Origin of the sequence: Streptomyces solitudinis, assembly GCF_036323765.1 — a bacterium.
GTDB lineage: Bacteria > Actinomycetota > Actinomycetes > Streptomycetales > Streptomycetaceae > Streptomyces.
Genome location: NZ_JAZDCW010000001.1, coordinates 1 through 115343, shown reverse-complemented (window position 1 = coordinate 115343; position 115343 = coordinate 1). Strand labels below are relative to the sequence as shown.

General features: G+C 74.1%; 80 protein-coding genes, 1 tRNA gene, 1 pseudogene and 1 riboswitch (1 of these 83 running past the window's edge). Of the genes and pseudogenes, 23 read left to right on the top strand and 59 right to left on the bottom strand.

Annotated elements, in window-relative coordinates; genetic code table 11:
• Positions 1-989, top strand: partial view of a septation protein SepH gene (sepH, locus tag V1J52_RS00410; protein ID WP_330137474.1) — the 3' portion only. 73 nt of this gene lie to the left of the window's left edge; only the last 989 of its 1062 coding nucleotides appear in the window; its start codon lies off the left edge, out of view; its stop codon occupies positions 987-989.
• Between the two features lie 64 nt (positions 990-1053).
• Here sepH and V1J52_RS00405 read toward each other — a convergent pair whose 3' ends face one another.
• The gene (locus tag V1J52_RS00405; RefSeq protein WP_330137473.1) at positions 1054-1884 is read right to left on the bottom strand and encodes a sulfurtransferase; all 831 of its coding nucleotides are present in this window, start codon (positions 1882-1884) and stop codon (positions 1054-1056) included.
• Between the two features lie 312 nt (positions 1885-2196).
• On the opposite strand from V1J52_RS00405, the gene V1J52_RS00400 reads away from it, so the two are divergent.
• Positions 2197-3000, top strand: coding sequence for a VOC family protein (locus tag V1J52_RS00400; protein ID WP_330137472.1), 804 nt, complete (start codon positions 2197-2199; stop codon positions 2998-3000).
• 42 nt (positions 3001-3042) lie between these two features.
• Here V1J52_RS00400 and V1J52_RS00395 read toward each other — a convergent pair whose 3' ends face one another.
• From V1J52_RS00395 to V1J52_RS00380, 4 genes are all read right to left on the bottom strand, one after another.
• On the bottom strand, positions 3043-3744 hold the full coding sequence (locus V1J52_RS00395) for a thymidine kinase (protein ID WP_330137471.1): 702 nt from the start codon (positions 3742-3744) through the stop codon (positions 3043-3045).
• An 85-nt stretch (positions 3745-3829) separates the two neighbouring features.
• On the bottom strand, positions 3830-5038 hold the full coding sequence (locus V1J52_RS00390) for an alkaline phosphatase family protein (RefSeq protein ID WP_330137470.1): 1209 nt from the start codon (positions 5036-5038) through the stop codon (positions 3830-3832).
• Positions 5038-5622 (bottom strand): DUF5998 family protein, encoded by a 585-nt coding sequence (locus V1J52_RS00385; RefSeq protein ID WP_330137469.1) that lies wholly within the window; start codon positions 5620-5622, stop codon positions 5038-5040. The genes V1J52_RS00390 and V1J52_RS00385 overlap by 1 nt, the downstream gene beginning before the upstream one ends.
• A 52-nt stretch (positions 5623-5674) precedes the next feature.
• A complete protein-coding gene (locus tag V1J52_RS00380) occupies positions 5675-8380 on the bottom strand; it encodes a bifunctional acetate--CoA ligase family protein/GNAT family N-acetyltransferase (RefSeq protein WP_330137468.1) in 2706 nt (901 codons plus the stop codon).
• Positions 8381-8518: 138 nt separating this feature from the next.
• On the opposite strand from V1J52_RS00380, the gene V1J52_RS00375 reads away from it, so the two are divergent.
• Positions 8519-8800: an HPr family phosphocarrier protein gene (locus V1J52_RS00375; RefSeq protein WP_330137467.1), complete on the top strand. Its 282-nt coding sequence runs from the start codon at positions 8519-8521 to the stop codon at positions 8798-8800.
• A 230-nt stretch (positions 8801-9030) separates the two neighbouring features.
• On the opposite strand, the gene V1J52_RS00370 is transcribed toward V1J52_RS00375, so the two are convergent.
• The 4 genes from V1J52_RS00370 to V1J52_RS00355 form a co-directional block, all read right to left on the bottom strand.
• Positions 9031-9726, bottom strand: a complete 696-nt coding sequence (locus V1J52_RS00370) for a GntR family transcriptional regulator (RefSeq protein WP_330137466.1) — start codon at positions 9724-9726, stop codon at positions 9031-9033.
• Between the two features lie 203 nt (positions 9727-9929).
• On the bottom strand, positions 9930-10676 hold the full coding sequence (locus V1J52_RS00365) for a M23 family metallopeptidase (protein ID WP_330137465.1): 747 nt from the start codon (positions 10674-10676) through the stop codon (positions 9930-9932).
• An 11-nt stretch (positions 10677-10687) separates the two neighbouring features.
• Positions 10688-10832: riboswitch (cyclic di-AMP (ydaO/yuaA leader) on the bottom strand.
• Between the two features lie 227 nt (positions 10833-11059).
• Entirely contained in the window at positions 11060-12430 is a 1371-nt protein-coding gene (locus V1J52_RS00360) for a M16 family metallopeptidase (protein WP_330138075.1), read from the bottom strand.
• Between the two features lie 17 nt (positions 12431-12447).
• A complete protein-coding gene (locus V1J52_RS00355; RefSeq protein WP_330137464.1) occupies positions 12448-13803 on the bottom strand; it encodes a M16 family metallopeptidase in 1356 nt (451 codons plus the stop codon).
• 285 nt (positions 13804-14088) lie between these two features.
• Between V1J52_RS00355 and V1J52_RS00350 the strand changes: the two genes are divergently transcribed.
• Positions 14089-16536 (top strand): DNA gyrase/topoisomerase IV subunit A, encoded by a 2448-nt coding sequence (locus tag V1J52_RS00350; protein ID WP_330137463.1) that lies wholly within the window; start codon positions 14089-14091, stop codon positions 16534-16536.
• A 54-nt stretch (positions 16537-16590) separates the two neighbouring features.
• On the opposite strand, the gene V1J52_RS00345 is transcribed toward V1J52_RS00350, so the two are convergent.
• The gene (locus V1J52_RS00345) at positions 16591-17787 is read right to left on the bottom strand and encodes a CobW family GTP-binding protein (RefSeq protein ID WP_330137462.1); all 1197 of its coding nucleotides are present in this window, start codon (positions 17785-17787) and stop codon (positions 16591-16593) included.
• A gap of 59 nt (positions 17788-17846) precedes the next feature.
• Here V1J52_RS00345 and V1J52_RS00340 point away from each other — a divergent pair, with 59 nt between their 5' ends.
• Positions 17847-18749, top strand: a complete 903-nt coding sequence (locus V1J52_RS00340) for a ferredoxin family protein (RefSeq protein WP_330137461.1) — start codon at positions 17847-17849, stop codon at positions 18747-18749.
• A gap of 39 nt (positions 18750-18788) precedes the next feature.
• Here V1J52_RS00340 and V1J52_RS00335 read toward each other — a convergent pair whose 3' ends face one another.
• The 3 genes from V1J52_RS00335 to V1J52_RS00325 all read right to left on the bottom strand — a co-directional run bounded on the left by V1J52_RS00335 (position 18789) and on the right by V1J52_RS00325 (position 23234).
• Complete coding sequence (locus V1J52_RS00335) at positions 18789-20387, bottom strand: monocarboxylic acid transporter (protein ID WP_330137460.1); 1599 nt, start codon at positions 20385-20387, stop codon at positions 18789-18791.
• The gene (locus V1J52_RS00330) at positions 20384-20983 is read right to left on the bottom strand and encodes a DUF485 domain-containing protein (RefSeq protein ID WP_330137459.1); all 600 of its coding nucleotides are present in this window, start codon (positions 20981-20983) and stop codon (positions 20384-20386) included. The genes V1J52_RS00335 and V1J52_RS00330 overlap by 4 nt, the downstream gene beginning before the upstream one ends.
• A 127-nt stretch (positions 20984-21110) precedes the next feature.
• A complete protein-coding gene (locus tag V1J52_RS00325; RefSeq protein ID WP_330137458.1) occupies positions 21111-23234 on the bottom strand; it encodes a DNA gyrase/topoisomerase IV subunit B in 2124 nt (707 codons plus the stop codon).
• A 422-nt stretch (positions 23235-23656) separates the two neighbouring features.
• Here V1J52_RS00325 and V1J52_RS00320 point away from each other — a divergent pair, with 422 nt between their 5' ends.
• A complete protein-coding gene (locus tag V1J52_RS00320; RefSeq protein WP_330137457.1) occupies positions 23657-23887 on the top strand; it encodes a DUF7455 domain-containing protein in 231 nt (76 codons plus the stop codon).
• A 169-nt stretch (positions 23888-24056) separates the two neighbouring features.
• Here the strand turns inward: V1J52_RS00320 and V1J52_RS00315 are convergent, their stop codons facing one another.
• The 7 genes from V1J52_RS00315 to V1J52_RS00285 form a co-directional block, all read right to left on the bottom strand.
• Positions 24057-24878, bottom strand: coding sequence for a S1 family peptidase (locus tag V1J52_RS00315; RefSeq protein ID WP_330137456.1), 822 nt, complete (start codon positions 24876-24878; stop codon positions 24057-24059).
• Between the two features lie 205 nt (positions 24879-25083).
• Positions 25084-26685, bottom strand: coding sequence for an RNA polymerase sigma factor (locus tag V1J52_RS00310; protein ID WP_330137455.1), 1602 nt, complete (start codon positions 26683-26685; stop codon positions 25084-25086).
• Positions 26686-27104: 419 nt separating this feature from the next.
• Positions 27105-28079 carry a FadR/GntR family transcriptional regulator gene (locus tag V1J52_RS00305; protein WP_330137454.1) on the bottom strand — a complete coding sequence of 325 codons (975 nt, stop codon included), beginning with the start codon at positions 28077-28079 and terminating at the stop codon, positions 27105-27107.
• 86 nt (positions 28080-28165) lie between these two features.
• A complete protein-coding gene (locus V1J52_RS00300; RefSeq protein ID WP_330137453.1) occupies positions 28166-30061 on the bottom strand; it encodes an ATP-binding cassette domain-containing protein in 1896 nt (631 codons plus the stop codon).
• A 96-nt stretch (positions 30062-30157) separates the two neighbouring features.
• A complete protein-coding gene (locus tag V1J52_RS00295; protein ID WP_330137452.1) occupies positions 30158-30904 on the bottom strand; it encodes an NUDIX hydrolase in 747 nt (248 codons plus the stop codon).
• Positions 30905-30955: 51 nt separating this feature from the next.
• Positions 30956-32128, bottom strand: a complete 1173-nt coding sequence (locus V1J52_RS00290) for a DUF4192 domain-containing protein (RefSeq protein WP_330137451.1) — start codon at positions 32126-32128, stop codon at positions 30956-30958.
• Between the two features lie 215 nt (positions 32129-32343).
• The gene (locus V1J52_RS00285; RefSeq protein ID WP_330137450.1) at positions 32344-34503 is read right to left on the bottom strand and encodes a RecQ family ATP-dependent DNA helicase; all 2160 of its coding nucleotides are present in this window, start codon (positions 34501-34503) and stop codon (positions 32344-32346) included.
• 268 nt (positions 34504-34771) lie between these two features.
• Here V1J52_RS00285 and V1J52_RS00280 point away from each other — a divergent pair, with 268 nt between their 5' ends.
• Positions 34772-35317 (top strand): hypothetical protein, encoded by a 546-nt coding sequence (locus V1J52_RS00280; RefSeq protein ID WP_330137449.1) that lies wholly within the window; start codon positions 34772-34774, stop codon positions 35315-35317.
• 68 nt (positions 35318-35385) lie between these two features.
• Here V1J52_RS00280 and V1J52_RS00275 read toward each other — a convergent pair whose 3' ends face one another.
• The 7 genes from V1J52_RS00275 to nrdR form a co-directional block, all read right to left on the bottom strand.
• Positions 35386-35883, bottom strand: a complete 498-nt coding sequence (locus V1J52_RS00275; RefSeq protein ID WP_330137448.1) for a hypothetical protein — start codon at positions 35881-35883, stop codon at positions 35386-35388.
• Positions 35884-36083: 200 nt separating this feature from the next.
• The gene (gene rnhB, locus V1J52_RS00270) at positions 36084-36794 is read right to left on the bottom strand and encodes a ribonuclease HII (RefSeq protein WP_330137447.1); all 711 of its coding nucleotides are present in this window, start codon (positions 36792-36794) and stop codon (positions 36084-36086) included.
• Between the two features lie 9 nt (positions 36795-36803).
• Positions 36804-37760: an ADP-ribosylglycohydrolase family protein gene (locus V1J52_RS00265; RefSeq protein WP_330137446.1), complete on the bottom strand. Its 957-nt coding sequence runs from the start codon at positions 37758-37760 to the stop codon at positions 36804-36806.
• 93 nt (positions 37761-37853) lie between these two features.
• A complete protein-coding gene (locus V1J52_RS00260; RefSeq protein ID WP_330137445.1) occupies positions 37854-38546 on the bottom strand; it encodes a histidine phosphatase family protein in 693 nt (230 codons plus the stop codon).
• 92 nt (positions 38547-38638) lie between these two features.
• Positions 38639-39247 (bottom strand): YdbC family protein, encoded by a 609-nt coding sequence (locus V1J52_RS00255; RefSeq protein WP_330137444.1) that lies wholly within the window; start codon positions 39245-39247, stop codon positions 38639-38641.
• A gap of 142 nt (positions 39248-39389) precedes the next feature.
• Positions 39390-42284 (bottom strand): vitamin B12-dependent ribonucleotide reductase, encoded by a 2895-nt coding sequence (locus tag V1J52_RS00250; protein ID WP_330137443.1) that lies wholly within the window; start codon positions 42282-42284, stop codon positions 39390-39392.
• A gap of 114 nt (positions 42285-42398) precedes the next feature.
• Complete coding sequence (nrdR, locus tag V1J52_RS00245; protein ID WP_330137442.1) at positions 42399-42914, bottom strand: transcriptional regulator NrdR; 516 nt, start codon at positions 42912-42914, stop codon at positions 42399-42401.
• Between the two features lie 614 nt (positions 42915-43528).
• Here nrdR and lexA point away from each other — a divergent pair.
• A pseudogene (gene lexA / locus V1J52_RS00240) lies at positions 43529-44206 on the top strand (transcriptional repressor LexA); the annotation flags it as partial.
• 73 nt (positions 44207-44279) lie between these two features.
• Here lexA and V1J52_RS00235 read toward each other — a convergent pair.
• The 4 genes from V1J52_RS00235 to V1J52_RS00220 form a co-directional block, all read right to left on the bottom strand.
• Positions 44280-46283, bottom strand: coding sequence for an ATP-dependent DNA helicase (locus tag V1J52_RS00235; protein ID WP_330137440.1), 2004 nt, complete (start codon positions 46281-46283; stop codon positions 44280-44282).
• Between the two features lie 61 nt (positions 46284-46344).
• A complete protein-coding gene (locus V1J52_RS00230; protein ID WP_330137439.1) occupies positions 46345-48099 on the bottom strand; it encodes an IucA/IucC family protein in 1755 nt (584 codons plus the stop codon).
• A gap of 88 nt (positions 48100-48187) precedes the next feature.
• Positions 48188-49075 carry a GNAT family N-acetyltransferase gene (locus V1J52_RS00225; protein ID WP_330137438.1) on the bottom strand — a complete coding sequence of 296 codons (888 nt, stop codon included), beginning with the start codon at positions 49073-49075 and terminating at the stop codon, positions 48188-48190.
• 27 nt (positions 49076-49102) lie between these two features.
• Positions 49103-51052: an IucA/IucC family protein gene (locus V1J52_RS00220; RefSeq protein ID WP_330137437.1), complete on the bottom strand. Its 1950-nt coding sequence runs from the start codon at positions 51050-51052 to the stop codon at positions 49103-49105.
• 220 nt (positions 51053-51272) lie between these two features.
• Here V1J52_RS00220 and V1J52_RS00215 point away from each other — a divergent pair, with 220 nt between their 5' ends.
• The gene (locus V1J52_RS00215) at positions 51273-52481 is read left to right on the top strand and encodes a trypsin-like serine peptidase (protein ID WP_330137436.1); all 1209 of its coding nucleotides are present in this window, start codon (positions 51273-51275) and stop codon (positions 52479-52481) included.
• A 135-nt stretch (positions 52482-52616) separates the two neighbouring features.
• Positions 52617-53870 (top strand): trypsin-like serine peptidase, encoded by a 1254-nt coding sequence (locus V1J52_RS00210; RefSeq protein WP_330137435.1) that lies wholly within the window; start codon positions 52617-52619, stop codon positions 53868-53870.
• A 70-nt stretch (positions 53871-53940) separates the two neighbouring features.
• Here the strand turns inward: V1J52_RS00210 and panD are convergent, their stop codons facing one another.
• Both panD and V1J52_RS00200 read right to left on the bottom strand, forming a co-directional pair.
• Positions 53941-54357, bottom strand: coding sequence for an aspartate 1-decarboxylase (gene panD, locus V1J52_RS00205; RefSeq protein ID WP_330137434.1), 417 nt, complete (start codon positions 54355-54357; stop codon positions 53941-53943).
• Between the two features lie 1090 nt (positions 54358-55447).
• Entirely contained in the window at positions 55448-62824 is a 7377-nt protein-coding gene (locus V1J52_RS00200; protein ID WP_330137433.1) for an SDR family NAD(P)-dependent oxidoreductase, read from the bottom strand.
• Between the two features lie 223 nt (positions 62825-63047).
• Here V1J52_RS00200 and V1J52_RS00195 point away from each other — a divergent pair, with 223 nt between their 5' ends.
• The 6 genes from V1J52_RS00195 to V1J52_RS00170 are packed head-to-tail and all read left to right on the top strand — an operon-like array spanning position 63048 to position 69009.
• A complete protein-coding gene (locus V1J52_RS00195; RefSeq protein ID WP_330137432.1) occupies positions 63048-64010 on the top strand; it encodes a 3-oxoacyl-ACP synthase III family protein in 963 nt (320 codons plus the stop codon).
• On the top strand, positions 64007-64948 hold the full coding sequence (locus V1J52_RS00190; RefSeq protein ID WP_330137431.1) for an alpha/beta fold hydrolase: 942 nt from the start codon (positions 64007-64009) through the stop codon (positions 64946-64948). Before V1J52_RS00195 ends, V1J52_RS00190 begins: the two co-directional genes overlap by 4 nt.
• Positions 64945-66522 (top strand): AMP-binding protein, encoded by a 1578-nt coding sequence (locus V1J52_RS00185; protein ID WP_330137430.1) that lies wholly within the window; start codon positions 64945-64947, stop codon positions 66520-66522. The genes V1J52_RS00190 and V1J52_RS00185 overlap by 4 nt, the downstream gene beginning before the upstream one ends.
• A complete protein-coding gene (locus tag V1J52_RS00180) occupies positions 66519-67559 on the top strand; it encodes an NAD-dependent epimerase/dehydratase family protein (protein ID WP_330137429.1) in 1041 nt (346 codons plus the stop codon). The genes V1J52_RS00185 and V1J52_RS00180 overlap by 4 nt, the downstream gene beginning before the upstream one ends.
• Positions 67523-67783: an acyl carrier protein gene (locus tag V1J52_RS00175; RefSeq protein ID WP_330137428.1), complete on the top strand. Its 261-nt coding sequence runs from the start codon at positions 67523-67525 to the stop codon at positions 67781-67783. Before V1J52_RS00180 ends, V1J52_RS00175 begins: the two co-directional genes overlap by 37 nt.
• Positions 67780-69009, top strand: a complete 1230-nt coding sequence (locus tag V1J52_RS00170) for a beta-ketoacyl-[acyl-carrier-protein] synthase family protein (RefSeq protein ID WP_330137427.1) — start codon at positions 67780-67782, stop codon at positions 69007-69009. Before V1J52_RS00175 ends, V1J52_RS00170 begins: the two co-directional genes overlap by 4 nt.
• 1238 nt (positions 69010-70247) lie before the next feature.
• Here the strand turns inward: V1J52_RS00170 and hflX are convergent.
• The 6 genes from hflX to miaA form a co-directional block, all read right to left on the bottom strand.
• Positions 70248-71741, bottom strand: coding sequence for a GTPase HflX (gene hflX / locus V1J52_RS00165; protein WP_330137426.1), 1494 nt, complete (start codon positions 71739-71741; stop codon positions 70248-70250).
• A gap of 230 nt (positions 71742-71971) precedes the next feature.
• The gene (locus V1J52_RS00160; protein WP_330137425.1) at positions 71972-73441 is read right to left on the bottom strand and encodes a M1 family metallopeptidase; all 1470 of its coding nucleotides are present in this window, start codon (positions 73439-73441) and stop codon (positions 71972-71974) included.
• Between the two features lie 65 nt (positions 73442-73506).
• The gene (locus tag V1J52_RS00155) at positions 73507-75582 is read right to left on the bottom strand and encodes a RelA/SpoT family protein (RefSeq protein ID WP_330137424.1); all 2076 of its coding nucleotides are present in this window, start codon (positions 75580-75582) and stop codon (positions 73507-73509) included.
• Positions 75583-75746: 164 nt separating this feature from the next.
• Complete coding sequence (dapF, locus tag V1J52_RS00150; protein WP_330137423.1) at positions 75747-76634, bottom strand: diaminopimelate epimerase; 888 nt, start codon at positions 76632-76634, stop codon at positions 75747-75749.
• A 102-nt stretch (positions 76635-76736) separates the two neighbouring features.
• Positions 76737-77246 carry a hypothetical protein gene (locus V1J52_RS00145; RefSeq protein ID WP_330138074.1) on the bottom strand — a complete coding sequence of 170 codons (510 nt, stop codon included), beginning with the start codon at positions 77244-77246 and terminating at the stop codon, positions 76737-76739.
• A gap of 106 nt (positions 77247-77352) precedes the next feature.
• Positions 77353-78300 carry a tRNA (adenosine(37)-N6)-dimethylallyltransferase MiaA gene (gene miaA / locus V1J52_RS00140; protein WP_330137422.1) on the bottom strand — a complete coding sequence of 316 codons (948 nt, stop codon included), beginning with the start codon at positions 78298-78300 and terminating at the stop codon, positions 77353-77355.
• Between the two features lie 180 nt (positions 78301-78480).
• Here miaA and V1J52_RS00135 point away from each other — a divergent pair, with 180 nt between their 5' ends.
• Positions 78481-78711: an antitoxin gene (locus tag V1J52_RS00135; RefSeq protein ID WP_330137421.1), complete on the top strand. Its 231-nt coding sequence runs from the start codon at positions 78481-78483 to the stop codon at positions 78709-78711.
• 84 nt (positions 78712-78795) lie between these two features.
• Here the strand turns inward: V1J52_RS00135 and V1J52_RS00130 are convergent, their stop codons facing one another.
• Together V1J52_RS00130 and miaB are read right to left on the bottom strand one after the other, a co-directional pair.
• The gene (locus V1J52_RS00130) at positions 78796-79503 is read right to left on the bottom strand and encodes a class III extradiol dioxygenase subunit B-like domain-containing protein (RefSeq protein ID WP_330137420.1); all 708 of its coding nucleotides are present in this window, start codon (positions 79501-79503) and stop codon (positions 78796-78798) included.
• A gap of 149 nt (positions 79504-79652) precedes the next feature.
• Positions 79653-81140 (bottom strand): tRNA (N6-isopentenyl adenosine(37)-C2)-methylthiotransferase MiaB, encoded by a 1488-nt coding sequence (miaB, locus tag V1J52_RS00125; protein WP_330137419.1) that lies wholly within the window; start codon positions 81138-81140, stop codon positions 79653-79655.
• A gap of 78 nt (positions 81141-81218) precedes the next feature.
• Between miaB and V1J52_RS00120 the strand changes: the two genes are divergently transcribed.
• Positions 81219-82217: a TAXI family TRAP transporter solute-binding subunit gene (locus V1J52_RS00120; protein ID WP_330137418.1), complete on the top strand. Its 999-nt coding sequence runs from the start codon at positions 81219-81221 to the stop codon at positions 82215-82217.
• A 63-nt stretch (positions 82218-82280) separates the two neighbouring features.
• On the opposite strand, the gene V1J52_RS00115 is transcribed toward V1J52_RS00120, so the two are convergent.
• From V1J52_RS00115 to V1J52_RS00095, 5 genes are all read right to left on the bottom strand, one after another.
• The gene (locus V1J52_RS00115) at positions 82281-83822 is read right to left on the bottom strand and encodes an FAD-dependent monooxygenase (protein WP_330137417.1); all 1542 of its coding nucleotides are present in this window, start codon (positions 83820-83822) and stop codon (positions 82281-82283) included.
• Between the two features lie 201 nt (positions 83823-84023).
• Positions 84024-84887, bottom strand: coding sequence for an amino acid ABC transporter permease (locus V1J52_RS00110; protein ID WP_330137416.1), 864 nt, complete (start codon positions 84885-84887; stop codon positions 84024-84026).
• Positions 84884-85531, bottom strand: coding sequence for an amino acid ABC transporter permease (locus tag V1J52_RS00105; RefSeq protein WP_330137415.1), 648 nt, complete (start codon positions 85529-85531; stop codon positions 84884-84886). Before V1J52_RS00105 ends, V1J52_RS00110 begins: the two co-directional genes overlap by 4 nt.
• 97 nt (positions 85532-85628) lie before the next feature.
• Complete coding sequence (locus tag V1J52_RS00100; protein ID WP_330137414.1) at positions 85629-86546, bottom strand: glutamate ABC transporter substrate-binding protein; 918 nt, start codon at positions 86544-86546, stop codon at positions 85629-85631.
• A 47-nt stretch (positions 86547-86593) separates the two neighbouring features.
• Positions 86594-87367: an amino acid ABC transporter ATP-binding protein gene (locus V1J52_RS00095; protein ID WP_330137413.1), complete on the bottom strand. Its 774-nt coding sequence runs from the start codon at positions 87365-87367 to the stop codon at positions 86594-86596.
• A gap of 242 nt (positions 87368-87609) precedes the next feature.
• Here V1J52_RS00095 and V1J52_RS00090 point away from each other — a divergent pair, with 242 nt between their 5' ends.
• Positions 87610-88323: a response regulator transcription factor gene (locus V1J52_RS00090; RefSeq protein WP_330137412.1), complete on the top strand. Its 714-nt coding sequence runs from the start codon at positions 87610-87612 to the stop codon at positions 88321-88323.
• 18 nt (positions 88324-88341) lie between these two features.
• Positions 88342-89772, top strand: coding sequence for a sensor histidine kinase (locus tag V1J52_RS00085; RefSeq protein WP_330137411.1), 1431 nt, complete (start codon positions 88342-88344; stop codon positions 89770-89772).
• Between the two features lie 119 nt (positions 89773-89891).
• Here V1J52_RS00085 and recX read toward each other — a convergent pair whose 3' ends face one another.
• From recX to V1J52_RS00070, 3 genes are all read right to left on the bottom strand, one after another.
• Complete coding sequence (gene recX / locus V1J52_RS00080) at positions 89892-90503, bottom strand: recombination regulator RecX (RefSeq protein WP_330137410.1); 612 nt, start codon at positions 90501-90503, stop codon at positions 89892-89894.
• 12 nt (positions 90504-90515) lie between these two features.
• A complete protein-coding gene (gene recA, locus V1J52_RS00075; protein WP_330137409.1) occupies positions 90516-91664 on the bottom strand; it encodes a recombinase RecA in 1149 nt (382 codons plus the stop codon).
• Positions 91665-91900: 236 nt separating this feature from the next.
• Positions 91901-92095, bottom strand: coding sequence for a DUF3046 domain-containing protein (locus tag V1J52_RS00070; protein ID WP_330137408.1), 195 nt, complete (start codon positions 92093-92095; stop codon positions 91901-91903).
• Between the two features lie 74 nt (positions 92096-92169).
• Between V1J52_RS00070 and V1J52_RS00065 the strand changes: the two genes are divergently transcribed.
• Positions 92170-96759: an ATP-dependent helicase gene (locus tag V1J52_RS00065; protein WP_330137407.1), complete on the top strand. Its 4590-nt coding sequence runs from the start codon at positions 92170-92172 to the stop codon at positions 96757-96759.
• 12 nt (positions 96760-96771) lie between these two features.
• Positions 96772-97614, top strand: a complete 843-nt coding sequence (locus V1J52_RS00060) for a DNA-formamidopyrimidine glycosylase family protein (RefSeq protein ID WP_330137406.1) — start codon at positions 96772-96774, stop codon at positions 97612-97614.
• An 82-nt stretch (positions 97615-97696) separates the two neighbouring features.
• Here the strand turns inward: V1J52_RS00060 and V1J52_RS00055 are convergent, their stop codons facing one another.
• From V1J52_RS00055 to V1J52_RS00020, 8 genes are all read right to left on the bottom strand, one after another.
• On the bottom strand, positions 97697-98077 hold the full coding sequence (locus V1J52_RS00055) for a helix-turn-helix domain-containing protein (RefSeq protein WP_330137405.1): 381 nt from the start codon (positions 98075-98077) through the stop codon (positions 97697-97699).
• 94 nt (positions 98078-98171) lie between these two features.
• Positions 98172-98702 carry a CinA family protein gene (locus tag V1J52_RS00050; RefSeq protein WP_330137404.1) on the bottom strand — a complete coding sequence of 177 codons (531 nt, stop codon included), beginning with the start codon at positions 98700-98702 and terminating at the stop codon, positions 98172-98174.
• Entirely contained in the window at positions 98699-99376 is a 678-nt protein-coding gene (pgsA, locus tag V1J52_RS00045; protein WP_330137403.1) for a CDP-diacylglycerol--glycerol-3-phosphate 3-phosphatidyltransferase, read from the bottom strand. The genes V1J52_RS00050 and pgsA overlap by 4 nt, the downstream gene beginning before the upstream one ends.
• Positions 99373-100881, bottom strand: a complete 1509-nt coding sequence (gene rimO / locus V1J52_RS00040; protein ID WP_330137402.1) for a 30S ribosomal protein S12 methylthiotransferase RimO — start codon at positions 100879-100881, stop codon at positions 99373-99375. The genes pgsA and rimO overlap by 4 nt, the downstream gene beginning before the upstream one ends.
• A gap of 59 nt (positions 100882-100940) precedes the next feature.
• Complete coding sequence (locus V1J52_RS00035; RefSeq protein ID WP_330138073.1) at positions 100941-101759, bottom strand: helix-turn-helix domain-containing protein; 819 nt, start codon at positions 101757-101759, stop codon at positions 100941-100943.
• Positions 101760-101973: 214 nt separating this feature from the next.
• Complete coding sequence (locus V1J52_RS00030; protein ID WP_330137401.1) at positions 101974-104718, bottom strand: DNA translocase FtsK; 2745 nt, start codon at positions 104716-104718, stop codon at positions 101974-101976.
• A 124-nt stretch (positions 104719-104842) separates the two neighbouring features.
• On the bottom strand, positions 104843-105523 hold the full coding sequence (locus V1J52_RS00025) for a response regulator (protein WP_330137400.1): 681 nt from the start codon (positions 105521-105523) through the stop codon (positions 104843-104845).
• 253 nt (positions 105524-105776) lie between these two features.
• Complete coding sequence (locus V1J52_RS00020; RefSeq protein WP_443075668.1) at positions 105777-111278, bottom strand: HAMP domain-containing protein; 5502 nt, start codon at positions 111276-111278, stop codon at positions 105777-105779.
• A gap of 464 nt (positions 111279-111742) precedes the next feature.
• Between V1J52_RS00020 and V1J52_RS00015 the strand changes: the two genes are divergently transcribed.
• Positions 111743-114370: a SpoIIE family protein phosphatase gene (locus V1J52_RS00015; protein WP_330138072.1), complete on the top strand. Its 2628-nt coding sequence runs from the start codon at positions 111743-111745 to the stop codon at positions 114368-114370.
• A 66-nt stretch (positions 114371-114436) separates the two neighbouring features.
• On the opposite strand, the gene V1J52_RS00010 is transcribed toward V1J52_RS00015, so the two are convergent.
• Together V1J52_RS00010 and V1J52_RS00005 are read right to left on the bottom strand one after the other, a co-directional pair.
• A tRNA-Thr gene (locus tag V1J52_RS00010) sits at positions 114437-114509 on the bottom strand.
• A 49-nt stretch (positions 114510-114558) separates the two neighbouring features.
• Positions 114559-115236: a DegT/DnrJ/EryC1/StrS family aminotransferase gene (locus V1J52_RS00005; RefSeq protein WP_330138071.1), complete on the bottom strand. Its 678-nt coding sequence runs from the start codon at positions 115234-115236 to the stop codon at positions 114559-114561.
• Positions 115237-115343: the final 107 nt, after the last annotated feature.

The following is a 115343-nucleotide window of genomic DNA, read 5'->3' as shown; positions in this document are numbered from 1 at the left end:
CACGGCTGGTGCTCAAGGCTGCCGACAGCACCGAGTACACGTTGCCCATCGACGAGCGGCTGCGCGCCGCCGTCCGCAACGACCGGGCCCGCCTCGGCCAGATCGAGATCGAGGTCGAGAACCACCTGCGGCCCCGGGACATCCAGGCGCGTATACGAGCCGGTGCCACCGCCGAGGAGGTGGCCCAGCTCGCGGGTATCCCCGTGGAGCGGGTGCGCCGCTTCGAGGGGCCGGTACTGGCCGAACGCGCCTTCATGGCCGAGCGGGCCCGCAAGACGCCCGTGCGCAGGCCCGGCGAGAGCACCGGACCGCAGCTCGGCGAGGCCGTCGCCGACCGGCTGCTGCTGCGCGGCGCCGACAAGGACACCGTGCGGTGGGACTCCTGGCGCCGCGACGACGGCACCTGGGAGGTGCTGCTCGTCTACCGCGTCGCGGGTGAGCTGCACTCGGCGAGCTGGGCGTACGACCCGCCCAGGCGCCTGGTGCAGGCCATGGACGAGGAAGCGCGGGCGCTGATCGGCGAGAGCGACGACACGCCCGAGCCCAGCTTCCCGTTCGTCCCGCGCATCGCGCGGCTGCCGCGCGACCGGAACACCGAGGAGGACGGCGGCCCCCCGGCGCGGACGGAGCCGCCCGTCCGCGCGGAGCGGGAGGACCGGGATTCGCTCACCAGCCTGCTGGAGGCGGTGCCCAGCTTCCGCGGCGACATGGTGGTCCCCGAGCCGCCGCCCGTGGGCACCGAGGAGGACGGCGTCGACCCGGCGGTCGCCGAGGCCGTCGAGCCGGTGGAGCCGCCCGCCTCGGCGGCGGGCGCGGGCGCGGCCTACGCGGACGTGCTGATGCCCCGCTCGGTGGCCAGCCACCGGGACCGGCTCACCGGCACCACCGACCGGCAGGCCGAGGCGGACGGCGTCCGGCCCGGCCGCCGTGCGGCGGTGCCGAGCTGGGACGAGATCGTCTTCGGCACGCGCCGCAAGAAGCAGGAGTGAGGCGGGCCCGGCCCGCGCAAGGACGGCAGGGACCCCGCGGCGGCCGCCGCGGGGTCCCGGTGCGTCAGCCCGGTCCGGGGCCGGTGGCCACCGGCCGCCGCGGGTCGGCGCTCCAGTGCGACCAGGAGCCCGCGTACAGGGCGGCGTCCACACCCGCGACGGTCAGCGCGAGCACCTCGTGGGCTGCGGAGACGCCCGAGCCGCAGTAGACGCCGACCTCCGCTCCCGCCTCCGCGCCGAGCGCGGCGAACCGGCGGGCCAGTTCGTCCGCCGTCCGCAGCCTCCCGTCACCGGTGACGTTCGCCGAGGTGGGCGCGGACAGCGCCCCGGGGATGTGCCCGGCGACGGGGTCGACCGGCTCCACCTCGCCCCGGTAGCGCTCGGCCGCCCGCGCGTCGAGCAGCACGCCGCGCCGGGCCAGGGCGGCGGCGCCGTCGGCGTCCAGCAGGGGCAGCCCGCCCGGCTCGGGGCTGAAGTCGCCCTCGGCGGGGGCGGGGACGTCGGTGGTGAGCGGTCCCGTCCAGGCGGCGAGCCCGCCGTCCAGCACCCGCACGGACGGATGACCGGTGTAGCGCAGCAGCCACCAGGCGCGGGCGGCGGCCCAGCCCTGCCCGCCGTCGTAGACGACGACGGGCCTCTCCCGGCGGACGCCGGCCCGGCGCATGGCGGCGCCGAAGACGGCGAGGTCCGGCAGCGGGTGCCGTCCCCCGGCCCCGGGCGGCCCGGCCAGTTCGGTGTCCAGATCCACGTACACGGCACCCGGCAGGTGCCCGGCCGCGTAGGCGGGACGGCCCGGCGGGCCGCCCAGCTCCCAGCGGACGTCGAGCAGCACCGGGGCCGGGCGGCCGGGAGCCGTCTCGTCCGCGAGCCCGGCGGCGGAGATGATGGCTGTCATGGTGGGCATTCTCGCCCACGGGCCACGGGTGCGACACGGGGCGTGCGGGCCCTGCGGGGCAGGGTGCCCACGCTGGGGCAACTCCGCGGGCACGGCGTGCCCCGACGGCGGGTTCGCCGCCGTAGAACGGGCATACTCCGGGGCATGCGGGGGAAACGCACGACGGTCGGGACACCACCGTCCGGAGAGTGCGAGCATGACCCTTCACGGCACATGCGGCGCGAACGACCGCGTACGCCGCACGGAAGCACGATTCGACTCAGGGCACGACGCGATGACCGCAACGATGATGGTCCCAAGGAGACGACGCAGATGAGTGAGGGAGCGCCCCGGCCGACCCCGGGAACACCCAGCTGGGTGAGCCTGATGGTGCACGACCTGGCCGGCAGCGAGAAGTTCTACCACGAGTTGTTCGGCTGGGAGTTCGAGGAGGGCCCGCAGCAGCTCGGACCGTACGTACGGGCCCGCTTCGGCTCCCGGGACGTCGCCGGGCTCGGTGAGATGCCCGGCGGGCGCTCGTTCCCGGTGTCCTGGCTGCCGTATCTGGCGACGGACGACGCGGACGCCACCTGTGCCCTGGTGCGGGACTGCGGCGGCACGGTCGGCGTGGGCCCGATCGAGTCGGGCGACGGCGAGCGGGTGGCCATCGCCACCGACCCCTGCGGGGCGCCCTTCGGCATCTGCCAGGCGGGCGCGGAGGCCGGGGCCCGCTGGGACGGCCGCCTGGGCACGCCCGTGTGGAACGAGCTGCTCACCCCCAACACGTTCGCGGTCAGCCCCTTCTACTCCCGGGTCTTCGGGTACGAGCCGGAGCCCGTCGTCTCCTCCGACCTGGACTACCTGACCCTGAACCTCAACGGCCGGGCCATCGGCGGCATCCGCGGCACGGGCGGCACCGTGCCGCGCGACCGCGGACCGCACTGGACGACCTACTTCGCGGTGGAGGACGCCGAGCGGGCCGCCCGGCGGGTGGCGGAGCTGGGCGGCCGCCTCATGCGCGAACCGCGCGACTCCCCGTACGGGCGCGTCGCCCACGTCGCCGACCCGGAGGGCACGCCCTTCGCCGTGATCAAGATGCACGACCCGCAGGACGTGGTCACCCGGCGCCCCCGCTGACGCGGCCGACGCCCGCGCCCGCCGTCCGCTCAGGCTCCCGGTTCAGCGGCGCGGCGCGGGCACGCGTTCGGCGCCGGCCGGCCGCGCGGCCGCCGGTTCCGCGTCCACCGGGAGCACGTCGGGCGACAGCGCCACCGCGCGGGCCGCGGCGGCGGTGAGTTCGCGCCGGTGGTGGCGGCGGCACAGCACCTCGTAGCCCACCTCGCCGCCCTGCCCGCCCACGTCGCCGACGACGACCTGTTCGCCCTCCACCACCATGTGCCCTCCGACGGTGCGGGCGTTGTGCGTGGCGCGCTCGCCGCACCAGCACAGCGCCTCCACCTGGAGCACCTCCACCCGGTCGGCCAGCTCGATCAGCCGCTGCGAACCGGGGAACAGCCGGGTGCGGAAGTCGGTGGTGATGCCGAACGCGAAGACGTCGATGCCGAGGTCGTCCACGACCCGGGCGAGCTGGTCGATCTGTCCGGGAGTGAGGAACTGGGCCTCGTCGGCGATGACGTAGTCGGCACGGCCGCCCGCCGTCAGGTGCCGCACGAGGTGGGCGTGGAAGTCGAAGCCGTCCCCCGCCTCCACGGCCTCGGTGACCAGGCCCAGCCGGGAGGAGAGCCGTCCCTCCCCCGCCCGGTCGTCGCGGGAGAAGATCAGCCCCGTCAGCCCCCGGGCCGAGCGGTTGTGCTGGATCTGCAGGGCCAGGGTGGACTTGCCGCAGTCCATCGTGCCGCTGAAGAAGACCAGCTCAGGCATGGGAACAGCACCCTTTCTCAGGTGGGCGGGCGGTCGCGGCGCGGGCGTCAGGCGCGGCGGGCTCGGCGGGCGGCGGGGGCGGGCATCAGGTGCGGACCTCCAGCAGCGGCACCAGTTGTTCGGCGGGCGTCACCGAGCCGTGCATGCCCACCAGCGCCGACTCCTTCGGCTCCCGCTGCGTGGCCACGACCGCGCTGGTGCCGTTCATCGCCACCACCACGTCGCCGATGCGCCGGTACACCCGCTCCTCCACCGGCGTCCGCGGCGGGCCGAACCAGCCCAGCTCGATGGCCTCGTCGCGGGTGGCCACCCACGCCTGGTCGGCCAGCACCTCCCGCCACACGGCGTACACGTCGGCCGCGGCGCCCGGCACCGCGTACAGGTGCCGGGCCCGGCCCTCGCCGCCGAGGTGCGCGATGCCCGCGCGCAGTTCCCAGTCCTCGTCCGCGTCGAAGCGGTGGGCATCGTCCGTCGGCACGTCGACCATGCCGTGGTCGGCGGTGATGTAGAGGGCGGTGCGCGGCGGGAGCTGCTCGGCCAGCCGCTGGGCGAGCCGGTCGACGTGGGCGAGCTGGCCCCGCCAGGCGTCGGAGTCCACCCCGTAGCGGTGGCCGTTGCCGTCGAGGTCGGCGTAGTAGGTGTAGACCAGGGCGCGGTCGGCGGCGGCGAGACGGCGGGCGGCCAGGTCCATGCGGTCCTCGCCGGCGAGGCGGCCCAGGAACGTTCCACCGGACAGCGCGACCCGGGTGAGCGGCGTGTGCTCGAAGTGCGGTGCGGACACCTGGCTGGTGGCGACCCCCGCCGCGTGCGCGAGCTGGAAGACGGTCGGGTGGGGCTGCCAGGCGTACGGGTCCGTCCAGGGCTGCCAGCGGAGCTGGTTCATCAGCGCCCCGGCGTCGGGGTCCAGGACGGTGTAGCCGGGCAGTCCGTGGGCGGCGGGCGCGAGACCGGTGCCGACGGAGGCCAGCGAGGTCGCGGTGGTGGAGGGGAACCCGGAGGTGAGGGGCTGCCCCGTGCCGCCCAGCGAGGTGTCCAGCAGGGAGGTGAGGAACGGGGCCTGCGCGGAGTGGGCGCGCAGGATGTCCCAGCCCATGCCGTCCACGAGGAAGACACAGGCCCGGTCGGCCGGCTCCAGCGTGAGGCGGGTACGCAGTCCGGGCACTCCCTGCCCGGTGGCGATGGCGGGCAGCACGTCGGCGAGCGAGCCGGTGCCGTAGCGGGGGACGGGCGCGGTGCGGGGGTCGAGCGGTGCGGGCTCCGCCCAGGAGGCGTCCGCGGGAGCGTGCTGGGCCATCAGCGTGCGGCCACCGTAGCCTCGGACAGGCTCTGGGCGAAGGCGAGCGCCTGCCGGACGGTGTCGGGCCCGTCCCCCGCCTCGCTGACCCGCAGCGAGAGGTCGTCGGCCGTGGTGGAACCGGTGTAGCCGTGGTCGGCCTCGCAGTTCGGGTCGCCGCAGGCGGCGGGCTCCAGGTCGATCCGGTTCACCGCGCCCCAGCCGATCGTCAGCACGACCTCCCGGGGCAGCGTGCCGGGCGTGTACGACTCCGGGTTGGCCACGACGCGGCTGAGCACCACCGAGGAGATGCGCTCCAGGCGGACGGACTCGGTGGAGGTCGTGGCGTAGGGCACCGGGGAGCTGTCGTCGGCGGCCTGCTCGTCGGTGTGGCTGACGATGAAGCGGGTGCCGGTGAGCACCAGCACCGTGACGTGGCGGCGGACCTCGTTGGCGTCGAAGGTCGTCTCCTGGTGGACGACGTAGGACGCGACCGGCTCGCCGCCCACCGCGGCCTCCACCGCCTCGGCCACCAGGGCCGGGTAGTAGCCGCTGCGTTCGATCGCCGTCCGCAGGCCCTGCGTCGTCGTTCCGGTCTTCGCCATGCGGCCCATCCTAAGGCCCGCCGGCCGTCGTCCCCGTGGCCCGCGCACGCCGTCAGTAGGCGGGCAGGCGGCGCGGCCCGAGGTCGGTGGTGGCCGGGGGCGGGGCGAGCCGGACGGCGGCGCCGAGGGCGCTCAGTCCGTGCGGGGCGACGACGACGGGCTGGAGGTCCACCGAGACGACCTCCGGATGGTCGTCGACGAGCCGGGACACGCGCAGCAGCAGCCGTCCCAGCGCGGCGGTGTCCACGGGCTGCGCGCCGCGCCAGCCGAACAGCATCGGGGCGCTGCGGATCGCGCGGACGAGCTGGGCGGCCTCGCGGTCGGTCACGGGCACGAGCCGGTGGGCGAGGTCGCCCAGCAGTTCGGAGGGCGGCCCGGCGAGCCCGAAGGAGAGCACGGTGCCGACGGCGGGGTCGGCCACGGCCCGCACCACGGTGTCCACCCCGCGCGGGGCCATGGCCTGGACGACCGGCCGCAGTTCCCCCGCGCTGCCGAGGTGCCCGGTCAGCTCGGCGTAGGCGCGGCGCAGCCCGGTCTCGCTGCCGAGGTCGAGCCGTACTCCGCCGAGGTCGGCCCGGTGCCGCAGGTGGGGCGCGGTGGTCTTGAGCGCGACGGGGTAGCCGAGCGCCGCCGCGGCGCGTACGGCGGCGTCCGCGTCCGGGGCGGGGTGCGCGGGCAGCAGGGTGATGCCGTAGCAGGCCAGCAGCGCGGCGGTGTCCTGCGGGGTGAGGGTAGCCCCGCGCGGCGGCCTGTCGCCGCCCTCGCCCGCGGCGCCGTACAGGACGCGGGACACCAGCGCCGCGGCGCCCGCCTCGGCCACGTCGTCGACCGGCACCCGGGCGGGTTCGCGGGCCTCCCGCCGCCACTGCGCGTAGTGGACGGCCTCGGCCAGCGCCCGGACGGCCCGCTCGGGCGAGGGGTAGGCGGGGATGCGGCGCGCGCTCAGCGCGGCGTCGAGCCCCTCGATGGCCAGATGGGCGACGGCGACGGGCTTGCCGGACCCGTCGGCCGCCTGCTGGAGGGCGTCGGCCAGTTCCCCGGCCGAGCGCCCCTCCACCCAGGGGATCGCGGTGACGACGACGGCGTCGGTCTCCGGGTCGGCCAGGGCGCGGGCGAGCGCGCGGCGGAAGTCCTCCGGGGTGGCCGAGGCCGTGAGGTCCGTCACGGTGCCGGGGCTGAGCCCCTGGGCGAGGCAGGCGTCGTAGGTGAGCAGGCACAGGGACTCGGCGTTGCCGAGGGTGGCCACCCTCGGCCCGGCGGGCAGCGGCTGGAAGGCGAGCTGGAGGCCGGTGTCCACCAGCTCGGTGACGGTGTCCACCAGCAGCACCCCGGCCTGCCGCAGCAGCGTGGAGACCGTGGCGTCCGAGGTGCTGAGGGCCGGTGCGGCGTGGCCGGCCGGCGGAGCGCCGCCGCTGTGCCGGGCGCCGCGCACGACGACGACGGGCTTGCGCGGCGCCGTCCGCCGGACCAGGCGGGTGAACTTGCGCGGGTTGCCGATCGACTCCAGGTACATGAGGGCCACGTCGGTCTCCGGGTCGTCGTCCCAGAACTGGAGGACGTCGTTGCCGGAGACGTCGGCACGGTTCCCGGCGGAGACGAAGGAGGACAGCCCGGCTCCGCGCCGGTCGAGCCCGGCCAGGAGCGCGATGCCGATGGCCCCCGACTGGGTGAACAGCCCGATGCGGCCGCGGGCGGGCGTCCGGCTGGCGAGGGTGGCGTTCAGCCGCACGCCGGGCGCGGTGTTGATGACGCCGAAGGCGTTGGGACCGATGATGCGCATGCCGTAGGAGCGGGCCTTGCGCACCAGCTCGCGCTGTTCGGCGCGGTGGAAGTCGGCGGAGAGGACGACCAGGCCCTGCACCCCGTGCTCCCCGCAGTCGGTGACGACCGCCTCCACCTCGGCGGCGGGCACGGCGACGACGGCCAGGTCGACGGCCCCGGGGATGTCGCGCACCGAGCGGTGCGCGGGGACGCCGGGCAGCCCCTCCAGCGTGGCCCCGCCCCCCGGAAGGTCCCGGTTCACGGCGTGGACGGCGCCGGTGAACTCCCCGTCGCGCAGCGACTCCAGCACGGTGCGCCCGGCCCCGCCCGGCGTGCGGCGGACGCCGATCACGGCGACGGAGGACGGTGCGAGCAGCCGCTGCACCGAGCGCGCCTCGGCCCGCTGCTCACGGCCGCGCATCACCGCGAGGGACCGCTCGGTGGGCTCCAGGTCGAGGGTGAGGTGGAGGGAGCCGTCCTCGAAGCTGCGCCGCTGCGAGTAGCCGGCGTCGGTGAAGACCTTGGCCATCTTCGTGTTGGCGGGCAGCACCTCGGCGGTGAAGCGGCGCACGCCGCGTTCGCGGGCGCAGGCGGCGATGTGCTCCAGGAGCGCGGAGGCGACGCCGCGGCCCTGGTGGGCGTCCTGGACGAGGAAGGCGACCTCGGCGCGGTCGGCGGGGACCGAGGCCGGGCGGCCGGTCTCGTCGATGCGGTCGTAGCGGACGGTGGCGATGAACTCGTCGCTGACGATGGCGGCGAGGCCGACCCGGTCGACGTAGTCGTGGCGGGTGAAGCGGCGCACGTCGCGGTCGGACAGCCGGGGGTAGGGCGCGAAGAACCGGTAGTACTTCGACTCGTCGGAGACCTGCTCGTAGAAGGCGACCAGACGGTCCGCGTCGTCGGCGGTGATCGGCCGGACCCGGGCCGTACCGCCGTCGCGCAGCACCACATCGGCTTCCCAGTGGGTCGGGTAGGCACGCTCCGTGGGCGTCTGCATGCGTTCCAGCGTACGGTCCAGACCCGTCGGCGGGCCCTCGCGGGGTGCGGGCCGCGGGCGCGGGTGCCCGGACGGGAGCACGGACCCCCGCGTGCCAAAATGGTCTAGACAGCTGTTTTCGATCCGGAGGACACCACCATGGCCGAGCGCCGCGTCAACATCGGCTGGGCCGAGGGGCTGCACGCCCGCCCCGCCTCGATCTTCGTCCGAGCCGTCACCGCCGCCGGCGTTCCCGTGACCATCGCCAAAGCCGGCGGCGAGCCGGTGAACGCGGCGTCCATGCTGGCCGTGCTGGGGCTCGGCGCCGAGGGCGGCGAGGAGGTCGTCCTGGCCTCCTCCGCCGAGGACGCCGACGCCGTGCTCGACCGGCTGGCGAAGCTGGTGGACGAGGGCCTGGAGGAGCTGCCCGAGACGGTCTGAGGGCCGGGGGCGGATCAGCCCGCGCGAAGGCGGTGGAGAAGGCGGCCCGGCCGCGCTCCGCCGCCTTTTTCGTTTCCCGGCTCCGCGCCCCGGACGCCGCGTGTTCCGAGCGCCGGAAACGCACGGCAAATCAATTGACCGCGGCGCGTGCACAAACGACCGGAAACGGTGGTGCCCGGCCTTTTCCCGCGCCGTGCCTTTCGTGTCCTCTCCGTTGTATACACGGATTGTTAAGCGAGGCCACCCGCCGTGTTGACGGCAGGTTTCCGGGTCCTCACCACCACCGGGCGCTGCGCGCGGCGGATCGCGGCGGCCCGCTCCACGTGGCCGGCCGTCAGCGCCCTGGCCCGCTCGGCGTCCCGGCGGGCGATCGCGTCGGCGATCGCGCCGTGCTCCTGCCAGGCCGCCGAGGCCCGCTCGGCGGCGCCCGGCCCGTCCGCCGGTTCGACGGCGTACACCCAGGCGATCTTACGGCGCAGCTGGACCAGCAGGGCGGCGAGGCTCGGGCTGCCGGACGACTGGGCCAGCGTCTCGTGGAACCAGTCCCCCAGCGGCCGCAGGTCCGACAACTGGCCCCGCTCGGCCCGCTGCCGGCCGAGCCGCACCAGGCCGCGCAGCACCTTCAGGTGCGCCTCGGTGCGCCGGTGCGCGGCCCGCGCCGCACCCAGCGGCTCCAGCAGGGCGCGGATGTCCAGCAGGTCGGCGGCCTCCTGCTCGGTGGGCTGGGCCACGCAGGCCCCGGCGTGCCGCCGGGTGGTCACGAACCCCTCCGACTCCAGGGCGCGCAGCGCCTCCCGCACCGGGACGCGGGAGACCCCGTAGCGCCGGGCTAGCAGTTCCTCGGTGAGCCGGGCACCGGGCGGAAAGGCGCCGGAGACGATGTCGTCGCGTACCGCTGTGCATACCGTGTGCGCGGAAACGCGCATGGCCCGACCTCCGGCGTCATTCCGTTTTCCCCACGTTTTCCCTGTCCCGCAGTTCCGCACTGTATTCCACCGCCGCGTGTTTTCCGATGCCCGCCCGGGAACCGGCGGAAAAACGGCGCCCGGGAGCGGGCGGAAACGACCCGGACCCCCGGCGGAAAGCCGGGGGTCCGGGTACGGTGCGGCCGCGGGGCCGCGCGGCGGGGTCAGGACAGCGGGACGCCCTTGTCGCGCAGGTAGTTCATCGGGTCCATGTCGGAACCGTAGGCCGGGGTGGTGCGGGCCTCGAAGTGCAGGTGCGGCCCGGTGGAGTTGCCGGTCGAGCCGACGCGGCCTATCTGCTCGCCGGAACCGACCTTCTCCCCGACGGCGACGTCCATGGCGGACAGGTGGCCGTACTGGGTGTAGGTGCCGTCGGTGTGGCGGACGACGATGTTGTTGCCGTACGAGCCGCCCCAGCCGGCGGTGACGATGGTGCCCGCGCCGATGGAGTTCACGGGCGTGCCCGTGGCGGCGGCGAAGTCGATGCCGCTGTGCTTGCCGCTGGACCACATGGCACCGCCGGACTTGTAGCCGGTGGTGACGTTGCCGCCCGTGACCGGCGCCACGAAGGCGGGACGCGCGGCGGCACGGTCGGCACGGTCGGCCTTCTCGCGCTCGGCCTCGGCCTTCTCACGCGCCTCGGCCTTCTTCTCGGCCTCGGCCTTCTTCGCCTCGCCGGCCTGCGCCGCGGCCTCGGCCGCGTCCCGCAGGGCCTCGGCCTGCTCGCCCACGTGGCCGGCGACGGAGGCGTTGGCAGCGAGGGCCTCGCTGAAGCTGTTCTGGGGCTGCGCGGCGGCGGCCGGCGCGGAGAACGTGCCCGCCACGCCTACGGCGACGGCGGCGGCGACGGTGCCCATGCGCAGGGCGCGGGCGGAGCGGTTCTGCTGACCGGTGGCACGGGTGAACGCCATGGAGGCGTACTCCTTTCCTTCCTTATCGCCTACCGGGTTAGCTGACGGGTTCGGAGCAGGAAGGTCTCCTACGGGCGTGCGGACACGCCCGATTCACCCCAAGGACTGATGTGGGTCCCCGGCTCCCCCTGAACGGGGACTCGGCGATGCGCTGCCGTCGGCCGCGGGTGCGGTCACTTCTGACGAGCAGCGGAACCGACGCTAAACCGGACATCTCGCTCAGGCCAAGAGATTCGGCCCCTTTGTCGGACATGCCACATCCGGCCACCACCGCCCCCGTGCGGGGAATAGCGGCCCCCACGCGCGACGGCCGGCCCCCGGCGCGGCGTGCGCCGCGCCGGGGGCCGGCCGTCGGTGTTCCGGCGTCGTGCCTGGTCGCAGGGTTACGAGCCGCTGAGAACCGTGACCTCTCCGATGCCCAGCGCGCGGACCGGCTCGGCGATGCGGGCCGCGTCACCGACGAGGACGGTGACGAGCCGGTCCTCGGGGAAGGCGTTCACGGCCGCCGCGGTGGCCTCGACCGTGCCGGTTTCGGCCAGCCGGGCGTACAGCCGCGCCTGGTAGTCGTCGGGCAGGAACTGCTCCACCTGGTCCGCCAGCGTGGCGGCGACCGCGGCGGCCGTCTCGTAGCGCAGGGGCGCCACGCCCACCAGGTTCTGCACGGCGAAGTCCCGCTCGGCGTCGGTCAGCCCCTCGGCCGCGAGCGTGCGCAGCACCTGCCACAGGTCGGCGAGGGCGGGACCGGTGACCTCGGTGGCCACCGAGCCGCTGATGCCCAGCAGCGCCGCGCCGCCGTCCGCCCCGTCGGACTGCAGCACCTGCGTGTAGGCGCGCACACCGTAGGTGTAGCCCTTCTCCTCGCGCAGCACCCGGTCCAGCCGGGAGGTGAGCGTGCCGCCCAGGCAGTAGACGCCGAGCACCTGCGCGGGCCACACCGCGTCGTGCCGGTCGGCGCCGAGACGGCTGATGAGGAGCTGCGTCTGCACGGCTCCCGGCCGGTCGACGATGACGACGCGCCCGGTGTCGTCGGCCGTGGTCGGCGCCATGGGACGGGCCTCGGCCGCGGCACCGGTCCAGGCGCCGAGGGTGTCGCCGAGCGCCGCCCGCAGGTCGATGCCGGTGAGGTCGCCCACCACGACGGCCGTCGCGGTGGCGGGACGCACGTGGGCCGCGTAGAACGCCCGCACGGCCGCCGCGTCGATCCGTTTGACCGTCTCCTCGCTGCCCTGGCGGGGCCGGGAGAGCCGGGATGCGGCGGGGAACAGCTCGGCCGACAGCGCGATGGCCGCGCGGCGCGCCGGGTTGGCCAGCTCGTGCGGGATCTCGTCCAGCCGGTTGGCGACCAGCCGGGACACCTCCCCCTCGGGAAAGGCCGGGACGCGCAGGGCGTCGGCGAGCAGCCCGAGCGCCTGGGTCAGCCGGGAGGCGGGCACCTCCAGGGAGACCCGCACGCCCGGGTGGTCCGCGTGGGCGTCCCAGGTGGCGCCGCAGCGCTCCAGCTCGGCCGCGAACTCCTCGGCGGAGTGCCGGTCGGTGCCCTCGCTCAGGGCCCGCGCCATGATGGTCGCGACGCCCTCCACGTCCTGCGGCTCGGCCGCCAGCGGTGCGACGAGGTTCACCTCGACCGCCACCACCTGCTGCCCGGGGCGGTGGCAGTGCAGCACGGTCAGCCCGTTGGGCAGGGTGCCGCGCTCGGGCGCCGGGAAGGCCCAGGGCCTGGCCTGGCCCCCGGCCGGACGCGGGTGGAACTCCATGACGGGGGTGGCGTCGCTCACTGCTCGGCCCCTTCCTGTGCGTCGGACGTCCCGGCCTGCCCGAGCCCGTCCGCGTCGGCGGTCGGTTCGTACACCAGGACGGCCCGGTTGTCGGGGCGGAGCCGGGCGGCGGCTGCGGCCCGCACCTCCTCGGGGGTCACGTCCAGCACCCGCCGGACGGCCGTCAGGGCCAGCTGGGGGTCGCCGAACAGGACGGCGTAGCGGCACAGCTCGTCCGCCCGGCCGCCCACGGTGGCCAGCCGGTCCAGCCACTCGCGTTCGATCTGCGCCTGCGCGCGTTCCATCTCCTCGGCCGACGGCCCCTCGGCCGCGAAGCGGGCCAGTTCCTCGTCGATGGCGCGCTCGATGGCCGCCACCTCCGCGTCCCCGGAGGCCTTGACGTCCAGCCAGCCCAGTGAGGGCGCACCGGCCAGCCGCAGCAGCCCGAATCCCGCGGTGACCGCGACCCGGTCACGGCGCACCAGGCGGTTGTACAGCCGCGAGGACTCGCCGCCGCCCAGCGCGGTGAGCGCCAGGTCCGCCGCGTCCGCCTCACGGGTGCCGTCGTGCGGCAGCCGGTAGGCGGCCATCAGCGCCCGCGCCGGGACGTCCTCCTCGACCACCAGCCGCTGCTCCCCGCCCATGACCTCGGGCAGCGAGCCGTCGCGCGGCGGCTGCTTGCCGTCGTGCCCGGGGATGGTGCCGAAGTACTTCTCGATCCAGGCGAGCGTCTGCCCGGGGTCGATGTCGCCGACGACCGACAGGACGGCGTTGTTCGGCGCGTAGTAGGTGCGGAAGAAGGCGCGGGCGTCCTCCAGGGAGGCCGCGTCCAGGTCGGCCATGGAGCCGATCGGCGTGTGGTGGTACGGGTGGCCCTCGGGGTAGGCCATGGCCGTCAGCTTCTCGAACGCCGTGCCGTAGGGGACGTTGTCGTAGCGCTGCCGCCGCTCGTTCTTCACGACGTCGCGCTGGTTCTCCAGCGACTCCTCGTCCAGGGCCGACAGCAGCGAGCCCATGCGGTCCGCCTCCAGCCACAGGGCGAGTTCGAGCTGGTGGGCGGGCATCGTCTCGAAGTAGTTGGTGCGTTCGAAGCTGGTGGTGCCGTTGAGCGAACCGCCGGCGCCCTGTACGAGTTCGAAGTGGCCGTTGCCGTGCACCTGCGCGGAGCCCTGGAACATCAGGTGCTCGAAGAGGTGGGCCAGGCCCGTACGGCCCTTGACCTCGTGCCGGGAGCCGACGTCGTACCACAGGCAGACGGCGGCGACGGGGGTGAGGTGGTCCTCCGAGAGGACCACGCGCAGGCCGTTGGCCAGCCGGTGTTCGGTCGCTGTCAGCACTCCGTCAGGAGGCGGGGGCGTGGCCGTGTGACCCATGTGCGGAAAGTCCCTTCGTCGTGGCGTGCCGGGTGGTGCGGTGCTCGCGCGGGCGGGGGCGGAACCGCCCGCGCGTGCCCGGCGCACGCGGTCCTGTCACTCTATGCAAGCGCACCGGCTCCGCGCGAAGTTCCCGGTGAAGCCGGGGCGGAGACGGCTCTGTCGGCGACTGGGTCCACAATGGTCCGCGTCAGACCCAGCACGGCCGCCCAGCGCGCACCGAGCCGTAGCAGGCCCGTACGCCGCCACGCGTACCGTACGTAATCCGAAGGAGCAGCAGCCGCGATGGCCCGCCGCAGCACCAAGACACCGCCGCCGGAGGATTTCGAGGAGCGCATCCTCGACATCGACGTCGTCGACGAGATGCAGGGCTCCTTCCTGGAGTACGCGTACTCGGTCATCTACTCGCGCGCCCTGCCCGACGCGCGGGACGGGCTGAAGCCGGTGCACCGGCGCATCCTCTACCAGATGCACGAGATGGGGCTGCGCCCCGAGCGCTCCTACGTCAAGTGCGCCCGCGTCGTGGGCGAGGTGATGGGCAAGCTCCACCCGCACGGCGACAGCGCCATCTACGACGCGCTGGTGCGCATGGCGCAGCCGTTCTCCATGCGGCTGCCGCTGGTGGACGGGCACGGGAACTTCGGCTCGCTCGGCAACGACGACCCGCCCGCGGCGATGCGGTACACCGAGTGCCGCAGCGCGCCCGCCGCGGGCCTGATGGTGGAGTCGATCGACGAGGACACGGTCGACTTCGCGGCCAACTACGACGGCAGCGAGCAGGAACCGGCGGCGCTGCCGGCGGCCTATCCGAACCTGCTGGTGAACGGCGCCTCGGGCATCGCGGTCGGCATGGCGACCAACATGCCGCCGCACAACCTGACCGAGATCATCCAGGCGGCCCGGCACCTGATCAGGCATCCGGGAGCCGACCTGGAGACGCTGATGCGCTTCGTGCCGGGCCCCGACCTGCCCACCGGCGGGCGCATCGTCGGGCTGGACGGCGTCAAGGACGCCTACGCCAAGGGGCGCGGCACCTTCCGCATCCGCGCCACGGCCGAGGTCGAGCAGGTCACCACGCGCCGCAAGGGCCTCATCGTCACCGAACTGCCCTTCACCGTCGGCCCGGAGAAGGTGATCGCCAAGATCAAGGACCTGGTCAACGCCAAGCGCCTCCAGGGCATCGCGGACGTCAAGGACCTCACCGACCGGGAGCACGGGCTGCGCCTGGTCATCGAGATCAAGAACGGCTTCCACCCGGAGGCCGTGCTGGAGCAGCTCTACAAGCTGACGCCCATGGAGGAGTCCTTCGGCATCAACAACGTGGCGCTGGTGGACGGCCAGCCGCTCACGCTGGGCCTGAAGGAGCTGCTGGAGGTCTACGTCGACCACCGCTTCGAGGTCGTGCGCCGCCGCAGTTCCTTCCGGCGGAACAAGCGCAGCGACCGGCTGCACCTGGTCGAGGGCCTGCTGGTGGCGCTGGTCGACATCGACGAGGTCATCAGCATCATCCGGTCGAGTGACAACGCGGCCGAGGCGAAGGAGGGCCTGATCGGGCGCTTCGGTCTCTCCGAGGTGCAGACGCAGTACATCCTGGACACTCCCCTGCGCCGGCTGACCCGCTTCGACCGGCTGGAGCTGGAGGCCGAACGGGACCGCCTGGGCCTGGAGATCGAGGAGCTGACGCGCATCCTGGAGTCGGACAGCGAGCTGCGCAAGCTCGTCTCCGCCGAACTGGGCGCGGTGGCGAAGAAGTACGGCACGCCGCGGCGCACGGTGCTCCTGGAGTCGGCGGGCGCGCCCGTCGCGTCGGTGCCCCTGGAGGTCGCCGACGACCCGTGCCGGGTGCTGCTCTCCTCCACCGGCCTGCTGGCGCGCACCGCCACCGGTGACACCTCCTTCGCCGAGGGCGCCAAGCGCGTCAAGCACGACGTGATCGTCTCCGCCGTCACCGCGACCGCACGCGCCGAGATCGGCGCGGTCACCTCGACGGGCCGCCTGCTGCGGCTGCCCGTCATCGACCTGCCCCAGCTCCCGGAGACGGCCACCTCGCCGAACCTGTCGGGCGGTGCCCGGATCGACGAGTTCCTGACGCTCGCGGACGGCGAACGCCTGCTGTGCCTGACGACGCTCGACGAGTCGTCCCCCGGTCTGGCCCTGGGCACGGAACAGGGCGTGGTCAAACGGGTCGTGCCGGACTACCCGGCGAACAAGGACGAACTGGAGGTCATCACCCTCAAGGAGGGCGACCGCCTCGTCGGCGCCGTCGAGCTGCGCACCGGCGAGGAGGACCTCGTCTTCATCTCGGACGAGGCGCAGCTGCTGCGGTACCCGGCCGCGCAGGTGCGGCCCCAGGGCCGGGCGGCCGGCGGCATGGCGGGCATCAAGCTCGGGGCGGGCGCGAAGGTGATCTCGTTCACCGCCGTCGATCCGGCCGCCGACGCCGTCGTGTTCACCGCCGCCGGCGCGCACGACACCCTGGACGGCTCGGCGGGGACGGTGAAGCTCACCCCGTTCGACCAGTACCCGCGCAAGGGCCGGGCCACCGGCGGCGTGCGCTGCCAGCGGTTCCTGAAGGGCGAGGACCACCTGACGCTGGCCTGGGCGGGCGCCGCGCCCGCGCGGGCGGCGTCGAAGACGGGGGCGCCCGCGAAGCTCCCCGAGCCGGACCCGCGCCGCGACGGCTCCGGGCTGCCGCCCGCCGGGCCGGTCGCCGTCATCGCCGGACCGGTGTAGCCGCCCGGGGCGGTGCGGCGGCCCCGGGACGGAGCCGTCCGGGGCCGCCGCCCGTCAGCCCCGGGCGGCGGCGTCCGCCGCGGTGCCGTCACCGGGGTGGGCACCGGGATGGCCGTCGGCTGCCTCCGGCCAGGCGTCGAAGGCACCGGGGTCGTCGTCGAGGGCGCCGGGGCCCTCGTCCTGCGGCGCGTCCACGTAGCGCAGGACGCCCCACATGCCACTGGGCCCGGCGTCCCCGGGCCCGGGCCCGGCGCACTCCTCCAGGCCCTCGCGCAGCGCGGCGGCATCGATCCCGGCGCCGATGAGCACCAGCTGGGTGCGCCGGGGCTCGTCCGCCGGCCAGGGGCCCGGCGAGAAGCGCAGGAAACCGCCGACGGAGTGCACGGCCCACCGCTGGTCCCGGCCTTCGCCGCCGAAGTGGACGAAGCCCTTCAGCCGGTAGAGGCCGGCGGGGCGCTCGTCGAGGAAGGCCAGGAGACGCCGCGGGCTCAGCGGCTCGTCGCAGGTGAACGCCACCGTGTCGTAGGCGTCGTGCGGATGGGCGTGGGCCCCCTGCCCTTCGGTGCCGGCCTCCTGCGCGTCGTCGGCGAGCAGGTCCTCGAAGGAGAGCTGCCGCACGGCCGCCGTCCGCTCCCGGGCCGCGTCGCGGTCGAACAGGAGCCCGGGGTCGACCCGCCCGTGCGCGGCGCTCACCACGGGGGTGCCCCCGGCGAGCCCGGTGAGCGTCTCCAGCAGCGCGCGGTGGCGCTCCGCGCCGACCCGGTCGGTCTTGTTGAGCACCACCAGGTCGGCCACCCTCACGTGGCGGTCCAGCTCCGGGTGGCGGACGCGCACGGCGTCGAACTCGGCGGCGTCCACCACCTCGACCAGCCCGCCGTAGACGATGCGCCGGTCCTTGCTGGCCAGGAGCATCCGGATCAGCGTCTGCGGTTCGGCCAAGCCGCTCGCCTCGATGATGATCAGGTCGATGGCCGCCGCGGGCCGGGCGAGGGTGTCCAGCACGCCGTCCAGGTCCTCGGTGTCCACGGCGCAGCACAGGCAGCCGTCCCCCAGGGAGACCATCGAGTCGACCTGCCCGGCCACCGTCATGGCGTCGATCCCGATGGCGCCGAAGTCGTTGACGACGGCACCGATGCGGATGCCCTGGCGGTTGCGCAGCAGGTGGTTGAGGAGCGTCGTCTTGCCGGAGCCGAGGAAGCCCGCGAGCACGATGACGGGAATGGGTGTGGCGGGAGTGCCGTGCGTGAACACCAGCGCCCTTCTCTCATCCGGAACGGCAGTCGATCGTAACGGAGGTTAGGGTTGCCTGTGTGAGTACGTGTGCGACAGCTTCGCTCCAGCGTGCCGAACCGCTGGCGGCCACCGCCGCGACGGCCCGCACCTGGCTGCTGCTGGAGCAGCCGGGGCCGTGGGGCGCCGACGCCCTGCGTGAGAGCCACCTCGACGAGCGGCTCGGCCGCGAGCTGTCCGCGGCCGCGGAGGGCACCGGGGTGCGCGTGGCCCTGATCCGCCGCCCCGGCCCGCACGCGGACCGCGGCGGCGCGGGAGACCGCCGGGTCTTCGTGGCGCACACCCTGCCCGGACGCTCCTGGGTGCGCACCTGGCAGACGGACGACCCGGCGGCGCTGTGTGCGCTGGACTTCGCCGCGCTGGGCGCCGGGGACCACACCGGCGCGGGCGAGCCCTACACGGGCGACCCGCTCGCCCTGGTGTGCACCAACGGGCGGCGGGACCGCTGCTGCGCGCTGCTCGGCCGGCCGCTCGCCGCCGAACTGGCCGCATCCGGGGGTGCGAACGCCTGGGAGATCACCCACATCGGCGGTCACCGGTTCTCCCCCACCCTGCTGGTGCTCCCCCACGGCTACGCGTACGGGCGCGTCGACGCGCCCGCCGTGAAGGACGTCCTGGCGGCCCTGCGGCGCGGCCGGGTCCGGGTCGGGCACTGCCGGGGCCGCTCGGCCTGGGAGCGTCCGGGACAGGCCGCGGAGCTGGGCGTCCGCGCGCTGACCGGCGAGGAGGACGCCGACGCCCTCACGCTGACCGGCGTGCGGGCCGGTGACGACGCCTGGACGGTCACCGTGGCGCACCGCGACGGACGCTCCTGGCGGGTCGGCGTCGCCGCCGTCCCCGGTCCGCCGGGCGCGGCGAGCTGCGGCGCCGCACCGGCCCCGCTGCCGCGCATGGAGGTCGTGGGCGTCACGCCGCTCGGCTGAGCGGCCAGGCCGGGAGCCGTCCCCGGACACCCCCAGGCGTCACGCCGACCCGGCACCGGTGAGCGCCCGCACCTCCGTCTCGGCGTGCCGGAACGGGTCGGAGCGCGAGGAGTCGGTCACGGTGCCCAGCCAGCCCGCGAGGAAGCCGAGCGGGATGGAGACGAGGCCGGGGTTCCGCAACGGGAAGACGGCGAAGTCCGCACCGGGCAGCAGCGCGTCCGGGGCGCCGGAGACCACCGGCGAGAGCGCCACGAGCACCAGGGCGGGCAGCAGGCCGCCGTAGATGGCCCACAGGGCGCCCCGGGTGGTGAAGCGCCGCCAGAACAGCGTGTACAGCAGCACCGGCAGGTTCGCCGACGCCGCCACCGCGAAGGCCAGGCCGACGAGGAAGGCGACGTTGAGGTTCTGCGCCAGCAGCCCCAGCCCGATGGCACAGGCCCCGATGGCGACGGCGGCGGCGCGGGCGACGGCGACCTCGCGGCGCGCCCCGCCGCCGCGCGCCCGGCTGAGCGAGCCGTACAGATCGTGGGCGATGGCCGCCGAGGAGGCCAGGGTGATCCCCGCGACGACGGCGAGGATCGTGGCGAAGGCGACGGCGGCCACCACCGCGAAGAGCACCGTGCCGCCCGTCGTGCCCGCCCCGCCGCCCAGCAGGCGGGCGAGCAGCGGGACGGCCGTGTTGCCGGCCGCGTTGTCCGCCCGGACGGCGTCGGAGCCCAGCAGCGCCGCCGCGCCGAAGCCGAGCACGATCGTCATGAGGTAGAAGCTGCCGATGAGGCCCACGGCCCAGATCACCGAGCGGCGGGCGGCCCGCGCGGTGGGGACGGTGTAGAAGCGGGCCAGGATGTGCGGCAGCCCCGCTGTCCCGAGGACGAGCGCGAGCCCGAGGCTGAGGAAGTCGGCGCGGGAGACCCACGTCTGCCCGAAGAGGAGACCGGGCGCGAGGAAGGCGGAGCCGTGCCCGCTGCGCTCGGCGGCCTGGGTCAGCAGGGTGCCGAACCCGCCGTCGAAGCGCAGCAGGACGAGTGCGGTGAGCGTGGCCGTGCCGCCCATGAGCAGCACCGACTTGACGATCTGGATCCAGGTCGTGGCCCGCATGCCGCCGCACGTCACGTAGACGACCATCAGCGCCCCGACGCCGACGACCGTCCAGGTGCGCACGCCGTCGCCGGTGCCGCCCAGCAGCAGCGCCACCAGCGTCCCGGCACCGACCATCTGGGCCACCAGGTAGAGCAGGGAGACGATGACCGAGGCCGTGCCCGAGGCCGTCCGCACCGGCCGCTCCCGCAGCCGGGAGGCGAGCACGTCGGCCAGGGTGAACCGGCCGCAGTTGCGCACCAGCTCGGCGACGAGCAGCAGCACGACCAGCCACGCCACCAGGAATCCGACGGCGTAGACCATCCCGTCGTGGCCGTACAGGGCGATGAGCCCCGTGATGCCGAGGAAGGACGCGGCCGACATGTAGTCGCCGGAGAGGGCGAACCCGTTCTCCAGGGGGGAGAAGAGCCGTCCCCCGGCGTAGAACTCCTCGGGCGAGCCCTGCCGCCTGCGCCCGGCCCAGGTGGTGATGGCCAGGGTCAGCACGACGAAGCCGCTGAAGAGGCACAGCACCGGCAGCCGGTCGTCCTGCCAGCTCACCGGAGGACCTCCCGCGTGCGCTGGTGGGTCTCCCAGCGCAGGTCGAGGGCGGCGCGGTCCCGCCGCAGCCGGGCGTGCCAGGTGTAGGCGCAGGTCAGCAGCGCGGTGCTGACGAACTGTCCGAGCCCGGCCAGCAGTCCGACGGTGAGCGGCCCCTCCCCCACCGGACGGCCCATCAGGCCGGGCGCCGCCGTGGAGGCGGCCACGTAGCCGAGGTACCACAGCAGGAAGGCGGCCGTCGCCGGGAAGACGAACCGGCGGTGCCGGCGGCGCACCTCGCGGAACGCGGCGCTGCGGTGGACGGCGAAGTACACCGCGGCCCGTCCGTCCGCGGGCCGGTGCTGCCGCTCCCCGGGCGCCCGCGGAGGGCGGCTGGGCGGGAGCGGCCGGGCGGGCCACGGCACGGCCCCGGGCGCGTTGCCGCGGTACCCGGCCCCGCGCGGCGCTCCCAGCCCCTCCAGCCCCTCGGTGAGCGGTTCCGGGCCTTCCGGCGCCGGCCCGTGCGCGGGCCCGCGGCGGCCAGAGGCCGCCCCGGCGTACCAGGGGCCCTCGTACCGCGGGGCGGAGCCCTCGCCGCCCGCGTCCTGCTGTGTCACCGCACTCCCCTCGCTCGGCGGTGACCAGCATGGCGAGCGCGACGGCACGCGGAACCGGCATTGCCGCAACCTTCACCCTTCCAGGTGACGCGCGGCGGCGGGCCCGGTGCCGCTCCCGGCGGGGGCCTCAGACGTCGATGCGGGAGCGGTCCAGCGTCGCCGCCGAGGTGGTGATGAACTCCTTGCGCGGCGCCACCTCGTTGCCCATGAGCAGGTCGAACGCCTTCTCGGCCGCTTCCAGGTCACCGATGTTGATGCGGCGCAGGGTGCGCCGGCGCGGGTCCATCGTCGTCTCGGCGAGCTGGTCGGCGTCCATCTCGCCGAGGCCCTTGTAGCGCTGGATGGAGTCCTTGAAGCGGACGTTCTTGCTCTGGAGCTCCAGCAGCGTCTGGCGCAGCTCGCTGTCGGAGTAGGTGTACAGGTACTTCTCCTGGCCCTTCTTCGGCTGGATCAGCTCGATGCGGTGCAGCGGCGGCACGGCGGAGAAGACCCGGCCCTGCTCGACCATGGGCCGCATGTAGCGCTGGAAGAGGGTCAGCAGCAGGCAACGGATGTGCGCGCCGTCGACGTCCGCGTCGGCCAGGAAGATGACCTTGCCGTAGCGGGCCTGGTCGATGTCGAACGTCCGCCCCGACCCGGCCCCTATGACCTGGATGATCGCGCCGCACTCGGCGTTCTTCAGCATGTCCGAGACGGAGGACTTCTGGACGTTGAGGATCTTGCCGCGGATGGGCAGCAGGGCCTGGAACTCGGAGTTGCGGGCGAGCTTGGCGGTGCCGAGCGCCGAGTCGCCCTCGACGATGAACAGCTCGCTGCGCTCGACCTCGTCGCTGCGGCAGTCGGCGAGCTTGGCGGGCAGCGCGGAGGACTCCAGGGCCGTCTTGCGGCGCTGCGCCTCCTTGTGCTGCCGGGCGGCGATGCGGGTGCGGGCGGCGGCGACGGCCTTCTCCAGCACGGCCCTGGCCTGCTGCTTGGCGTCCCGCTTGGTGGAGGTCAGGAACGCCTTCAGCTCCCGGGCGACGACCTGGCCGACGATGCGGGAGGCCGCCGAGGTGCCCAGCACCTCCTTCGTCTGACCCTCGAACTGCGGTTCGGCCAGCCGGACGGTGACGACGGCGGTGAGGCCCTCCAGGGCGTCGTCCTTGACGATGTCGTCCTCGGCCACGCGCAGCAGCTTGGCGGAGCGCAGCACCTCGTTGACGGTCCGGGTGACGGCCCGCTCGAACCCGGCGACGTGCGTACCGCCCTTGGGCGTGGCGATGATGTTCACGAAGGAGCGCAGCGTGGTGTCGTACCCGGTGCCCCAGCGCAGCGCGACGTCGACGCCCAGTTCCCTGGTGACCTCCTTGGGCATCATGTGCCCGCGGTCGTCCAGGACGGGGACCGTCTCCTTGAACGTGCCCTGGCCCACCAGCCGGACGACGTCGCTCAGCGCCCGGTCCTGGGCCAGGTACTCGCAGAACTCGCTGATCCCGCCGTCGTACCGGAAGACCTCCTCGGCGGGCGGCGCGCCGTCACTCCCGCGCTCGTCGCGCACGGTGAGGGTGAGCCCGGGGACGAGGAAGGCCGTCTGGCGGGCGCGGGCGTGCAGCGTCTCCAGGGCGAGGCGGGCGTCCTTGAGGAAGATCTGCCGGTCCGCCCAGTAGCGCACCCGGGTGCCGGTGCGGGACTTGGCGATCTTCTTGTTCGACAGCAGCCCGGTGGACGGGTCGAAGGGCGCGTCGGGGCCGGACTCGGTGAAGATGCCGGGCACGCCGCGCCGGAAGCTGATGGCGTGGGTCCGGCCGTCGCGGTCGACCTCGACGTCCAGCCGCGCGGACAGGGCGTTGACGACGGAGGCGCCGACGCCGTGCAGACCGCCGGAGGCCGCGTAGGAGCCGCCGCCGAACTTGCCGCCCGCGTGCAGCTTCGTCATGACCACCTCGACGCCGGACAGGCCCGTCTTGGGCTCGACGTCCACGGGGATGCCGCGTCCGTTGTCCCGGACCTCGACGGAGCCGTCGTCGTGGAGCACCACGTCGATGCGGTCGCAGTGGCCCCCGAGCGCTTCGTCGACGGAGTTGTCGATGATCTCCCAGAGGCAGTGCATGAGCCCGCGGCTGTCGGTCGAGCCGATGTACATGCCGGGGCGTTTCCGCACCGCCTCCAGGCCCTCCAGGACCAGGAGGTGCCGCGCGGTGTAGTTGGAACCGTCACGGTCCGCTCCGGTCAGCAGAGCTGTGGATGACGGCACAGACGTTTCGGCGGTCACGCGGTTCGCTCCTCGCTGAATCCATTGGGGGGTGGCATGGCTGCCGGTCAGAGGGTACCGAGGGCCAGGAGCCCTGGTGAGCCGCCACCCAGGGGTAAACCTATGCTAGAGGAGCGTCGCATGTACGTTCGATAACGTAACCGGGTGACGTGTACATCACGTTCCCTTTGAGGCATGAACCATTTAGGCTCCGGGCACGTCCTCCGATACGACCGGGCGCACGACCCGGAGACGACGACCGGACGAACCGCATGACACGCACAGGCAACCAGTAACCCTGCAATACGGCTCATTCGCCGCCAACCGGCAACATCCACCCCTCGGAGCGCGAGTTCCGGGGAAATGAACCGGGCGGGAACATTCTCGGGCTGGTTGGATGTTGACCCTGGTACGACAGCTCGTCGAGCTAGAGAAGAGGCGACGTGACTACTGTTCTGACCCCCGCGAGCCCGCTGACGGCGGCGGACCGCTGTGACCGCTGCGGCGCCCAGGCTTACCTGCGCGTCGTGCTGGTGAGCGGCGGCGAGCTGCTGTTCTGCGCCCACCACGGGCGCAAGTTCGAGCCGGAGCTCAAGAAGATCGCCGCCGAGATACAGGACGAGACCGAGCGGCTCACCGCCACTCCCGCCAAGGTCGGCGAGGAAGACCGCTGACCCCCCGCTCCGACGCACCGCGTCCCCTACCGACGAGCACGCACCGGCGCTGAGCCGGACGTCTACGGGCGGTCCCCCGGGCACGGGGTGACCGCCCGTCGTCGTGCGGGCCCGGCGCGGGCGCCGGACGGGCCCGCGGGGGCCTGACCGCGGGGCGAGGCCCCCGCGGTCAGGCCCGCTGCTCGATCGCCTCCCGCAGCGCCCCCACCCGGGTGTAGACCCCCGGGAGGCCGCGCTCACCGCACCCGGCCCCCCACGACACCAGGCCGACCAGCCTGCCCCGGGCCATCAGCGGACCGCCGCTGTCCCCCTGGCAGGCGTCACGGCCGCCCTCGGCGACCCCCGCGCACACCATGGTCGCGGCCTGGAACGCCCCCACCACGCCTCCGGGGTAGGCGCGGGCGCAGTCCCCGTCGTCCAGGACCTGCACCCCGGCCGCCCGCAGCCGCGTCGCGTAGCTCCCGTCCCCCCGGACGTCTCCCCAGCCGTAGACGGTGGCCGCCGTCCCCGGGGCGTACGCCGGATCACCGGCGGCGGCCAGCGGGGCGACCGCGGAGGCGGGCAGCGCCCCCGCGAGCCGTACGACGGCCAGGTCCCCCGCGTTCGTACGCCTGTCGTACTCCGGGTTGACCCACACGTCCGCCACCGGCACCTCCCGGCCCTCCGTGCCGCGCAGGTCGCTGCGCCCGCTGATCACCGCCAGGTCCCGGACGTGGGAGCGGTGCACGCCCAGCACCTCGCGGCCGAAGCAGTGGGCCGCTGTGGCCACGGCGCGGCTACCGATCACGACGCCCCCGCAGAACTGCCCGGAGCGCTCGGCCCCGAACTGCTCACGGCTGGCGAGCGCGACGACCCACGGGTGGTCGGCGGCGCTGACGGCGGTACCGCCGACGACGAGGCGTTCGGCCGCGGCGGGCGGAGGGGGAAGGGTGAGAGTGACGGGCAGGGCCAGGGCGAGGGCGCCGAGCAGCAGACGCGTGAGGGTTCCCATACGGATTCCTTACCCTGCGCGACCATCCGGGCACGCGGAGTCCACCGAACGGGTGGTTCCCTCCCGCGCCGCCGACGTACGGGGTGCCGGGGGGATGTGGGGTGCGGGGTGCGCGCAGCACCGTGGGCCGGCACCCCGGTCTCACGACGGGGTGCCGGCCCACGGGCGGCGGACGGGGGCGGCCCGGCCGGCGGCCGGTGCCTGCTCAGTCCAGGTAGTCGCGCAGGACCTGCGAACGCGACGGGTGGCGCAGCTTGGACATCGTCTTGGACTCGATCTGCCGGATGCGCTCGCGGGTCACGCCGTAGACCTTGCCGATCTCGTCCAGCGTCTTCGGCTGCCCGTCGGTCAGGCCGAACCGCATGGAGACGACACCCGCCTCCCGCTCGCTGAGGGTGTCCAGCACCGAGTGGAGCTGCTCCTGGAGGAGCGTGAAGCTCACCGCGTCGGCCGGAACGACGGCCTCCGAGTCCTCGATGAGGTCGCCGAACTCACTGTCGCCGTCTTCGCCGAGGGGGGTGTGCAGGGAGATCGGCTCACGGCCGTACTTCTGGACCTCGACGACCTTCTCGGGCGTCATGTCCAGTTCCTTGGCCAGCTCCTCCGGCGTGGGCTCGCGGCCCAGGTCCTGGAGCATCTGGCGCTGGACGCGGGCCAGCTTGTTGATGACCTCCACCATGTGCACCGGAATGCGGATGGTGCGGGCCTGGTCCGCCATGGCGCGGGTGATCGCCTGCCGGATCCACCAGGTCGCGTAGGTGGAGAACTTGTAGCCCTTGGTGTAGTCGAACTTCTCGACCGCGCGGATCAGGCCGAGGTTGCCCTCCTGGATGAGGTCGAGGAAGAGCATCCCGCGGCCCGTGTACCGCTTGGCCAGGGACACCACGAGACGGAGGTTGGCCTCCAGCAGGTGGTTCTTGGCGCGGCGGCCGTCCTCGGCGATGATCTCCAGCTCGCGCTTGAGCTTGGGCGCCAGCTTGTCCGCGCCCGCGAGCTTGTCCTCCGCGAACAGACCCGCCTCGATCCGCTTGGCGAGTTCGACCTCCTGCTCGGCGTTGAGGAGGGGGACCTTGCCGATCTGCTTGAGGTAGTCCTTGACCGGGTCGGCCGTGGCACCGGCCGCCGCGACCTGCTGCGCCGGGGCGTCGTCCTCGTCCTCGTCGGACAGGACGAAGCCCTCGCCCTCGCCCTCGGGCTTCGGCTCGGCGGCCGGGTCCTCGGGGCCCGCCTTGGCGCCCTTGCCCGCGGCCTCCTCGGGCGCCTCCTCGGCGCCTTCGAGCAGCTCGTCGACGACGGACTTCTTGCCCGCCGCCTTCTTCACGGGGGCCTTCTTCGCCGCCACCTTCTTCGCGGCGGCCTTCTTCACGGCCGTCTTCTTCGCCGCGGCCTTCCTGGCCGGCTTGTCCTCCTCGGAAGCGGCGGACTCGGCGGCCCCAGCCGTCTCGTCCACCCCGGGGACGGGGTCGTCGGCCGCCGGAACGGGAGCGGCCTTCCTGGCGGCGGGTTTGGCCACCGCGGGCTTGGCGGCGGGGCGACGGGCCGGAGTCTTCGCTGCGACGCTCTTGCGGGTGCGCTTGGGCGCCTCGGCGGCACTCACCATCAGCGTCACACCCTCCTCGTCGAGGATCTGGTTGAGGCTGCGCAGAACGTTCTTCCACTGGGTTGGCGGAATCTGGTCAGCCTCGAAGGCCCGACGCACATCGTCGCCGGCGATCTGCCCCTCAGCCTTTCCCCGCTCGATGAGTGCCATCACGGACTCGGACTCGGCGATCTCCGCAGGGAGCGTACGGGATGTGCTGGCCGACACGAACAACCTCTCGAAACGATGGAAACGGCAACGACCCCGTCCACGGGGGACCGAGCCGGTGAGCGCCGGCGGGGATGGAACCGGCGGCCCGGGCAAGCAGTACAGGGAAGGAATACAACGCCCTTGACGAGGGCCGTGTTCCCGCTGCGTCTACTACCTCTTCAACCATCGCGCCGCCGCCGTAAAGCGTTACGCCCGCTCCGCGTGTCCCGGGTCACAGGATCTATCCGCTTTTACGTCGCAGATCGGTCGATAACGATCCGATGGAAGTGATCATCCGACAACGGTTGCCGGGCAGGAACGGTCGGCACCGGTCGGATGGGGCCCGGCACGTCCCGGAAACACGGTCGCCGGACCCTTTCTGGGGTCCGGCGACCGTGATCGGAGCGGCAGCGGGCGGGCGGGCGGGCCGACCCGGTTCAGTGCTCGCGCGGCGCGGGCACCACGTGGCCGTCGACGCCCTGCGCGCCGGGCGCGGCCGGGTCCGGGTGGACGGTGAGGAGCTGGCGCATGGCGGACTCGGCGGCGGACGCCTCGCCCGACCCGAGGGCGTCCACGATGCGCTGGTGCTGGGCGATGGCCGCGTCCGTGGGCCGCTCACAGCCGGTGGCCGGTCCGCCGGAGACGTGCAGCGCCGCGGAGACGATGCCGGACAGGTGCTCCAGCATGCGGTTGCCCGCCGCCTGCAGCAGCAGCGTGTGGAACTCGGCGTCGGCGCGGGAGAAGGTGAGCGCGTCCCCCTGCGGCAGGGCGCGGCCCATGATCTCGACCATGTCCGCCAGCCGCTGCTGGAGTTCGTCGTGCCCGTGCCCGGCGGCGAGCCGGGCGGCCAGCGGCTCGATGGCCCAGCGCAGGTCGCGCAGTTCCCGGCGCTGGTCGTCGCGCTGCGGGCCGAAGGCCCGCCACTCGATGATGTCGGGATCGAGCAGGTTCCAGTCGCTCACCGGCCGGACCCGGGTGCCGACGTTGGGACGCGCGCTGACGAGGCCCTTGGCCTCCAGGACGCGCAGCGACTCGCGCACCACCGTGCGGGACACCTCGAACCTCTGACCGATTTCCTCCGGCACCAGGGGCCGGTCGGCCCCGAGGTCGCCGGAGACGATCATCTGGCCGAGTTGCTGGACCAGTTGGCCGTGCAGGCCCCGGCCCCGGCTGCCAGCCGCCCGGCGCCCGGCGCGGGCCATGTCCGAGTCGCCGTTGTCCCAGGTGGGGACGCTGGTGGTGGCGCGCGGCACGCCGGTGGACTCGGCGTAGGAGTAACGGTCCAGCTCACCCGGGCCGACCGGGCCGGTGTCGGCGGGGCGGGAGGAGGTCATCATGGAGTGCGCAAGGGTAGTCACGCATCCTTTGTCGGCGGCCCTCCCGGCAGGCTTGAGGGCTTTGGTGAAAAGCACACGAAAGGGTGATCAGCGGCTTATGCGTGATTGACGCCGCTGACCGGTCACCGCGGCGGGGGCCCGCCGGGCGCCGGGAGGCCCCCTCACCGGACGCGGCGGTAGGCCGTCGTGCAGGCGTAGGCGCCCAGCAGTCCCAGCAGGGTCAGGGCGAGCGCGCCGGTCACCGGCTGGGAGAGGAGCCGGGCGGCAGCCGGTGCCCACGCGTCGGTGCCGCCCGGCCAGCGGACCGCGAGGAGCGGTTCCAGCCGCCGGGAGAGCACGGCCACCACGTCGGCTCCGGCGTCGCCGGGCAGCCGGCGGGCCGCGGGGGCCAGGACCAGCGGAACGGCGAGCACGGCCGCCGCGCCCAGGACGGTCGAACGGAGCACCGCGGCGGCCAGTACCCCGGCCCACGCGCAGCCCACGGCGAGCGCGGCGGTGGCGGACAGCCACAGGCCCCAGTGGGCGGGCAGACCGAGGAACCCGGCCCCGTACAGGAGGGTGAGGGCGGCCGCGTTGAGGATCGCGGCGCAGAGCGTGAGCACGAGTGCGACGGCCGAGCCCACGGTGAGCTTGGCGACGAGGAGGCCGAGGCGGCGCGGCACCGGCGCCCGGGCGGGCACGAGCGCGGGATAGCGGAACTCCTGGCCGAAGGAGAGCGCGCCCAGCAGCCCGGCGGCCGCCGCCGCCGGGGGCAGCGGCAGCACGGCGGGCCAGCCGGTGAGCGCCCGGACGGCGCGGGGCCCGTCGGTGTGCCCGAGCAGGACGGCCGCGACGAGCCCGGCGAGCAGGGCGGCGGCCATGACGAGCCAGCCGGAGCGCACCCCGGCCAGCCGCCGCAGTTCGTAGCGCACCGGACGGCAGGGCCCGGGGGACCGTACCGCGGGCAGCCGGGGCGGCGCCTGGGGACGCGGGGACGTCACGCGCGCCCGCGCCCGCATCCCGGCGCCACGGGAGCCCCCGGCGGGCGGGGGCACCTCGCCACCGCCGCGCTGCGGCGGTGGCGACGCCGGGGCGCCCGTGTCCCCGGCCTCCTCGGTGAGGCGGTGGACGAGGATGCCGTGCCGGTAGGCGACCTCCCCGACCATGGCGCAACTGCCCCCGTAGACGCAGATCCGCCCGCCGCTCTCCTGGACGACCTCCACGGGCCCAAAGGTCCCGCCCGGCCCGCCGCCGCCCGGCACCCCGGCGGTGGCATCGGGTGACGGCGGGCGGACGGCACCGGACGCCGCCGTGCGGGCCGCCGCGAAGACCCCGGCGTGCGCGGCGCTGCGAGCCTCCTGGCTGAGGACGGCGGCGAGCCGCCCGGCGTGCGGCGAGGTCACCACGACGCGGGGCCGCAACCGGGTGCGGGCGAAGTCGTCCGCGTCCTGGTCGGCGCGCAGCCGGCCGTCCTCCACGGTGACGACACGGTCGGCCAGCCGGGCCGCCTCCCTGGGGTCGCGGGTGGTGGTCAGCACCGTGCCGCCCTGTTCGGCGTAGCCGCGCAGCAGGCCGTGCAGCCACGCGGTGTCGCGCGGTCCGAGCCCGCGGGCGGGCTCGTCGAGGACGAGCGTGTGCGGGTCGCCGAGCAGGGCGGCGGCCAGGCCGAGGCGGCGGTCCATGCCCAGCGAGAACGTGCCGAGCCGCTGGTCGGCGAGGTCGCCGAGCCCGACCACGTCCAGCATCTCCTCGGCCCGGGCAAGCGGTACCCCGGCGACGGCGGTGAGCATGCGCAGGTGCCCCCGCGCACTGCGGGCCGGGTGCCCGGGGACGTCGCCGAGCAGCACGCCGACCTCCCTGGCGGGCCGCTGCACGCGGTGCAGGGGGCGGCCGCGGAAGAGGGCCACCCCGCGCCCGCCCTGGAGCTGGAGCATGAGGCGGAGCGCGGTGGTCTTGCCCGCTCCGGCGGGGCCGAGCAGCGCGGTGATCCGGCCCGGCCGCGCCTCGAAGGTGAGGTCGTCCAGGACGGGCGCCCGCCCCCGGCGGGTGGCGCTGGTGAGTCCGATCGCCAAAATCATCGCTTCTCCCGCTGCACGCATGAGGAAACGGAAGCACGATAACGCGACATGTCGGACTTTCCGGGCGGCGGGCGTTCCCGGGCGGGTTGTCCTCCCTCAGACCTCCGGACGCAGCATCGGGGGGTTGAGCAGGGTGGCCCCGCCGGCCCGGAACAACTGGGCGGGACGGCCGCCCTGACGGGTCGTCGTGCCGCCCGTCGGCACCAGGAAGCCCGGCGTGCCGGTCACCTTCCGGTGGAAGTTGCGCGGGTCCAGCGCCACCCCCCACACGGCCTCGTACACCCGGCGCAGCTCCCCCACCGTGAACTCCGGCGGGCAGAACGCGGTGGCGAGCGAGGAGTACTCGATCTTCGACCGGGCCCGCTCCACGCCGTCGGACAGGATGCGGTCGTGGTCGAAGGCCAGGGAGGAACCGCTCTCCCCGCCCCGGCCGGCGGCCTCCGTGGACAGCAGCCGCTCCACCTCGGCCCAGCGGGCCGTGTGCGCGTCGCCGCCGGAGACGGGCGCGGGCAGGTCGGGCGCGAGCACCAGGTGCGCCACGCTGACCACCCGCATCCTCGGGTCGCGCTGCGGAGCACCGTAGGTGGCCAGTTGTTCCAAGTGGGCGCTGTGGCCGACTGGTTCCTGCACCCGCAGGCCGGTCTCCTCGGCCAGTTCGCGGGCCGCGGCGGCGGAGAGGTCCTCGTCCGCGCGGACGAACCCGCCGGGGAGCGCCCACTGTCCCTGGAAGGGCGGCTCGCCGCGACGCACGGCCAGGGCGCAGAGCGCGTGCCGGCGTACGGTGAGCACGACCAGATCGACGGTGACGGCGAAGGGCGGGTAGGCCGACGGGTCGTAGGGCATGCCGTGATCATAGTCGTCTCCTTGACGATAAACAGGAGCCCGCAGCGTCCGCTAACCGGCGGTGTGGGCGGCCCGCTGCTCGCGCAGGCACGTGCGCAGGGCCTCCGGGTCCAGCCCGCTGTTGCAGGCCGAGTGCAGCAACTGGGCGAAGAAGCACTCGGGATCGGCCGCCAGCGCCTGCCCCAGTGCGACGCGGGCGCCCACCTCGTCACCGCTCGACCAGGCGACCCATCCGGCGAGGGTCAGCGGGGCGGCGGCGTGCTCGGCGTAGGCGCCGGGGCAGCGCCGGCTGAGGGCCCGCCACATGCGCAGCGCCGGTTCCGCGTCGTCACCCTCCATCCACTCGGCCGCCCGGTCGCGGGTTCGCCGGTCCTGGAGCCCGACGATGAGGTCCGCGGCCTCCTCCTCGGTGACGAGGCCGTCGTCGTGGGCGTCCGTGCGGCCGTTGCCGCCGCCCTGTTCCGGCGGGGCGGCGCGGAAGCGGTCCAGCAGCCGGGCGGCCCGGAGCAGCGTCCGTGCGCGCACCTCCTCGGCCCGGCCGCCGTCCGGGGCCGGGCACATCAGCGGCACCAGGGCGGTGCTGGCGGCGTCCAGCGCCCGCTCCTGCCGGGCGGCCAGCGGCGGGCCGAGCGGAGCCAGGCGTGCGGTCAGTTCCTTGAGTGTGCCCTGCACCGTGATCCCCGCGTAGGCGGCAGCGGCCGCCATCGCGGAGGTGCCCGGCGGCCCGAGGGCGGTGCCCGCGGGCGGACAGCAGGCCGGGTCCGGGCAGCAGTAGGACCAGAACCTGCCCGCGCTGACGCACAGCGCGTCGTACACGGGGACCTCCCGCACGCCGAAGGCGGTGCGCAGTTCCCGGGCGAGCGGGCGGAGCCGCTCCATCGCGTCCTGTGGTTCCTCCGTCCCGTGCGGGTCCTGGCAGAGGTAGAGCACCACGCCGCGCGGGCGGTCCCGGAGGGCTCCGCCGTCGCCGAGCAGGCACGCGGCGACGTCCCGCGCGGTGCCGGGCCACTCCTCGGCGACGGACGGGATGCCGAGGCGGACGCGTCCCCCGAAGCGGCCGTTCTCGCCGTGGACGGCGACGACCACGATCGAGTCGTCCGGGTGGTACCCGAGGAGGTACGGCAGGGCGTCGGCCAGTTCGGCAGGCCCACGGAGGGTGACGCGGTTCCCGGTGAGCGGCTGGTGCGGTCCCGGAAGCGCGAGGTATCGGTCACTGTGTGTCATGTGACGACGATGACGGATCGGCGGTCATCCTGCCGGGCGTCCTCCACAGCCGGAGCCGTCCATATGATCAACGCATCAGCGAAGTCTTTTCCACAGGGCCGCGGTGGCGCCCCCGCACCGCCTCCGGGTGGAATGACGGCTGCGGCCAACGCCGCTGCCGGACGCCGGTGGCGGGAGGGCAGCCGGGGAGACGGCCGCGCGCGGAACGGAAGGCGTCAGCTCCCGGCCGCCAGGACCATCGGAAGGACCTGCGCGCTGCCTGCCCGGCGGAGCAGGCGGGCGGCGACGGCGAGGGTCCAGCCGGAGTCGGTCTGGTCGTCCACGAGCAGGACGGGGCCGGGAGAGCGGGCCAGCGCACCGGCCAGTTCCCCGGGGACGGCGAATGCGCCGGAGAGCGCCCTGAGACGTTGGGCGGAGTTGCTGCGGCGGGCCGCGTGCGCGCCGGAGGGCCCGGTGTACGCCAGGGAGCCCAGGAAGGGGAGGCGGCCGATCTCCGCGATGCCCTGGGCGAGGGAGCCGACGAGTTCCGGACGGCTCAGGGACGGCACGGCGACGACCCCCACCGGCCGGTCGGCGGCTTCGGGGCCGTCCGTCGCCCAGCCGCCCGGGGAGCGCGCCCAGTCGGCGAGGACCGCGACCGCCGCCCGCAGGACGTCGTCGGGGACCGGGCCGTCGGGCGCGTCCTCGGCCAGCAGCGGGCGCAGCCGGTTGCCCCAGCCGATGTCCGAGAGGCGGCCCAGGGCGCGTCCGGTGGAGCACTGCTCCGTGGCCGGGATGCGCCCCTTGAGGTCGACGCCCAGGGCGGGCATCCCCGTCGGCCACATCCGGCGCGGCTCGATCTCCACCCCCGGGCGGTCCAGTTCCCGCACCGCCCCGTTCACCGTCTCCGACGCCACGGAGGGGTCGGCCCAGGCGCCCGCGCAGTTGTCGCAGCGGCCGCACGGAGCGGCCTCCTCGTCGTCGAGCTGGCGGCGCAGGAACTCCATCCGGCACGCGCTCGTGCTCACGTAGTCCCGCATGGCCTGCTGCTCGGCCGCGCGCTGCCGGGCGACCCAGGCGTACCGCTCCGCGTCGTAGGTCCACGGCTCGCCGGTGGACGTCCAGCCGCCCTTCACCCGCTGGACGGCCCCGTCCACGTCGAGGACCTTGAGCATGGTCTCCAGGCGGGTGCGCCGGAGGTCCACGGCCGCCTCCAGGGCCGGCACGGACAGCGGCCGCCCGGCGTCCGCGAGGACCGTGAGGGTCTGGCGGACCTGGGCCTCGGGCGGGAAGGCGGTGTCGGCGAAGTAGCGCCAGATGGCCTCGTCCTCCTTGCCCGGCAGCAGCAGCACGTCGGCGTGCTCGACACCCCGGCCGGCCCGGCCCACCTGCTGGTAGTAGGCGATCGGGGAGGACGGTGAACCGAGGTGGATCACGAATCCGAGGTCCGGCTTGTCGAAGCCCATGCCCAGCGCGGACGTGGCCACCAGCGCCTTCACCCGGTTCTCCTGGAGGCCGGTCTCGGCCTCCAGGCGGTCGGCGTTCTCCGTGCGGCCCGTGTAGGAGGCCACGTCGAAGCCGCGCTGCCGCAGGAAGGCGGTGGCCTCCTCGGCGGCGGCGACGGTGAGGGCGTAGATGATCCCGGAGCCCTGGAGCTCACCGAGGTGCTCGGCGAGCCAGGCCAGCCGGTGCGCCGCGTCGGGCAGCCGGACCACGCCCAGGCGCAGGCTCTCGCGGTCCAGGGAGCCGCGCAGCACCAGGGCCTCGCCCGCGCCGGTGCCCAGCTGCTCGGCCACGTCCGCGGTCACCCGGGCGTTAGCCGTCGCGGTGGTGGCGAGGACCGGCACGCCGGGGGCGAGCCGGGCGAGCATCGCCCGCAGCCGGCGGTAGTCGGGGCGGAAGTCGTGGCCCCAGTCGGAGATGCAGTGCGCTTCGTCGACCACCAGCAGGCCGGTCGTGGACGACAGCTTGGGCAGCACCTGCTCGCGGAAGTCCACGGAGTTGAGACGCTCCGGGCTCACCAGGAGGATGTCGGTCTCGCCGCGCTCGACCTCGTCGTAGACGGTGGCCCACTCCTCCGGGTTGGCCGAGTTGATGGTGCGCGCCCGGATGCCGGCCCGCGCCGCCGACTCGACCTGGTTGCGCATCAGCGCCAGCAGCGGCGAGATGATCACCGTGGGCCCGGCGCCGCGCCGGCGCAGCAGAGCGGTGGCGACGAAGTACACCGCCGACTTGCCCCAGCCGGTGCGCTGCACCACCAGGGCGCGCCTGCGCTCCTCCACCAGGGCCGCGACCGCCTGCCACTGGTCCTCCCGCAGCCGCGCCGGGCTCCCCGGGGCGGCGACGAGCTCGGCGAGGACGGCGTCGGCTTCGGCACGCAGCTCCTGGTTGTCCATGCCCCCCATGCAACCCGATGGCGCGGACAGTCGGCCAATCGGCCCGGCGCCCGTCGGCGGCGGCTCCACGGCGACAGCCGGACGCGGCAGGGAGCGGCGGGGAGCGGCGGGTGGCGCAACGGTGAAAAGCGCCGTTGCCCGTGACGGGCGTGACCAGCGACAATGGGACATCCTCCCGTCCCGGACCGCAGCGTCCACCCGTGCCTGTCGTGGCGTGCGCCCCTGCCCGACGCGCCACCGCTCGCTGGGCGCACAAGAAGGGGGAACCATGACCGCCGTACCCGTTTCCGCCCCGATCACCGACACCGCCGCCCGCCTGACCCGCACGGTGGAGCCCGCCGAGTGGGCGGCGTCGGGGATACCGCTGCTGCGCGATCCCCGCACGGTCGTCACCGCACTGCACGCCCTGCACCGCCCGGCGCCGCCGACCGCGGTGGTGGCCGTGCTCGGACCGGACGAACGGATCGCCGCCAGCGCGTCGTTCGGCCACCGGTCCGCCGTGCCCGACGGCTGGGAGTACCGCAACGCGCTCCTGGCCGTCCTGCGCCGGATCATCCCGCACGACCTGCGGTTGCGGCGCCCCGTCCGCACCGCCGTGCTCCTGTACTGCCGGGAGGGCGAGAACCGCTGGTCGGAGGAGGACGGCGCCTGGATGTGGGGCCTGCGTGACGCGTGCACCCTGCACGGGCTGCGCTGCGGAGGCTACGTCTCCCTCACGCCGGAGGGCTGGCGGGTGCACGGCGACGAGCGCCGGGGACGCCGTCCGGCCGCCGGTGCCCCCGGCGGCGGGCAGCCGCCAGCGGGGCGGGGCTGAACCGCCCCGCCCGCGAGCGCGGCGGCACCCCGGCCCGCGCGCACCGCGCCACCGGGGGCGGGCAACCGTTACAGCAGGGCGCGCAGCCGCTGCGGGTCGCCGCACACGACGAGCCGCTCGGCGGCCTTGGCGAGCGCCGCGGGGAGCGCCTGGGCGACCACGGTGTCGGAGCCGCCGTTGACGGCGAGCACGACGACGGCGCGGGCGGTGAGCCGGGAGACGGCGGAGGCCGCGGAGGCGGTGGCGCAGAAGACGTCCTCCCCCTCCGACTCCTGCCGCCAGTAGGCGTCCTCGCCGAAGGACAGTTCGTGCTGGGCCCAGGGGTGCGGCTCACCGGTGGTCAGTACGAGCACGTCACCGGGGGCGCGGCCCTCGTCCAGCAGGCTGTCGACGGCGTCGTCGGCGGTGGCCACGGCGGTGTCGTCGGTGGCGGCCACGAGCTGGATGCGCTCGGCCGGCGCGTCCTGCGCGGGAGCCGCCGGGGCGGCCACGGCGGCCGGGGCCGCGCTCCGGGCGGCGGCCGGGCGGACGGACCCGGGACCGGGACGGCCGCGGTCACCGCGCACCGGGCCGGAACGGGGGCCGGGTCGCGGGCCGGGCCGGGGCCCTGCGGTGGTCCGGGACGGCTGGGGGGTGCGGGCAGCGGCCGCGGGCGTACGCGGGCCGGGAACGGCGGGTCGGATGTGGGGCTCCTCGGAGCTGTGCGGCATGGGTGATGTCTATCAAACTCGGGCGGTGGCCGCGTCGGCGGGTTCGCCGGGCGGGGTCAGAACAGCGGGGCCTGTTCCAGGGCCCGTTCCCCGCCGGCGGGCGGCGGGACGGCGGGCGGAGTGCGGGTCTTCTTGAGGTGCTGCCAGCGCGGCAGCGCGTCGAGGTAGGCCCACGACAGCCGGTGGTGCGGTGTGGGTCCCAGGTCCTCAAGTGCCGCGCGGTGCACCGGGGCCGGGTACCCGGCGTTGTCGGCGAAGCCGAACGCCGCGTGGCGCTCGCCCAGTTCCGCCATGAGGGCGTCGCGCCGGACCTTCGCGATCACGGAGGCGGCGGCGACGCTGACGCAGGAGCGGTCGCCCTTGACGACCGTCCTGACGTGCCACGGCGCGCCCAGGTAGTCGTGCGCGCCGTCCAGGATCACCGCGTCGGGGCGCTGCGGCAGTGCCTCGATGGCCCGCACGGCCGCCAGCCGCAGCGCGGCCGTCATGCCCAGCTCGTCGATCTCCCCGGGCCACGCGTGGCCCAGCCCGTGGGCGGTGACCCAGCCGAGGAGCACCTCGGCCAGCCCGGTGCGCCGCCGGGGCGTCAGCAGTTTGGAGTCGGTGAGCCCCTCGGGGGGCCGGCGCAGGCCCGTGACGGCTGCGCACACCGTCACCGGTCCGGCCCACGCACCGCGTCCCACTTCGTCGATCCCCGCGATGACGCGGGCGGAGGTCGTGGCCCGCAGCGAGCGTTCGACGCGGTGGGTGGGTGGGTCGTACGGCACGCCGACAGCCTACTCGGCGCCCGGCGCCGCCTCGTGCGGGGTGCCCCCCGCCCCGGCGGCCGGGCCGGGCACCCAGCCCGGCAGCGGCTCGGTGCTGCGCACCCAGGCGGGCGGCGGGGCGCCCCCGGGCGCCGCGGCGAGGACGCCGCCGACGATCGCGCAGGTGGTGTCCACGTCCCCGCCGGCCCGTGCCGTCGCCCAGAACGCCTCGGCGAAGCCGGTGCCGTGCCGGGCCACCGCCCACAGGGCGAACGGCACGGTGTCGTGTGCGCTGGTGCGGCGCCCGCACCCGAGCACGGCGGCGACGGTGCCGACGTCCGCGTAGTCCAGCAGGTCCCCCGCCCGCCGCAGACCGGCCCCGACGGCGCTGCGCGGCACGAGCGCGGTGACCTGCGCCAGCAGCCGCGCTCCGGCACCGGTGTCCCAGTCCCCGGCCCCGGCACCGGCCCGCAGCGCGGCCGCGGCGGCGACCGCGATCGCGCCGCACACCGCCTCGCGGTGCTGGTGGGTGACGTAGGCGGAGCGCTCGGCCTCCTCGGCGGCCCGCGCGGGGCTGTCGGCGAACCAGGCGCCCAGCGGCGCCACCCGCATGGCCGCGCCGTTGCCCCAGGAGCCCTGCCCGGCGAAGAGCGCCGGGGCCAGCTCGCGCCAGTCCGTGCCGTCCTCCCGGATGCGCCGCAGCATCGCGTCGACGGTGCGCCCGTAGCTCCGGCCGGGGTCGTGGTGGGCGGCGAAGGCCGCCGCGAGGGCGTCCTGGTCGGCGGCGCCCAGCCGGTGCAGGACGGCTACGACGGAGGCGGCCATCTCGGTGTCGTCCGTCCACGGCCACGGGCCGGGCGGCACGTCCCCGCGGCGCAGCAGCGGGTGGTGGCCGGGCAGGACGAACCGTGCGCCGAGGGCGTCCCCGACGGACAGCCCCCGCAGGCTCGCCAGGGCCCGGCTCAGGCGGTCGGCATCACGCGTCATGGTGCTCGGCACTCTATCCGGAGTGCGCCCGTCCGGCCGGTGCGGCACGGTGCGGCCCCCGCGCCGGGAGCCGCGGTGCGCGGCCGGGCCGCGTCACCGGCGCCCGTCGCCTCCGGCCGCACCGCCGGCCCACAGCATCTCGTACGACTCGGGCACGCACCACCGTTCGAAGGGCCGGTCCAGGTGGTAGCGGCCGTCGGAGCCCAGCAGCAGGGTCCGCGTCTCCCCGTTGCCGGGGTTGGACAGCGACTCGAACTCGGCCACGCTCCAGTGCATCCAGCGCATGCAGAACAGGCGCATGGTCAGTCCGTGGGTCACCAGCAGGACGTTCTGCGGATGGTCGTCCTCCCGGAAGCTGCGCCACAGGCTCTCCAGGAAGGCGCCCACCCGGTCGTAGACGTCCGCGCCGGACTCGCCCTGCGAGAACCGGTAGAAGAAGTGGCCGTAGGCGTTGCGGGCGGCCTTCTGCCGCCGCACCTCGTCCGGGTCCTGCCAGTTGCCCCAGTCCTGCTCACGCAGCCGGGGCTCCTCGCGCACCCGGACCCGCGAGGGGGCCAGGCGCAGTTCCCCGAAGGTCTCGTGCGTGCGCCGGTAGGGCGACACGTAGGCGGAGACGCGCTCCTCGCCGAAGACGGCGCGCAGCTCCTCGCCCGCCGCGGCGGCCTGCCGCCGCCCCCGGGGGGTGAGCCGCAGGGCGTGGTCCGGGACGCGCTCGTACAGCGAGTCGTCGTTGTTCCCCTCGGACTCGCCGTGCCGGAGGAGGACTATGCGCCGGGGTCGTCCCATACGACAACCCTAAGTCCGGGACCGTCCTTCCCGGCAAATCAGGCTCCCGCCCCGGTGCGCGGGCGCGGCCGCCGGGGGTGCGGACGCGGCGGTCAGACCGTCCAGGAGGGCTGGAGGTCGATGACGTCGCCGTCGATGCCCGCGATGTCGGCGCCGGTCTGGGCCCTCAGGGACAGCCGCTCGATGCGCTCGGTGCGGTACTTGCCGTGTTCGGCCGCCGAGTCCCACATCGACAGCACCAGGAACTCGTCCTGCCCCGACGCCTGGGCGAAGACGCCGCGCAGCATGCCCGGCGACCCCGCCATGGCCGGGTTCCACACCTTCTCCTGCATCAGCACGTAGTGGTCCGTGCGCTCGGCCCGCACGTGGCAGTGCGCCACGCGCAGCAGGTCGGCGTCCGTGAACTCGGGGCGGAAGCCGGTCTTCACGTCGAAGCGGTACTCGAACAGCCGCGTGCGCATGTCGCGGTAGGTGCCGACCTGCGCGGCGTGCAGCCGGTCGTGGGAGCGGGCCATGAAGGAGTCGTAGAAGGCCCGGCTCTCCCAGAAGCCGAAGAGGTGGGCCACGGCCTCCCGCGACCGGCTCCAGCCGCCGCCCTGCCCCCGGAAGCCCGGTTCGCCGAGCAGCCCCGCCCATTTCCGCTGCCCGCGTTCGAAACCCCGGCGATCGACCACGGTGCAGCGCATCCACTTGACCAGCACCGCGCCATCGTACGGGCAGGACGCCCGCCGGGCCCCGCCGCGTCCGCCCCCGTCCGCCGCCGCCCGGTCCGCGCCGGACGCGCAGCCGCGCCCCGGCCGACGGGGGCCGGGGCGCGGCTGCGGGACGGCAGCGGGCGCGCGGTCAGCTGCAGCCGCTGGTGGAGCCGCAGCCCTCGCACAGGTAGCAGCTTCCCGCACGGCGCATCTTCGTGCCGCAGGAGAAGCACAGCGGCGCGTCGGCACTCAGGCCGAGCTGCATCTCCGCCAGTTCGGTGGAGTTGTGCGCCTTCGGTTCGGCCGGGGTGGCGGCCTGCCGGCCGCCCTCCGGACGGGGCGGCTCCGGCAGGCGGGGAGCCGACTGGGCCAGGCTCTCCACGTCCAGCTCGTCGTCGGACTCGTAGGAGCCCGTCTCCAGGTGGCGCTGGCGCTCGGCGGCCGAGTGGATGCCGAGGGCGGAGCGGGTCTCGAAGGGCAGGAAGTCCAGCGCGAGGCGGCGGAAGATGTAGTCGACGATCGACTGCGCCATCCGCACGTCCGGGTCGTCGGTCATGCCGGCCGGCTCGAAGCGCATGTTGGTGAACTTCGAGACGTACGTCTCCAGCGGAACGCCGTACTGGAGGCCCACGGAGACGGCGATGGAGAAGGCGTCCATCATGCCCGCCAGGGTGGACCCCTGCTTGGACATCTTGAGGAAGACCTCGCCCAGGCCGTCGTCCGGGTAGGAGTTGGCCGTCATGTAGCCCTCGGCACCGCCCACGGTGAAGGACGTGGTGATGCCGGGACGGCCCTTGGGGAGCCGCTTGCGCACCGGCCGGTACTCGACGACCTTCTCGGCGGGACGCTCCTCGGCCTGCTCCGCCGTACCGGCGTCCTTCTTCTTCGCCGACAGCGGCTGGCCGACCTTGCTGTTCTCCACGTAGACGGCCAGCGCCTTGGTGCCCAGCTTCCAGCCCTGGAGGTAGATCTCCTCGACGTCCTCGACGGTGCTGCTGCTCGGCATGTTGACCGTCTTGCTGATCGCGCCGGACAGGAACGGCTGCGCGGCCGCCATCATCCGGACGTGGCCCATCGGGGAGATGGACCGCTCGCCCATGGCGCAGTCGAAGACCCCGTAGTGCTCGGGCTTGAGGCCGGGGGCGTCGACGACGTTGCCGTGGTCGGCGATGTGGGCGACGATCGCCTCGACCTGCTCGGGCTGGTAGCCCATCCGCTTGAGCGCCTTGGGCACGGTGTTGTTGACGATCTGCATGGAGCCGCCGCCGACGAGCTTCTTGAACTTCACCAGGGCGAGGTCGGGCTCCACACCGGTGGTGTCGCAGTCCATCATCAGACCGATGGTGCCGGTGGGGGCGAGCACGCTGGCCTGGGCGTTGCGGAAACCGTTCTTCCGGCCGAGGCGCAGCACGTCCTGCCACGCCTCCGTGGCGGCGGCCCACACCGGGGTGTCCAGGTCGTCCACGCGGGCGGCCGCGCCGTTGGCGTCGGCGTGCTGCGTCATGACGCGGTTGTGGGCGTCGGCGTTGCGGGCGTAGCCCTCGTAGGGGCCGACGATCGCGGCCAGCTCCGCCGAGCGGCGGTAGGCGGTGCCCGTCATCAGGGAGGTGATGGCACCGGCGAGCGCGCGGCCGCCGTCGGAGTCGTAGGCGTGCCCGGTGGCCATGAGCAGGGCGCCCAGGTTGGCGTACCCGATGCCGAGCTGGCGGAACGCCCGCGTCGTCTCCCCGATCTTCTCGGTCGGGAAGTCGGCGAAGCAGATGGAGATGTCCATCGCCGTGCTGACCAGCTCCACGACGCGGGCGAAGCGCTCGGCGTCGAAGGACTGGTTGCCCGCGTCGTCGTCGTGCAGGAACTTCATCAGGTTCAGCGAGGCGAGGTTGCACGAGGAGTTGTCCAGGTGCATGTACTCGCTGCACGGGTTCGAGGCGCTGATGCGGCCCGACTCCGGCGACGTGTGCCAGTGGTTGATGGTGTCGTCGTACTGGATGCCCGGGTCGGCGCAGACGTGCGCGGCCTCGGCCATCTTGTGGAACAGCGTCCGGGCGTCGACCTCCTCGATGACCTCGCCGGTCATCCGGCCGCGCAGCCCGAAGGAGCTGCCGGACTCGACGGCCCGCATGAACGCGTCGGTCACGCGGACCGAGTTGTTCGCGTTCTGGTACTGGACGGAGGTGATGTCGTCCCCGCCCAGGTCCATGTCGAAGCCCGCGTCGCGCAGGGCGCGGATCTTCTCCTCCTCCTTCACCTTGGTCTCGATGAAGGCTTCGATGTCGGGGTGGTCGACGTCCAGCACGACCATCTTGGCGGCCCGGCGGGTGGCGCCGCCCGACTTGATCGTTCCGGCGGATGCGTCGGCACCGCGCATGAAGGACACCGGGCCCGAGGCGTTGCCGCCGGAGGAGAGCAGTTCCTTGGAGGACCGGATGCGGGAGAGGTTCAGGCCGGCACCGGAACCGCCCTTGAAGATCATCCCCTCTTCCTTGTACCAGTCCAGGATCGACTCCATGGAGTCGTCGACCGAGAGGATGAAGCAGGCCGAGACCTGCTGCGGCTGCTTGGTGCCGACGTTGAACCACACCGGGGAGTTGAAGGAGAAGACCTGGTGCAGCACGGCGTAGGCCAGCTCGTGCTCGAAGATCTCGGCGTCGGCCGGGGAGGCGAAGTAGCCGTGCTCCTCACCGGCGGCGCGGTAGGTCTTCACCACCCGGTCGATGAGCTGCCTGAGGCTGGTCTCGCGCTGCGGTGTGCCCACCGCGCCGCGGAAGTACTTGCTGGTGACGATGTTGACCGCGTTGACCGACCAGAAGTCGGGGAACTCCACGTCGCGCTGTTCGAAGTTCACCGAGCCGTCGCGCCAGTTGGTCATGACGACGTCACGGCGCTCCCAGACCACCTCGTCGTAGGGATGCACCCCGGGGGTGGTGTGGATGCGCTCGACCCGCAGGCCCTTCCCGGCCTTCGTGGCTCCCTTGTCAGCGCGGTCGGCCCTGCCGGCCTTGGCGCGGGTGCCTCGTGCCGGGCCGCTCGTCGTCTCTGTCATTCCGCCTCCCTGGTAAGGGCATAACGCCCTGATGTGCCCCGATTCTTCCCGGGTCACGGTATCGGTCTGCCGCCGGGCCGCGGTGCGCGGTCCGGTCACATTCGTGGGTGCCGCTCAGCAGGCGGCGGGCGGGGCTCCCGGACCGGGCGCGCCGTCGCCGTCCCCGCCGCCGGGGCCGGACGGCCGCGCCGCCTCACGCAGTTCCCCGATCGCCGCCTCGAAGTCCTCCAGCGAGTCGAACGCCCGGTAGACGGACGCGAACCGCAGGTACGCGACGAGGTCGAGCTCCCGCAGCGGGCCGAGTATGGCGAGCCCGACGTCGTGGGTGGACAGCTCGGCGCTGCCGGTCGCCCGTACCGCCTCCTCGACCCGCTGGCCGAGCTGGGCGAGGGCGTCCTCGGAGACCGGTCTGCCCTGGCACGCCTTGCGGACCCCGGCGATCACCTTGTCCCGGCTGAACGGCTCGGTGACGCCGCTGCGCTTGATCACCGTCAGCGACGCGTTCTCCAGCGTCGTGAAGCGGCGGGAGCAGTGCGGGCACTGGCGGCGACGGCGGATCGCGGCGCCGTCGTCGGTCGTCCTGCTGTCCACGACCCGGCTGTCGGGGTGTCTGCAGAAGGGGCAGTGCACGGCGATCCACCTTCCTTGACCCACGGCGCGCGGCATGACGACAGAGCTCCGCCGGGCCCTGCGAGAGCCCCTGGAACAGGCCACCAGCATAGGCGATGCTCCTCGCCGCGAACGCCGGGGGACACAACCTGTTGGGCCCGTGTCTCAGGTGACCACTAGATGTGGTGGTCGCTCCGTGATGACGTCATGACACAGGAGTACCGGGCCGGACGGCGCGGACGGGGGCGGACGGCGCCGTCCGGGCCACGGGACCCGGCCGGCGCGGTGCACGGCCCGGGGTCTCCCGGGTCCGGCCCCGGACGCCCGCGAGAGCGTACCGCAGCCGGACCCGCACAACGGGAGCGACCGGGCCGTCGCGTATACAAGGAGGACCCTGATCACGTCAGCCGATCGGCGATATTTCACTCGAACGTGTGTTTGGCGCAACCTTTCGAAACCAACTACCGTTGTGCCACAGGGAGAACAGTTCGAAAGGGGTGCCGACGACCGTGACCACCACCGCAGACAGCGCGACGCTCACTGCCCAGGACGTCACCGAGGAACACATCGATCCGGCACGGACGGGCCAGGAGGCCGAGGCCCCGCTCGTCGGCGCCGGAGACCGGTCCGCGCCCAGGCCAGGGCGCGCGCTGCCCGGGCGGCCACCGGGAATCCGCGCCGACAGCACCGGCCTCACCGACCGGCAGCGCCGCGTCATCGAGGTCATCCGCGACTCGGTGCAGCGGCGCGGGTACCCCCCGTCGATGCGCGAGATCGGCCAGGCCGTCGGGCTGTCCAGCACCTCATCGGTGGCACACCAGCTCATGGCACTCGAACGCAAGGGCTTCCTGCGGCGCGATCCGCACCGGCCCCGCGCCTACGAGGTGCGGGGCTCCGACACCCCGAGCACCCAGACCACCGACACCACGGGCAAGCCCGCCGCCTCCTACGTGCCGCTCGTCGGCCGGATCGCGGCCGGCGGCCCCATCCTGGCCGAGGAGTCCGTCGAGGACGTCTTCCCCCTGCCGCGCCAGCTCGTCGGCGACGGCGAACTGTTCGTGCTCAAGGTCGTCGGCGACTCGATGATCGAGGCGGCCATCTGCGACGGGGACTGGGTCACGGTCCGCCGCCAGCCCGTCGCGGAGAACGGGGACATCGTCGCCGCCATGCTCGACGGCGAGGCCACCGTCAAGCGGTTCAAGCGCGAGGACGGCCACGTCTGGCTCCTCCCCCACAACGCCGCCTACCAGCCCATCCCCGGCGACGAGGCCACCATCCTGGGCAAGGTCGTCGCCGTCATGCGCCGCGTCTGACACGCACCGCCGCCCCGGACGCGGTGAACCCCGGGGACCTCTGCGCCGGTCCCGGGGTTCACCGCGTCCGGCCTCAGGAGGCGTCCCCGGCCGCCGCGTCGATCGCCGCGAGGGAGCGGCGTACCTGCTCGCCGTTCGTGGTGTACCAGAAGTCCGGCATGGAGGACCGCAGGAAGCCGCCGTAGCGGGCCCGCGCCAGCCGGGAGTCCAGCACGGCCACCACGCCACGGTCCCCGGTGGCCCGCACGAGCCGCCCCGCGCCCTGGGCCATTAGCAGCGCCGCATGGGTGGCGGCCACCGCCATGAAACCGTTGCCGCCGCCCTCTTCGACGGCCTTCTGCCGCGCGCTCATCAACGGGTCGTCGGGGCGGGGGAACGGGATGCGGTCCATCACCACGAGCTGGCAGCTCGCCCCCGGCACGTCCACGCCCTGCCACAGCGACAGCGTGCCGAACAGGCAGGTGCGCGGGTCCTCCGCGAAGCGGCGGATCAGCTCGCCGAGCGTCTCCTCGCCCTGGAGCAGCACGGGCACGTCCAGCCGTCCGCGCAGCTCCTCCGCGGCCGCCTGTGCGCCCCGCATCGAGGAGAACAGCCCGAGGGTGCGCCCGCCCGCGGCCTGCACGAGGGACGTCAGCTCCGCCAGCATGTCGCCGCGCCCGCCCTCGCGCCCCGGCGGGGACAGGTGCTGGGCGACGTAGAGGATGCCCTGCTTGCGGTAGTCGAACGGTGAACCGACGTCCAGCCCGCGCCACTCGGGCGCGTCCTGACCGTGTTCGCCCTCCGGAGCCAGGCCCAGGGACGCCCCCACGCCGTTGAAGTCCCCGCCGAGCCGGAGGGTGGCGGAGGTGAGCACCACCGAACGCTCCGCGAACAGCTTCTCCCTGAGCAGCCCCGACACGCTCAGCGGCGCGATGCGCAGGGACGCGCCGAACCGGTCGTGGCGCTCGTACCAGACGACGTCGTACTCGGAGCCTGCCAGCACCCGTTCGGCCACGGCGTGCACGTTCTCCACGGTGGCGACGGCCTGCTTGCGCACCGCGTCCTCGTCCTGCACCGACGCGTCGCGGGTGTTGCCCAGCGCGGTCAGGCAGGTGCGGGCGGCGTCGCGGAGCGCGGCCAGCGCGTAGCCCAGATCCTCCGGGATCTCCTCAAGGCGGCCCGGCAGCGCCAGCTCCATGACCCGCTCGAAGCTCTCGGACGCGGTGAGGAGCTGGTCGGCCGCCTTCTCGTCCACCAGCTTCGCCGCCCGGCGCACGGCCCGGTTGACGCCGCCGGGTGTCAGCTCGCCGGAGGCGGCGCCCGTCACCCGGGAGACGAGTTCGTGGGCCTCGTCCACGATCAGGACCTCGTGGCCCGGCAGGACGGGCGCGCCCTCGATCGCGTCGATCGCCAGCAGCGCGTGGTTGGTGACGACGACGTCCGCGAGCCGGGCCCGCTCCCGGGCGGCCTCGGCGAAACACTCCGCGCCGTAGGCGCACTTGCTCGCGCCCAGGCACTCCCGCGAGGTGACCGACACCTGCGCCCAGGCCCGGTCCGACACGCCCGGTGAGAGGCCGTCGCGGTCCCCCGTCTCCGTCTCGTCGGCCCAGTCCCGCAGGCGCAGCAGGTCCTTGCCGAGCCTGCTGCTCGCGCCGCCCGTCACGGCGGCGGCCTGCGCGGCCTCGAACGGGTCGAAGAGGCCGTCCTCCTCCTCGGCGGGCACGCCCTCGTGCAGCCGGTGCAGGCACAGGTAGTTCGAGCGGCCCTTGAGCATGGCGTACTGCGGGCGGCGGCGCAGCAGCGGGTGCAGCGCCTCGACGGTGCGCGGCAGGTCCCGTTCGACGAGCTGCCGCTGGAGGGCGAGGGTGGCCGTGGCGACGACCACCCGTTCCCCGTGCGCCAGCGCGGGCACCAGGTAGCCCAGTGACTTGCCGGTGCCGGTGCCCGCCTGGATCAGCAGGTGCGTGCCCGCGTCGACGGCCTGTGCCACCGCCTCGGCCATGGCGACCTGGCCGGGCCGCTCGGTGCCGCCGACCGCGGTGACGGCGGCGTGGAGGAGTTCGGGGAGGGCGGGGCCGCCGTCTGCTGCTGCGCTCATAGGGCTGACACCCTACGCCGTGGCACCGACAGCGCGCCCGCCCGCTCACCCAGCGTGCGGATCACGGCGTGTGCAGGGGGTTGGGGACGGTGCCCTCGACCACGGCGTGCGGACGCCGGGGGCGGTCCCGGTAGCCGTCGGCGTACAGCCGGTTGCGGTTCAGGCACAGCCGGCCGATGCGCGGGGTCAGCAGGTCGAACTGCTCGAAGCGGGGTTTCAGCTCGGGGAAGCGCTGCTGGTGGGCGAGGACCGCCTCGCGCACCAGCCCCCAGAACTCCTTCTCGGGCACCGCCAGCTGGTCGGCGCACAGGGGCGCGAGGTACCGGAAGACGCCGACGAGCAGCCCGGTGTGGATGAACTGCGTGAGGAAGTCCGGCGGCTCGGTCAGGAGCGTGTCGCGGACGGTCTCGGGCAGGTCCGCCAGCTCGGGCAGCGGCTCGGCGCTCAGGTTGACGTCGTCGACGAAGTCCTTGACGGCCAGCCGCACCGGCACGTCGTCCTCGTCGAAGACGACGACGGCGTTCTCGCCGTGCGGAGAGAACACCGTGCCGTAGCGGTAGAGGAAGTGCAGCAGTGGCGGCAGCAGCGCCTGGAAGAGGCGCCGCAGCCACTCCCGTCCCGGCAGTCCGGAGCGCCGGACGAGTTCGGCGGTGACCGCGCGTCCGGCGGCGTCCGTGTGCAGCAGGGCGGCGAGGCTGCGCGCCCGCTCCCCGGGGGCGAGGTAGGGCCCCACCGGCTCGCGCCAGATGCAGCCGAGCAGCTCGCGGTACTGGTAGGGGACCGTGGGCAGCCGGTCGTACAAGGGGTGCTCGACGGTGACCGAGGCGACCTCCCCGAGCAGGATCACCCGGGTCTCGTCGCACAGGAACGGGTCGCCGTCGCGCAGGGCGTGGATCCAGCGGGTGACGGCCGGGGCGGCCAGGGTCCGCTCGGTGGGCAGTCCGCGCCACACCAGGGTGTTGAGCACCGACAGCGGCAACTTGACGCTCCGCCGGTGCGGGCGGCTGAGGTTGAGGAAGGTGCGCACGGACTGCTGCGGCAGCCGCAGGTCCTCGTCCGCGGGCAGCGGGATGATCGCGGAGTCGGCCACCTGCGGGGCGAACAGGGGGGCGATCGTCTCGTCCCACTGCCAGGGGTGCACGGGCAGCCACAGGTAGCGGTGCGGGTCGCGGCCGCGGTCGCTGACGGCGCGGGCGAAGGCGTCGCGGGTGTGGTCGGGCAGTTCCTCCGCGTAGAGCCGCTCGGCGGTGGGCAGCGCGGGTATGCCCCGGTAGTGCGCGAGGTCGCGGTGGACGGCGAGCCAGGGCAGCCGGGCGGCGGTGCGCGCCTCGGGCGTCCAGCGTCCGGCGTCCGTGGCGGAGAAGCCGAGCCGGCCCTTGCTGGCGACGAGCCAGGGGTGCCCGGTGAGGTGCCCCTCCAGCGCGGCGTAGTCCAGGTCTGCGAGGGCCGCGGCGTCGGGGGCGGCGTCGGCCAGGCGCACGTCGGCGCTGAGGGTCGCCGTCAGCTCGCGCAGCAGGTGGCCGAGGGTGTCCCCGGGCAGACGCAGCAGGGTGTCGTGGGCCTGGGTGAGGAAGGCCAGCGGGTCGGCGGAGGGGGTGAGCGAGGCCGGGTCGACGCGCCAGTGCCCGTAGGCGCCGCGCCGGGCGCGGAAGCGGTAGACGGGGCCGCCGGGGACAGCCAGGCGGTAGCGGGCGGGCAGTCCTTCGGGCTCGGGGGTGAGGATGCCCTCGTAGGCGAACTCGCCGAGCAGTTTGGCGAACATCTGGCGGGCGGCCCGTGTCCAGGCGGTGGCGGACGCGGCTGATGACGGTGGCATGTGCGTTCTCCTCGGTGGGCGACGGAGCCGGACGGACGGTCAGTACCGGCGGGAACGACGTGCGGTGGTGCGGCTTCGGGGCGCGGCGTCAGGGTGCCGCGTGGGCCTCCCGGTCCCGGACGACGAGCGCGGCGCGCTTGTCGGGGAGGTCGATCTCGGCGGCGACCCGGAACCCGGCCGCGCGGAAGGCGGAGACGGACGCGGCGTTGCGCACGTCCGGCTCGGCGAGGACGCGGTGGCACTCCGGCCGGTGCCGCAGGAGGAGTTCGGCGGTCGCCCGCAGCAGCGCGGTGCCGAGGCCCCGTCCGCGCCGCTCGGCCGGGCCGATGAGCAGGTGGACGCCGGTGTCGTGCGGGCGGGTGGGGAAGTGCCGGGCGAGCGGGTCGAGATCGGCGCGGTAGATCTCCCAGTAGCTCATGGGGACGCCGTCGAGCACGCCCAGGCAGGGCACGCTGCGCCCGTCGCCGTCGAGCTGTCCGCGCAGGTGGGCGCCCGTCCGTTCCGGCGGCCCGGCCAGGCCCCAGAAGGCGTGTACGGCCGGGTCGTTCATCCACCGGGTGATCACGGGCAGGTCCCGGCCCAGGCGGACGGGCACGAGCTGGAAGGCGCCCGCGGCACACGTCACCGGCGGCCAGTCGGCGATGGCGCCGAGCAGTTCGGACGGCGGCGGACCGTCGCCGGGCGGTGCCTCGCCGTCGCCGGGAGCCGCAGGTCCGTCACCGGGGGCCGCAGGTCCGTCGCCCTCCGCCGCGGTGAGGTCCGGCGGGAGGCGCAGGTCGAGGGTGTCGTCGTTGCTGGTGTCCCAGGCGGCCCAGGCGGCACCGGCGGCACCGGCGTCCTGCGGGGCGCCGGACGCGTGGTCGCCGCCGGGGCCCCGGGCGTCCGCCGGGCGGGCGCGGCCAAGGTCGCCGCCGGGCGCGGACCGGGGGGCCGGTCTCGGTTCCCCGGTGTCCGTTGCGGGGTCAGTGGACGGCACGGCGCAGCCTCCTTCCGGCGGTCGCCGCTAGCGGACGGCGAGCGGGTTGGTGAGCGTGACGTAGACGGACTGGGTGTCCACCGGACCGACCAGTTCGTCCAGTCCGTGCAGCCGCGTCAGCAGGTTGGCCTTGCAGCGCAGGGCCGGAGCGTCCAGCAGCAGCCGGGGCAGGGGGGAGCCGGGCCCGCCGCTGTCCGCGCCGGTGGCCTGCCGCGCGAGGAAGCGGCGCGTCCCGGCGAGCAGCAGTTCCTCGTCCACCCCGAGCTGGGACCCGAACGCGCCGATGAGGCCGAGCACGTGGTTGATGCCGAGGTAGTAGGCGAACCGTTCGTCGCAGACGGCGTCGGGCACGAAGGAGTCGCTCTCCTCGCCCACGCCGGGCACCCGCCGCTGGAGGGCCGTCCGGTGCGAGGCGCGGAAGTAGTAGCCCTGGTTGTCGCGGTAGCGGCCCCCGCACGGCCAGCCGTCGGGGTCCAGGAGGACGACGGTGTTCTGCTGGTGGGCCTCCAGTGCGATGCCGGCGTGCGCGTCCAGCCACAGCACCGGGGCGACGACCGCCTCCAGGTGGCGCAGGAACCACTCGACGGCGACGGCGGGCACCGTCCGCGCGGTGCGCCGGGCGAGCCGCTGCACGGTGTCGGCCAGGCGCGAGCGCATCGGATGGCCGGGCACGCCCGGCCAGGGGCGGGGCGAGGTCAGGGAGGCGACGCACACCGCGTCGTCCCCCGGCCCGAAGGGCTGGTGCCGTACGACCGTGTCCAGCCCCGGCACGGGCCGGCCGTCCGGCCCGTTCACGCCGATCCAGGCGGGATCGCGGACGATGTCGAAGCCGGACGGGCCGGGGAAGGCCGCCCGCCACCGCGTGCCGAGCCCGCTGCGCAGGAGCCGGTGCACGTCCACGCCCCGCAGCGCTTCCTTGCGGAGGTTCTCCCGCCGGGAGTTGGTGATGCGCACCGCGAGGGAGAGCTTGAGCATCGCGGGCGCTCCGGGGCGGGCCACGGTGCGCACGGACGACGTGGGGTGCCAGGGCCCTCCGTGCGGGCCGAGGTCGTGCAGCAGCCCGGCGTCGAGGAGGGCCGTGACGGCGGGGCGGTGCCGCACCGTGCGGGCCTGCCAGGGGTGCAGGGGCAGCGCGACGGTGTCCGGCGGCAGCCGGAGCCCGTCCCCGGCCAGGCGCGCGGTCAGCCGTTCGGCCGGGACGGGGCGTCCGCCCTCCGTCCACGCCGAGTCGGCGGCGAGGACGGAGCGCTCGACGGCCAGCCAGTGCAGGGGGAACGCGCCGCGCAGCTCCGGGGAGTACCGCGCGTCCTCCTCCTCGCAGAGCCCCTCGCGGCTCTTGGGCGCCGGATGCATCGGATGGCCGAGGACGAGGGCCTGTTCGCCGGTGAGGAACGGGTCGGCCTCCGGTGGCGGGGCCGGGTCGGCGCGGCGCGCGGCCAGGTAGCGGGCCGTGTGGCGCACCGAGTCCGCGACCCGGCCCACCAGGTCGGCGGATTCCCCCGCGGGGGAGTCCGCGTCGCGGGCGTGGGCGGCCTCGCGGGCGATGAGCGCGGCGAGCGCGGCGGCGTCCAGCGGTGCGGCGTCCGCCGGGGCGGATTCCAGCCGGGGCGGGCCGAAGCGGTGCCAGCCGGTGGCCGACCAGTACCGCACGGGGACGCGCAGCGTGGTGCCGGTGGCGGCGAGGGGCATTCGCAGGACGTCGCCGGCGGGCGGCGGCACGGCCGTCTCCCTGATCCAGCAGCGGAGCAGGTTCTCCACGCCGGCGGCGTCGGCGGCCCGCGCCGGGTCCGGATCGTCCAGGGGGTCGGCGCCGCTTCGGACGGGGGCGCGGTGCGCGGCGCCCGCGGCGGCGGCGGGACCGGCGGCGCGGCGGGCCTGCCGGGGCACGGTGGGGTCGAGCAGCCGGGCGAGCGGCTGGCGCGCCGGGGAAGGAGCCCCCGGTGCGGACTCGTCCTCCGCGTCGGAATGTGCGTTCACCAAACCTCCCTGAACGTGCGGCGACCGCTGGGCAGCCCGTACGGAGTAACGACGGGGAGAGCGAAGGAGCACGGCCCCGGACGGAATCGTCCGGGGCGGCCGGGGAACCGCCGCCCCGGCCACCGCCGTCGTACGCGTCACCGGCATAGTGGGGTGGCGCCGCCGCGAGTGCGGTGCATGACAAGCCACGCAGCGTGATCCGTCCAGGGGGAGTTCGTTCATGTCGTCCAAGCGCATGGCCATCCGGCGCCGTCCGGCGCTGGCCGCCGCGGCCGCCGCCGCAGCCTTCGCGGTGTCCGTCACGGCCTGCGGTCCCGGTGAGGGGGCCGAGGCGGACACCGACGCCAAGCCCACCGCGGCGGCGCCCGGCGCCCTCCTCCCCGAGGAGCTGGGCCTGCCCGAGGACCTTCCCTTCAGCCTGGAGGACCTGAAGGCGTGGAAGGAGGGCAAGTGGGACGACTGGGACCCGGACGGCTGGCTCGGTGACGCCAAGGAGTTCATCAATCCGGTCATCGAGGACCTCTGGGACCGGCAGCGGATGCGGGACGCCGAGGAGCCCGACCGCGAGGTCGGCGAGGACGAGATCGGCGGCACCCCGGACGGGGACGGCGCGGGGGCGGCCGAGGACGAGGGCGTCACCGACCCCGAGCCGGCGAAGGTGGACGCGGCGGCGGTGCCGGTGCCCTACACCGAGAGCGCGGCGGCGCACGGCAAGGTGTTCATGGACACCCCCGGCGGGCAGATGGTGTGCTCCGGCACGGTCGTGCGGGACCCGGCGAACCCGGGCCGGTCCAACCTGGTGGCGACGGCCGGGCACTGCGTCCATGGCGGCAAGGGCAAGGGCTGGTTCCGCAACGTCGTCTTCGTGCCCGGCTTCAACCACCGGGGGCTGCCCGCCGCGGAGCTGGAGACGGCGCCGGAGGAGGACGTCCTGCCGCACGGCATTTGGTGGGCCGGTGAGGCGGCGACGACGGACCACTGGCGCGCGGAGGGTGCCGAGCAGGGCGGCGCGGGCGCGCAGCAGGACTTCGCCATGCTGGAGGTGAGCCGGGAGGACGGGGCCGGCTCCTCGCTGGAGGAGACGGTCGGCGCGGCCGTCACGGTGAACTTCAGCCTGCCCACGGTGAGCACGCTGGGCGAGCTGACGGCCCGCGGCTACCCGGCGGCACCGCCGTTCGACGGCAGCGCCATGTACCACTGCGCGGACGCCCCCGGGCGGCTCACCATCGACCCCGAGCAGCCCACCATGTACCGCATCGGCTGCACCATGACCGGCGGCTCCTCGGGCGGCGGCTGGATCGCCAGGGGCCCCGGCGGCGAGGACGAGCTGTACTCGGTGACGTCCATCGGACCGGTCACGGCCACGTGGCTGGCCGGTCCCCGGCTGGGCGCGGACGCCAAGGGCGTCTTCGACGCGGTCAGCGGCTGACCGCGCGGAGGGGTGCGCCGCCGCGGCGGGGCGCCCCTCTCCCGGCGTCGCGGAGCCGCCCCGCTCGGTGGCGTCCCGCCGCCGCGTTCCACGCCACCTCCTGGCCACCTCTTGACGTTCGCAGGAGAACCCGCCATGCCCTTTCTCCGTACGGCCCGAGGCCGGCGTCCGCTGCTGCCCGCGGTGGCGTCCGCCGTCGCGCTGGCGCTGGCTCTCACCGCGTGCGGTCCCGCGGAGGAGGACTCCGGCGCGGACACGGCGGCGGACGTCCGCCCCGCCGCCTCCGCCCCCGGCACCGACGACGGTCCCGGTACGGACGACGGTCCCGGTACGGACGACGGTCCCGGACGCGACGAGCGGCTGCCCGGCGGCCTCCCGGACGCCGTGCGGGACCTGGACGGGTGGCGAGGCGGCGGCTGGCGGGACTGGGACGCCGGGAACTGGCCGCGTGACGCCCAGGACTTCGTCAACCCCTACGTCAAGGGCGTGTGGGACGCCGCCCGGATGCGCGACGCCGGGGACAACCACCGGGGCGTCACCGCGGATGAGCTGGCCACCGCCTCGGCGGCCACCGGCACCGACCCCGAGCCGCGGGCCGTCGAGGCGAGCGAGGTGGCACGGCCCTACCACGAGCACGCGGCGCCGGTGGGCAAGGTGTTCATGGACACCCCGCGCGGCCCCATGGTCTGCTCCGGGACGGTCGTGCGGGACCCGGCGAACCCGGGCCGGTCGAACCTGGTGGCCACCGCGGGCCACTGCGTGCACGGAGGCGGCGACGAGGGGTGGTACCGCAACATCGTGTTCGTGCCGTCATACAACGACCGGGGGCGCCCGGCCGGCCAGCTCGGCGGCGCGCCCGCGCACGAGGTGGCCCCCTACCGGATGTGGTGGGCCACCTGGGCCCAGACGACGTCGTACTGGATCGAGCGGGGCGACGCCGTCTCGGGCGCGGAGGGCGCGGCGCAGGACTTCGCCGTGCTGCACGTCGAGCCGGAGGGCGGCCCGGGGCGGTCCCTGGAGGAGACGGTCGGCAACGCGCTGCGCGTCAACTTCGACGCGCCGCGCCCCCGGGAGCTGGCCGGGCTCAGCTCCTACGGCTACCCGGCGGCGGCGCCGTACGACGGCGCGCTGATGTACACCTGCACCGACCGCCCCGGGCGGCTGACGGTCGACCCGGCGCAGCCCGCGCTGTACCGCATCGGCTGCACGATGACCGGGGGCACGTCCGGCGGCGGCATGTACGCCACCGGCGCCGACGGCAGGGCGGAGCTGGTGTCGGTGAACGCGATCGGGCCGCGCCCGACCACCTGGCTCGCGGGCCCGTACCTGGGCGCGGCCGCGGAGGGCGTCTTCGACGCGGTCAGTGAGAGGTTCGCGGACGGCGGCTGACCGCCACGCGGGCACGACGGCGGCGGGCCCGCACGCCGGGTGCCGGGACCGCCGCCGGGTGGCGCCGCGCTCAGACGGCCGCGAACGGGCTGCGCACGGTGTCGCTGCCGGGGACGGGCGCGGACGCGTCGTCGCCCAGCTCCACGATCCGGTTCCCCGCGTCCACGTGCACGACCCGGGGCCGGTACGCGCGAGCCTCGGCGTCGTCCATCTGCCCGTAGCTGATGAGGATCACCAGGTCGCCCGGGTGCACGAGGTGGGCGGCGGCCCCGTTGATCCCGATCACGCCGGAGCCCCGGCGGCCCTCGATGACGTACGTCTCCAGGCGGGCACCGTTGGTGATGTCGACGATGTGGACCATCTCGCCGGGCAGCAGGTCCGCGGCGTCCAGCAGATCGGCGTCCACGGTGACGGACCCCACGTAGTGGAGGTCAGCCTCGGTGACCGTGGCCCGGTGGATCTTGGACTTGAACATTGTACGCAACATCGAAGCACTCCCACAAGTAGGCTCCCTGCCTGCGTTCTTGCAGGTCAAGGGCTGTTTCGACACCCTACAACGAGTCACATGTTCGGGCAGCTGTCCCCAGCTTTTTCAGGACTCATGCTGACCACTTGCTGACCTTCCCGGCGCCTCGTCAGGTGACTGGAGGAGGGCTTCGCCCACTCTCGCCGAACCCGCCGTGGCGACGGCCCAAGCCTACGCAGCACCCCTCGAAGGACGTCCGTGATCATCGTCACCCGGACGGCCTGGACGACGGTCAGGAGCCAAGGCGCTCGGCCGGAAGCCGGACCACGCGCCGCCCTGGGGCAGCTGGCACAGGCCCCTCGCATCCCGTCTCGAAGGAGGAGGCGCCCACAGCTCCATGAATTTGAGCGGCCGAAGCAGCGCGGCTGCACAGCGGCGGATCGCCGGTTAGCCAAACCGGCGATTCTCACGACCATGGCTGTGGCTCGTCCGGTGACTCCTGGCGGTGGCACAGGGCGGGCGTCAGGGACGTTTGAGGGACCACGCCCAGCGGTGACAGCGACAGCACGTCCACGATCCGGCGCGGAGCTTCCAACCGCGTCGGGCTCAGCAGGACACACCCGATAAACCGACCATCAACCACGCGACTCAGGACATCGGCGGCAATGCCGCTTCCCCAACGCGAAGTGCCTCCACGAGTCCGGGAACCCGATTGTTGTGACCGGACGTGCGCATGAACCTCGCGCACATCTCGGTGATCGTCAGCGGTCTCCTGCCGGGCCACCAGCCCGGCACCACCAGAAGCGGTTCTGGAGGCTGAGGGCGCGGGCGCATCGTGGGAGGTCATGGCCGCGAAGGTAGGTCGCGGGGTGGCTCATGCGCGAAGCAATTGCGCACCAGGTGGCAAGGCCCTTGATCATCGCTCGGGGGCTCGGAGGGCTTCAGAACGCCGCGGACAGCCCGCACAGGGCCGGAAAGGATCATGTGCGCCGGGCAGGTGGGGTCGGACGTCGGTACGGGTGGCGGCGGGTGATGCGTGACCGCGGGACCGGTCCCCGGCTGCGGTGTCCGCCGTTCCGGGTGTCCGGCACGGCGGACACCCGCCTTGCGTCTATTGCCGCTCGTCGGCGCTCAGCTTCAGCCGCTGGTGGACCAGACGGGCGAAGTGGGCCAGGGTGCGTCCGGTGGCCAGGTCGGCCGGTCCGAGGCGGATGTCGAACAAATCCCGGGCCTGCATCAGGAACTGCATCCCCAGCAGCGAGTCCAGTCCGAAGTCGGTGACGTTGACCGTGGGCTCGAGATTGGCCGGGTCGGCCTGCAGGACACCGGCGAGGAGCTGGGTGATCACGTCGGTGATCTTGCGCACCGCCTCGTCCGCCGGGAGGTCCGCCAGCGCGTTCAGGAGCTCGTTGCGGGCGTCCGGGGACGCCGCGGAGGACGCCGGAGCCAGCGGGGCGAACCGGGGGGTGGCCAGGGCAGGCAGCAGATGACGTGCGGTCCCCCAGCGGTAGCGGCCCGCTCCGGCGACGTCGGTGCCCGCGGCCAGGAGGTGGCCGGCGGTGGTCAGGACCTCGGTGGGGGTGAGCAGCTCGAGGCCGCGTCCGGCCATGGCGGCCTCCATGCCGCTGCGGGCGACGTAGCCGGTTTCGCCGATCGGCCCCCAGGCCAGCGCCGTACCCGTCCGGCCGGCGGCGCGCCGTGCCCGGGTGAGGGCCTCCAGGTAGGCGTTGGCCGCCGCGTAGGCGGACTGTCCCGGGTTTCCGATAGTGGCGGAGACGGACGAGTACGTGAGGAACAGGTCCAGGTCGCGGTCGGCCGTGAGGTGGTCCAGCAGGGCAGCGCCCGCCGCTTTGGGGGCCAGTACGGCGGCGAACCGGTCGTCGGTGAGGTCGGACAGCACCGCGTCGTCTATGTGCATCGCCGCGTGCACGATGCCACGCAGGGGGTGCCCGGTGGCGTCCACGGCGTCGAGGACCCGGCGCAGCGACGCTTCCTCGGTGACGTCGGCAGCGTGTGCGGTGGCCTGCACACCGCGGTCGGTGAGTTCCCGGAGCAGGGTGTGCGCACCGGAGGCGTCGGGTCCGCTGCGGGAGAGCAGGGCCAGGTGCCGGGCCCCGCGGTCGGCCAGCAGGTGGGCGGTGGCGGCGCCGAGCCCGCTCAGTCCACCGGTGATCAGGTAGGTGCCCTCGCCGTCGAGGCGGAGGGAGCCGCGTACGGGTTCGACGGGGACGGGTTCGTCCAGGGGGTCGAAGGTGACGACGACCTTGCCGGTGTGCCGGGAGTGCTGCAACAGGTGGAAGGCCTCGTCGACACGGGCGGCGGGATAGGCCGAGTGGGGCAGGGGCCGGTAGGCGCGGGATCCGACCGCCGCGTCGAAGACCTCGACGAGCCGGGTGCGCAGGGCTGGGTCGTCCACGACGGCGTCCAGGTTGAAGCCGATGAAGGTGAGACTGCGGTGGAAGGGGCGAAGCGTGATCGGATTGTTGAGGAGGATGTCCCTCTTGCCGAGCTCGATGAACCGGCCGTTGGGGCGCAGGAGGTCCAGGCCCTGGGCGATGGCCTCGCCGCTGAGGGAGTTCACCACGACGTCCACGCCCTGACCACCGGTCAGCTCCCGCACTCGGGGGACGAAGTCCAGGCTGCGGGAGTCGAGCACGTGCTCGACGCCGAGCGTGCGCAGCAGGTCCCGTTTGGTCTCCGTGCCGGCGGTGGCGATGACGCGGGCGCCCTGCCGGCGGGCACACTGCAGGACGGCCAGGCCCACCGCTCCGGCTCCGCCGTGAACGAGCACGGTCTCCCCGGCACCGAGACGGGCCTGGTGGACCAGGGTCTGGTGGACGGTCAGGAAGGCGACGGGGAAGGTCGCCGCCTCCGTGAAGCTCATCTCGTCGGGAATGCGGACGACGGCGAAGGCGGGGGTCGTGGCGTGCGAGGCGAGTGCGGCGGGCACGAGTCCGCAGACCCGGTCACCGGCCTTCAGATCCCGTACCCCCGCTCCCACGGCACGCACGATGCCGGCACCGTCGGTGCCCAGCCCGCGGCCGAGCGGACTGTTCTCCACCGCTTCGGGCGGAAGCAGGCCGTTGGCCCGCATGGGGTCGCGGTAGTTCAGGGCCACGGCCCGCATCTCCAGTAGCACCTCGCCCGGTCCCGGTTCGGGGGCGTCCGTCTGCCGCCAGACGAGCCGCCGGTGCAGGCCCGGGTCACGGGCTTCCAGAATGAACGGCGTACCGGCGGGGGCGCCCGGGGGCTCGTCCACTGGCTGCTGTACCTGCCGGGGCACGAACCGGCCCCGTGCGGTCAGAATGATCTCGTCCTCCAGAGCGCTTCGGTCGTCGTCGCCGGGTGTGAGAAGTTCGCCGGCCAGGCGGCGGGCGTCGGTGTCGGTGTCACCGGTGCGGTGGCAGGACAGGCGGCGCAGGCACAGGTCCGGGCGCTCGTTGGCGAAGGTGCGGCAGGCCGCCCAGACGGCCGCGTCCACCGGGTGCGTCGGCTGCTCCGGGGCGGGGAAGAGGCCGGTCGGGCGGGTGACGAGCCATACCTGAGGGCTGCTTCCGCCCTTCAGGCCGTCGCAGGCGGTGGCCAGGGAGCGCAGGAGGGCCGCGCGGCGGGTGGTCCGCGTGACGGTCTCGTGCGGGCCGGGGGCAGCGAGCAGCAGGACGACGCGCGGATCGGGGTCCGTGGGCAGGGCCGCCTTCCAGGCGGCGGCCTCGTCGGGCGCGATGATCACGGTGGCCTTCCCGAGGCGGGCGGCCAGAGCTCGCGCGGTCGCCGTCTCGGTGCCGTCCTCGACGGCGATCACCCAGGTGGTGCCCGGTACCGGCCGCGCTGTCTCGGTGGTGGCCACCGCCTGGCTGTGGTCCGCCGCGGCGAGAAGGACGGAGCGGTCCTCGGGCCCGGTCTGCACCACACCGGAGAAGCCGCACCGGTGCAGCAGCGGTGCCCACCGGTCCCGGGCGAGGATGCGGGACGCCGGACGCAGGGTGTGGTCCCCACGCTCCCAGAAATCGTTCAGCGTGCCGTACAGCAGGGCCTGGAGCGGGGCGTGATGCGGTTCGGTGGCCAGCAGGTGTCCGCCGGGGGCCAGCACGCCGTGCAGCCGGTGCAGGGTCGCGGCCAGGTCGGTGGTGGTGTGCAGGGCGTCGCCCGCGAGGACGAGGTCGAACCCGCCTCGGGGCAGACCCTGGTCGGCCGGATCGGCGTTAAGGTTCAGAGTCCGGTAGTCGACGAAATCATGTGCCGAGAAGCGGCGTTCGGCGCGGGCGAGGGTGCTGCCGGTGGGTGCGGTGCAGGTGTAGCGGGTCCGGTCGGCCGGCAGCACGGGCAGGACCGCGGCCGTCAGGGCGGTGGTGGTCGCACCGAACTCCAGGACGCGCAGCGGACGGTCAGCGGGCCAGCGGGCGACGATGTCACCGAGCAGGGCCTGCACGGCACGGTGGGCGAAGCGGTGGGTGGGACCGGACTCGTGGAGTTGCTCGTAGGCGCTGTCCCCGGTCGGCAGGAGTTCACGTGCGTCGGTGTGTCCCCGCACCACGTCGGGCAGCCGGCGCAGGTGCCGGTTGAGGAGCAGCGTCTCGGCGCCGTACGCGGGATGGTCCTCGACCAGGCCGCGCAGCAGGGCCTCGGCGTGGGTCTCCACGCCGGTCAGCCGCCAGGTCTCTTCTGCTGGCCGGGCGAGACCGTGCTCGGCCAGCAGGGGCAGCATCAGCCGCGCGAGCCGCCGGTGCCGCGGCTGGAGGCCCCCGGCCACCAGGTCGTCCATCGAGAACGGGGCCGCCGGGTCGGCGAGAAGACCGCGCAGCGTCCCGGCCCAGCAATGGGCGCCAGCCTGCTCGGCGGCCGCGGTGAACCGACGGTGGCCGCCGTCGTCCAGGGCAGTGCGGGCGGCGGCGATGCGCGGCTCGGCCGCGGACGCCACCTCGGTGGGCGTGGGATACGGGGAGGGCGGGGTGGCGGCATCCGGGTGGGGGGCGGCCCTCAGGACGGTGCGCTGGACGGTCAGCGGGGTGTGTTCGGTCAGGTGTGCCCGGCGGGTGCGGCAGCCGTCGATCTCGACGGTGACCGTGCCGTCGGGGTCGGCGTAGGTGATGTCCCAGCACATCTCGTTGGCGCTGCGGCTGCGGCGGCGCAGATGTACGACGCCGGTGGGCGCGGGGGTGCGCCACACGCGTACGGCTCCGAACACGGTCGGGAGGAAGGCGGCGGACTTCTCCGGCGCCTCGGCGAGAACCACGGTGGCCTGCAACGGCGCGTCGATCAGGACCGGGTGGGCGGTGTAGGCGTCGGCGGGGTGCTCCAGCCGGTAGCTGACCAATGCCTCTCCGTCGCCGGTGTCGACGCGGTCGATGAGCTGGAAGCCCGGCCCGCAGCGCAGACCGATGCCGTGGCACATGCGGTAGAAGCCCGGGCCGTCGACGCTCCGGTCGCAGCGTGCCCGGAGCGCACCGACGTCGAGCGGGGCCGGTGCCGTGCCGAGCAGGCTGCGGGCCTGTGCGCGTACCACGGGCAGGCACTCACCGCCGTGTTCCTCACGGACGCTGATGGTCACGGCGCCGTCGTCGGGGGTGACGGCGGTCTGCAGGGCGACCGGCGTCGGGTCCGGCCACCGCAGGGACAGCGGACGGCCGATCTCCAGGTGCCGTACCTCGACCGGACGGTCCATGGCCCGGCGACCGGCACTCAGGGCCATTTCCACGTAGGCGGCGGCCGGCATGAGGACGTCGCTGCCGATCCTGTGGTCGCCCAGCCAGGGCACCAGTTGCGGCTCGACGGTGCCGTGCCACACGGGGTGCGGGGCGGGCATCCGCTCCCCCACCAGCGGATGATCCAGCAGGCCGCTGCCGCTGGTGTGGGGGACCAGGTCGTGCGCGGTGCCGTGCCAGTGCCGTTCGTGCTGCCACGCGTAGGCGGGCAGGTCGACCACCCGGCCGGGGCGGGGGAAGTGGTGCCGCCAGTCGGTCGCGGTGTCGGCGGCGAGTACGGCGGCGACGGCCGCCGCGGTCTCGCGGAGGCCGTCCCCGTCGCGGTACAGGGTGGGGACGCAGATGGCGCCGGTGTGGCGCAGGTAGGGGCGCAGCACCGGGTGCGGTCCGATCTCGACCAGGACGCCGGCGTGCTCGGTGGCGAGGTGGGTGGCGGCCTCGGCGAACCGTACGGGCTCGCGGACGTTGCGCCACCAGTACGCGGCGTCGAGTTCGGGCCCGTCCAGCGGGGCACCGGCGACGGTGGAGACGAACGGGATGCGGGCCGGGGCGGGTTCGAGTCCGTCTAGGGCGTCGAGCAGTGGCTTTCTGATGGAGTCCATGGCCCGGCTGTGGAAGGCGTAGTCGAGGTCAAGTTCGCGGAAGAAGACGCCGCGGCCCGTGAGTTCGGATTCCCAGGCCGCGAGCGCGTCGGCGTTCCCGGCGACGGTCACGTCCCGGTCGCTGTTGATTCCCGCGATCTCCAGTGCGCCGTCGTGGCGGAGCAGTTCCTCGCGTGCCTGTGCCTCGGACAGGCCGACGGCGGCCATCCGGCCCCGGCCCGCCGTGGCGCCCTGGGTGCGGCTGCGTTCGGCGATCACCAGCGCGGCCTGTTCCAGGCTGAGGACCCCGGCGGCGAGGGCGGCGGCGACCTCGCCGACGCTGTGTCCGGTCACCGCCCGCGGGCGCACCCCGTGTGAGGCCAGCAGCGCGGTGAGGCCCACCTGCACGGCGAAGAGGGCGGGCTGGGCCACCTCGGTGCGCTGCCACTTCCGGGGGGAAGGGTGGGCCAGTTCCTTCGCCACCGACCAGCCCAGGTGGGGTGCGAGGGCCGCGTCGGCCTCCTGGACGGCCCTGCGGAAAACCGGTTCGCCCCGCAGCAGGTCGGCGGCCATGCCCGGCCACTGGGAGGCGTTGCCGGAGAACACGAACGCGATCCCGTCCCGCTCGCCGACGCGCACCATGGCCCCGCTCGCGGGTTCCGCGGCCGTCAGCCGGTCCAGCTGCCGGGCGGCATCTTGCGGGTCGGTGGCCAGTACGGCGGCACGGTGCGGGTGCGCGGTGCGCCGTACGGTGCTGGTGTGGGCCACGTCGTAGAAGTCCGCCGGCTCGGCGTTCCGCAGCCGCTCCGCCATACGGGCGGTCATCTGCTTCAGCGCCTTGCCGGACCGGGCGGAGACGACGAGTGGCAGGGGGCGCCCGTCCGGCACCGGGTTCGGCTCGGGCTGCCGCGTGGCGGGCGGCTGGACGACGACGGCGTGGGCGTTGGCTCCGCCGAAGCCGAAGGCGCTCACTCCGACGGCCGCCCTCTCCCCCGGGTCCAGCGGGACGGGGTTGACGGCGGGGGCCAGTCCCAAGGCGTCGAAGTCGATGCGGGGGTTGAGGGGAAGGGCGTGCAGGGACGCCGGCACCATCCGGTGGCGCAGGACCAGGATCGCCTTGAGCAGGCCGGCCATTCCGGCGGCGGGCTCCAGGTGGCCGATGTTCGTCTTCACCGAGCCGATCGGCAGCGGTCCGCGGCTGCGGCGCCGGCCCAGAGCCCGGCCGATGGCCTCGGCCTCCGCCGGGTCACCGGCCTGGGTGCCGGTGCCGTGGGCCTCGACGTACACCAGGTCGTCCGCGTCGATCCCGGCCTCCGCGTAGACCGTGTGCAGCAGCGCCTCCTGGGTCTCGGCGCTTGGCACGATCATTCCGGTGCTGCGGCCGTCGGTGTTGTTGCCGGTGGCGGCCAGTACGGCGTGGACGCGGTCGCCGTCCGCCACCGCGTCCGTGAGGCGCTTGAGGACAAGCACCGCGCCGCCCTCCGCGCGGACGAACCCGTCGGCGTCGGCGGAGAACGCCGCGCAGCGTCCGCGACGCGACAGCATGCCCGCGTAGGAGAATCCGGCGAAGGAGTAGGGGGTGGACAGTACGTTGACGCCGCCGACCAGGGCGACGCGGCCCGGGCCCTCGCGCAGAGTGCGGCAGGCCCGGTCCAGGGCGACCAGGGCGGAGGAGCAGGCCGTGTCCACGGCCATGCTCGGCCCACGCAGGTCGAAGGCGTACGACATCCGGTTCGCCGTGATGGACAGGGTGGCGCCGGGCATGGTGTGCGGGCTCGTGTGGTCCTGCATCATGGACAGGTGCACGCCGTACCCGGGGTCGGAGACGCCCACGTACACGCACGTGTCCGACCCGGCCAGTGACTCGGCGGGGATGGCGGCGTCGTCCATTGCCTCGGCGGCCATCTCCAGCAGCAGCCGCTGTTGCGGGTCGATGTGCCGGGCCTCCGCGGGTGACATACCGAAGTAGGCGGCGTCGAACGAGGCGACGTCCTGAAGAAAACCGCCGGCGGCAGTGTAGCTGCGGCCTGGCCGCACGCCTCCCGGGTCGACGGTCCGGTCGCGGGGCAGCCGGTCGGCGGGCATTTCACCGACCATGTCACGCCCGTCGCGCAGCACGGCCCACAGGTCGTCCAGATCGGTGATGCCTCCGGGAAGCCGGCACCCCACGCCCACCACCGCCACGGCCCGTTCACGCTGCTGCATCACCAAGTCCCCGCCCCTCACGCCGACTCACTGGCCTTCGTGCGGATTGAAGAGGATGAGGCGGGCCGGGAATGGAAGGATCCTGAATAAAGCACTCGTTAGAGTGAATGTCGTTACACGTACACCATGGCGGTTTCGCGCCGGTTACGGTGACCCGGTGCCCGATGCCCTCCGTGCCCGTATCGCCGCCGTTTCCACTCATCTTCCTTCTCGTTACCGGACCTTGGACGAAACCCGCGTCAAGATCACCCAGACGGGTGGCTACGCCCCGCCGCCCGGTCTGCTGGAGGATCTCACCGGTGTGCGCGGGGTCCATGTCCACGAGGACGGCGAGAACGCCTCCGACCTCGCCATGGCTGCCGCCCGCAGCGCGCTCGACGCAGCCGGTCTGAAGATCGGTGATGTGGACCTGCTGCTGTTCGCCTCGACCTCGCAGGACCTGATCGAACCCGCGACCGCCCACATCGTGGCCACCAAACTGGGCGCCTCCTGCCCGGTGTTCGACGTCAAGAACGCCTGCAACAGCTTCCTCAACGGCATGGAGGTGGCCGCGTCGTTCATCGAGACCGGCCGCTACGGCACGGTCCTCATCGCCTGCGGTGAACCCTCCACCCTGGCCACCCGCTGGCACGTCCCCCACCGAGAGGACCTGCTCAGGGCCCTGCCCGGCTACACAGCCTCCGACGCCGGTGCCGCGATGGTGCTCACCGCCGGCCCCGCGGGTGACGGCGACCCCGGCATCCTGTCCCTCCGGTTCGTCAGCAACTCCCCCGCCTGGGAGGCCTGCACGGTGGCCGGTGGCGGAAGCATGCACCACCTCTCCGTCCACGACGACCACACCACCCTGCGCCTGAACGGGGACCTGCGACGGAGCGCGCTCGACGTGCTCCCCCGGATCATGGACACCGCCGGGGACGAACTCCGGGCCGCGCAGTCCGGCGCCTTCTCCTTCATCGCCTTCCATCAGATCGCCATGCCGCAGTACCGCGAGGTGATCGACACCTTCTCCCTGCCCGAGGACCGGTGTATGCCCGCGGTGGCCGAGCACGGGAACTGCGCGGCGGCCTCCCTGCCCCTGCAACTGGTCAAGGCGCGGGAGGCCGACCGCATCGAGAGCGGGGACCTGGTGGCGATGATCGGTCTGGCCAGTGGTTTCAGCTTCGGTCTGGCGCTCGTCCGGTGGTGACCGCACGAGCCGGGCACACCCCGGCACCGGATTCCGCCGCGCTGGAACGGCTGATGCCGGGCTACCCCGCGCCCCGGCACTGGCGGCGGGTGCCGGTCACCGGCCAGCACTACCTCGACCTCGGCTCCGGCCGGCCGGTGCTGTTCCTGCACGGCAACCCGTCGTGGAGCTACGTCTGGCGCAAGCTGCTGCACCGGCTCGCCCCGCACGCCCGCTGTCTGGCCCCCGACCTGCCGGGTTTCGGGCTGTCCCGGCACCTGCGGCCGGCGGACGGGGTGCCCGATCCCTACGAGGCTCAGCTGGAAGGCCTGGACAGCCTCCACCGTCACCTGGTGCGGAACGAGGGCCTGCCCGAACGGGACTGGACGTTCGTCCTGCACGACTGGGGCGGCCCGCTCGGAACCGCCTGGGCGCTGCGCAACCCGGGCGTCGTGGCCCGGCTGGTCGTCTGCAACACCGTGGCCTTCCCCTTCCCGGACGGTTTCCGGCTGCCGTTCTACCTGCGCTGGATCCGTGACCACCGGCCGGTCGCCGCGTTCGTCCACGCCACCAACGCCTTCGCCCGCGTCGCCGTACGAGCCGGAGTCCACCACCAGCTGCTCCCAGCCGAACGGCGGGCCTACCTACGGCCCTACGCCCGCCGCGCGGAGCGCCGGGCGCTCACCGACGCCGTACGCGCGATCCCCCGCGGCCCCGCGGCCCCCGCGTGGCACCTGCTCGAACCCCCCGGCACCGGGGCTGGCTTGGCGGACCTGCCCCTGCTCGTCGGGTGGGGCATGCGCGATCCCGTCTTCACTCCGGACCTGCTTCAGGAGTGGGCACGCCGGTGCCCGCAAGCCGTCATCCACCGCTTCCCCGCCGCCGGGCACTTCGTCATGGAGGACGCCGCGGCCGAACTGGGCGACCGCGTCCGTGACTTCCTCGAGGGAGCCTCATGACCACGACCGCCGCGGACATCGCCGGGAGCCTGGCTGAGCGGCCCGACGCCATCGCCCTCGTGGAAAGCGCTAAGGGAAGCTGGCGGACGACCCGTCGCGGCGAGCTGGTGCGCCACTGCCGCCGCATCGCCCAGGACCTGCGCGAGGCGGGGGTACGGCCCGGCCACAAGGCCGTCGTGATGACCCGCGATGCCCACGATCTCGCCGCCGTCTCGTACGCACTGGCCCTTCTCGGCGCCGTACCCGTGCTGATCGAACCGCGCGCCGAGGTGGGCCGCTGCCTTCAGGACATCGCCCCGGACGTCTTCATCGGGGAGCCGCTGGCCCACCTCGGGCGCCGGGCGCTGGGGTGGGGCCGCCCCCACGTCCGGATTGCCCTGGTCACCGGTTCCGCGCCGCTCCCCGTGGGACGGCGACTGGTCACCCGGACGCCGGCCGGCGGTACCTCGCTCCCGCAGGTGCGTGAGCCCGACGGCGACGAACCGGCCCTCATCGCCTTCACGTCGGGCTCCACGGGCCGGCCGAAGGGCGCGGAGTACCGCCACTCCACCCTGGCCGGGCAGCTCGACGCTCTGACGACGCTGATGGACCCCCGGCCCGACGACGTGCTCCTCGCCGGATTCCTGCCGGTCGCGCTGCTCGGTCCGCTGCTGGGCCTGACCACCGTCGCCCCGGCGGTGAACCACCTGGCCCCGGCCCGTACCCCGCCAAAGGAAATCGTCGGGCCCCTTCGGGAACACCGGGCGAGCATCGTCCTGGCCTCCCCCGCCGTCCTCACCCTGATCGCCCGTCACTGCGCCCGCCGCGGCATCGCCCTGCCCTCGGTCCAGCAGATCCTGTCCTTCGGAGCCCCGCTGCGCATCGGTCTCGCCGACGCCCTGCGCAAGGCTGTGCCGGACGACGCCGAGATCCTCAGCGTGTACGGCGCGACGGAGTGCCTGCCCGTGTCCGCGATCGGCGACCACGATCTGCGGGCCTCGCGCGACGCGCCGCCCGCCGGGCACGCGGGCACCTGCCTGGGCCGGCCACTGCCCGGCATCCACGCACGGATCCTGGACGCCGACGCCACCGGGCTCGGCGAGATCGCCGTCGCCGGCCCCACCGTCAGCCCCGCCTACCACGCCCGTCCCGACGCCGACGCCACCACCAAGAGCGACACCGACCACGGCGTGCTGCACCGCACCGGGGACCTGGGCCGGCTCGACGACGAGGGCCGGCTGTGGTTCCTGGGCCGCAAGGCCCACCTGATCACCGGCACCGGCTTCACCCTGACCACCGAGGACATCGAGGCCGCGGCGGACACCGCCCCCGGCATCCGGCGCACCGCCCTCGTCGGCGTCGGCACGGCCGTGTGCCAACTGCCCGTGCTCTGCGTGGAACCCCTGCCCTCCACCCCACGCGCCTCCGCCCTGGAGGCTGTCCGCGCCGTTCTGAAAAACCACCCGGACGGGCACCGCGTCGGCGCCGTGCTGATCCGTACCGCCTTACCCACCGACCCCCGGCACAACTCCAAGATCGACCGCATGCGACTGGCCGGCTGGGCCGCCAAGCGCCTGCGCGGGAGGGATCGATGAAGGTACTGGTCACCGGAGGAAGTGGCTTCCTGGGGCTGGAGATCTGCCGTCTGCTCAGCGCACGCGGTGACGTCACCTCCTCCCTCAGCCGGCGCCCGAGCAGCGCACTGGAACGACTGGGCGTCCACCAGCACCTGGGCGACCTCTCCGATGCCGCCGCGGTCTCCCGTGCCGTCGCCGGGTGCGACGCCGTCATCCACAACGCCGCCCTGGCCGGCGTCAGCGGCCCTCCACGGCCCTACTGGGCCACCAACGTCGTCGGCACCCGCCATGTCGTCGAGCAGTGCCGCGCCCACGGCGTGCGCACGCTCCTCTACACCTCGACCGCCAGCGTCGTCTTCCGGCCCGGCGGCCTGGAGGGTGTCACCGAGAGCCTTCCCATCGCTCCCCGTCACCTGGCCGCCTACCCCGCTACCAAGGCCCGCGCCGAGGCCCTGGTGCTGACGGCCCACGGCCCGGAGTTGGCCACCGTCTCGCTGCGCCCGCACATCATCTGGGGGCCCGGCGACCCCCATTTCGCCCCCGCTCTCGCGCGCACCGTGCGAGCCGGCCGCCTGCTGATGCCCGGTGACGGCGGCAACCTCGTCGACACCACCCATGTCCGTACCGCCGCCCACGCGCATCTGCTCTCCCTGGACAGCCTGCGGCAGTCGCCGGAGACGGCGGGCGGCCGCGCCTACTTCATCGGTCAGGGCGACCCGCGTCCGCTGCGCGAGATCACCCTGCACTTCCTGCGGGCCGCTGGCATCGACGCCCGCTGGTGCGCCGTACCGCCCCGGCTCGCCACCGTCGGAGCCGCGGTCAGCGACGCGCTGCTGCGCGCGGCACGCAGTCCCCGCACCCACGCCCTGAGCCGCTTCCTCGTCGCGGAGCTGCTGCATCCGCATCACTTCGACCTCACCGCGGCCCGCCGCGACCTGGGCTTCGCACCGCCGGTCAGTTTCGACGCCGGTATCGCGGAACTCACCCTCTCCACCCGGAACGACAGCGAGGAGACACCGTGCCAGACACCTACGACACCATCCGCTCCATTCTGAACAGCGCCTTCCGCATCCCCCAGGACGAGATCCGGCCCGACCTCACGCTGGAGCAACTGGACCTGGACTCCCTGGCCCTGACGGAGCTGGTGCTCATCGTGCACGAGCACTTCGGGGTGAAGGTCGACAGCGCGTACGCCTCCCGGAGCACGACCGTCGCGCAGGTCGTCGACCACCTCGACGCGTTGCGCACGGGCGACACCGGGGCGGTGGCCCCCTCGTGACCGAGCCCGTCGCCGTCACCGGCCTCGGCCTGATCACCCCCGCCGGGGAGAACACCGGCGCCACCTGGGACACGGTCCGCCGCGGTGCGGGCACCGCGGCCGCGCACGATCCGGCGCTGGCCGGGCTTCCCGTCGACTTCTCCTGCCGCGTCCCGCTGCGCCGCGCCGACCTGGACCGGCGCGTCGGCCGCACCGCCTGGCGCATGTCACACAACGCCGTGCTGGCGGTGCTCGCCGCCCGCGAGGCGGTGCACGACGCCGGCCTCGACGCCCGGACGTGGGACGGCGACCGAGTCGCCGTCGTCATCGGCTGCGGGTTGGGAGCGGACGCGGTGCGCGAGGAACAGGCCAGGCGGCTGGCAGAACGGGGCGCCGACATGGTCTCCGCGCTCACCATTCCCCAGGTCATCCCGAACATGGCGGCCGGGGAGGTCTCCATCGACCTCGGGGCCCGCGGCCCCGGCCTCGCCCCGGCCACCGCCTGTGCCTCCGGCGCCACCGCCGTCGCCGTCGCCCGCGACCTCCTCGCCGCCGGCCGGTGCGACGTCGCGGTGGCCGGAGCCACCGAAGCCGCCATCACCCCGCTGGCCGCCGCGGGCTTCTGGCGCGCCGGCGCGCTGTCCCGGCGCACCGACGCGGTCACCCGCGCGTCGAGGCCCTTCGCCGCCGACCGTGACGGCTTCGTCATGGCGGAAGGCGCCGGCGTCCTCGTACTGGAGCGGACCGCGGACGCGGCCCCCCGTGGTGCCCGTGTGCGCGCCCTGTTGGTGGGCTGCGGCAGCACCTCGGACGCCCACCATCCCACCGCACCCGCCCCGGACGGCCGGGGCGCGGAGGCTGCACTGCGCACCGCCCTGGCGGACGCGGGTCTGGCTCCGCACGACGTCGACCACGTCAACGCCCACGGCACCTCCACGACGGCCAACGACGCCGCCGAGTCGGCTCTGATCGCCCGGGTACTGCCGCACCGCCCCAGTGTCACCGCACCCAAGGGCGTACTCGGCCACAGCCTGGGCGCGGCGGGCGCCGTGGAGGCGGCACTGACCGTGCTCACCCTTCAGCACAGTACGGTGCCCCCGGTCGCGAACCTGGACGCCCCGGCTCCGGGGTTCGACATCGACTGCGTCACCAAGGAGCCACGCCGACAGGACGTCCGTATCGCCGTCAGCCACTCCTTCGGCTTCGGCGGACACAACGTCGTCCTTGCTCTGGCCAGGGCCTCCTGACCGGGTCGGCGGCCCGATAGGAGCGGCTGGGCGGCGCGGGGCACGACGGGCCCGCGTCGGTTCAGCGGGAGTCCGGGGCAGCTGTCGGGCGGCAAGCCGCCGCGTCGGCCACGACGTCGCCGCCGGTGCATCAGTCCCGTCCGCCGTCCCAGCGCTGCGAACTCGGCCAGCGCGCCGACTGCTGAACGGCCTGCCCGTCGAAATCTCCAGTCGGTTCTGCTCCGATCGCGTGATGCGCCGGCCGACACCACCACGGGTCTGCAACCCCGAAGGGGGCGACCGCCCAAGCATGGCGGCGAGTTCGTCTTCGGAGACTCCAGCACCTGGAGCACCGAACAGACTGCGACGACCACGGGCACCCGGCTCGATGGGAAGGCGACCGCGCAGGTGTGGGACCGGTTGCACCCGCGGTCGACCCGGCGGGCGGCTTGGCTCGACGACGACGGCCCGCTGCCCATCATCGAGGGCGCCGGCGCGCCCGAGACGGACGCCGACCGCTGATGGCAGTCCTTCCCGCGGCGATTCGACATCGAACGCACGTTCCGCCTCTTCAAGCAGGCGCTCGGCCGGATCAAGGCCCGGCTTCGCAGCTCCGAGGCGGCGGGCCGGTGGACCTGGCTGGTGATCGCCGCCCATGCCCAGCTCCGGTTCGCCCGCCCGCTGGCCACGGACCTGTGGCGGCCTGGGAGAAACCGACGGAGTTCGACAAACTGACACCCGCCCCCTCCGCAGAGGTCTCAGAAACCTGCGCGAAGACCGGGCCTTCAGCCGGTTCACCGAAACCACCCCCGGCCCGGCCCAGGCAGGCCGCCGGGCTCGAAGAGTCGCCGCCCGACCGCCCGTCACGCGCACCGCAAGCTGTTCGACGAGAACACCGCGTCCCCCACCGAACTGGCCGCTGCCGCTTGACGGCATGGCAACGTGAGGTGTCTGCAACGGTGACGTAGAGGTCATCCGCTCCGTGGTGCGATGACGCCCTCGGCCGTCCCTCCGAGCAGGGGCGCCAGGTGCTCGGCCATCACGAGCAGGGTCCGGTCCGAATAGGCCGGTCCTACGAGCTGTTCCCGCAGCGTCCCCGCTCGTGGTTCCAGCGCTCGGCGCGACGGCGTACGACGCCGGCCTCTGGGCCGTGCGCCGCCGCGACGGCTGACGACCGGCCTCCCCGACGACCTGGTACCGGCCGCCGGACGCGGCCCGTTCTGCTGTGCCGCCGCCTCGCTCGCGGCGCCCGCCCCGGCTCAGCCGGCCGCCGGGGCGTAGGGGCGCAGGGCCGCGGCGAGTTCCTCGTGGACCCGCGCCTTGAGCAGGGTGCCGTCCGAGGTGTGCTCCTCGGACAGCAGCTCGCCCTCGGTGTGGACGCGGGAGACGAGGCCGCCCTCGGTGTAGGGCACCAGCGCCTCCAGCTCCACGGCCGGGTGGGGAAGCTCGGTGTCGATCAGCTCCAGCAGTTCGTCGATGCCGGCACCGGAGTGCGCGGAGACGACGATGGCGTGCTGCTCGGCCCGCAGGAGCCGCTGGAGGACGAGCGGGTCCGCGACGTCCGCCTTGTTGATGACGACGATCTCGGGCACGTCGGTCGCGCCCACCTCGCGGATGACCTCGCGGACGGCCGCGAGCTGCTCCTCGGGGACCGGGTGCGAGCCGTCGACGACGTGCAGGATCAGGTCGGAGTCGCCGACCTCCTCCATCGTGGAGCGGAACGCCTCGACCAGGTGGTGCGGCAGGTGGCGGACGAACCCGACCGTGTCGGCCAGGGTGTACAGCCGTCCGCTGGGCGTCTCGGCGCGGCGGACGGTCGGGTCCAGCGTGGCGAACAGGGCGTTCTCCACCAGCACGCCCGCACCGGTGAGCCGGTTGAGCAGGGAGGACTTGCCCGCGTTGGTGTACCCGGCGATGGCCACGGACGGCACCTGGTAGCGGCGGCGCTCCTGGCGCTTGACCTCGCGGCCGGTCTTCATGTCCGCGATCTCCCGGCGCAGCTTCGCCATCTTCTCGCGGATGCGGCGCCGGTCCGTCTCGATCTTGGTCTCACCGGGGCCGCGGGTGGCCATGCCGCCGCCGGACGAGCCGGAACCGCCACCGCCCATCTGCCGGGACAGCGACTGGCCCCAGCCGCGCAGCCTGGGCAGCATGTACTGCATCTGCGCGAGCGCGACCTGCGCCTTGCCCTCGCGGCTCTTGGCGTGCTGGGCGAAGATGTCGAGGATCAGGGCGGTGCGGTCGACCACCTTGACCTTGACGACGTCCTCCAGGTGGATCAGCTGGCCGGGGCTCAGCTCACCGTCGCAGACGACGGTGTCGGCGCCGGACTCCAGAACGATGTCACGCAGTTCCTGGGCCTTGCCGGAGCCGATGTAGGTGGCCGGGTCCGGCTTGTCCCGGCGCTGGACGACGCCGTTCAGCACGAGGGCGCCGGCCGTCTCGGCGAGCGCGGCCAGCTCCGCGAGGGAGTTCTCCGCGTCCTGGGCGGTGCCGGAGGTCCAGACACCGACGAGCACGACGCGCTCCAGCCGGAGCTGCCGGTACTCGACCTCGGTGACGTCCTGGAGTTCGGTGGACAGCCCCGCGACGCGGCGGAGCGCGGCGCGCTCGGAGCGGTCGAGCTGGTCGCCGTCACGCTCGCCGGCCGCCTCGTCGCTCCATGCGACGTCCTCCTCCATCAGGGCGTCAGCACGGCGAGCTGCGGCGTCGGTGCGCTGGCCGAGGTGCGGAAGAGAAGAAGAGAAGGTCAAGGGTGTCCTCACGTCGGTGAATGGGGCTCGTACCGTGTAACGCGCGCGCGGTCCCGGGGATTCCCGCCGGAGGCGGTCCGCGGCGGCCGGGCGCGCCGAGCCCCCTTGATGGTGGCACGCGGCGGTGGGCCCGTCACCCCGTTATCGCCGTCCTGCGGCCGTCGTGTCGCCGTCGTGCCGCTGTCGGCCGCGGCCGGGAGGCCGCAGGGCGGCGCCGCGTCCGCCGTGGGTCAGGGCGTGCCGGGGGCCCAGCCGGGGTGCCCGGGCATGGGCGGGGTCCGCTCGCCGTGCAGCCAGGCGTCGAGGAAGGGGCTGAGGTCCCGTCCGGCCACCGCGCTCGCCAGGGCCGTGAAGTCGGCGGTACCGGCCACACCGTGCTGGTGGCGCCGTACCCACTGGCGCTGCAACCGCTCGAAGGCGTCCGTGCCCATCTCCTGCCGCAGCGCGTAGAGGACCACGGCGCCGCCGTCGTAGACGACGGGCCGGAAGATGCCCGTGCCCTCGCCGCCCGCGGGTTCCTCCGGAGCCGCTGGCGGCCCGTCGGCGCGCCGCCAGCGGTCGAAGGACCCGTACGCCCGCCGGACGCGCTCCTCCAGTGCCGGGCCGCCGTTTCCGGCGGCGTGGAGCCACTCGTACCAGGTGGCGTGGCCCTCGTTCAGCCACAGGTCGCTCCAGCGGCGCGGACTGACGCTGTTGCCGAACCAGTGGTGTGCCAGTTCGTGCACCATGACGGACTCGCGGTACCACGCGGGGTGACCGGGGGCGGTGAAGAAGTCCAGGGGGAACAGGGACAGCGTCTGGGTCTCCAGTGCGAAGCCGAAGTCGGCGTCGGCCGCCAGCACGCCGTAGGTGGTGAAGGGGAACGGGCCGACGCGCTCCTCCATCCACCGCAGGTGGTCGGGCGTCTTCGCCAGCCACGGGACCAGCTCCTCCCGGCGGCCCTCGGGGACGACGTCGCGCAGCGGCAGGCCGTGCGGCCCCTCGTGCCGCACGACGACCGAGCGGTCGACCGTGACCTGCGCCAGTTCCGTCGCCATGGGCCGCGGCGTCCGGTACGTCCAGGTGGCGCTGTCCCCGTGGCGGCGGTGGCCCGTGGCGCGCCCGCTGGCGACGGCGGTGAAGGCGGCGGGCGCGGTGACGCGGAAGGTGAACAGCGCCTTGTCGGAGGGGTGGTCGTTGCCGGGGAAGACGTGGTGGGCCTCGTCGGGCTGGGCCGCCAGCACGAGGCCGCCGCTGCGGGTGCGCAGCCAGCCGCCGTGCCCGTCACCGCTGGTGGGGCTGGTGTGCCGGATGTCGATGCGCAGGTCCTCACCGCGCTCGGCGGGGAGGAGCGGGGTGAGGACGATGTCCTCACCGGCCGTCGTCCAGCTCACCGGGACGCCGTCGATCGCGGCCGAGCGGACCGTGCCCCCGGTGAAGTCCAGGTTGACGCGCTCCAGGCGGTCGGCGGTGACCTCGGCGTCGATGACCGTCCGCGCGGTGAGTGGCCCGTCCCCGTCGCCGTCGTACCGGAGGGAGATGTCGTAGTGGCGGACGTCGTAGCCGGGGTTCCCCAGGGCCGGGAACAGCCGGTCGCCGAGACCGAGTGGCCGCGGCTGCGGTGCGGCGGCGAGCAGGGCGAGGCAGAGGGCGACGGCGGTCGCGGCGGGGGCGGCGGTCGCCGCACGGCGCGGGGCCTTCGGCGTACGGGCGGTGATCATGGTCCACCGCTACCAGGGCCGCCCGGGACCGCGCCGACGGCGCGGCAGCGGCCCACCCGAACGGGTCAGGTGACGGGGCGGGTGGCGCGGACGACGTCGTAGACCCCGGGCACGCCGCGCATGGCGCGCATCAGGGCGGGCAGCGTCGCCGCGTCGGGCAGACGCAGGGTGTAGCGGTGCCGCACCCGCTGCTCGCGGGGCGGTTCGACGTCGGCGGAGATCACCTCGGCGCCCTGCACGGCGATGGTCTCGGTGAGGTCCGCCAGCAGCCGGGGACGTCCGAACGCCTCGGCCAGGAGCGTCACCCGGCACCCGCCCGCGTCCGGCTCCCAGCTGACGGACACGGGCCGCCGTCCGGCCGCCGTCATGCGCGCGACGGCCGCGCAGCCCTCGCGGTGCGCGGTGACGGCGGCGCCCCGCACGGCGAAACCGGTGACCGGGTCGGGCGGCACCGGGGTGCAGCAGCGGGCCAGCCGGACCGTGTGTCCCGGCAGTCCGACGGCGACGGCGGTGCTGTCCCCGGCGGGCGCCGGGGCGGGCGGGGCCCACGCGCGCTGGGCGCCCGCCCGTCCGGAGCCGGGCTCGGGCGCCGGGCTGCCCTCCGGATGGGCGTCCAGCCAGCGCCGGATCGCGATGCGGGCGGCGGGGGTGCGGACGTGGCTCAGCCATTCGGGTGACGGCCCTGAGGTGCCCTCCGGGGCCATGAGCAGTTCGAGCACGTCGCCGTCGCGCAGGACCGTCCCCAGCGTCGTGAGCCGCCCGTCCACGCGGGCGCCGATGCAGCTGTGGGCCCCGGCGCCGTGGCGGGCGTAGGCGGCGTCGACGCAGGTGGCGCCGGCGGGCAGGTGCAGGGTGCCGGAGGCGGCGACGGAACCGCTGTCGGTGCAGAAGACGGTGATCTCGCGGTCTTGGGCCAGGTCGTCGCGCAGGTGGGCCCAGAAGGTGTCGGGGTCGGGGGCGTCGTTCTGCCACTCCAGGAGCCGGGAGAGCCAGCCGGGGCGGGTCGGGTCGGACCGCTCGCCCTCCGGCGCGGCGTCCTCGGCGGGGGCGGCCTGGCGGTGCGGATCGCCCAGGGCGATGACGCCGGCCTCGGCGACCCGGTGCATGCGGTGGGTGCGCACCAGCACCTCGACGACCCGCCCCCGGGCGTCGGCGAACGCGGTGTGCAGCGACTGGTAGAGGTTGAACTTGGGGACCGCGATGAAGTCCTTGAACTCCGCGATCACCGGGTTGAAGCAGGTGTGCAGCTCGCCGAGGACGGCGTAGCAGTCGGCGTCCTCGGCGACGAGGACGAGCAGCCGCCCGAAGTCGCAGGGGCCCAGCGCGCCGCGTTTGATCCCGGCGCGGTGCACGGACAGGGCGTGCCGGGGCCGGATGTGGACCTCGGCGTTCACCCGGGCCTCCCGCAGGACGGCGCGGACCAGGTCGGCGGCCTCGCCCAGCGGGTCGGGACCGTCGGCGTGGGCGCGCATGACCTCCTGGGTGCGGGCGTGCTCCTGCGGGTGGAGGATGGCGAAGACCATGTCCTCCAGCTCCGTCTTGAGCGCCTGCACGCCGAGCCGTTCGGCCAGCGGGATGAGCACGTCCCGGGTGACCTTGGCGATGCGCACCTGCTTCTCCGGGCGCATCACGCCGAGCGTGCGCATGTTGTGCAGCCGGTCGGCGAGTTTGATGGACATGACGCGCACGTCGCTGCCGGTGGCGACGAGCATCTTGCGGAACGTCTCGGGCTCGGCCGCGGCCCCGTAGTCGACCTTCTCCAGCTTGGTGACGCCGTCCACCAGGTAGGCGACCTCGGCGCCGAACTCGGCGCGGACCTGCTCCAGGGTGACGTCGGTGTCCTCGACGGTGTCGTGCAGCAGCGAGGCCGTGAGCGTGGTCGTCTCCGCGCCGAGCTGCGCGAGGATCAGGGTGACGGCGAGCGGATGCGTGATGTAAGGCTCGCCGCTCTTGCGCATCTGGCCCCGGTGGGAGGACTCGGCCAGCACGTAGGCCCGGCGCAGCGGGTCGAGCCGGGCGCCGGGGTGGTGGACGCGGTGCGCCTGGGCCACGTGTTCGAGGGCGTCGGGCAGCCTCCCGCGCGGCGCCGAACCGTTCACGGCGGCCCGGCTGAGCTTCCTGAGGCTTCGTACCGCGCTCATGGCAGCCCCCTCGAAAGGTGTCGCACCGTCAGTTGCCTGATGCTACCGACCACACCACGCGACGCCGACCGGGTGGTCCAGAGCGTGGCGTGGATCACTCCATCGGGCGATCTCGGTTGACGGCGTGGGGAGTTCGCGCGGAGCGCGGGGTGGGCACACGGCGCTCAGCCGGCGACGAGCCAGTGCGGGTCGAGGGTGCCCTCGGCGACGATGACGGCCGGTCCGGTCATATCGATCCGGCCGTCGGGGTGCTCGGTGATCTCCAGCCGTCCGCCGGGGACGTCCACGGTGTAGGTGACCGGCTGCCCGTCCGCGGCCGGGTCGGCGCCGTCCCGCCGGGCGGCGGCGACCATCACCGCGCAGGCGCCCGTCCCGCAGGAGCGGGTCTCGCCCGAGCCGCGCTCGTGCACCCGCAGGGCGACGTGGCGCGGGCCGCGGGAGACGACGAACTCGACGTTCGCTCCCTGCGGGTAGGCCGCCCCCGGCGTCACCCGGGGCGCCTCCAGCAGGGGACCGGCCTCGGCGAGGTCGGCCACGAAGGCGACGGCGTGCGGGTTGCCCATGCTGACGTTGCGGGCGGGCCAGCGGCGCTCCCCCACGGCGACCGTGACCGGGGCGGCGTCGTCGGCCAGCACCGCGCGGCCCATGCCGACGGTCACCGTCCCGGCCCCGGACAGCCGCACCCGGCGCACCCCGGCCCGGGTGGCGACGGAGAACTCCTCGTCCTCCACCAGCCCCGCGCGGTGCAGGTACCGGGCGAAGACGCGGACGCCGTTGCCGCACATCTCGGCGACGCTGCCGTCGGCGTTGCGGTAGTCCATGAACCACTCGGCCTCCCCCGCCATCGGCCGGGCCTCGGGATGGGCGGCCGAGCGCACGGCGCGCAGCAGGCCGTCACCGCCGATCCCGGCCCGGCGGTCGCACAGCCGGGTGACGGCGGCGGCGGACAGGTCGAGCCGCCCTTCGGCGTCGGGGATGATCACGAAGTCGTTCTCGGTGCCGTGCCCCTTGAGGAACGCGGTCGGCGCGGGAGGCTGGGCTGCGGTGCTCACCCCGCGATCGTACGGGAGGTGCCGCCGCGCGCCGAAGCCGAGCGGCGCCCGCCACCGGGCGGCCCCGCGGCGGCTGCCCGCGCGGGCAGCCGCGCCGGGCGGCTACCTGAGCCGCGCGACCCGCCAGACGGCGAGCGCCACGAGCGTGCCGCACACCAGGGCGTACAGCACCGTCACCCGCCACTGGGCGCGGCGGCCCGAGTGGCGCGGCGGGAGGCCGAACCAGGCGGCGCCCGCACGGCGGGTGGCCATCATGCCCCAGCCCGCGGCGCAGCCCGTGATGAGCAGGCCGAGCATGGCGACGACCGCTCCGCCGTCACCGAACTCGAAGGCCAGCGGGAAGGCGAACATCAGCGAGCCGAGCACGGCCAGACCGACGATGGGGGCGAGCTGCCAGATCCGCAGCCGGCGGGGCGGACGCAGTTCCGCGTACGACTCGCCGCCGTCACCGGGCGCGTCGAGCTCCTCCGCGCCGTCGTCCGGCAGCTCCGCGAGGACGTCCTCCGCGGGTGCGCCCGCGACCGGGTCCACGGCACGGCCGCTCTCGTGCACCCGCGTGGTGCGCCCCGGCTCCAGTGCGTGGTCATCGCTGCTGCGAGGGCCGGCTTCCATCGCCACGTGCCCTCCCCACTTCAACGGCGTTGCGGCTAGAGGGTCGATGATGGCACGCCCGTGCGGCCGCCCACGGCGTGCGGAGCGTCCCGATGCCATGACGTGATCAGGCTGTGACCGCTCGTTCGACGAGGGCCAGCGCGCGCCGCGGCAGCGCGGCCCGGTCCTGCGCCGCGCCGCTCAGCCACCGCACGCGCGCGTCGCGGCGGAACCAGGAGTCCTGCCGCCGCGCGAAGCGCCGGGTCGCGCGGACGGTCTCGTCGCGGGCCTCCTCCAGCGTGCAGTTCCCGGCGAGGGCGGCCAGCACCTGCTGGTACCCCAGGGCGCGCGAGGCGGTGCGGCCCCGGGCGAGCCCCGCGTCCGCGAGCGTGCGGACCTCCTCGACCAGCCCGGCGTCCCACATGGCGTCCACCCGGCGGGTGATGCGCCCGGCCAGCTCCGGGCGGCCGACGTCGACCCCGAGGTACAGGGTGTCGTAGACGTCCAGCCGGGCGCCGGGGGCGGGGAGCTGGGCGGTGAAGGGACGCCCGGTCAGCTCGATGACCTCCAGGGCGCGGACGATGCGGCGTCCGTTGCCCGGCAGGATGGCCGCTGCCGCGTCCGGGTCCGCCGCGCCGAGCCGCGCGTGCAGCGCGCCGGGGCCGCGCTCGGCCAGCTCCGCCTCCAGGCGGGCGCGCACGGCCGGGTCGGTGCCGGGGAACTCCAGTGCGTCCAGGGCCCCGCGCACGTAGAGCCCGGAACCGCCGACGAGGACGGGGACGCGGCCGAGGGCGAGCAGCCGGTCGATCTCGGCGCGGGCCATCCGCTGGTACTCGGCGACGCTCGCGGCCTCGGTGACGTCCCAGACGTCGAGCAGGTGGTGCGGGACGCCCTGCCGCTCCGCGCGGGTGAGTTTCGCGGTGCCGATGTCCATGCCCCGGTAGAGCTGCATCGAGTCGGCGTTGACGACCTCGCCGCCCAGTTCCCGGGCGAGCGCGACGCCCAGGTCGGACTTCCCGGCCGCCGTGGGACCGACGACGGCGATGACCTGGGGGGCGGCGGGAGCGCTGTTCACGTCCCTCAGTCTCGCAAACCGCGCCCGCGGGGCGCGAGCGGCGGCGTCTTCCCGCCCGGCCGGGCGGGAGGCGTCCGCAGGAGGCGGGCCGCGCACGGCGCCGCCCGATACCATCGGCTGCAGGCGGCCACACGGCGCGACCGTGCCCGTGCGTCCCGCCCCGAGGAAAGGTCCCGCCCCATGAGCCTCATCGACAAGCTGAAGACCCTGCTCGTCAAGCACGACACGAAGGTCGGGAAGGCCGTGGACCAGGCGGCCCGCATGGCCGACAGGAAGACGCGCGGCAAGTACAGCCGCCAGATCCACAGCGGCAGCCGGAAGGCCAGGGACGCCGTGGAGCGGATCTCCGACGAGCGGCGGCGGGACGGCGGCGGGACGGGCGGCGCCCCGGGCGCCGGTCCCCGACCCTGACCGGCGGCACGGCCCGCGCCTCAGCCGCGCGGGACCGCCCGCCGCCGTCCGGCCCGCGCGGGGCCGAAGCCCCGCGCCGGGGCGTCAGGACCAGCGGGCGACGAGGTAGCCGACGCCGTACGGCGCGCTGTCGTACAGCAGCTTGCCCGTGAGCCGTGTGCCACGCCCGGCGCCGGCCAGCACCTGCCAGCCGGCCCGCCCGGAGACCTGGAGTTCGTAGCCCAGTTCGGCGTCCAGCGCGGCGAGCCCCGCGGTGTCCGCGGTGCCCAGCGCCCTGGCGGCCTCCGCGTCGTACGCCGCGGCGCGCTCGTCGAAGTAGCCGGGCGCCTTGAGGGTGCGGCAGGCGCTGCCGTCGCCCATGACGAGCAGCGCCACGCGCTCCTCGCCCTGGACGAGTTCCCGGCCGGCCGCCGCGCAGTGCTCGGGGGCCAGCGCCTGCCCCACCCCGCGTCCGGTCACGGGGGCGGCGTCCCAGCCGTGCCGCTCCAGCAGCCACGCGGCGACCGCGAGCGACGCGGGGAGCGGGCGCTCCCCGCCGGGGCCGCGGCCGAGCGTGACGGTGAGGTCCACGCCGAAGCCGCTGAAGGAACCGCGGCTGCCGGGCGGATACGCGCCCCGGGCGGCGGGATCGGCCGGTCCCACCACGGCCAGGCGGTCGGGCCGGGCGGCGGCCAGGGCGTCCAGGGCTTCGGCGCAGGCGGACCTGGCGTCGTCCATCTCGTGAGCGGCGCCTCTCGCGACCTCGGGCACCAGCAGCGGGGGGCAGGGGCAGGCGGCGGCAGCGGCAAGCATGGGGCGCAGCCTAGCGCCGCGAGCGCGTGGCGTAACCGTTCCCGCACGCGTCGGCGCGGACGCTACCGGCACGGGGGCCGCCCGTGCGGTCACGTTGACGGCCGCCCGCCCGCAGGTGACGCGGCGCCCCCGGGGCGCCGCGCGGGCCGTCAGCGGATGCCGCAGCCGTCCTGCTGCGGCGGCAGCGGCTCCGGGACGCCGACCGTGGGCAGGCCCAGCAGCACACCCGCCGCCCCGGCGGGGGCGGGCTTGGCGGTGCGGGCCTCCCAGGCGTCACCCGCGCGGGTGCGGCGCACCCCCAGGGCCGGCCCCTCGGCGAGCAGGTGGTGCGGGGCGGCGTAGGTGACCTCCACGGTCACCGTGTCGCCGGGGCGCACCGGCTCGTCCGGACGGGCGAAGTGCACCAGCCGGTTGTCGGGCGCCCGGCCGGAGAGCCGCCGCGTCACGTCGTCCTTGCGGCCCTCGCCCTCGGCGACGAGCACCTCCAGCCGCCGCCCGACCTGCTTCCTGTTCTCCGCCCAGGAGATCTCCTCCTGGAGCGCCACCAGCCGCTCGTAGCGCTCCTGGACGACCTCCTTGGGGATCTGTCCGGGCATCTCGGCGGCGGGCGTGCCCGGGCGCTTGGAGTACTGGAACGTGAACGCCTGCGCGAAGCGGGCCTCGCGCACGACGTGCAGCGTCTCGCGGAAGTCCTCCTCCGTCTCGCCGGGGAACCCGACGATGATGTCCGTGGAGATGGCCGCGTCCGGCATGGCGGCGCGCACGTTCTCGATGATGCGCAGGAACCGCTCCTGCCGGTAGGAGCGGCGCATCTCCTTCAGCAGCCGGGAGGAGCCGGACTGGAGCGGCATGTGGAGCTGCGGCATCACGTTCGGCGTCTCGGCCATCGCCGCGATGACGTCGTCGGTGAAGTCGCGCGGGTGCGGGGAGGTGAAGCGGACGCGCTCCAGGCCCTCGATCCTGCCGCAGGCGCGCAGCAGCCTGCCGAACGCCTCACGGTCGCCGATGTCGCTGCCGTAGGCGTTGACGTTCTGTCCGAGCAGGGTGATCTCGATGACGCCCTCGGCCACCAGCGCCTCGATCTCCGCGAGGATGTCGCCGGTCCTGCGGTCCTTCTCCTTGCCCCGCAGCTGCGGGACGATGCAGAAGGTGCAGGTGTTGTTGCAGCCGACGGAGACGGAGACCCAGGCCGCGTACGCGCTCTCCCGCCGCGTCGGCAGCGTGGAGGGGAACGCCTCCAGCGACTCGGCGATCTCGACCTGCGCCTCCTGGCGCACCCGCGCGCGCTCCAGCAGCACCGGCAGCTTGCCCACGTTGTGCGTGCCGAAGACGACGTCGACCCAGGGCGCCCTGGCGACGATGGTGTCCCGGTCCTTCTGGGCCAGGCAGCCACCGACGGCGATCTGCATGCCGGGCCGGGCGGCCTTCCGCGGCGCGAGCTGGCCGAGGTTGCCGTAGAGCCGGTTGTCGGCGTTCTCCCGCACCGCGCAGGTGTTGAAGACGACGACGTCCGCGCCGTCCGCTCCCTCGGGCGCGCGCACGTAACCGGCGTCCTCCAGCAGACCGGCCATCCGCTCGGAGTCATGGACGTTCATCTGGCAGCCGAAGGTGCGCAGCTCATATGTCTTCGCAGTCATCTCAGTCGACCAGGGTACGCGCTCCCAGGCGGGGGCCGCCCCTCCCCTCCCCGGGGAGCCGGATGGCAGGATCAAACCATGCTCACCCTCCGCGGCCGTCCCGCCGGGCGGCGCCGGGCGCTCCGGAGCGCCGCCGCCGTCCTCGCGGCGCTGGCGCTGCTGGCGTGGTGGCTGCTGCCGGACGCGGGACCGCGCCCCGGAGGCCGGATCACCTTCGCCACGGGATCGCCCACCGGCGTCTACGAACGCTACGGGGCACTGCTCCAGGACCGGGTGCGGGCGAAGCTGCCCCGGGTGGAGATGGCGCTCATGCCCAGCCAGGGATCGGTGCAGAACATCGAGCGCGTCGTGGCGGGAACGGCGGACTTCACGATCGCCCAGGCCGACGCGGTCGCCGCCCACCTCGCGGCCGGCGGGCGGGGCGCCGCGGGGCTGCGGGCGTGCGCCCGGCTCTACGACGACTACGTGCAGCTCATCGTCCCCGGCGGCTCCCCGGTGCGGGAGGCCGCCGACCTCCGGGGGCTGCGGGTGGGCGTCGGGCCGCTGCGTTCGGGCGTGCGGCCCATCGCCCGGCGCGTGCTCACCGCCGCCGGTCTCGACCCGGACCGCGACGTCACCGCCGTGCACGAGGGGATCGACACGATGCCCGCGCTGCTGGAGTCCGGCCGGCTCGACGCGTTCTTCTGGACGGGCGGGCTGCCCACCTCCGCCGTGCAGCGGCTGGCCGCCCGCACGGACGTCCGGCTCGTGGGGCTGGGCGGTCTGGTGCCCGCCCTGCACGCCCAGGCACCGGAGGCGCGGCACTACCGCGCCGCGGTGCTGCCCGCCGACGCGTATCCCAACGTGCGGGGCGGGCGCGCGGTGGAGACGATCGCGGTGGCCAACCTCCTGGTGACCGACGAGCGGGTGGACGCGGACGTGGCCGAGGAGCTGACGCGGGTGCTCATCGGCAGCCGGGACCGCATAGCGCGTGAGGTGCACGCCGCCCAGCGCGTCGACCTGCGCACCGCGATCTACACCGATCCGCTCCCGCTGCACACCGGCGCCCAGCGCTACTACCGCGCCGTCAAGCCCTGAGAGCCGCCGGGCCGCCGCCCGGCCGCGTACCGCCGGTTCCGGCGCGCGCCGTCCCCGGGGCGCTCACGGCTCCGCGCCGGGGGCGGCCCCGCGGACGGCGTCGGCGGCGTGGCGCAGGGCGCCCGGATCGGCGGCGGGCAGGGCGGCGGCCAGGTGGCCGTCGGGGCGCACGAGCAGCACCGTGTGGGCCGCCGCGTCCGGGTACGCCTCGGTGACGAGCACCTCGGCGGGCAGCGGCAGGCCGCGCACGGCGGCGGCCAGCTCCGGCATGAGGCCCGCCCGCGTCCAGTGGCGGCTGTCCCAGACGCGGGCGCCGGGGGCGACCAGCACCACGAGCAGGTCCCGGCCGAGCCGCTGCCGCAGCGGATGGCGCTCGCCGTCGAGCGTGGTGACGGGCACGTCCTCGGCCACCTGGCCCGGCGCGGTGCCCACTGGCACGCCGCCGCCGTACGTCAGCGGTGAGGCGCCGTAGGCACCGGGCGCGCCGAGGACGCCGCGGCCCAGGTGCCCTTCGGTGAGCAGGGTGAGCGGGCCCCGGCCGCCGGGCAGCAGCGACCGCAGAGCGCCGCCCCGGACCAGCGGCAGCGCCTGGTCCAGGGCGCGCAGCCGGGCGACGGACGCGCCGCGCCGCTCGTCCTGGTAACTGTCCAGGAGGGCCGGGGAGGCGCCGTGGTGCCAGGCCAGGGCCAGCTTCCAGGTCAGGTTGTCGGCGTCGCGCAGCCCCTCGTCCACGCCCTGGGTGCCGAGCGCACCCAGCAGCCGGGCGGCGTCCCCGGCGAGGAAGGCCCGCCCGCTGCGCCAGCGGCGGGCCAGCCGCTGGTGCACGGTGTGGACCCCGGTGTCCAGCAGCTCGTAGGACGGCTCCCGCTCCCCCGTCCAGGCGGTGAGGGTGGCGTAGACGCGTTCGAGCAGGGCGTCGGGGGTGACGAGGTCGCCGCGCGGCGGCAGCGGCCAGTCCAGCCGCCACTGTCCGCCGGGCAGACAGCGGGCGCACACCTCGGCGGGACCCCCGGGCACGTCGCGGTGCAGCAGGGCCTCGTCGGGCCAGGGCAGCGCCGCCCTGAGCGTGGCGACGGCGTGCCGCTCGACGGACGTGCGTCCGGGGAAGCGCACGTCCAGCAGCTTGCGCACGGTGGAGCGCGCGCCGTCGCAGCCGACGAGGTAGCTGCCCTCGACGGCGGCCTCCCCCTGCCCCGCGGTCCGGACGCGCACGCCGTCCTCGCGCTGTTCCAGGGCCACCAGGCGGCTGTGCGGTGCGACGCGGACGAGTTCGCTGTGGTGCGCGGCCGTGCGGAGGGCTTCGGTCAGGGCGTGCTGGTGGAGGTGGAAGGGGGCGTCGCCGGGCGGGAAGTCCTCCTGGTGGACGGTCTGCCTGCGGCGCAGCGTGCGCCAGACCCGCCAGTGCGCGCCGGTGAGCACGGCGGCGCCGGCCAGCCGCTGCGCGAGCGCGGCGGTGTCGGAACGCAGGACGCACGTACGGGCGGGACGCGGGACGGGGGCGCCGTCCCCGGCCTCCAGCACCACCGAGGGCACCTCGTGGCGCGCGAGCCCCAGCGCGAGGGCGAGCCCGACCGGGCCCGCGCCCACGACGATCACCGGTTCCACGGCACCGGGACCGTCAGGTCCGCACCTTCCCGCCGGTCCGGATGGTGCGGCGGACTCAGGGCTGACGGCCGGGCGTGGGGCGTGATCACAGACGTATGCAACCCACTGCCCGTACGGGCCGTCAAGTGACGGCCCGTACGGGCAGTGGGTGTGCGCCTGGCCGGGCGGACCGGCCGCCGGGCGGCGGGCGGAACGCGCTCCTCAGCGGCCGTCGCTGAGCGCGTCCTCGACCTCCACCGCGTCGGCGTGGGCCACCTTGACCCCGGGCCGGGTACGGCGGCCGCGCCGCTCGATCCAGCTGGCGAGGGCGGACAGGGCCATGCACATCGCGATGTAGACGGCACCGATCACGATGATGACGGTGACGTAGGGGTTGTCGCCGTCGATCAGGGTGTTGCGGGCGATGAGCTGCCCCGCGTAGAGGAGTTCCTCGTAGACGATGATGTAGCCGAGCGAGGTGTCCTTCAGGGTGACCACGAGCTGGCTGATCATGGCGGGCAGCATGGCCCGCACCGCCTGCGGGATCTGGATGGTGAGCATGACCTGCGTCTTGCTCATGCCCAGCGCGTAGGCCGCCTCGACCTGGCCCCGGGGGACGGCGAGGATGCCCGCCCGCAGCACTTCGGCCTGCACGGCGCCGTTGTAGACGGTGAGACCGAGTACCAGCGCCCACATCGGCTGGTTCGTGAGGAACCCGGCCCAGATGACGAAGATCGTGATGAGCAGCGGCACCGCGCGGAACAGCTCGATGAACGCGGTGGCGAACCACCGCACCGGGGCGTGGTCCGACAGGCGCGCCACCGCGAGCAGAGCGGCCAGCAGCAGCGACAGCACACCGGCGAGCACGAACGCCTTGAGCGTGCTGACCAGACCGGTGAGGATGCCGTCGATGATCCCGGAGTACTGGAACATCTCCCACATCTCCGGGTCGAGCTGGCCGGAGGCCGCGACGCGGGCGATGCCGAAGACGAGGAGGGCGGCCACGGCCAGGCCGCCGATGACGGAGATGAGCAGGTTGCGCCGCTTCGCCCGGGGGCCGGGCGCGTCGTACAGGACGGAACTCACCGTGCCACCCCCATCTGCCGCTCAAGCGCCCGGAACAGACCGCTGATCGAGAAGGTGATGATCAGGTAGGCGAGGGCGATCCAGAAGAAGACGATCATGATGTTGTATCCCATATCGCTCAGATCCTTCTGGGCGCCGAAGAGTTCGGTGTTGCTGAACGCCCCCGCGATCGCGGAGTTCTTCGTCAGGGCGATCAGGATGCTGCTCATGGGCGGCAGCACGGTCCTGGTGGCCTGCGGCAGCACGACCAGGCGCAGCGTCTGCAGGAAGGTGAGGCCGACGCTGCGGGCCGCCTCCGCCTGGCCGACCGCCACGGTGTTGATGCCCGAACGCACCGCCTCGCACACGAACGACGAGGTGTAGAAGCCGAGCGCGAGGATCGCCAGCACGTAGGGGCTCATCCCGGGGAAGAGCACCTCGGGCAGGATGAAGAAGGCCACGAAGAAGAGCAGCAGCAGCGGGGTGTTGCGGAGCACCGTCACCCAGGCCGTGCCGAAGGCGCGCAGCGGGGGCACCGGGGAGACCCGGCAGCCCGCGACGAGCAGCCCCAGGACCAGCGCGATCAGGGCACTGACCACCGTGAGCGAGACGGTGCCGATGAATCCTTCGCGGAACAGCGCGAAATTGTCGACCAAAACGTTCATAGGTTCTCCGCGACTCCTCCGCGCGGGCAGTCAGGGGCTGCTGCCTGAAGGGTGTGCCCCGCACCACCGCGCGGTCGTGCGGGGCACACGAGAGTTGTCAGTACCGGTCGAGGGCGGGCGGTTCGGTGAACTCCGAGCCCGACTGGCCGAGTGTCGCGTCGTACGCCTTGCGGTAGTCGCCGTTGTCGATGTGGCTCTGGATCGCGTCGTTGACCGCCTCGCGCAGGGCGTCGTCGCCCTTCTTCAGGCCGATGCCGTACGGCTCCTCGCTGAAGGTCTCGCCGACCACCTTCAGGTCGTCCGGCCGCTGGGCGGCGTAGCCCTTGAGGATCGCGTCGTCCGTCGTCATCGCGTCGACCTGCCCGTCGACGAGCTGCTTGACGCAGTCGGTGTACTTCCCGAGCTCGACCGTGTCGGCGCCGAACCGGTCCTTGTTCTCGGTGATGTTGCGCAGCGGCGTGGAACCCTTGATGGAGCACACGGTCTTGCCCTGGATGGTGTCCGGGCCCTTGATCTCCTCCTCGTCCTTCCGCACGAGGAGGTCCTGGCCCGCCATGTAGTACGGGCCGGCGAAGTCGACCTGGTTCTTGCGCTCGTCGTTGATCGTGTACGTACCGATCATGAGGTCCACCTGGCCGTTGGCCACGGCGGTCTCCCGGATCGAGGAGTCGATGGTCTTGAACTCGATCTCCTTCTCCGGGTCGAAGCCCAGGCTCGCCGCGATCATCTTCGCGATCTCGACGTCGAAGCCCTCGTACTCCTTGGTGCGCGGGTCCTGGAAGCCGAGGAAGGGCTGGTCGGCCTTGGAGCCGATGACGAGCTTGCCCCGGTCCTGCGCCGCCTTGAGCACGGACGAGTCGATGTCGACGTTCTCGGCCACGGCGTAGGTGGGAAGCTCGGGGCTGTCGGCGCCGCTCTCGTCGCCCGGGTCCCCCTCCTTGCCGCCGCAGGCCGTGGCGGCGAGGGAGAGGACGATCGCAGCGGCTGCCGCGGCACCGGTCTTGCGGAGTTTCATGTGGATTCCCTTGGGATGAGGTGGGCGTGGCCCGCCGGGCAGGTTGGTCAGTGCGCCAGGATCTTGGAGAGGAAGTCCTTGGCCCGGTCGCTGCGGGGGTTGCTGAAGAACTGGTCGGGCGTGGCCTCCTCGACGATCCGCCCGTCGGCCATGAAGACCACGCGGTTCGCGGCGGAGCGGGCGAAGCCCATCTCGTGCGTGACGACGATCATCGTCATGCCGTCCCTGGCCAGCTGCTGCATGACCTCCAGGACCTCGTTGATCATCTCCGGGTCGAGCGCGGAGGTCGGCTCGTCGAAGAGCATCACCTTCGGCTCCATCGCCAGGGCGCGGGCGATGGCCACCCGCTGCTGCTGGCCGCCGGAGAGCTGGGCGGGGTACTTGTCGGCCTGGCTCCCCACGCCCACCCGGTCCAGCAGGGCGCGGGCCCGCTCCTCGGCCTCCGCCTTGGGCTTGCGGCGCACCTTCAGCTGGCCCAGCGTGACGTTCTGCAGGACCGTCTTGTGCGCGAAGAGGTTGAAGGTCTGGAAGACCATGCCCACGTCCGCACGCAGCCTCGCCAGCTCCCTGCCCTCGGCGGGCAGCGGCCTGCCGTCGATGGAGATCGCGCCCGAGTCGACCGTCTCCAGACGGTTGATGGTGCGGCACAGGGTGGATTTGCCGGACCCCGAGGGCCCGATCACGACGACCACCTCACCCCGGGCGATGGTCAGGTCGATGTCCTGGAGCACGTGCAGCGCACCGAAGTGCTTGTTGACGTTGTCCAGCACGACCAGCGGGTCCGCCGCCTCGGCGTCCTTCGTCACCGGTACTGCGCTCATCGGCGTCACTTGCTCCGTCCTCGTCGGTTGAGGGGACCTTAGTGACCAGCGGGAACCAGCGTCAGCACATCTGAGGGGAAATTGAGCATAACGATCAGGCCACGGCCGGGCACGTTCTGTGATCGCATGACCGGGGAGCGTACCGGGTGCATAACGGAAGTTCCGGTGTCCCCCGTGTGCACTTGACGCAAACCCCGCGGGTGGGCGTGGATGCAGGAGCGGAAGACGGAAGAGGAGACGGCATGCGGTTGCTGCTGGTGGAGGACGACGACCACGTCGCCGCCGCGCTCTGCGCCGTCCTCGCACGCCACGGCTTCGACGTCGTCCACGCCCGCAGCGGCGAGGAGGCGCTGGAGCACCTGCTGCCGGACGGCAGGGGAACGCCCTTCGCCGTGGTCCTGCTGGACCTCGGCCTGCCCGACCGGGACGGCTTCGAGGTGTGCGGCAGCATCCGGCGCCGCACCGCCACCCCTGTGATCATGGTGACGGCCCGGGCCGACGTGCGCTCGCGCATCCACGGGCTCAACCTCGGGGCGGACGACTACGTCGTCAAGCCCTACGACACCGGTGAGCTGCTGGCCCGCATACACGCCGTCAGCCGCCGCTCCGCCGCTGGCGAGCCGCCCGCGCCGGAGACGCCCGAGGAGCCCGCTGAAGGAGGGCTGCTGCGGCTGGGTCCCGTGCTGATCGACGCCGCGGGCCGCCGGGTGACGGTGGAGGGCGTCCCCGTCGCGCTCACCCGCAAGGAGTTCGACCTGCTGGCGCTGCTCGCCCAGCGGCCAGGCGTCGTCTACCGGCGTGAGCAGATCATCAGCGAGGTGTGGCGCACCAGCTGGGAGGGCACGGGGCGGACCCTGGAGGTCCACGTGGCCTCGCTGCGGTCCAAGCTGCGGCTGCCCGCGCTCATCGAGACCGTGCGCGGCGTCGGCTACCGGCTGTCCGCACCGGCCGCCTGAGCCCGGCGCGATCCGCCGGTGCGCGCCCGCCTGCTGCCGCTGCTCATCGTCCTGATGGCCGGTGTCCTGCTCGCCCTCGGTTTCCCGCTGGCCGCCAGCATGGCCGCCACCGAGCAGCAGCGGGTCGTCGTCGACCGGATCGATGACACGGCGCGCTTCGCCTCCCTCGCCCAGTTCGTCGCCGCCCGCCCCGCGCCGCTGTCCCGGGCGGCCGCGGAGGCGCGCGTCGCCGAGGAGGAGCAGGACGAGCGGCTGTCCACACTCACCGAGGAACTGGACCGCTACCACGAGCTGTACGGCATCCGGGCGGGGGTGTTCTTCCGCGACGGGCGGGCGATGGCCGCCTCGCCCGACGGCTGGCGGGTGCCCCGCACGGGGGAGGGCGCGGCGGCGTTCGCCGAGGCGCTGGCGGGCCGCCGCAGCCACGACCCGCCGCAGGTGTGGCCGTGGCAGCGCAGCCGCATCGCCGTGGCCTCGCCGGTGATCCGGGACGGCGACGTGGTCGCCGTCGTCCTCACCGACTCCCCCACCGGGCCGCTGCGCTCCCGCATCCTGCGCGACTGGCTGCCGCTGGTGGCCGGCGAGGCGGCGGCCATGCTGCTCGCCCTGGGGGCGGCCACGCGGCTCGCCGGCTGGGTGCTGCGCCCGGTCCGCGATCTGGACAAGGCCGCGCACGGCATCGCCACCGGACGGCTCGCCTCGCGGGTGGCCGCGGCCGGCGGGCCGCCGGAGCTGCAACGGCTGGCGCGGTCCTTCAACGAGATGGCCGACCACGTCGAGGACGTCCTGGAGCAGCAGCGCGCCTTCGTCGCCGACGCCTCGCACCAGCTGCGCAACCCGCTGTCCGCGTTGCTGCTGCGCATCGAGCTGCTGGGGCTGGAGCTGCCGCCGGGCCACGCCGACGTCGCCTCGGTGCAGGCCGAGGGCAAGCGGCTGGCCCGGGTGCTGGACGGTCTGCTGGGCCTGGCGACGGCCGAGCACAGCCCTGCGGACCTGCGGCTGACGGACGTGGGGGCGCTCGCCGCCGAACGCGTCGCCGCGTGGCGTCCGGTCGCCGAGCGCGGCGGGGTGGTGCTGCGTACGGCCGGCGCGGCGGCGGTCACGGGGTGGGCCGACCCGGTGGCGTTGTCGAGCGCGCTGGACGCCGTCGTGGACAACGCCGTGAAGTTCACCCCGGAGGGCGGAGAGGTGACGGTGACGGTGGCCGCGGCGGGCGACCACGTGACCGTCGAGGTGCTGGACGGCGGTCCCGGACTCACCGAGGAGGAGCTGGAGCGCGTCGGTGACCGGTTCTGGCGCAGCGGCCGCCACCAGAACGTCTCCGGTTCCGGGCTGGGACTGTCCATCGCCCGTGCGCTGCTCGCGGCGGGCGAGGCGACGATCGCCTATGCCTGCGGCGAGGAGCGCGGCCTGCGGGTGACGATCACCCTGCCGCGCACGGCGAGGTGAGCCGGGGCTCCCGCTGCCCCGGGCCGTTCCGGACTGGGCGAGGACGGGCGGGGCCGGGCCGGGACGAGAGGCCGGGCCGGAAGCGGAAGCCGGAACAGGCGGCGCGGCCGGGGCGGCGGTCAGGCGTCGGGCAGGTATCTCTCCAGCGTCTCCGCGTCCTCGGCGCCCTCCTCCGCCAGGGCCTGCCGCACGACGCGCAGGGCGAGCCCCTCCGGATATCCGCGGCGGGCGAGCATCCCGGCGAGGCGCCGCAGCCGCTTCTCGGGCGGCAGGCCGCGGGTGGTGCGCAGTCTGCGCTCCACCAGGGCGCGGGCCGTCTCCTCTTCCTGGGCGGAGTCGAGCTGCCCGAGCGCCCCGTCGATCACGGTTGATTCCACGCCCCGGGTGCGCAGCTCCCTGGCGAGGGCGCGGCGGGCGAGGCCCCGGCCGCGATGGCGGGACTCCACCCAGGCGTCCGCGAAGCTCGCGTCGTCGATGAGGCCGACCTCTTCGAAGCGTGACAGCACCTCGTCGGCCGCTTCGTCGGGGATGCCGCGCTTGCGCAGGGCGTCGGCGAGCTGCTGCCGGGTGCGGGGGGTACCGGTGAGCAGCCGCAGGCAGATGGCCCTGGCCTGCTCCACCGGGTCCCGCGGGGCAGGCGGTGGTGCCTCCTCGGCCCTCGACGAGGAGGCACCACCGCTGTTCGGGGGAGCCGGGCCGTCGCCCTCCGGCCACTCGGTGCGCCGTGTCATGCCGCGCCCGGACTAGCTCTTGGCCGCGGCGGCCTTGGTGGCCTTCCCCTTGGCGGCCGTCACCGCCGTGGCCTTGGCGGCGGGCACGGCGGGCTCGGCCTTCGCCGCCTCCGCCAGCGGCCCGGCCGCGGCGTCCTGGCCGGGCTCGGCCTCGGGCTGCTGCGTCCTGGGGCCGATGCCCAGCTTCTCCTTGATCTTCTTCTCGATCTCGTTGGCCAGGTCCGGGTTGTCCCGCAGGAAGTTGCGGGCGTTCTCCTTGCCCTGGCCGAGCTGGTCACCCTCGTAGGTGTACCAGGCGCCGGACTTGCGGACGAAGCCGTTCTCCACACCCATGTCGATGAGGCCGCCCTCGCGGCTGATGCCCACGCCGTAGAGGATGTCGAACTCCGCCTGCTTGAAGGGCGGGGCCACCTTGTTCTTGACGACCTTGACGCGGGTGCGGTTGCCGACGGCGTCCGTACCGTCCTTGAGCGTCTCGATGCGCCGGATGTCCAGCCGCACCGAGGAGTAGAACTTCAGCGCCCGGCCGCCGGTGGTCGTCTCCGGGGAGCCGAACATGACGCCGACCTTCTCGCGGAGCTGGTTGATGAAGACCGCCGTCGTCCTGGACTGGTGCAGCGCACCGGTGATCTTGCGCAGGGCCTGGCTCATCAGCCGGGCCTGGAGGCCGACGTGGGAGTCGCCCATCTCGCCCTCGATCTCCGCGCGGGGCACCAGGGCGGCCACCGAGTCGATCACGATCAGGTCCAGCGCACCGGACCTGATGAGCATGTCGGTGATCTCCAGCGCCTGCTCGCCGTTGTCCGGCTGGGACAGGATGAGCTGGTCGACGTCCACGCCGAGCTTCTTGGCGTACTCGGGGTCCAGCGCGTGCTCGGCGTCGACGAAGGCGACCGTGCCGCCGGCCTTCTGGGCGTTGGCGACCGCGTGCAGCGTGAGCGTCGTCTTGCCGCTGGACTCCGGGCCGTACACCTCGACGACCCGGCCCCGGGGCAGGCCGCCGACGCCGAGGGCGACGTCCAGCGCGGTCGAGCCGGTGGGGATGACCTCGATGGGCTCGTCCGGACGCTCGCCGAGGCGCATGACGGCGCCCTTGCCGAACTGCCGTTCAATCTGTGCGAGCGCGGCGTCGAGCGCCTTCTCGCGGTCGGTTCCTGCCATGGGTGCCACCGGTTTCTGATTCGATCGCTTCACGTCCACAGACGCTAGCGGCTGCCACTGACAATCGGTCCGGACGGGCCGCCTGACCTCCTCCGCCGCGTCCATGGGAATCCATGTTCGATTTCCGTGTCAAGTAGCCGCGCCGCCCCTGTGGATACCGCAAAGCCGCAGGTCACATCCGGTTACCACCGGGTTGTGGAGAAGCCGGCGCCCTGAAGGGATGAAGGAAGGCCGGGTCAGCGCAGGTGCCCCGGGACCTCCATGGCCGCGCACACCGCCCGCCACACGTCCTTCGCGTTCCACCCGGCGTCCAGCGCCTCGTACACCGTCCGCCCGCCCAGCTCGGACATCACGTGGTCGCGGGCGAAGGAATCGGCGTACGCACCGCCGAAGTGCGCCGCCATCCGCTCCCAGAAGTCCGTCAGCCGCATGCGTCCAGTATCCCGCACCGGCACGGCGTCCGGCGGCACGGGCCGTTGTCGGTGGCCGGGTGCACGATGGGGTCATGCGTCACTCCGCCGCACTCGACGGCTTCTCCCCCGCGACGCGCGCCTGGTTCGCGGGGGCCTTCCGCGCGCCCACCGCCGCGCAGGAGGGCGCCTGGCAGGCGCTGGCCCAGGGCACGGACGCCCTGGTCGTCGCGCCCACCGGCTCGGGCAAGACGCTGGCGGCGTTCCTCGCCTCGCTGGACCGGCTGGCCGCCGAGCCGCCGCCCGCCGAACCGCTGCGCCGCTGCCGGGTGCTGTACGTCTCACCGCTGAAGGCCCTGGCGGTGGACGTCGAGCGCAACCTGCGCAGCCCGCTGACCGGCATCCGCCAGGAGTCCCTGCGCCTGGGGCTGCCCGAGCCCGGGATCCGGGTGGCGATCCGCTCCGGCGACACCCCGGCGGCCGAGCGGCGCTCGCTCGCCCGCCGCCCGCCGGACATCCTCATCACCACGCCCGAGTCGCTGTTCCTCATGCTCACCTCGCAGGCACGCGAGGCGCTCAGCGGCGTGGAGACGGTCATCCTGGACGAGGTGCACGCCGTCGCCGGCACCAAGCGCGGCGCGCACCTCGCGCTGTCCCTCGAACGGCTCGACGCGCTGCTGGACCGCCCGGCGCGCCGCATCGGCCTGTCCGCCACCGTGCGGCCCGTCGAGGAGGTCGCGCGGTTCCTGTCCCCGCAGCGCGCGGTCACGATCGTCCAGCCGCCCTCGGAGAAGGAGTTCGCCCTCCAGGTCGTCGTGCCCGTGGAGGACATGGGCGAGCTGGGCGGCTCCCCGGTGCCGGACGAGGACGTCACCGCCAAGCCGTCGATCTGGCCGTCGGTGGAGGAGCGCATCACCGACCTGGTCGAACGCCACCGTTCCACCATCGTCTTCGTCAACTCCCGGCGGCTGGCCGAGCGGCTGTGCAACCGGCTGAACGAGATCGCCCACGAGCGGGCCACCGGTGAGCCGCTGCCCAGGGACCACGTCCCGGCCGAGCTGATGGGCGCCTCGGGCGCGGCGGAGGGGGCACCGCCGGTGCTGGCACGGGCGCACCACGGCTCCGTCTCCAAGGAGCAGCGCGCCCAGGTCGAGGAGGACCTGAAGGCCGGGCGGCTGCGCGCGGTCGTGGCCACCTCCAGCCTGGAGCTGGGCATCGACATGGGCGCGGTGGACCTGGTGATCCAGGTGGAGTCGCCACCCTCGGTGGCCTCGGGGCTGCAACGCGTGGGCCGTGCGGGGCACCAGGTGGGCGCCGTCTCGGCGGGGGTCGTCTTCCCGAAGTACCGCGGGGACCTGGTGCAGTCCGCCGTGGTGACGGAGCGGATGCGGCTGGGCGCGATCGAGGCGCTGCGCGTGCCGGCGAACCCGCTGGACGTGCTGGCCCAGCAGATCGTCGCCATGGCCGCCATGGACACCTGGGACGTGGCCGAGCTGCTGGCCGTGGTACGCCGTGCCGCGCCCTTCGCCGCCCTCCCGGAGTCCGCGTACACCGGTGTGCTGGACATGCTCGCGGGGCGCTATCCGTCCGACGCGTTCGCCGAGCTGCGCCCGCGCCTGGTGTGGGACCGCGTCGCCCACACCGTCACCGCGCGCCCCGGCGCGCAGCGCCTGGCCGTCACCTCGGGCGGCACCATTCCCGACCGCGGCCTGTTCGGCGTCTTCCTCGCCGGATCCGACCCGAAGAAGGGCGGCGGCCGGGTCGGCGAGCTGGACGAGGAGATGGTGTACGAGTCCCGGGTGGGGGACGTCTTCACGCTGGGCACCACGTCCTGGCGCATCGAGGACATCACCCGCGACCGCGTCCTGGTCTCCCCCGCGCCCGGTGTGCCCGGCCGCCTGCCGTTCTGGAAGGGCGACCAGCTCGGCAGGCCGCTGGAGCTGGGCCGGGCGCTGGGCGCCTTCCTGCGCGAGGTGGGCGCGCTGGACGAGGACGCGGCCACGGCGCGCCTGGCGTCGGCGGGCCTGGACGCACTGGCCGTGCGGAACCTGCTGGCGTACCTGGCGGAGCAGCGCGCTGCCTGCGGCCACGTCCCGGACGACCGCACCATCGTCGTGGAGCGGTTCCGCGACGAGCTGGGCGACTGGCGCGTCGTCGTCCACTCCCCGTTCGGGGCGCAGGTGCACGCGCCGTGGGCGCTGGCACTCGGCGCCCGCCTCACCGAACGGTACGGACTGGACGCGCAGGTCATGCACGCCGACGACGGCATCGTGCTGCGCCTGCCCGACGCGGACCTGCTGGGCCTGGACGCCGCGGACGACACGTTCGCGGACGCCGGGACGGAGCGGGAGCAGGCGCCCGTCGGCGCCCAGGACGTGCTGTTCGCGCAGGAGGAGGTCGACGGGACGGTCACCGAGCAGGTCGGCGGCTCCGCGCTGTTCGCCGCCCGCTTCCGGGAGTGTGCCGCCCGCGCGCTGCTGCTGCCCCGGCGCGATCCCGGCCGGCGCACCCCGCTGTGGCAGCAGCGGCAGCGCGCCTCGCACCTCCTTCAGGTGGCGAGCGACTTCGGGTCGTTCCCCATCGTCCTGGAGGCGGTGCGCGAGTGCCTGCAGGACGTGTTCGACGTCCCCGGCCTCGCCGAACTCATGGGCGACGTGGCCGCCCGCCGGGTGCGCCTGGTGGAGGTCACCACGCCCGAGCCCTCGCCCTTCGCCCGTTCGCTGCTGTTCGGCTACGTCGCCCAGTTCCTGTACGAGGGCGACACCCCGCTCGCCGAGCGCCGGGCCGCCGCCCTGTCGCTGGACTCCCGGCTGCTGGCCGAGCTGCTCGGCCGCGCGGAGCTGCGGGAACTGCTGGACGCGGACGTGCTGGCGGAGCTGGAGGCCGAGCTGCGGTGGCGCACCGAGGACCGCCGCCTGAAGGACGTGGAGGCCGTCGCCGACGCGCTGCGGCTGCTGGGCCCGCTCACCGAAGCGGAGCTGGCCGAACGGGGCGCCGGGCCGGGCTGGGCGGCCGAGCTGGCGGGCGCCCGCCGGGCCATCGCCGTCCGGATCGCGGGGCGGGAGCACTGGGCGGCCGTGGAGGACGCCGGGCGGCTGCGGGACGCACTGGGCGCCGCCCTGCCGGTCGGCGTGCCCGAGGCGTTCACCGAGCCGGTGGCCGATCCGCTGGGTGATCTGCTCGCCCGCTACGCCCGCACCCACGGCCCGTTCACCACGCAGGAGGCGTCGGACCGCTTCGGTCTGGGCAGCGCCGTCACGGATGCCGCGCTGCACCGCATGGCCGCCGAGGGCCGGCTGCTCCAGGGCGAGTTCCACCCGGCGGGGGCCGGCCAGGAGTGGTGCGATCCGGCGGTGCTGCGGCGGCTGCGGCGCCGGTCCCTGGCCGCCCTGCGCCAGGAGCTGGAACCGGTGCCCGCCCCGGCGCTGGCCGCGTTCCTGCCGCAGTGGCAGCACCTGGGGGCCGGGGGGCTGCGCGGCGCCGACGGCCTGGCCCGCGCCGTCGAACAGCTCCAGGGCGTCGCCGTGCCCGCCTCCGCGCTGGAGCGGCTGGTGCTGCCCGGCCGGGTCCCCGGATACGCGCCGGGCCTGCTGGACGAGCTGACGACGACGGGTGAGGTGGTGTGGGCGGGTGCCGGGGCGCTGCCGGGCAAGGACGGGTGGGTGGCGCTCTACCCGGCGGACGCCGCCCCGCTGCTGCTGCCCGAACCGCACCCGCTGGAGCTGACAGCCCGGCACCGCGCGGTGCTGGACGCGCTGGCGGGCGGCTACGGGCTGTTCTTCCGGCAGCTCGCCGAGCACGTCCGCGCCGTCGAACCGGAGGTCACCGACCCGCAGCTCGCCGACGCCGTCTGGGAGCTGGCCTGGTCCGGGCGGCTCACCAACGACAGCCTCGCGCCGCTGCGCAGCCTCCTGGGCTCCGGGCGCACCGCCGGGTCCACCGCGCACCGGGCCCGGCGCACCGTGCCGCGTGGGCGCTACGGCTCGCTCGGCGTGCGGACGGCCTCGCGGGGCGGCCCGCCGACGGTCGCCGGGCGGTGGTCGCTGCTCCCGCCGCGCGAGGAGGACGCCACGGTGCGCGCGCACGCCCTGGCCCGTACCCTGCTGGACCGCCACGGCGTCGTCACGCGCGGCGCCGTCGCCGCGGAGGGCGTCGCGGGCGGTTTCGCCGCGGCGTACCGGGTGCTGTCGGCCTTCGAGGAGAGCGGCCAGGCCCGCCGGGGCTACGTCGTGGAGCACCTGGGGGCCGCGCAGTTCGCGGTGGACGGCGCGGTGGACCGGCTGCGCGCCGTCCACACCGCCAGGGAGCGGGAGCCGCAGCACCGCGCGCTGGTGCTCGCCGCCGCGGACCCGGCCAACGCCTACGGGGCCGCCCTCCCCTGGCCGGAGCCGCCGGAGGGCGCGGGGCACAAGCCTGGCCGCAAGGCGGGTGCCCTGGTCGTCCTGGTCGACGGTGAGCTGGTCCTCTACCTGGAGCGGGGCGGCAGGTCGCTGCTGGCCTGGTGCGAGGGGGCGCCGCTGGAGGCCGCCGCGGCGGCGCTGGCCGGTGCCGCCCGCGCCGGGTCCCTGGGCACCCTCACCGTCGAGCGCGCCAACGGCGCTCCGGTGCTGACGGCCCCGCTGGGCGGGGCGCTGGAGGCCGCGGGCTTCCACGCCACCCCGCGCGGCCTGCGGCTGCGGGCGTGAGGGGGCGGCGGGGTGCCGGAGGGAGACACGGTGTGGCGCACCGCGCGGCGGCTGGACCAGGCGCTGTCCGGGGCCCGGCTGACGCGTGCCGACCTGCGGGTGCCCGCGTTCGCGACCGCCCGGTTGACCGGGCGTGAGGTGCTGGAGACCGTTCCCCGCGGCAAGCACCTGCTGACGCGCCTCGGCGGCGGCCTGACGCTGCACTCGCACCTGCGGATGGACGGCTCCTGGCGGACGTTCGCGGACGGCGAGCGCTGGAGCGGCGGGCCGGGACACGAGATCCGGGCCGTGCTGGGCACCGCGGAGCGCACGGCGGTCGGCTACCGGCTGCCGGTGCTGGAACTGCTGCCCACGGCGCGGGAGGAGGAAGTGGTCGGCCACCTCGGGCCGGATCTGCTGGGTGCGGACTGGGACGCCGGTGAGGCGCTGCGCCGGCTGCGCGCCGATCCCGGCCGCGCGATCGGCGAGGCCCTGCTGGACCAGCGCAACCTGGCGGGCCTGGGCAACGTGTACCGGTCGGAGCTGTGCTTCCTGGTCCGGATTCCGCCGTGGACGCCCGTGGGCCTGGTCCCCGCGCCGGAGCGGCTGCTCGCGCTGGCGCACCGGCTGCTGGACGTGAACAAGGCCCGTGCCGAGCGCTGCACGACGGGCGACCGCCGCCGGGGGCGGATGCTGTGGGTGTACGGGCGCGGCAACCGGCCGTGCCTGCGCTGCGGCACCCCGGTGCGGAGCGCGGACGCGGGCCCGGCGTCGCGGGCTCCCCGCCCGGTGTACTGGTGCCCCGCCTGCCAGCCGGAGCCGTCCGGCACGGCCCGGCCGGGGCCGCCGCGGTGGGCAGGGCCTGCGGGCCGCTGAGGAGCCGCCCGGCCCGGCCGGACAAGCACGGTGCCGAGGCCCTGGTACGGACCTCGGCACAAAGGTGCGGTGGTGCGGTGGGTCAGGCGGCGACGACGTCCACGGCCTCGGTGGGCCGCTTGATCGTCACGCGTTCGTTCGGACGGCCGGTGACGGAACTCACCGACACCGGGTTGAGCATGGGCCGCATCGGCGCGGGCACCGCATCACCGGCGGCCGACTGGGCCAGCTCGGCGAGGGCCAGTTCGTCACTGACCTCGCGCATCAGCTCGGACATCGGAACGTCCAGTGCGTCGCAGATGGACGACAGCAGCTCGGAGGAAGCCTCCTTCTGCCCCCGCTCCACTTCGGAGAGGTACCCGAGTGAGACGCGCGCGGATGCGGAGACTTCGCGCAGGGTACGGCCCTGACGCTGGCGCTGCCGACGCAGCACGTCACCCAGCAGGCGACGGAGCAGAATCATCGGTGGCTCCCTCCTCGGACCGTGGACCTGAATCCTTCATGCCCCACCGTACCGCCTACAACCGTGGCCGTGCGGGGAGCGATGTCGTGTTCACTCAGGGCTGCAAACATCCTGCGTCCCCGGTCTGTTCCGTGTCCGGTCCTCCGCTCTTCTTCCGCAGTTCCCCGCAGAGCAGCCGCAGGGCGGCTGCGACGCTGCCGTCGCGGATCGCGGCCCGGTCCCCCTCAAGGTCCAGGCGCCGGGCGACGGCCTCCCCGCCGGGACCGGCGACGGCCACGTACACCCGCCCCACGGGCTGGCCGTCCTGCGGCTCGGGACCGGCGACGCCGGTGGTGGCCACGCCCCAGCCGGTGCCCAGCAGGCGCCGGACGCCGGTGGCCATCTGCCGGGCCACCTCGGCGTCGACCGCGCCCCGCTCGTCGAGCAGGCCACCGTCCACCCCCAGCAGCTCCCGTTTGATCCCGGTGGCGTAGGCGGTGACCGAGCCGCGGAACGCCCGCGACGCCCCGGGGGCGTCCGTCAGCGCGGCGGCGACCAGGCCGCCGGTGAGGGACTCGGCGGCGGCGACGTCCTCTCCCCGCTGCCCCAGTACCTCCAGCGCGTCGGCTGCGGCCTCGCGGATCATCGCGCGCCCTCCTTTCGCTGTGCCGTGCCGTCCGCGGCGGCCGCCCGCGCGGCGCGCGATCCGGCCCGGCGGAGCACCACGGCCTGGTGCACGTACTCGACGGCGCTGCCCACCGTCAGGAGCACCGCCGCCGCCATGACCCACCACCGCAGGCTGGCCAGCGGACCGGTCAGCACGAGGATGTACATGCCCACCGCGACGCCCTGGGCGAGCGTCTTGAGCTTGCCGCCCCGGCTGGCGGGGATCACGCCGTAGCGGATCACCCAGAACCGCATGGCGGTGACGGCCACCTCCCGGCCGACGATGACCGCGGTCACCCACCAGGGCAGGTCACCCAGGACCGACAGGCAGACCAGGGCCGCGCCCATGATGGCCTTGTCCGCGATCGGGTCGGCGATCTTGCCGAAGTCGGTCACCAGGTCGTAGCGCCGGGCCAGCTCGCCGTCGAAGAGGTCGGTGATCATGGCGACGGTGAAGGCCGCCCACGCCAGCGAGCGCCAGGCCGGGTCGTGGCCGCCGTCGACGACCATCAGCAGTACAAAGCCGGGCACCAGGGCGAGCCGCACCATGGTGAGGATGTTGGCGATGTTCCACAGGCCCGCCTGCCGGGACGCGGCCCGCTGGGGCTGCGCCACGGAGCCTCCCCCGGCCGCGGAGGCCGGGACGCCCGTCATCCGACCGCCTCCTTCGCCCGCTCCGGTTCGGCGACCAGGTCCACGCCCTCGGCCGCCACCACCCTCGCTTCGACCATATGCCCGACGGCGAGCCCGGCGCAGCCGGAGCCGGTCAGCCGGACCTGCCCGTCGGTCTCGGGGGCCTGGTGCGCGGCACGGCCGTGGACGCCGTCCTCGGCGTCCACGCTCTCCACGAGCACCGAGACGGCCTCACCGACGCGCTCCTCGGCGCGCTGGGCGGTCAGCTCCTCGGCGAGCGGCGTCAGGTGCGCCAGGCGTTCGGCGACGGCGTCGGGGTCGAGCTTGTCCTCGTACCCGGCTGCCTCGGTGCCGTCCTCGTCGGAATAGCCGAACACGCCGATGGCGTCCAGCCGTGCCGCGGTGAGGAAGCGTTCCAGCTCGCCGAAGTCGGCCTCGGACTCGCCGGGGAAGCCGACGATGAAGTTGGACCGCACCCCGGCGGCGGGGGCCTTGCCGCGGATCGTCTCCAGCAGCTCCCAGAAGCGTTCGGTGTCCCCGAAGCGGCGCATCGCGCGCAGCACGCCGGGGGCGGCGTGCTGGAAGGACAGGTCGAAGTAGGGAGCGACCTTCTCCGTCCCGGCGAGCACGTCGATCAGCCCGGGCCGCAGCTCGGCGGGCTGGAGGTAGCTCACGCGCACCCGCTCGATGCCCTCGACGGCCGCGAGCTGCGGCAGCAGCGTCTCCAGCAGCCGGATGTCGCCCAGGTCCTTGCCGTAGGAGGTGTTGTTCTCGGAGACCAGCATGACCTCCCGGACACCCTCCCCGGCGAGCCAGCGCGTCTCGGCGAGCACGTCGGAGGGCCTGCGGGAGATGAAGGACCCGCGGAAGGAGGGGATGGCGCAGAAGGAGCAGCGCCGGTCGCAGCCGGAGGCCAGCTTGACGGAGGCGACGGGACCGGCGTCCAGGCGCCGCCGCAGCGGGGGGCGCGGGCCGGAGGCCGGGGCCAGCCCGGCCGGCAGGTCGGCGGGGACGGGGCCGGCCGGGACGGGCGCGGCGTCACCCGCGTCCTGCACGGCGTCGCCGTGCCCGGGCAGCGCCACCCCGGTGCCCTGCCGGGCGGCGGGGCTGATGGGCAGCAGCTTGCGCCGGTCCCTCGGGGTGTGCGGGGCGTGGACGCCGCCGCTGAGGATCGTCTGGAGCCGTCCGGAGATGTCAGCGTAGTCGTCGAAGCCGAGCACGCCGTCGGCCTCGGGCAGGGCGTCCGCCAGCTCGCTGCCGTACCGCTCGGCCATGCAGCCGACGGCCACGACGGCCTGGGTGCGGCCCTGGCCCTTGAGGTCTCCGGCTTCCAGCAGCGCGTCGACGGAGTCCTTCTTGGCCGCCTCGACGAACCCGCAGGTGTTGACGACGGCGACGTCCGCGTCCGCGGCGTCGGGGACGAGGTCCCAGCCGTCCGCCGCCAGGCGGCCTGCCAGCTCCTCCGAGTCCACTTCGTTACGGGCGCAGCCGAGTGTGACCAGGGCGACGGTACGGCGTTCGGGCATGAGCCCAGCCTACTTCGTCCCGCCGGTGCCCCCGGCCGGGCCCTGCCTGTGGGCGGGGGTCAGCCCTGCGCCGGGTCTCCCTTGGTGTAGCTGACCCGCTGCACCTGGCCCACCTCGCCGACGGGCTCGACCTTCTTGCCGTTGACGAACACCTCGACCGCCCCGGCGTTGCCGAGGACGAGGTCGATCTGCTCGTCGTCGGTGAAGGTCTGGCTGTCGCCGTCCTCCAGCACGCCCTCGTGCATGAGCCGCCCGGTGTGGTCCTCCGCGGAGATCCAGCTGTTCCCGTTGGTGGCGACGAGCTTGACCGTCACCTTGTCGGCGGGGGCCGCCGCGATGGCGCTGTCGGACGGCTCCGGCGCCGGCCCGGCGTCGGACGCGGTCGGCGAGGGGCTCGCGGAGGGCGTCGCCTCGGCCTTGGCGACCGGTGTGCCGCTCTGGTCGTCACCGCCGAAAAGAGTGAACCCGACGAACCCGACGACCGCCACGATCGCCGCCACCATGGCCGCCGTCCAGTTGGGGCGGCGCGGTTCGGGCCGGATGCGTTCCGCCTCGAACAGCGGCGCCGCGGGGGTGGCCCGCGGGCGTCCGCCGTGTTCGGCGTCGTACTGCTCGATCAGACCGGCCGGATCGAGCCCGACGGCACGGGCGAGCGCGCGGATGTGCCCGCGCGCGTAGACGTCGCCGCCGCAGCGGCTGAAGTCGTCCTGCTCGATCGCCTGGACGATCGGCACGCGCACGCGGGTGGCGGAACTGACCTCGTCGACGGTCAGCCCCGCGTCGATACGGGCCTGGCGGAGGACGCGGCCGACCGGGGGCCGGTCCTCGTGGGGGCCGGCGGACGGCCGGTCCTCTTCGGGGGAGTTGCCGATGGACACGAGGGCGCCTTTCGAACGTGTAGCCACCTGCTGGGCACTCAGTCTAGGGGGGTCGCAAAAGGTTCGGGCAAGCGGGCGGACGAACTTTGTCCCCCATCAGGATGGACGGCTTCCCCTCCTGCGCGGTGACGCATCGCCCAGGGGCCGAGGGTGCTGTTCGTGTTACCCGCCTGACTGGACGTATTCCTCGCGGGGACGGTTGCCCGCGTGCTCATCACGAATGAGTCTCCCCACGGATCACCGCCAGTACGTCGTCCAGTTCGTCCGGCTTGACAAGCACGTCCCGGGCCTTGGACCCCTCGCTCGGCCCGACGACACCGCGGCTCTCCATCAGGTCCATCAGCCGGCCAGCCTTGGCGAAGCCCACCCGCAGCTTGCGCTGGAGCATCGAGGTGGAGCCGAACTGGGTGGAGACGACCAGCTCCGCCGCCTGGCACAGCAGGTCGAGGTCGTCGCCGATCTCCTCGTCGATCTCCTTCTTCTGCTTCTGCCCGACCGTCACGTCGTCGCGGAACCGCGGGGCCATCTGCTCCTTGCAGTGGGCGACGACCCCGCGGATCTCCTCCTCGGTGACGAAGGCGCCCTGCATACGCGTGGGCTTCCCATCACCCATCGGAAGGAACAGGCCATCACCCTTCCCGATGAGTTTCTCCGCGCCCGCCTGGTCGAGGATGACGCGGCTGTCGGCCAGCGAGGAGGTGGCGAAGGCGAGCCGGGAGGGCACGTTCGCCTTGATGAGCCCGGTGACGACGTCCACCGAGGGCCGCTGCGTGGCCAGCACGAGGTGGATGCCCGCGGCGCGGGCGAGCTGGGTGATGCGGACGATGGCGTCCTCCACGTCGCGCGGCGCGACCATCATGAGGTCCGCCAGCTCGTCCACGATCACCAGCAGGTACGGGTAGGGGGCGAGCTGCCGCTCGCTGCCCTCGGGGGCGCTGATCTTCCCCGCCCGCACCGCGGCGTTGAAGTCGTCGATGTGCCGGAACCCGAACGCGGCCAGGTCGTCGTAGCGCAGGTCCATCTCCCGGACGACCCACTGGAGCGCCTCGGCGGCCTTCTTGGGGTTGGTGATGATGGGCGTGATGAGGTGCGGGATGCCCTCGTAGGCGGTCAGCTCCACCCGCTTGGGGTCCACGAGCACCATGCGCACGTCCTCGGGCGTGGCGCGCATCATGACCGAGGTGATCAGGCAGTTGATGCAGGACGACTTGCCCGAGCCCGTGGCGCCCGCGACCAGGATGTGCGGCATGTGCGCGAGGTTGGCGTTGACGTAGCCGCCCTCGACGTCCTTGCCGAGCGCCACCAGCATCGGGTGCTCGTCGCCCACCGCCTCGGCCGAGCGCAGCACGTCGCCGCAGTTGACCATCTCGCGGTCGCTGTTGGGGATCTCGATGCCCACCGCGGACTTCCCCGGGATCGGGGAGATGATCCGCACGTCCGGGCTGGCGACCGCGTAGGCGATGTTGCGGGCCAGCGCCGTGATCTTCTCGACCTTCACCGCCGGGCCCAGCTCGACCTCGTAGCGGGTGACCGTCGGGCCCCGGGTGAAGCCGGTGACCGAGGCGTCCACCTTGAACTCCGTGAAGACGGTCGTGAGCGCCTCCACCACGGCGTCGTTGGCGGCGCTGCGGGTGCGTCCCGGGCCGCCGCGCACGAGCAGGTCGAGGGAGGGCAGGGCGTAGGTGACGTCGCCGGACAGCTGGAGCTGCTCGGCGCGCGCCGGCGTGTCCCCGGCCGGTTCGGGCGCCCGCTTGGTCAGGTCGGGCACGCCGCCGCGCTCCCCGTCGGCGCCGCCGCGCGGACGGTCACCGCCGTACGGCGTCGTGGCCCGCGCGGGCCCGGACGGCTCACGCCGCTGCGCCCGCTCCTGCTCGGCGGCCACCGTGCTGCTGATCCCGGCCACCAGCGGCGAGGGCTGCACGCCGTGCAGCAGCGCGCCGTCCAGGTCCGCCGTGGCCGCCGCCGCGAGGTCCAGCCCGTCCAGGCTGCGGCCGTCGGCGTCCTGCGCGAACGCCCCGCCGCCCGCCTCCGGCGCACGCCGGGCGCGCCGGGCCGCGCGGCGGCGGTCCAGCGCCTCCTTCTCGGCCTCCTCCGGCCCGGTGTCCTTGCGGAGGTTGGCCCGGCGCTGCCGGGGCGGCGCGCCCGCCCGGTCGTCCGCGTCCGCGGCGTGCTCCCCCGCGGGCCCGGCCAGCACTCCGAGCCGCACGGCGAGCTGCCGCAGCCGCTGCGGGACGGCGTTGACCGGCGTCGCGGTCACCACGAGCAGCCCGAAGACGGTGACGAGCACCAGCAGCGGCACCGCGAGGACCTCGGTGACGGTGAGGATGAGCGGCTTGGACGCCGCCCAGCCGATCAGCCCGCCGGCGTCCCGCAGGACGTCGTCACCCGCACCGCGCCCCGGCGCGCCGCAGGCGATGTGGACCAGGCCCAGCACGCCGAACACCAGCGCGGAGAACCCGATGACGATGCGCCCGTTGGCCTCCTGCCGCTCCGGGTGGCGGATGAGCCGGACGGCGAGCGCGCCCAGCAGCACGGGGACGAGCAGGTCGAGCCGGCCGAAGGCGCCGGTGACGAGCATGGTGACGAGGTCCCCGACCGGACCCTGGAGGCTGGACCACGTCCCGGCGGCCACCACGATGGCGAAGCCGAGCAGCAGCAGCGCCACCCCGTCCTTGCGGTGCGCCGGGTCCAGACCTCTCGCACCGCGCCCTATGCCGCGCAGCAGCGCACCGAGGGTGTGGGCGATGCCGAGCCACACGGCACGCACCAGGCGGTAGATGCCTCCCGTGGGGGACGGCGCCGGCTTGACCGGCGGCCGCTTCGCCGCCGCCTTCTTCGCCGCGGCGCTCCTCGGGCTGGCCTTCTTCGCCGCCGGCCTCGCGGGCGCCTTCGCCGGTGGCTTCGCTGCCTTCTTCGCGGGCGCCTTGCTGGCCGCCTTGCCGGACGTACGTGAGGCCATGGTGGTGAGGTTACCGCCGACCGCCGCGCGAGGCACGGACGGATCGGCGGTCAGCGGCGGCCAAAGCACGCGGCGGCCACCGCCTGCCGCGCCGGTGACCCGGCGTCAGGAGCCCGCCGTCAGCTCACTGCTGGGTGGGCAGCGAGGCCGGACGCCCGCCCGTGCCGGGTTCCAGGGCGTCAAGTGCCCGGCGCAGCCCGGTGAGTTTGCGCTCCAGGTGCGCGGCGGTTGCCACCGCCGCGGCGTCCGCGTGGTCCCCGAGCTGCTTGGACAGCGCCTCGGCCTGCTCCTCGACCGCCGCCAGCCGGGCGGACAGCTCGGCGAGCACCCCGGCGGGTTCGGAGGACTCCCCGCCGGAGCCCTCCTCACCGTTGTCGAGCTGGAGGCGCAGCAGGGCGGCCTGCTCGCGCAGCTGCACGTTCTTCATGTACAGCTCGACGAACACCGACACCTTCGCACGGAGCACCCACGGGTCGAAGGGCTTGGAGATGTAGTCGACGGCCCCGGCCGCGTAACCGCGGAAGGTGTGGTGCGGGCCGTGGTTGATGGCGGTGAGGAAGATGATCGGGATGTCCCGCGTCCGCTCGCGGCGCTTGATGTGCGCCGCCGTCTCGAAGCCGTCCATGCCCGGCATCTGGACATCCAGCAGGATCACGGCGAAATCGTCCGTGAGCAGCGCCTTCAGCGCTTCCTCCCCTGACGATGCCCGCACCAGCGTCTGATCGAGCGCGGAGAGGATGGCCTCCAGCGCCAGCAGATTCTCCGGCCGGTCATCGACCAGGAGGATCTTGGCCTTCTGCACCATGGCCCGTCCTCCTCGCCCCGGCGACGTCCGGGACGCCGCCTTCGGGGACGACTCCTTTGCGCCGCCCGTCCTTGTGCCGGTCATGGTAGCCGCACCCTGCCGCCCGCCACACCCTGTCACCGCGATGTCACTGTGCACACAGCAGAAACGCTTCGCAGGACCAGGAGGTTCCCCGAACACCGCAGTTCGCCCGGAACCGGCCACAGGCAGTCAACATACACGGCTCCGGGGAACCCGCGCGTACCGGCCCGAATCATCCGGCCCGCATCCACTCCCCCATCACGGACAGCAGGTGGCCCGGGTCGACCGGCTTGGTGACGTGGTCGGAGGCCCCGGCGTCGATGCTCTTCTCCCGGTCGCCCTTCATCGCCTTGGCCGTCAGCGCGATGATCGGCAGCCCCGCGAACTGCGGCATCCGCCGGATCGCCTGCGTCGTGGCGTAGCCGTCCATCTCCGGCATCATGATGTCCATCAGCACCAGGGCCACGTCGTCGTGCTGCTCCAGCACCTCGATGCCCTCGCGGCCGTTCTCCGCGTACAGCACCTGAAGCCCGTTCTGCTCCAGCACGCTGGTGAGCGCGAAGACGTTGCGCACGTCGTCGTCCACGATCAGCACCTTGCGGCCCTGGAACCGGGCCGGGTCGGGCGCCGCGCTCCCGGACGGCCGCCACTCGGCGCCGGACTCCGGCTCCGGCTCGCGCTCCGGCTCCGCGAGGGGCTCCCCGCCGCCTTGCGGCACGCCGGGCGCCGCGCCGTTCACGCCCGTCCGCGCACCGTCCGGCCCGCCACCGCGGCCACCGGTGCCCTCGGGCCGGACCGGACCACCGTCGGGACCGGCGGGACGCTCCCCGGCGGCGCCGTCCGCGGCCGGGAGGGCCGGGAGCGCACGGGGCGCGGACACCGCCGGCACCTCGTCCGCCGCACGGGACCGCGCCCCCGGTCCCGCCGGACGGGACGAGAGCGGCAGGGCCAGCGGCGCGCCCACGGGCTGCTCGAACCCGGGCGGCGGCAGCTCGGTCGGGTCGAGCGGCAGGTACAGGGTGAACGTCGAGCCGCGGCCCGGCTCGCTGACGGCGTCGATCTCGCCGCCCAGGAGCCGGGCGATCTCCCGGCTGATGGACAGCCCGAGCCCGGTGCCGCCGTACTTGCGGCTGGTCGTGCCGTCCGCCTGCTTGAACGCCTCGAAGATCACCCGCATCTTGCTCTGCGCGATACCGATGCCGGTGTCGGTCACCGAGAAGGCGATCAGCTCGGCGTCGGCGTCCCGCAGCGCGCCCTGCTCCAGCATCTGCTCCCGGATCGGGACGGGCACGTCCCTCTTGGCCGCCCGGATGACCAGCTCCACCGCACCGCCGTCGGTGAACTTCACCGCGTTCGACAGCAGGTTCCGCAGCACCTGGAGCAGCCGCTGCTCGTCCGTGTGCAGGGTGGGCGGCAGCTCGGGCGACACCCGTACCGAGAAGTCGAGGTTCTTCTCCGCCGTCAGCGGCCGGAAGTGCGCCTCGACGTAGTCGACGAGCTGCACCAGCGCGATCCGGGTCGGGGAGACGTCCATCTTCCCCGCCTCGACCTTCGACAGGTCGAGGATGTCGTTGATGAGCTGGAGCAGGTCGGAGCCCGCGCCGTGGATCGTCTCGGCGAACTCCACCTGTTTCGGGGAGAGGTTCCCCTCCCCGTTGTCGGCCAGCAGCTTGGCCAGGATGAGCAGCGAGTTCAGCGGCGTGCGCAGCTCGTGCGACATGTTCGCCAGGAACTCCGACTTGTAGCGCATCGAGACGGCGAGCTGCTCGGCGCGCTCCTCCAGCACCTGCCGGGCCTGCTCGATCTCGGAGTTCTTGATCTCGATGTCCTGGTTGGTCTGCGCGAGCTGCTCCGCCTTCTCCTCCAGCTGCGCGTTGGAGTTCTCCAGCGCCATCTGGCGGCTCTCCAGCTCCACCGAACGCTCCTGGAGCTGCTCGGCCAGCTCCTGCGACTGCTTGAGCAGCACCTCCGTCTTGGTGTTGACGCTGATGGTGTTGACGCTCGTGGCGATCATCTCGGCGATCTGGCTGAGGAAGTCCTTCTGGATCTGGGTGAACGGCTGGAACGCCGCGAGTTCCACCACGCCGAGCAGCTCGCCCTCGAAGACGACCGGCATGACGATGACGTCCGCGGGCGCGGACTCGCCGAGCCCCGAGCCGATCTTCAGGTAGCCCGGCGGCACCTTCTCCATGACGATGGTGCGCTTCTCCACCGCCGCCGTGCCCACCAGGGACTCCCCCGGGGCGAACGCGGTCGGCATGGCGTCCCGGCGGTAGCCGTAGGAGCCCAGCAGGCGCAGCTCGTAGGCGCCGTCACCCTCGCCCACCCCGGCCTTCTCCGGCTCCTCGCCCGTCGGCACGGCCAGGAAGAACGCGCCGTGCTGGGCGGAGACGGCGGGCGTCAGCTCGCTCATGATGAGCTGCGCCACGTCGTTCAGCTCCCGGCGCCCCTGCATGAGGCCGGAGATGCGGGCCAGATTGCCCTTGAGCCAGTCCTGCTCGCGGTTGGCGAGCGTGGTCTCGCGCAGGTTGCGGATCATCTGGTTCAGGTAACCCTGGAGTTCCATGATCTCGCCGGCCGCGTCCACGTCGATGGTCACCGCGTGGTCGCCGCGGGCCACCGCCGTCGCCACCTTCGCCATCACGCGGATCTGCCGGGTCAGGTTCCCCGCCATCTCGTTCACCGACTCGGTGAGGTCCTGCCAGGTGCCCGCCACGTCCCGCACCCGGGCCTGACCGCCGAGGATGCCCTCGGTGCCCACCTCGCGGGCCACCCGGGTGACCTCCTCGGCGAACAGGGAGAGCTGGTCGACCATCGTGTTGATCGTCGTCTTCAGCTCCAGGATCTCGCCCCGGGCCTCGATGTCGATCTTCTTGGTCAGGTCGCCCTTGGCGATGGCGGTCGTCACCTGGGCGATGTTGCGGACCTGCCCGGTGAGGTTGTTCGCCATCGAGTTGACGGACTCGGTCAGGTCCTTCCAGGTGCCCGACACGCCCGGCACCTGAGCCTGGCCGCCGAGGCGGCCCTCCGTCCCCACCTCGCGCGCGACCCGCGTGACCTCGGCGGCGAACGACGACAGCGTCGTCACCATCGTGTTGACCGTGTCCGCCAGCCGGGCGATCTCGCCGCTCGCCTCGACGGTGACCTTCTTGCTCAGGTCGCCGTTGGCGACGGCCGTGGCCACGTCGGAGATGTTGCGCACCTGACCGGTCAGGTTGTTCGCCATCAGGTTGACGTTGTCGGTCAGGTTCTTCCAGATGCCGGAGACGCCGCGCACGTGCGCCTGGCCCCCGAGCTTGCCCTCGGTCCCCACCTCGCGCGCCACGCGGGTCACCTGCTCGGCGAACGACGAGAGCTGGTCCACCATCGTGTTCACCGTGGTGACGAGGGTGAGGATCTCCCCCTTGGCGTCCACGCTGATCTTCTTCGACAGGTCGCCCTCGGCCACGGCGGTGGTGACCTCGGCGATGTTGCGCACCTGCGACGTCAGGTTGTTCGCCATGCCGTTGACCGACTGCGTGAGGTCCTTCCAGGTGCCGGCCAGGCCCTTCACCTCGGCCTGCCCGCCGAGCTTGCCCTCGGTGCCCACCTCACTGGCCACCCGGGTCACCTGCTCGGCGAACGAGGAGAGCTGGTCCACCATCGTGTTGATGGTCGTCTTCAGCTCCAGGATCTCGCCCCGGGCGTCCACGGTGATCTTCTGTGACAGGTCACCGCGGGCGACGGCCGTCGCCACCTGCGAGATGTTGCGCACCTGTCCCGTCAGGTTCTCGGCCATGCCGTTCACCGAGTCGGTCAGGTCGCGCCACACGCCCGCGACGCCGGGCACCTGCGCCTGGCCGCCCAGGCGGCCCTCCGTGCCCACCTCGCGCGCCACCAGCGTCACCTGATCGGCGAAGGACGAGAGCTGGTCGACCATCGTGTTGATGGTGTTCTTCAGTTCCAGGATCTCGCCGCGCGCGTCGACCTGGATCTTCTGCGACAGGTCGCCGCGGGCCACGGCGGTGGTCACCTGGGCGATCTGCCGCACCTGGTCCGTCAGGTTGCCCGCCATCGTGTTGACGGAGTCCGTGAGGTCCTTCCACGTGCCCGAGACGCCGTCCACCCGGGCCTGGCCGCCCAGACGGCCCTCCGTGCCCACGTCGCGCGACATCCGGGTGACCTGCTCGGCGAAGGAGGAGAGCTGGTCGACCATGGTGTTCACGGTGTTCTTCAGCTCCAGCATCTCGCCGGAGACGTCCACCGTCACCTTCTGCGACAGGTCACCGTTGGCCACCGCCGTCGTCACCTGCGCGATGTTGCGGACCTGCCCGGTGAGGTTGGCGAAGGCGGTGTTGACGGAGTCCGTGAGGTCCTTCCACGTGCCGGCGGCTCCCGGCACCTTCGCCTGGCCGCCCAGCCCGCCCTCGACGCCGACCTCCCGGGCGACGCGCGTCACTTCCGCGCCGAAGGAGGAGAGCTGGCCCACCATGGTGTTCACGGTGTTCTTCAGCTCCAGCATCTCGCCGGAGACGTCCACCGTCACCTTCTGCGACAGGTCACCGTTGGCCACCGCCGTCGTCACCTGCGCGATGTCCCGCACCTGCGCGGTGAGGTTGCGGAAGGCGGTGTTCACCGAATCGGTGAGGTCCTTCCAGGTGCCCGCCACGCCCGGCACCTGCGCCTGCCCGCCGAGGATGCCCTCGGTGCCGACCTCGCTGGCCGCCCGCGTCACCTCGTCGGCGAAGGTCCGCAGCGTCTCGGTCATCGTGTTGATCGTGTCGGCGAGCTGCGCGACCTCGCCGCGCGCGTTCACCGCGACCTTCTGCGACAGGTCGCCGCCCGCCACGGCCGTCGTCACCCGGGCGATCTCCCGCACCTGTGAGGTGAGGTTGCCCGCCATGAGGTTGACCGAGTCTGTCAGGTCCTGCCAGACGCCGCCGACGCCCTCGACGCGCGCCTGCCCGCCCAGCTCCCCCTCGGTGCCGACCTCGCGCGCGACGCGCGTCACCTCCGACTGGAAGGACGAGAGCTGGTCCACCATCGTGTTGACGGTGTTCTTCAGCTCCAGCATCTCCCCGGCCACGTGGACGGTGACCTTGCGCGACAGGTCGCCCTTGGCCACCGCCGTCGTGACCAGCGCGATGTCGCGCACCTGGGCCGTGAGCCGCGACGCCATGGTGTTGACGGAGTCCGTGAGGTCCTTCCACGACCCGGACATGCCGCGCACCTTGGCCTGCCCGCCGAGCTTGCCCTCGGTTCCCACCTCACTGGCCACCCGGGTCACCTCGTCGGTGAACACCGACAACTGGTCCACCAGCCCGTTGACCGTCCTGGCCACCTTCAGGAACTCGCCGCGCAGCGCGTGCGGCGGATTGCCGTCCGGGCCCTGCACCCGCAGGTCCATGCGCTGGCCGAGATCGCCCTCGGCGACCGCGCTGAGCACCCGGCCCACCTCGGACACCGGCCGTACCAGGTCGTCCACCAGGGCGTTCGAGGCGTTGACCGCGGCCGCCCAGGAACCCTCACAGGCCCCGGCCTCCAGCCGCTCGGTCAGCCGCCCCTCCCGGCCGACCACCCGGCGCACCCGGGACAGCTCGTTCGCCAGGTGCAGGTTGCGGTCGGCCACGTCGTTGAAGAGGGCCGAGATCTCCGCCATCGGGCCCTCGCCCGCGACGGTGAGCCGTTTTCGGAAGTTCCCGTCCCGCATCGCCATGAGCGCGGTACGGAGCCGGTCCAGGGCAGCCCTGTCCACCTCGACGGTCCCGCTCCTCCGGGTCCGTCCGCCCTTCGGCCGCGTGCCGGCGCCCGTTCGCGCCGTTCCGCCAGAGTCCACCGCGTCCCTCCTGCAGGGTCGACCATTCCGTCCGGCTGCCTCAACCAACCTTCCCAGTGTTTCACCTCGGCCGAACCAGGCGATAACAGTTCGGCAGCATCGCACACCACCGGTCCGGACGCCGGAGGGGGAATCACCCGCATCCGGCGCCCGCCTCCCCAGCGAACGTAAGTAACCTGGCCTTCGGCTGTCCATTCCGCCCGCGCCGCGGACGGGACGGGCCCGCCGGACAGCGGCGGACGGCACAGTGGCCGAGTGAGCTAGACGGGCAAGGAGAGAACGCCGGGGTGGAGAAGCAGAGCGCCAGTCTGGGGCGGCCCACCGCGCGGGTGTACGCCCAGCGCGGCCCCGAGGCGCAGCCGACGGGGCACACCGACACACCCATGGGGGCAGACGTGATCACGGCACGGGCCGCAGCCACCTTCGAGCCGGTCGGACGATCGGTCGCTGCCGCCCGCGGCTTCGTGCGCGACACCCTCCAGGGGTGGGGCCTCGCGGACATCATCGACGACGCCGTCGTCCTCACCAGCGAACTGGTGACCAACGCCGTCGTCCACGCCGGTACCTCCGCCGAGGTGCGGTGCCTGCGCGACGGGGACGGCGTGCGCGTCGAGGTCGCCGACCGCTACCCGGAGCGCGAGGTGCCCGTACGCGACGCCGACCAGCTCCAGCCGGGGCCCGACCGGGAGGGCGGACGCGGTCTGATGCTGTGCGCGGCCCTCGCCACCCGCTGGGGCGTGGACTACACCGCGTCCGACAAGCGCGTGTGGTTCCGCCTCGACCTGCCCGACCGCCCCGTGGGCACCCGCGCCGCCGGTCCGGAGCTGCCCGACGACGCGCTGCCGTTCACCGACAGCCGCGTCCGCGTCGCCGTCGTGCAGATCGACCGCGGCGGCGGCGTCTCCGCCTGGAACGACGACGCCGTGGAACTGTCCGGGTTCACCGCGGACCAGGTCGTCGGCAAGCCCCTGAGCGACTTCGCCGCCTGGCCGCACACCCCCGGCACCGGGACCGGCATCGCGGAGGCCCTGGCCCTGTCCCGCTGGGAGGGCACCTACGGGCTCCGCCGCGCCGACGGGCGCACCATCCCCGTCTACGCCTCCCACCTGCGCATGCGCGACGCCGCCGGGGAGCCGTCCACCGTCTGCCTCCTCGTGCGCGAGCACGAGCGCGCCGTCCTCCAGAGCCCGCTGCGCCCGCCCTCCTCCGAGGGCTCCGGCGGGTCCGGTGAGGGGCGCGACCGCGCGGGAGTCGACCCGTTCGAGGTGTTCATCGGCTCACCGCCGCCGGAGGATCTGGACGGCCTGCTCCAGCGGACCGTCGAGCGGGCCCGCGACATGCTCGAAGGCGACGCCGCCTACCTGCTCCTCGCCACCGACGACGAGACGGAGCTGGAGGTCCGCGCCTCCACCGGCCTGCCCGCCGCCCGGCAGCGCTTCGCCCGGGTGCCCGTCGAGGCCGGCAGCGGCCGGTACGGCAGCGCGCGGCTGCCATCCGTGCACGAGGACGTGCCAGCCGTGCCCGGCGCCGTGCCGCTGCTGGAGGGCACGGGCATGCGCTCGGTGGTCACCGTCCCGCTCAAGGTCGAGGGACGCCTGACGGGATCGCTCGGCGTGGCCGCCGAGGCGCCGGGCCGCTACACCAACGAGGAGGCCCTGCGCCTCCAGTTCGCCGCCGACCGCATCGCCCTGGCCGTGGAGTCCGCCCGGCTCACCGAGCTGGAGCGGCTGCGCCGCGGTTCCCTGTCCTTCCTCGTCGAGGCGTCCGACCTGCTCGCCGGCACCCTCGACCGGGACCAGACCCTCGCCCTCATGGCGCAGATGACGGTGCCCACGCTCGCCACCTGGTGCGCCGTCTACACCATCGCCGAGTCCAACTCCGAACCGGAACTCGCCTACGTCCTGCACGAGGACGAGGAGCGCATCGACGGCCTCAAGGCCCTGCTGGCCAAGGTGGAGCCGCCCGAGCCCGTCCTGGCTCCCGGCGCCCGCGGCTGGTCCGCGCCGGGCAGCGCGGCGCACTCCACCGCGCTGCGCACCTCCCTGCGCAGCCTCTCCCTGGGCGACGACTCCGGCTCGGCTCCCGGCACCAGCCTGGCCACCGCCTCCGCCGTCGGAGGCGAGACGGTCGTCATGCCGCTGGTGGCCCGCAACCGCGTCATCGGCATGCTCACCCTCGGCAAACCGACCGACGAGCGTTTCCGCCAGGAGATCCTGGAACTGGCCGAGGATCTGTCCCGCCGTGCCGCGCTCGCCCTCGACAACGCGCGGCTCTACTCCGAGCGCACCGCGATCAGCCAGTCGTTGCAGCGCAGCCTGCTCCCGCCGGAACTGCCCGACGTTCCCGGTGTGGAGGTCGAGGTCATCTACCGCGCGGCCGGTGAGGGCAACGAGGTCGGCGGCGACTTCTACGACCTCTTCCCCATCCGGGACGGCGCCTACGGCTTCGCGGTCGGCGACGTGTGCGGCACGGGCCCGGAGGCCGCCGCCGTCACCGGCCTGGCCCGCCACGCCCTGCGCCTGCTGGCCCGCGAGGGCTTCGCCGGTCCCGCGGTACTGGAGCGCCTGAACGCCGCCATCCTGGAGGAGGGCTCCCGCAGCCGCTTCCTCACCCTCCTGTACGGCGAGCTGTGGCCGCAGGAGTCCGGCGGCGCGCTGCTCAAGGTCGTCTGCGCGGGCCATCCGCTGCCCCTGCGGCTGCGGCAGGACGGCAGCGTCGAACCGGCGGCCGAGCCGCAGCCGCTGCTCGGGGTGATGGAGGATCTCGACCTGTACGAGCAGACCCTCACCCTCGACCCGGGTGACGTGCTGGTCTGCGTGACGGACGGCGTCACCGAGCGGCGGGAGGGCACCCGCATGCTGGGCGACGACGGGCTCGCGGAATGCCTCACCGCCTGCACGGGCCTCACGGCCGGGGCGGTGGCGTCCCGCATCATGCGTGCCGTCGAACGGTTCGCCGCCGACGCCCCGTCGGACGACATGGCCATCATGGCGATGCGCGTCCCGGAGTGACCGCCCGGCGAACAAGGGTCCCGGACATGCGAAAAGCCCCCGCCACGTGGCGGGGGCTTTCGTCTGAGCCCCAAAACGGAATCGAACCGTTGACCTTCTCCTTACCATGGAGACGCTCTGCCGACTGAGCTATTGGGGCGCGTCGACGGCAACGATCATACCTGACGGGCGACGGCCCGCCGACCACGTCAGCCCGCGGGTTCGAGCACCAGGCCGCCCAGCGCGTTGCAGGCGCCGACGATGCGGTGCAGCTCCCTCCGGGTCAGACCGGCGTGGAACGGCAGGGCCAGGGTCTCGGCCGCGGCCCGCTCCGTCTCCGGAAGCCGCACCGGGCCCCGGTGGGCCGTTGTGCGGTGGGCCGGTGTGGGAACCGGCACCGTGCACCGCACGCCCCGCGCCGACAGCGCACGCCGGAACGCGTCCCGGTCCGGTCGCCCGTTGCCGGGCACGCGCACGACGTACTGCGTGTACGCGTGCCGCACCCCCGGCGCGGCGGTGGGGGTGACGACGCCGGTGAGGCGGGCGTCCAGGTAGACGGCGTGCTGGCGGCGACGCGCGGCGTCCAGCTCCGGGACGCCGGGGTCCCGCTCCTGCGGCATGACGATCCGCACGCCGCACCGCTCACCCAGCGCGAGGAACCGGGAGGTGTCGACGGGGTGGCCGAAGAGCGCCAGCGGCACGACCGCCGCCGTCCGCTCGCCGACCGCGGCCTCGGCGGCGTCCGGATCGAGGCAGAGACTCGCGGCGTCGATGTCGGCGAATACCGGTACGGCGTCCAGCGACCGGACGGCCCGGGCCGTCTCCTCGCCGCCGAAGGAGGGCAGGACCACCTCGTCCCCGGCGCGCACGCCGGCGGCGGCCAACAGTGAGGTCACCATGGGGACGATGATGGCGAAATGACATGAACGCCTGGTGACAGAACATGAAAAAGCCCGGGGCCCGGACGAAAACGTCCGGGCCCCGGGCCCAATGA

Coding starts and splice junctions, on each gene's coding strand:
- V1J52_RS00025 (WP_330137400.1), bottom strand. CDS start 105,523: ATGGTGCAGAAGGCCAAGATCCTCCTGGTCGATGACCGGCCGGAGAAT.
- pgsA (WP_330137403.1), bottom strand. CDS start 99,376: ATGACGGGCGTCCCGGCCTCCGCGGCCGGGGGAGGCTCCGTGGCGCAG.
- V1J52_RS00380 (WP_330137468.1), bottom strand. CDS start 8,380: ATGCAGACGCCCACGGAGCGTGCCTACCCGACCCACTGGGAAGCCGAT.
- V1J52_RS00030 (WP_330137401.1), bottom strand. CDS start 104,718: ATGGCCTCACGTACGTCCGGCAAGGCGGCCAGCAAGGCGCCCGCGAAG.
- V1J52_RS00160 (WP_330137425.1), bottom strand. CDS start 73,441: ATGATCACCGCCCGTACGCCGAAGGCCCCGCGCCGTGCGGCGACCGCC.
- V1J52_RS00295 (WP_330137452.1), bottom strand. CDS start 30,904: ATGCCCTACGACCCGTCGGCCTACCCGCCCTTCGCCGTCACCGTCGAT.
- V1J52_RS00100 (WP_330137414.1), bottom strand. CDS start 86,546: ATGAAACTCCGCAAGACCGGTGCCGCGGCAGCCGCTGCGATCGTCCTC.
- V1J52_RS00405 (WP_330137473.1), bottom strand. CDS start 1,884: ATGACAGCCATCATCTCCGCCGCCGGGCTCGCGGACGAGACGGCTCCC.
- V1J52_RS00090 (WP_330137412.1), top strand. CDS start 87,610: ATGCGGTTGCTGCTGGTGGAGGACGACGACCACGTCGCCGCCGCGCTC.
- miaB (WP_330137419.1), bottom strand. CDS start 81,140: ATGACTGCGAAGACATATGAGCTGCGCACCTTCGGCTGCCAGATGAAC.
- recA (WP_330137409.1), bottom strand. CDS start 91,664: ATGGCAGGAACCGACCGCGAGAAGGCGCTCGACGCCGCGCTCGCACAG.
- V1J52_RS00200 (WP_330137433.1), bottom strand. CDS start 62,824: ATGCAGCAGCGTGAACGGGCCGTGGCGGTGGTGGGCGTGGGGTGCCGG.
- V1J52_RS00395 (WP_330137471.1), bottom strand. CDS start 3,744: ATGCCTGAGCTGGTCTTCTTCAGCGGCACGATGGACTGCGGCAAGTCC.
- V1J52_RS00155 (WP_330137424.1), bottom strand. CDS start 75,582: ATGAGCGCGGTACGAAGCCTCAGGAAGCTCAGCCGGGCCGCCGTGAAC.
- V1J52_RS00070 (WP_330137408.1), bottom strand. CDS start 92,095: ATGCGGCTGACGGACTTCTGGGAGCGGATGGCGGCGCACTTCGGCGGT.
- V1J52_RS00290 (WP_330137451.1), bottom strand. CDS start 32,128: ATGACACACAGTGACCGATACCTCGCGCTTCCGGGACCGCACCAGCCG.
- V1J52_RS00375 (WP_330137467.1), top strand. CDS start 8,519: ATGGCCGAGCGCCGCGTCAACATCGGCTGGGCCGAGGGGCTGCACGCC.
- V1J52_RS00280 (WP_330137449.1), top strand. CDS start 34,772: ATGACCGCCGTACCCGTTTCCGCCCCGATCACCGACACCGCCGCCCGC.
- V1J52_RS00360 (WP_330138075.1), bottom strand. CDS start 12,430: ATGGAGTTCCACCCGCGTCCGGCCGGGGGCCAGGCCAGGCCCTGGGCC.
- V1J52_RS00050 (WP_330137404.1), bottom strand. CDS start 98,702: ATGATCCGCGAGGCCGCAGCCGACGCGCTGGAGGTACTGGGGCAGCGG.
- V1J52_RS00235 (WP_330137440.1), bottom strand. CDS start 46,283: ATGAGCGCAGCAGCAGACGGCGGCCCCGCCCTCCCCGAACTCCTCCAC.
- rimO (WP_330137402.1), bottom strand. CDS start 100,881: ATGCCCGAACGCCGTACCGTCGCCCTGGTCACACTCGGCTGCGCCCGT.
- V1J52_RS00350 (WP_330137463.1), top strand. CDS start 14,089: ATGGCCCGCCGCAGCACCAAGACACCGCCGCCGGAGGATTTCGAGGAG.
- V1J52_RS00210 (WP_330137435.1), top strand. CDS start 52,617: ATGCCCTTTCTCCGTACGGCCCGAGGCCGGCGTCCGCTGCTGCCCGCG.
- V1J52_RS00315 (WP_330137456.1), bottom strand. CDS start 24,878: ATGGGAACCCTCACGCGTCTGCTGCTCGGCGCCCTCGCCCTGGCCCTG.
- V1J52_RS00300 (WP_330137453.1), bottom strand. CDS start 30,061: ATGATTTTGGCGATCGGACTCACCAGCGCCACCCGCCGGGGGCGGGCG.
- V1J52_RS00055 (WP_330137405.1), bottom strand. CDS start 98,077: ATGATTCTGCTCCGTCGCCTGCTGGGTGACGTGCTGCGTCGGCAGCGC.
- V1J52_RS00015 (WP_330138072.1), top strand. CDS start 111,743: ATGGGGGCAGACGTGATCACGGCACGGGCCGCAGCCACCTTCGAGCCG.
- V1J52_RS00135 (WP_330137421.1), top strand. CDS start 78,481: ATGAGCCTCATCGACAAGCTGAAGACCCTGCTCGTCAAGCACGACACG.
- V1J52_RS00365 (WP_330137465.1), bottom strand. CDS start 10,676: ATGGCGTTCACCCGTGCCACCGGTCAGCAGAACCGCTCCGCCCGCGCC.
- V1J52_RS00130 (WP_330137420.1), bottom strand. CDS start 79,503: ATGCTTGCCGCTGCCGCCGCCTGCCCCTGCCCCCCGCTGCTGGTGCCC.
- V1J52_RS00230 (WP_330137439.1), bottom strand. CDS start 48,099: ATGCCACCGTCATCAGCCGCGTCCGCCACCGCCTGGACACGGGCCGCC.
- V1J52_RS00185 (WP_330137430.1), top strand. CDS start 64,945: ATGACCACGACCGCCGCGGACATCGCCGGGAGCCTGGCTGAGCGGCCC.
- V1J52_RS00180 (WP_330137429.1), top strand. CDS start 66,519: ATGAAGGTACTGGTCACCGGAGGAAGTGGCTTCCTGGGGCTGGAGATC.
- V1J52_RS00215 (WP_330137436.1), top strand. CDS start 51,273: ATGTCGTCCAAGCGCATGGCCATCCGGCGCCGTCCGGCGCTGGCCGCC.
- V1J52_RS00250 (WP_330137443.1), bottom strand. CDS start 42,284: ATGACAGAGACGACGAGCGGCCCGGCACGAGGCACCCGCGCCAAGGCC.
- V1J52_RS00260 (WP_330137445.1), bottom strand. CDS start 38,546: ATGGGACGACCCCGGCGCATAGTCCTCCTCCGGCACGGCGAGTCCGAG.
- V1J52_RS00400 (WP_330137472.1), top strand. CDS start 2,197: ATGAGTGAGGGAGCGCCCCGGCCGACCCCGGGAACACCCAGCTGGGTG.
- recX (WP_330137410.1), bottom strand. CDS start 90,503: ATGACACGGCGCACCGAGTGGCCGGAGGGCGACGGCCCGGCTCCCCCG.
- V1J52_RS00065 (WP_330137407.1), top strand. CDS start 92,170: ATGCGTCACTCCGCCGCACTCGACGGCTTCTCCCCCGCGACGCGCGCC.
- V1J52_RS00120 (WP_330137418.1), top strand. CDS start 81,219: ATGCTCACCCTCCGCGGCCGTCCCGCCGGGCGGCGCCGGGCGCTCCGG.
- V1J52_RS00285 (WP_330137450.1), bottom strand. CDS start 34,503: ATGGACAACCAGGAGCTGCGTGCCGAAGCCGACGCCGTCCTCGCCGAG.
- V1J52_RS00355 (WP_330137464.1), bottom strand. CDS start 13,803: ATGGGTCACACGGCCACGCCCCCGCCTCCTGACGGAGTGCTGACAGCG.
- V1J52_RS00145 (WP_330138074.1), bottom strand. CDS start 77,246: ATGGAAGCCGGCCCTCGCAGCAGCGATGACCACGCACTGGAGCCGGGG.
- V1J52_RS00095 (WP_330137413.1), bottom strand. CDS start 87,367: ATGAGCGCAGTACCGGTGACGAAGGACGCCGAGGCGGCGGACCCGCTG.
- panD (WP_330137434.1), bottom strand. CDS start 54,357: ATGTTGCGTACAATGTTCAAGTCCAAGATCCACCGGGCCACGGTCACC.
- V1J52_RS00105 (WP_330137415.1), bottom strand. CDS start 85,531: ATGAACGTTTTGGTCGACAATTTCGCGCTGTTCCGCGAAGGATTCATC.
- V1J52_RS00390 (WP_330137470.1), bottom strand. CDS start 5,038: ATGGCCCAGCACGCTCCCGCGGACGCCTCCTGGGCGGAGCCCGCACCG.
- V1J52_RS00370 (WP_330137466.1), bottom strand. CDS start 9,726: ATGCGCGTTTCCGCGCACACGGTATGCACAGCGGTACGCGACGACATC.
- V1J52_RS00385 (WP_330137469.1), bottom strand. CDS start 5,622: ATGGCGAAGACCGGAACGACGACGCAGGGCCTGCGGACGGCGATCGAA.
- V1J52_RS00265 (WP_330137446.1), bottom strand. CDS start 37,760: ATGACGCGTGATGCCGACCGCCTGAGCCGGGCCCTGGCGAGCCTGCGG.